Source organism: Thioclava kandeliae (assembly GCF_040297545.1).
In the GTDB taxonomy this organism is placed as follows: Bacteria; Pseudomonadota; Alphaproteobacteria; order Rhodobacterales; family Rhodobacteraceae; genus Thioclava; species Thioclava kandeliae.
The window spans coordinates 54936-168825 of record NZ_JAYWLC010000006.1 but is presented as its reverse complement, the minus strand read 5'-3'; the positions used below and the strand labels follow the sequence as shown (position 1 = coordinate 168825).

The 113890-nt window shown below is 60.8% G+C and carries 102 protein-coding genes and 4 tRNA genes (2 of these 106 only partly in view); 52 read left to right on the top strand and 54 right to left on the bottom strand.

Annotated features, from left to right (window positions below; translation table 11 throughout):
- The 4 genes in view from dnaQ to VSX56_RS09870 are tightly spaced (each overlapping or abutting the next) and all read right to left on the bottom strand, a layout consistent with a single transcriptional unit that may run on beyond the window.
- Positions 1-583, bottom strand: partial view of a DNA polymerase III subunit epsilon gene (dnaQ, locus tag VSX56_RS09885; RefSeq protein WP_339113903.1) — the 5' portion only. The gene continues 104 nt to the left of window position 1, outside the view; the window shows 583 of its 687 coding nt (coding positions 1-583); the start codon lies at positions 581-583; its stop codon lies off the left edge, out of view.
- Entirely contained in the window at positions 576-1175 is a 600-nt protein-coding gene (coaE, locus tag VSX56_RS09880; RefSeq protein ID WP_350936748.1) for a dephospho-CoA kinase, read from the bottom strand. The genes dnaQ and coaE overlap by 8 nt, the downstream gene beginning before the upstream one ends.
- Entirely contained in the window at positions 1172-2008 is an 837-nt protein-coding gene (locus tag VSX56_RS09875) for a shikimate dehydrogenase (protein ID WP_350936746.1), read from the bottom strand. Before VSX56_RS09875 ends, coaE begins: the two co-directional genes overlap by 4 nt.
- The gene (locus VSX56_RS09870) at positions 2005-2604 is read right to left on the bottom strand and encodes a Maf family nucleotide pyrophosphatase (protein WP_350936744.1); all 600 of its coding nucleotides are present in this window, start codon (positions 2602-2604) and stop codon (positions 2005-2007) included. Before VSX56_RS09870 ends, VSX56_RS09875 begins: the two co-directional genes overlap by 4 nt.
- 407 nt (positions 2605-3011) lie before the next feature.
- Here VSX56_RS09870 and VSX56_RS09865 point away from each other — a divergent pair, with 407 nt between their 5' ends.
- From VSX56_RS09865 to VSX56_RS09835, 7 genes are all read left to right on the top strand, one after another.
- Entirely contained in the window at positions 3012-3488 is a 477-nt protein-coding gene (locus tag VSX56_RS09865) for a CopD family protein (protein ID WP_350936742.1), read from the top strand.
- 123 nt (positions 3489-3611) lie between these two features.
- Positions 3612-4904: a transcription termination factor Rho gene (gene rho / locus VSX56_RS09860; RefSeq protein WP_339113908.1), complete on the top strand. Its 1293-nt coding sequence runs from the start codon at positions 3612-3614 to the stop codon at positions 4902-4904.
- A gap of 21 nt (positions 4905-4925) precedes the next feature.
- Entirely contained in the window at positions 4926-6209 is a 1284-nt protein-coding gene (mnmE, locus tag VSX56_RS09855) for a tRNA uridine-5-carboxymethylaminomethyl(34) synthesis GTPase MnmE (RefSeq protein WP_350936831.1), read from the top strand.
- An 11-nt stretch (positions 6210-6220) separates the two neighbouring features.
- Positions 6221-8083 carry a tRNA uridine-5-carboxymethylaminomethyl(34) synthesis enzyme MnmG gene (gene mnmG / locus VSX56_RS09850; RefSeq protein WP_350936739.1) on the top strand — a complete coding sequence of 621 codons (1863 nt, stop codon included), beginning with the start codon at positions 6221-6223 and terminating at the stop codon, positions 8081-8083.
- A 5-nt stretch (positions 8084-8088) separates the two neighbouring features.
- Positions 8089-8700, top strand: coding sequence for a 16S rRNA (guanine(527)-N(7))-methyltransferase RsmG (gene rsmG / locus VSX56_RS09845; RefSeq protein ID WP_350936737.1), 612 nt, complete (start codon positions 8089-8091; stop codon positions 8698-8700).
- Positions 8701-8710: 10 nt separating this feature from the next.
- Positions 8711-9514 carry a ParA family protein gene (locus VSX56_RS09840; RefSeq protein WP_339114444.1) on the top strand — a complete coding sequence of 268 codons (804 nt, stop codon included), beginning with the start codon at positions 8711-8713 and terminating at the stop codon, positions 9512-9514.
- On the top strand, positions 9511-10392 hold the full coding sequence (locus VSX56_RS09835) for a ParB/RepB/Spo0J family partition protein (RefSeq protein WP_339113911.1): 882 nt from the start codon (positions 9511-9513) through the stop codon (positions 10390-10392). The genes VSX56_RS09840 and VSX56_RS09835 overlap by 4 nt, the downstream gene beginning before the upstream one ends.
- Here the strand turns inward: VSX56_RS09835 and hemW are convergent.
- Genes hemW through rph form a run of 3 tightly spaced genes read right to left on the bottom strand, consistent with a single transcriptional unit; the run spans position 10389 to position 12926 of the window.
- Entirely contained in the window at positions 10389-11558 is a 1170-nt protein-coding gene (gene hemW, locus VSX56_RS09830) for a radical SAM family heme chaperone HemW (RefSeq protein WP_350936735.1), read from the bottom strand. The two genes, VSX56_RS09835 and hemW, sit on opposite strands and share 4 nt — an antisense overlap.
- Before the next feature lie 46 nt (positions 11559-11604).
- Positions 11605-12216: an RdgB/HAM1 family non-canonical purine NTP pyrophosphatase gene (gene rdgB / locus VSX56_RS09825; RefSeq protein ID WP_339113913.1), complete on the bottom strand. Its 612-nt coding sequence runs from the start codon at positions 12214-12216 to the stop codon at positions 11605-11607.
- On the bottom strand, positions 12213-12926 hold the full coding sequence (rph, locus tag VSX56_RS09820; RefSeq protein WP_350936731.1) for a ribonuclease PH: 714 nt from the start codon (positions 12924-12926) through the stop codon (positions 12213-12215). The genes rdgB and rph overlap by 4 nt, the downstream gene beginning before the upstream one ends.
- 124 nt (positions 12927-13050) lie before the next feature.
- Here rph and hrcA point away from each other — a divergent pair, with 124 nt between their 5' ends.
- Together hrcA and VSX56_RS09810 are read left to right on the top strand one after the other, a co-directional pair.
- Positions 13051-14112 (top strand): heat-inducible transcriptional repressor HrcA, encoded by a 1062-nt coding sequence (gene hrcA / locus VSX56_RS09815; protein WP_339113915.1) that lies wholly within the window; start codon positions 13051-13053, stop codon positions 14110-14112.
- Positions 14113-14117: 5 nt separating this feature from the next.
- Positions 14118-14663: a nucleotide exchange factor GrpE gene (locus tag VSX56_RS09810; RefSeq protein ID WP_339113916.1), complete on the top strand. Its 546-nt coding sequence runs from the start codon at positions 14118-14120 to the stop codon at positions 14661-14663.
- Between the two features lie 45 nt (positions 14664-14708).
- Here the strand turns inward: VSX56_RS09810 and mutS are convergent, their stop codons facing one another.
- Positions 14709-17348 (bottom strand): DNA mismatch repair protein MutS, encoded by a 2640-nt coding sequence (mutS, locus tag VSX56_RS09805; protein ID WP_350936728.1) that lies wholly within the window; start codon positions 17346-17348, stop codon positions 14709-14711.
- Between the two features lie 188 nt (positions 17349-17536).
- On the opposite strand from mutS, the gene VSX56_RS09800 reads away from it, so the two are divergent.
- Both VSX56_RS09800 and VSX56_RS09795 read left to right on the top strand, forming a co-directional pair.
- Positions 17537-19795: an NADP-dependent malic enzyme gene (locus tag VSX56_RS09800; protein WP_350936726.1), complete on the top strand. Its 2259-nt coding sequence runs from the start codon at positions 17537-17539 to the stop codon at positions 19793-19795.
- Positions 19796-19903: 108 nt separating this feature from the next.
- On the top strand, positions 19904-20791 hold the full coding sequence (locus VSX56_RS09795; RefSeq protein WP_350936723.1) for a ribokinase: 888 nt from the start codon (positions 19904-19906) through the stop codon (positions 20789-20791).
- Here the strand turns inward: VSX56_RS09795 and phoB are convergent.
- The 11 genes from phoB to tsaD all read right to left on the bottom strand — a co-directional run bounded on the left by phoB (position 20776) and on the right by tsaD (position 30815).
- Positions 20776-21468 (bottom strand): phosphate regulon transcriptional regulator PhoB, encoded by a 693-nt coding sequence (phoB, locus tag VSX56_RS09790; protein ID WP_339113920.1) that lies wholly within the window; start codon positions 21466-21468, stop codon positions 20776-20778. The genes VSX56_RS09795 and phoB overlap by 16 nt on opposite strands.
- Position 21469: 1 nt before the next feature.
- Positions 21470-22183: a phosphate signaling complex protein PhoU gene (gene phoU, locus VSX56_RS09785; RefSeq protein ID WP_339113921.1), complete on the bottom strand. Its 714-nt coding sequence runs from the start codon at positions 22181-22183 to the stop codon at positions 21470-21472.
- Positions 22184-22196: 13 nt separating this feature from the next.
- Complete coding sequence (gene pstB / locus VSX56_RS09780) at positions 22197-22994, bottom strand: phosphate ABC transporter ATP-binding protein PstB (protein WP_339113922.1); 798 nt, start codon at positions 22992-22994, stop codon at positions 22197-22199.
- Between the two features lie 13 nt (positions 22995-23007).
- Positions 23008-24351 carry a phosphate ABC transporter permease PstA gene (pstA, locus tag VSX56_RS09775; protein ID WP_339113923.1) on the bottom strand — a complete coding sequence of 448 codons (1344 nt, stop codon included), beginning with the start codon at positions 24349-24351 and terminating at the stop codon, positions 23008-23010.
- A complete protein-coding gene (gene pstC, locus VSX56_RS09770) occupies positions 24348-25808 on the bottom strand; it encodes a phosphate ABC transporter permease subunit PstC (protein ID WP_350936719.1) in 1461 nt (486 codons plus the stop codon). The genes pstA and pstC overlap by 4 nt, the downstream gene beginning before the upstream one ends.
- A gap of 100 nt (positions 25809-25908) precedes the next feature.
- Positions 25909-26949, bottom strand: coding sequence for a substrate-binding domain-containing protein (locus VSX56_RS09765; protein ID WP_350936716.1), 1041 nt, complete (start codon positions 26947-26949; stop codon positions 25909-25911).
- A gap of 135 nt (positions 26950-27084) precedes the next feature.
- The gene (locus VSX56_RS09760; protein WP_350936714.1) at positions 27085-27780 is read right to left on the bottom strand and encodes a CbiX/SirB N-terminal domain-containing protein; all 696 of its coding nucleotides are present in this window, start codon (positions 27778-27780) and stop codon (positions 27085-27087) included.
- Positions 27781-28066: 286 nt separating this feature from the next.
- Positions 28067-28489 (bottom strand): EVE domain-containing protein, encoded by a 423-nt coding sequence (locus VSX56_RS09755; protein WP_339113927.1) that lies wholly within the window; start codon positions 28487-28489, stop codon positions 28067-28069.
- A complete protein-coding gene (locus VSX56_RS09750; protein WP_339113928.1) occupies positions 28489-28755 on the bottom strand; it encodes a YciI family protein in 267 nt (88 codons plus the stop codon). Before VSX56_RS09750 ends, VSX56_RS09755 begins: the two co-directional genes overlap by 1 nt.
- Positions 28756-29709, bottom strand: a complete 954-nt coding sequence (locus tag VSX56_RS09745; RefSeq protein ID WP_350936711.1) for an NAD(P)H-dependent glycerol-3-phosphate dehydrogenase — start codon at positions 29707-29709, stop codon at positions 28756-28758.
- Positions 29706-30815 carry a tRNA (adenosine(37)-N6)-threonylcarbamoyltransferase complex transferase subunit TsaD gene (tsaD, locus tag VSX56_RS09740; RefSeq protein ID WP_350936709.1) on the bottom strand — a complete coding sequence of 370 codons (1110 nt, stop codon included), beginning with the start codon at positions 30813-30815 and terminating at the stop codon, positions 29706-29708. Before tsaD ends, VSX56_RS09745 begins: the two co-directional genes overlap by 4 nt.
- Positions 30816-30913: 98 nt before the next feature.
- Here tsaD and VSX56_RS09735 point away from each other — a divergent pair, with 98 nt between their 5' ends.
- From VSX56_RS09735 to VSX56_RS09720, 4 genes are all read left to right on the top strand, one after another.
- A complete protein-coding gene (locus tag VSX56_RS09735; protein WP_339113931.1) occupies positions 30914-31621 on the top strand; it encodes a uroporphyrinogen-III synthase in 708 nt (235 codons plus the stop codon).
- Positions 31622-31687: 66 nt separating this feature from the next.
- Positions 31688-32995 carry a hypothetical protein gene (locus VSX56_RS09730; protein WP_339113932.1) on the top strand — a complete coding sequence of 436 codons (1308 nt, stop codon included), beginning with the start codon at positions 31688-31690 and terminating at the stop codon, positions 32993-32995.
- Positions 32996-33007: 12 nt separating this feature from the next.
- Positions 33008-34570, top strand: coding sequence for a heme biosynthesis protein HemY (locus VSX56_RS09725; RefSeq protein ID WP_350936706.1), 1563 nt, complete (start codon positions 33008-33010; stop codon positions 34568-34570).
- Between the two features lie 52 nt (positions 34571-34622).
- Positions 34623-34698 (top strand) — tRNA-Thr (locus VSX56_RS09720).
- Positions 34699-34751: 53 nt separating this feature from the next.
- Here VSX56_RS09720 and VSX56_RS09715 read toward each other — a convergent pair.
- Positions 34752-35093 (bottom strand): YnfA family protein, encoded by a 342-nt coding sequence (locus tag VSX56_RS09715; RefSeq protein ID WP_339114445.1) that lies wholly within the window; start codon positions 35091-35093, stop codon positions 34752-34754.
- 170 nt (positions 35094-35263) lie between these two features.
- Here VSX56_RS09715 and VSX56_RS09710 point away from each other — a divergent pair, with 170 nt between their 5' ends.
- Together VSX56_RS09710 and VSX56_RS09705 are read left to right on the top strand one after the other, a co-directional pair.
- Entirely contained in the window at positions 35264-36040 is a 777-nt protein-coding gene (locus tag VSX56_RS09710; RefSeq protein WP_350936703.1) for an HAD-IIB family hydrolase, read from the top strand.
- A gap of 1 nt (position 36041) precedes the next feature.
- Positions 36042-37268 (top strand): glycosyltransferase family protein, encoded by a 1227-nt coding sequence (locus VSX56_RS09705; protein WP_339113935.1) that lies wholly within the window; start codon positions 36042-36044, stop codon positions 37266-37268.
- Between the two features lie 39 nt (positions 37269-37307).
- Here the strand turns inward: VSX56_RS09705 and VSX56_RS09700 are convergent, their stop codons facing one another.
- Together VSX56_RS09700 and VSX56_RS09695 are read right to left on the bottom strand one after the other, a co-directional pair.
- Positions 37308-39056, bottom strand: a complete 1749-nt coding sequence (locus VSX56_RS09700) for a sugar phosphorylase (RefSeq protein WP_339113936.1) — start codon at positions 39054-39056, stop codon at positions 37308-37310.
- Positions 39057-39271: 215 nt separating this feature from the next.
- On the bottom strand, positions 39272-40297 hold the full coding sequence (locus VSX56_RS09695) for a DUF2793 domain-containing protein (RefSeq protein WP_350936701.1): 1026 nt from the start codon (positions 40295-40297) through the stop codon (positions 39272-39274).
- Positions 40298-40467: 170 nt separating this feature from the next.
- On the opposite strand from VSX56_RS09695, the gene VSX56_RS09690 reads away from it, so the two are divergent.
- Both VSX56_RS09690 and kdsA read left to right on the top strand, forming a co-directional pair.
- Positions 40468-41433 (top strand): KpsF/GutQ family sugar-phosphate isomerase, encoded by a 966-nt coding sequence (locus VSX56_RS09690; protein ID WP_339113938.1) that lies wholly within the window; start codon positions 40468-40470, stop codon positions 41431-41433.
- Positions 41434-41457: 24 nt separating this feature from the next.
- On the top strand, positions 41458-42288 hold the full coding sequence (gene kdsA, locus VSX56_RS09685; RefSeq protein ID WP_339114446.1) for a 3-deoxy-8-phosphooctulonate synthase: 831 nt from the start codon (positions 41458-41460) through the stop codon (positions 42286-42288).
- A 9-nt stretch (positions 42289-42297) separates the two neighbouring features.
- On the opposite strand, the gene VSX56_RS09680 is transcribed toward kdsA, so the two are convergent.
- Positions 42298-42846, bottom strand: coding sequence for a hypothetical protein (locus VSX56_RS09680; RefSeq protein WP_350936698.1), 549 nt, complete (start codon positions 42844-42846; stop codon positions 42298-42300).
- 227 nt (positions 42847-43073) lie between these two features.
- Between VSX56_RS09680 and VSX56_RS09675 the strand changes: the two genes are divergently transcribed.
- From VSX56_RS09675 to VSX56_RS09665, 3 genes are read left to right on the top strand one after another with little or no spacing between them, the layout of a single operon-like run.
- Complete coding sequence (locus VSX56_RS09675) at positions 43074-44414, top strand: NAD(P)/FAD-dependent oxidoreductase (protein ID WP_350936695.1); 1341 nt, start codon at positions 43074-43076, stop codon at positions 44412-44414.
- Positions 44411-45154, top strand: a complete 744-nt coding sequence (locus VSX56_RS09670) for a DUF1365 domain-containing protein (protein WP_350936693.1) — start codon at positions 44411-44413, stop codon at positions 45152-45154. Before VSX56_RS09675 ends, VSX56_RS09670 begins: the two co-directional genes overlap by 4 nt.
- Entirely contained in the window at positions 45154-46311 is a 1158-nt protein-coding gene (locus VSX56_RS09665) for a class I SAM-dependent methyltransferase (protein WP_339114447.1), read from the top strand. Before VSX56_RS09670 ends, VSX56_RS09665 begins: the two co-directional genes overlap by 1 nt.
- On the opposite strand, the gene mtgA is transcribed toward VSX56_RS09665, so the two are convergent.
- The 6 genes from mtgA to VSX56_RS09635 all read right to left on the bottom strand — a co-directional run bounded on the left by mtgA (position 46308) and on the right by VSX56_RS09635 (position 56000).
- Complete coding sequence (mtgA, locus tag VSX56_RS09660; RefSeq protein ID WP_350936691.1) at positions 46308-47072, bottom strand: monofunctional biosynthetic peptidoglycan transglycosylase; 765 nt, start codon at positions 47070-47072, stop codon at positions 46308-46310. The two genes, VSX56_RS09665 and mtgA, sit on opposite strands and share 4 nt — an antisense overlap.
- Before the next feature lie 137 nt (positions 47073-47209).
- Positions 47210-51748: a glutamate synthase large subunit gene (gltB, locus tag VSX56_RS09655; RefSeq protein WP_350936688.1), complete on the bottom strand. Its 4539-nt coding sequence runs from the start codon at positions 51746-51748 to the stop codon at positions 47210-47212.
- A gap of 94 nt (positions 51749-51842) precedes the next feature.
- Entirely contained in the window at positions 51843-52550 is a 708-nt protein-coding gene (locus VSX56_RS09650) for a hypothetical protein (protein ID WP_339113944.1), read from the bottom strand.
- 73 nt (positions 52551-52623) lie between these two features.
- Positions 52624-54057: an NAD(P)-dependent oxidoreductase gene (locus VSX56_RS09645; protein ID WP_350936686.1), complete on the bottom strand. Its 1434-nt coding sequence runs from the start codon at positions 54055-54057 to the stop codon at positions 52624-52626.
- A gap of 154 nt (positions 54058-54211) precedes the next feature.
- Positions 54212-55012: an undecaprenyl-diphosphate phosphatase gene (locus VSX56_RS09640; RefSeq protein ID WP_339113946.1), complete on the bottom strand. Its 801-nt coding sequence runs from the start codon at positions 55010-55012 to the stop codon at positions 54212-54214.
- Positions 55013-55016: 4 nt separating this feature from the next.
- On the bottom strand, positions 55017-56000 hold the full coding sequence (locus tag VSX56_RS09635; protein WP_350936684.1) for a complex I NDUFA9 subunit family protein: 984 nt from the start codon (positions 55998-56000) through the stop codon (positions 55017-55019).
- Between the two features lie 182 nt (positions 56001-56182).
- Between VSX56_RS09635 and VSX56_RS09630 the strand changes: the two genes are divergently transcribed.
- Positions 56183-56267, top strand: a tRNA-Leu gene (locus VSX56_RS09630).
- A gap of 165 nt (positions 56268-56432) precedes the next feature.
- Positions 56433-58214, top strand: coding sequence for an ABC transporter transmembrane domain-containing protein (locus VSX56_RS09625; RefSeq protein ID WP_350936827.1), 1782 nt, complete (start codon positions 56433-56435; stop codon positions 58212-58214).
- Positions 58215-58339: 125 nt separating this feature from the next.
- Here VSX56_RS09625 and VSX56_RS09620 read toward each other — a convergent pair whose 3' ends face one another.
- The 4 genes from VSX56_RS09620 to VSX56_RS09605 form a co-directional block, all read right to left on the bottom strand.
- Positions 58340-58468, bottom strand: a complete 129-nt coding sequence (locus VSX56_RS09620; protein ID WP_339113948.1) for a hypothetical protein — start codon at positions 58466-58468, stop codon at positions 58340-58342.
- Between the two features lie 230 nt (positions 58469-58698).
- A complete protein-coding gene (gene mutT / locus VSX56_RS09615; RefSeq protein ID WP_350936682.1) occupies positions 58699-59103 on the bottom strand; it encodes an 8-oxo-dGTP diphosphatase MutT in 405 nt (134 codons plus the stop codon).
- Positions 59100-60464: a bifunctional glutamate N-acetyltransferase/amino-acid acetyltransferase ArgJ gene (gene argJ / locus VSX56_RS09610; protein WP_339113950.1), complete on the bottom strand. Its 1365-nt coding sequence runs from the start codon at positions 60462-60464 to the stop codon at positions 59100-59102. Before argJ ends, mutT begins: the two co-directional genes overlap by 4 nt.
- Before the next feature lie 26 nt (positions 60465-60490).
- Positions 60491-61405 (bottom strand): peptidylprolyl isomerase, encoded by a 915-nt coding sequence (locus VSX56_RS09605; protein ID WP_350936679.1) that lies wholly within the window; start codon positions 61403-61405, stop codon positions 60491-60493.
- A gap of 181 nt (positions 61406-61586) precedes the next feature.
- Between VSX56_RS09605 and secA the strand changes: the two genes are divergently transcribed.
- Together secA and VSX56_RS09595 are read left to right on the top strand one after the other, a co-directional pair.
- A complete protein-coding gene (gene secA, locus VSX56_RS09600) occupies positions 61587-64301 on the top strand; it encodes a preprotein translocase subunit SecA (protein ID WP_350936676.1) in 2715 nt (904 codons plus the stop codon).
- Positions 64302-64471: 170 nt separating this feature from the next.
- Positions 64472-65410 carry a hypothetical protein gene (locus VSX56_RS09595; RefSeq protein ID WP_350936674.1) on the top strand — a complete coding sequence of 313 codons (939 nt, stop codon included), beginning with the start codon at positions 64472-64474 and terminating at the stop codon, positions 65408-65410.
- Between the two features lie 25 nt (positions 65411-65435).
- Here the strand turns inward: VSX56_RS09595 and radC are convergent, their stop codons facing one another.
- Positions 65436-66227, bottom strand: a complete 792-nt coding sequence (gene radC / locus VSX56_RS09590) for a RadC family protein (RefSeq protein ID WP_350936672.1) — start codon at positions 66225-66227, stop codon at positions 65436-65438.
- Between the two features lie 131 nt (positions 66228-66358).
- Here radC and VSX56_RS09585 point away from each other — a divergent pair, with 131 nt between their 5' ends.
- Positions 66359-67165 (top strand): hypothetical protein, encoded by an 807-nt coding sequence (locus VSX56_RS09585; protein WP_350936670.1) that lies wholly within the window; start codon positions 66359-66361, stop codon positions 67163-67165.
- Positions 67166-67192: 27 nt separating this feature from the next.
- Here VSX56_RS09585 and dnaJ read toward each other — a convergent pair whose 3' ends face one another.
- Both dnaJ and dnaK read right to left on the bottom strand, forming a co-directional pair.
- Positions 67193-68350 (bottom strand): molecular chaperone DnaJ, encoded by a 1158-nt coding sequence (gene dnaJ / locus VSX56_RS09580; RefSeq protein WP_339113956.1) that lies wholly within the window; start codon positions 68348-68350, stop codon positions 67193-67195.
- A 74-nt stretch (positions 68351-68424) separates the two neighbouring features.
- Positions 68425-70350: a molecular chaperone DnaK gene (dnaK, locus tag VSX56_RS09575; protein ID WP_350936666.1), complete on the bottom strand. Its 1926-nt coding sequence runs from the start codon at positions 70348-70350 to the stop codon at positions 68425-68427.
- Between the two features lie 153 nt (positions 70351-70503).
- On the opposite strand from dnaK, the gene VSX56_RS09570 reads away from it, so the two are divergent.
- Positions 70504-71220: an alpha-ketoglutarate-dependent dioxygenase AlkB family protein gene (locus tag VSX56_RS09570; protein ID WP_339113958.1), complete on the top strand. Its 717-nt coding sequence runs from the start codon at positions 70504-70506 to the stop codon at positions 71218-71220.
- Here VSX56_RS09570 and VSX56_RS09565 read toward each other — a convergent pair.
- On the bottom strand, positions 71198-72340 hold the full coding sequence (locus VSX56_RS09565) for an alkane 1-monooxygenase (RefSeq protein WP_350936664.1): 1143 nt from the start codon (positions 72338-72340) through the stop codon (positions 71198-71200). The genes VSX56_RS09570 and VSX56_RS09565 overlap by 23 nt on opposite strands.
- A gap of 71 nt (positions 72341-72411) precedes the next feature.
- Complete coding sequence (mutY, locus tag VSX56_RS09560; RefSeq protein ID WP_350936662.1) at positions 72412-73455, bottom strand: A/G-specific adenine glycosylase; 1044 nt, start codon at positions 73453-73455, stop codon at positions 72412-72414.
- Positions 73456-73607: 152 nt separating this feature from the next.
- Here mutY and VSX56_RS09555 point away from each other — a divergent pair, with 152 nt between their 5' ends.
- Positions 73608-74126, top strand: coding sequence for a DUF721 domain-containing protein (locus tag VSX56_RS09555; protein ID WP_339114449.1), 519 nt, complete (start codon positions 73608-73610; stop codon positions 74124-74126).
- Between the two features lie 3 nt (positions 74127-74129).
- Positions 74130-74804: a DsbA family protein gene (locus VSX56_RS09550; RefSeq protein ID WP_339113961.1), complete on the top strand. Its 675-nt coding sequence runs from the start codon at positions 74130-74132 to the stop codon at positions 74802-74804.
- A 99-nt stretch (positions 74805-74903) separates the two neighbouring features.
- On the opposite strand, the gene leuD is transcribed toward VSX56_RS09550, so the two are convergent.
- The 5 genes from leuD to VSX56_RS09525 all read right to left on the bottom strand — a co-directional run bounded on the left by leuD (position 74904) and on the right by VSX56_RS09525 (position 80673).
- The gene (gene leuD / locus VSX56_RS09545) at positions 74904-75509 is read right to left on the bottom strand and encodes a 3-isopropylmalate dehydratase small subunit (RefSeq protein ID WP_339113962.1); all 606 of its coding nucleotides are present in this window, start codon (positions 75507-75509) and stop codon (positions 74904-74906) included.
- Positions 75510-75521: 12 nt separating this feature from the next.
- Entirely contained in the window at positions 75522-76946 is a 1425-nt protein-coding gene (leuC, locus tag VSX56_RS09540) for a 3-isopropylmalate dehydratase large subunit (RefSeq protein WP_339113963.1), read from the bottom strand.
- A 248-nt stretch (positions 76947-77194) separates the two neighbouring features.
- Entirely contained in the window at positions 77195-78442 is a 1248-nt protein-coding gene (locus tag VSX56_RS09535; RefSeq protein WP_350936658.1) for a hypothetical protein, read from the bottom strand.
- A 105-nt stretch (positions 78443-78547) separates the two neighbouring features.
- Positions 78548-79933, bottom strand: coding sequence for a TolC family outer membrane protein (locus VSX56_RS09530; RefSeq protein ID WP_350936656.1), 1386 nt, complete (start codon positions 79931-79933; stop codon positions 78548-78550).
- Positions 79934-80022: 89 nt separating this feature from the next.
- Positions 80023-80673 (bottom strand): protein-L-isoaspartate O-methyltransferase family protein, encoded by a 651-nt coding sequence (locus tag VSX56_RS09525; RefSeq protein ID WP_350936654.1) that lies wholly within the window; start codon positions 80671-80673, stop codon positions 80023-80025.
- Positions 80674-80842: 169 nt separating this feature from the next.
- On the opposite strand from VSX56_RS09525, the gene VSX56_RS09520 reads away from it, so the two are divergent.
- Positions 80843-80916, top strand: a tRNA-Cys gene (locus tag VSX56_RS09520).
- A gap of 251 nt (positions 80917-81167) precedes the next feature.
- On the opposite strand, the gene VSX56_RS09515 is transcribed toward VSX56_RS09520, so the two are convergent.
- Positions 81168-81243: transfer RNA gene (locus VSX56_RS09515), tRNA-Lys, on the bottom strand.
- Between the two features lie 146 nt (positions 81244-81389).
- On the opposite strand from VSX56_RS09515, the gene dapF reads away from it, so the two are divergent.
- The 4 genes from dapF to VSX56_RS09495 all read left to right on the top strand — a co-directional run bounded on the left by dapF (position 81390) and on the right by VSX56_RS09495 (position 86213).
- Positions 81390-82223: a diaminopimelate epimerase gene (gene dapF, locus VSX56_RS09510; protein WP_339113986.1), complete on the top strand. Its 834-nt coding sequence runs from the start codon at positions 81390-81392 to the stop codon at positions 82221-82223.
- Positions 82220-83473: a tRNA (N(6)-L-threonylcarbamoyladenosine(37)-C(2))-methylthiotransferase MtaB gene (gene mtaB, locus VSX56_RS09505; RefSeq protein ID WP_350936650.1), complete on the top strand. Its 1254-nt coding sequence runs from the start codon at positions 82220-82222 to the stop codon at positions 83471-83473. The genes dapF and mtaB overlap by 4 nt, the downstream gene beginning before the upstream one ends.
- Before the next feature lie 140 nt (positions 83474-83613).
- Positions 83614-85341: a tetratricopeptide repeat protein gene (locus tag VSX56_RS09500; protein ID WP_350936647.1), complete on the top strand. Its 1728-nt coding sequence runs from the start codon at positions 83614-83616 to the stop codon at positions 85339-85341.
- Positions 85338-86213, top strand: coding sequence for a 4-(cytidine 5'-diphospho)-2-C-methyl-D-erythritol kinase (locus VSX56_RS09495; protein WP_339113989.1), 876 nt, complete (start codon positions 85338-85340; stop codon positions 86211-86213). The genes VSX56_RS09500 and VSX56_RS09495 overlap by 4 nt, the downstream gene beginning before the upstream one ends.
- 10 nt (positions 86214-86223) lie before the next feature.
- Here VSX56_RS09495 and VSX56_RS09490 read toward each other — a convergent pair whose 3' ends face one another.
- The gene (locus tag VSX56_RS09490) at positions 86224-87225 is read right to left on the bottom strand and encodes a polyprenyl synthetase family protein (RefSeq protein WP_339113990.1); all 1002 of its coding nucleotides are present in this window, start codon (positions 87223-87225) and stop codon (positions 86224-86226) included.
- Between the two features lie 63 nt (positions 87226-87288).
- Here VSX56_RS09490 and VSX56_RS09485 point away from each other — a divergent pair, with 63 nt between their 5' ends.
- The 3 genes from VSX56_RS09485 (at position 87289) to VSX56_RS09475 (ending at position 88547) form a co-directional block, all read left to right on the top strand.
- Positions 87289-87501, top strand: a complete 213-nt coding sequence (locus tag VSX56_RS09485; protein WP_339113991.1) for a putative signal transducing protein — start codon at positions 87289-87291, stop codon at positions 87499-87501.
- Positions 87501-88256, top strand: a complete 756-nt coding sequence (locus VSX56_RS09480; protein ID WP_339113992.1) for a tRNA1(Val) (adenine(37)-N6)-methyltransferase — start codon at positions 87501-87503, stop codon at positions 88254-88256. Before VSX56_RS09485 ends, VSX56_RS09480 begins: the two co-directional genes overlap by 1 nt.
- 123 nt (positions 88257-88379) lie before the next feature.
- On the top strand, positions 88380-88547 hold the full coding sequence (locus VSX56_RS09475) for a YdcH family protein (protein ID WP_339113993.1): 168 nt from the start codon (positions 88380-88382) through the stop codon (positions 88545-88547).
- 282 nt (positions 88548-88829) lie between these two features.
- Here VSX56_RS09475 and phbB read toward each other — a convergent pair whose 3' ends face one another.
- The 3 genes from phbB to VSX56_RS09460 all read right to left on the bottom strand — a co-directional run bounded on the left by phbB (position 88830) and on the right by VSX56_RS09460 (position 91863).
- On the bottom strand, positions 88830-89552 hold the full coding sequence (phbB, locus tag VSX56_RS09470; protein ID WP_339113994.1) for an acetoacetyl-CoA reductase: 723 nt from the start codon (positions 89550-89552) through the stop codon (positions 88830-88832).
- Between the two features lie 68 nt (positions 89553-89620).
- Positions 89621-90799, bottom strand: coding sequence for an acetyl-CoA C-acetyltransferase (locus tag VSX56_RS09465; RefSeq protein WP_339113995.1), 1179 nt, complete (start codon positions 90797-90799; stop codon positions 89621-89623).
- A 224-nt stretch (positions 90800-91023) separates the two neighbouring features.
- The gene (locus VSX56_RS09460; RefSeq protein WP_339113996.1) at positions 91024-91863 is read right to left on the bottom strand and encodes an EAL domain-containing protein; all 840 of its coding nucleotides are present in this window, start codon (positions 91861-91863) and stop codon (positions 91024-91026) included.
- Between the two features lie 185 nt (positions 91864-92048).
- Here VSX56_RS09460 and VSX56_RS09455 point away from each other — a divergent pair, with 185 nt between their 5' ends.
- A complete protein-coding gene (locus VSX56_RS09455) occupies positions 92049-93278 on the top strand; it encodes a PAS domain-containing protein (RefSeq protein WP_339113997.1) in 1230 nt (409 codons plus the stop codon).
- Between the two features lie 15 nt (positions 93279-93293).
- Here the strand turns inward: VSX56_RS09455 and VSX56_RS09450 are convergent, their stop codons facing one another.
- The gene (locus VSX56_RS09450; RefSeq protein ID WP_339113998.1) at positions 93294-93836 is read right to left on the bottom strand and encodes a TlpA family protein disulfide reductase; all 543 of its coding nucleotides are present in this window, start codon (positions 93834-93836) and stop codon (positions 93294-93296) included.
- A gap of 27 nt (positions 93837-93863) precedes the next feature.
- Here VSX56_RS09450 and argH point away from each other — a divergent pair, with 27 nt between their 5' ends.
- The 3 genes from argH (at position 93864) to VSX56_RS09435 (ending at position 99296) form a co-directional block, all read left to right on the top strand.
- Positions 93864-95270 carry an argininosuccinate lyase gene (argH, locus tag VSX56_RS09445; RefSeq protein WP_339113999.1) on the top strand — a complete coding sequence of 469 codons (1407 nt, stop codon included), beginning with the start codon at positions 93864-93866 and terminating at the stop codon, positions 95268-95270.
- Between the two features lie 144 nt (positions 95271-95414).
- Positions 95415-96680 carry a diaminopimelate decarboxylase gene (gene lysA, locus VSX56_RS09440; protein ID WP_350936640.1) on the top strand — a complete coding sequence of 422 codons (1266 nt, stop codon included), beginning with the start codon at positions 95415-95417 and terminating at the stop codon, positions 96678-96680.
- Between the two features lie 45 nt (positions 96681-96725).
- Complete coding sequence (locus VSX56_RS09435) at positions 96726-99296, top strand: TIGR02302 family protein (protein WP_350936638.1); 2571 nt, start codon at positions 96726-96728, stop codon at positions 99294-99296.
- 25 nt (positions 99297-99321) lie between these two features.
- Here VSX56_RS09435 and VSX56_RS09430 read toward each other — a convergent pair whose 3' ends face one another.
- Positions 99322-100836 (bottom strand): zinc-ribbon domain-containing protein, encoded by a 1515-nt coding sequence (locus tag VSX56_RS09430; protein ID WP_350936636.1) that lies wholly within the window; start codon positions 100834-100836, stop codon positions 99322-99324.
- A 157-nt stretch (positions 100837-100993) separates the two neighbouring features.
- Here VSX56_RS09430 and VSX56_RS09425 point away from each other — a divergent pair, with 157 nt between their 5' ends.
- The 3 genes from VSX56_RS09425 to VSX56_RS09415 are packed head-to-tail and all read left to right on the top strand — an operon-like array spanning position 100994 to position 103295.
- Entirely contained in the window at positions 100994-101665 is a 672-nt protein-coding gene (locus VSX56_RS09425; RefSeq protein ID WP_339114003.1) for a cell division ATP-binding protein FtsE, read from the top strand.
- Positions 101665-102552, top strand: coding sequence for a cell division protein FtsX (locus VSX56_RS09420; protein WP_350936633.1), 888 nt, complete (start codon positions 101665-101667; stop codon positions 102550-102552). The genes VSX56_RS09425 and VSX56_RS09420 overlap by 1 nt, the downstream gene beginning before the upstream one ends.
- The gene (locus VSX56_RS09415; protein ID WP_350936631.1) at positions 102552-103295 is read left to right on the top strand and encodes a lysophospholipid acyltransferase family protein; all 744 of its coding nucleotides are present in this window, start codon (positions 102552-102554) and stop codon (positions 103293-103295) included. The genes VSX56_RS09420 and VSX56_RS09415 overlap by 1 nt, the downstream gene beginning before the upstream one ends.
- Before the next feature lie 71 nt (positions 103296-103366).
- On the opposite strand, the gene VSX56_RS09410 is transcribed toward VSX56_RS09415, so the two are convergent.
- Positions 103367-104326, bottom strand: a complete 960-nt coding sequence (locus VSX56_RS09410; protein WP_350936824.1) for an acetyl-CoA carboxylase carboxyltransferase subunit alpha — start codon at positions 104324-104326, stop codon at positions 103367-103369.
- A gap of 123 nt (positions 104327-104449) precedes the next feature.
- Between VSX56_RS09410 and VSX56_RS09405 the strand changes: the two genes are divergently transcribed.
- Positions 104450-104917: an AraC family transcriptional regulator gene (locus VSX56_RS09405; protein ID WP_350936629.1), complete on the top strand. Its 468-nt coding sequence runs from the start codon at positions 104450-104452 to the stop codon at positions 104915-104917.
- On the opposite strand, the gene VSX56_RS09400 is transcribed toward VSX56_RS09405, so the two are convergent.
- A complete protein-coding gene (locus tag VSX56_RS09400; RefSeq protein ID WP_350936626.1) occupies positions 104918-105874 on the bottom strand; it encodes an L-malyl-CoA/beta-methylmalyl-CoA lyase in 957 nt (318 codons plus the stop codon).
- 302 nt (positions 105875-106176) lie between these two features.
- On the opposite strand from VSX56_RS09400, the gene dgcN reads away from it, so the two are divergent.
- The 3 genes from dgcN to VSX56_RS09385 all read left to right on the top strand — a co-directional run bounded on the left by dgcN (position 106177) and on the right by VSX56_RS09385 (position 109170).
- Entirely contained in the window at positions 106177-107202 is a 1026-nt protein-coding gene (gene dgcN / locus VSX56_RS09395) for an N-acetyltransferase DgcN (protein WP_350936624.1), read from the top strand.
- 118 nt (positions 107203-107320) lie between these two features.
- Positions 107321-108286 carry an N-acetyl-D-Glu racemase DgcA gene (dgcA, locus tag VSX56_RS09390; protein WP_350936821.1) on the top strand — a complete coding sequence of 322 codons (966 nt, stop codon included), beginning with the start codon at positions 107321-107323 and terminating at the stop codon, positions 108284-108286.
- Between the two features lie 20 nt (positions 108287-108306).
- Positions 108307-109170: a D-amino-acid transaminase gene (locus VSX56_RS09385; RefSeq protein ID WP_350936621.1), complete on the top strand. Its 864-nt coding sequence runs from the start codon at positions 108307-108309 to the stop codon at positions 109168-109170.
- A gap of 77 nt (positions 109171-109247) precedes the next feature.
- Here VSX56_RS09385 and VSX56_RS09380 read toward each other — a convergent pair whose 3' ends face one another.
- Complete coding sequence (locus tag VSX56_RS09380) at positions 109248-110816, bottom strand: calcium-binding protein (protein ID WP_350936619.1); 1569 nt, start codon at positions 110814-110816, stop codon at positions 109248-109250.
- 125 nt (positions 110817-110941) lie between these two features.
- Positions 110942-111697, bottom strand: a complete 756-nt coding sequence (locus tag VSX56_RS09375; RefSeq protein ID WP_350936617.1) for an N-formylglutamate amidohydrolase — start codon at positions 111695-111697, stop codon at positions 110942-110944.
- Between the two features lie 155 nt (positions 111698-111852).
- On the opposite strand from VSX56_RS09375, the gene pyk reads away from it, so the two are divergent.
- The 3 genes from pyk to rpmI all read left to right on the top strand — a co-directional run.
- Positions 111853-113307 carry a pyruvate kinase gene (gene pyk / locus VSX56_RS09370; RefSeq protein ID WP_339114012.1) on the top strand — a complete coding sequence of 485 codons (1455 nt, stop codon included), beginning with the start codon at positions 111853-111855 and terminating at the stop codon, positions 113305-113307.
- A 131-nt stretch (positions 113308-113438) separates the two neighbouring features.
- Positions 113439-113666, top strand: coding sequence for a hypothetical protein (locus VSX56_RS09365; protein ID WP_350936615.1), 228 nt, complete (start codon positions 113439-113441; stop codon positions 113664-113666).
- A gap of 142 nt (positions 113667-113808) precedes the next feature.
- A protein-coding gene (rpmI, locus tag VSX56_RS09360) for a 50S ribosomal protein L35 (RefSeq protein WP_339108460.1) crosses the window boundary here: on the top strand, positions 113809-113890 show its start. It continues 119 nt past the right edge of the window; 82 of the gene's 201 nt are visible here — the first part of the coding sequence; the start codon lies at positions 113809-113811; its stop codon lies off the right edge, out of view.

Sequence of the window (113890 nt, the reverse complement as noted above, 5' to 3'; positions counted from 1 at the left end):
AGGGTCGCCAGATCTCGGAGGGGCCGCTTGTTTGGCCACCCTGTTCGAGGTTCAGACCGAAGCCTGGTTGGCGGCCACCGATCAGTTCGAGATAGACCTCGGCCAGAATTTCACTATCGAGAAGCGCGCCGTGCAGCGTCCGCGAGGAGTTGTCGATCGAAAACCGGCGGCAGAGCGCATCGAGCGTCGCAGGCGAGCCCGGGAACTTGCGCCGCGCCATGGCAAGCGTGTCGACCGCGCGGTCATCGGCGATCAACGGTTTTTTGACCCAGCCCAGTTCGGCATTGAGAAAACGCATATCGAACTTCGCATTATGGATCACGAGCTTTGAATCCGGTCCAATGAAATCCAGAAAATCCTGAGCAATCTCGATGAATTTGGGCTTGTCGGACAGGAATTCCTCACCCAGCCCATGAACCTGGAACGCCTCGGTCGGCATATCGCGCTCGGGATTGATATATTGATGATAGGTCTTGCCCGTCGGCATATGGTTGAAAAGCTCCACCGCGCCGATCTCGACGATCCGGTGGCCTTCATTCGGCTCGAACCCCGTGGTTTCGGTATCGAGAACGATCTCACGCATGCGGCTTCTCCCTGATCTGGTCTATGAGGCGTCGCACATCTCGGGCCGTGGTTTCAAGGTCCAGTGTCTCGATAACATAATCGGCGCGGGCGCGCTTTTCGGCATCCGGCAGCTGTTTCGCGCGGATCATCTCGAATTGCTCGGGTGACATTGTTCCACGTGAAAGAACGCGCGCGCGCTGGATCTCGGGCGGGGCCGAGACCACCAAAACGGCGTCACAGACCTGATCCGCGCCGGTCTCGAACAGGAGCGGAATATCGAGGAGCAGGATCGGCGCATCAGGATGGTCTGCGATAAACCCCGTGCGCGAGGCCGCCGTGAGCGGATGGACGATGGCCTCGATACGGGCGAGAGCGGCTGGATCGGCCTTCAGCACCTCCCTGAGGGCACCGCGATCCACCATCCCGTCTACTATTGCTTGCGGATAAAGAGCGGCAATAGGCGCCACTGCGGCGCCGTCCTTGCCATAGAGCTGATGCACGGTGGCATCCGCATCCCAAACAGGCACACCGTTATTCATAAAAAAGGATGACGTCGTCGATTTCCCCATCCCGATGGAGCCGGTCAGCCCCAAGATGAACGGGCGGCTCATTTCCCCAGAACTTCCGCTCGCAGGGCCTCGGTCACCTCCGGCGTCCGGCCGAACCAGCGCTCGAACCCCGGACAGCCCTGATGCAGCAACATGCCCAGACCATCAACGATCTTGCAGCCCCGCGCCTGCGCCTTCTGCAGGAAGGCCGTCACCAGAGGCACATAAACGATATCGGCGGCCAGAGCAGTTGCTGGCAGCAGATCAAGAGAGATATCAAAAGGTGGCTGGCCTGCCATACCTAGAGATGTGGTGTTGATCGCTGTAGCCACTCTGTCGAAAATCGACGCGGCATCAGCCCAATCATAGACCTTCACCTTGGGACCGAAGGCTTCGGCAAGCGCTTCGGCACGCGCCCTTGTGCGGTTGCAGAGACGGATTTCCGGCGCGCCCGCCTCCAGAAGCGAGACAATGATCGCCCGTGATGCCCCACCCGCGCCGAGAACAGCCGCCGGACCCGCGCTGGGCTCCCACTCGGGGGCGGATTGCTTCAGATTGGCAATGAACCCGAACCCGTCGGTGTTATCGGCATGGATGCGGCCATCCGCGCCCAGAACCAGCGTATTGGCCGACCCGATCAGTCGCGCGCGTTCGGTGACCTCATCGGCGAGCGCAAGCGCGGCCTCCTTATGCGGAATGGTGATGTTGCAGCCCACAAACCCCGCCTTGTGCAGACCGCGCAGCACGGGTTCGAGATCCTCCGGTGCCACATCCATCGGCACATAATGTCCTGCCAGCCCGTATTGGCGCAGCCAGTAGCCATGCAAGGCCGGTGACAGCGAATGCGAGATCGGATGTCCGATCACCCCTGCAAGCGGGATCTTTTTATGGCTCATGTCGTCAGCTCCCCCCGCGCACGCAGCCAGTTCAGAAGCTCCATCAATGGCAGCCCCAGAACATGGAAGTAATCGCCTTCCACCTTGGAAAACAAGCGCACGCCTTCCTCCTCGAGCTTGTAGCAGCCCACCGCATGGCGGATCGAGTCCCAATTTCGAGTGACATAATCCTTGATGAAGGCCTCGGACAGCTCGTGCATCGTCAGCCGCACCACACCGATATGGCGCCACAGGGGATCGTTGTCGCGCACGATGACCGCAGCGGAGAGAAGTTTATGCGTTTTGCCCGAGAGCGCCGCCAGATGCGCCATCGCCTCTTCGGGCGTCTCCGGCTTGGAAAAGATACGGCCATCGAGATCAAGAACCTGATCAGCGCCCAGGACCATAACCCCTGCCAGATTGCGTGAGAGCTTCTTGGCTTTCATCTCGGCCAGAAAATCCGCGATATCGCGTGGCGGCGCGCCTTCGGCCTCCATCGAGGCACGGATCATCTCCTCATCGATACGGGCGGGTTTAGCCACAATTTCCAGCCCCGCATTGCGCAGCAATTGAGCCCGGATTTCGGATTGGGATGCCAAGAGAATGGGGATAGTCATGTGGATAAGCCTCTCGGTAACCGTCTGTATAAAACGGGGGATAACCCCGACCTCGGGTTTTCTCCACAATTTATGGCCGGTTCTGTCAAGTCTCAGGGTGAGTCTTCCACCTGTGAATTGAGTCTTCCCCTTGCTGTGAGCGACTCATTGGGGCAAAGTTTTCCCACCATATTATCCACAGCCCGAATCGGGGTTTGCAAACTTTGCAAAGTCTTGAAAATATAAATAATTTCGCAATTGGGGCTTGGTTTATTCGCAATGTGGGTAAATAGCTTATCCACTGTGGATAAATCAGGGAATATCCGTGGATCCACAGTATCCACAGGGCCTATAATCATCTTCTATTCTTTCTTAATATTACTTTTATATTTAGAGAGGGGTCGGCACCTAACACCGGAGACCGGACCATGCTGACAGCCGTGCAGGATTTTCTCGCAATCCATTATCCATGGATCAAAGCGTTCCACGTGATCTCGGTTCTGGCGTGGATGGCCGGTCTGTTCTATCTGCCGCGGCTCTATGTTTATCACGTCGAAGGGCTAAGAAAGCAGGGCGTCACCCGAGGGTCTGATATGGACCAGCTGTTCCAGCATCAGGAACGGCTTCTTCTGAAGGCGATCATGACCCCGGCGATGATGGCATCGTGGTTTTTCGGGCTCTGCCTGGTGTTGATCCCCGGAGTGGTCGATTGGACGATGGCATGGTCTTGGGTGAAAGCCGCATCCGTGATCGGGATGACGGGGTTCCATCACTGGCTGTCCGGACGCCGCATAGATTTCGTGAAAGGGCAGAACCGGCATAGCGGCCGGACCTATCGATTGATGAACGAGCTGCCGACGCTCTTCATGGTCCTGATCGTGCTGGCTGTGATCGTGAAATTCTAGGCAATCGTTGACTCGAGGCGCAATTTGATCTAGCGGATGACAAAACCCCGCTCGTCCTGAGCGGGAGACACTCCTGTTTACATCGAGATTTCTTTCCGGCTGGTCCGGAAACGAGGGGAATTCATGACCGAAGAACGTCCGCATCCCGAAGACGAGCGTTTGAACCTGTTCGATCTGAAGGCGAAAAGCCCGAAGGCGCTTCTGGCCATGGCCGAGGAGTGGGAGATCGAGAACGCTTCGACGATGCGTAAGGGCGAGATGATGTTCGCGCTGCTGAAGGCGCATGCGGAAGATGATATCACCATTGGTGGGGACGGGGTTCTGGAAGTTCTGCAGGACGGTTTCGGCTTCCTGCGCTCGACCGAGGCAAACTATCTGCCGGGTCCGGACGATATCTATGTCTCGCCCGACATGATCCGCCAGCACGCGCTGCGCACGGGTGATACCGTTGAGGGCATTATCCGCTCTCCGGGCGAGAACGAGCGGTATTTCGTGCTGACCAAAGTCGAGCAGATCAATTATGAAGCGCCCGAAAAGGCGCGCCACAAGGTTGCCTTCGACAACCTGACGCCGCTCTATCCCGATGAGCGCCTGAAAATGGAGATCGAAGATCCGACGATCAAGGACCGCTCGGCACGGATCATTGATCTGGTGGCTCCGATCGGGAAGGGGCAGCGTTCGCTTATCGTGGCGCCGCCGCGTACCGGTAAGACCGTCCTGCTGCAGAATATCGCGACCTCGATCGCGAGAAACCATCCCGAATGCTATCTGATCGTTCTTCTGATCGACGAACGTCCGGAAGAGGTGACCGATATGCAGCGTTCCGTGAAGGGTGAGGTTGTGTCCTCCACCTTCGACGAACCGGCAACGCGCCACGTCGCAGTGTCCGAGATGGTGATGGAAAAGGCCAAGCGCCTCGTTGAACACAAGCGTGACGTGGTGATCCTGCTCGATTCGATCACGCGTCTGGGCCGTGCGTTCAACACCGTTGTGCCGAGCTCGGGCAAAGTTTTGACAGGTGGTGTCGATGCCAACGCGCTGCAACGTCCGAAGCGTTTCTTCGGCGCGGCACGGAATATTGAAGAGGGCGGGTCGCTGACCATCATTGCCACCGCGCTGATCGATACCGGTTCGCGCATGGACGAGGTCATCTTCGAGGAATTCAAAGGGACGGGGAACTCCGAGATCGTTCTCGACCGCAAGGTTGCGGATAAACGCGTCTTCCCGGCCATGGATATTCTCAAATCGGGCACCCGGAAAGAGGATCTGCTCGTCGAGCAGAAGGATCTGCAGAAGACCTATCTGCTGCGCCGTATCCTCAATCCGATGGGCACAACCGATGCGATCGAGTTCCTGAACTCGAAGCTCAAACAGACCAAAACCAATTCGGAATTCTTCGACTCTATGAACGGCTAAGCCGTTCCCGAGAGGGATATGATGGATACGATCTTTGCACTGGCCACTGCCCGCGGAAAAGCGGGGGTGGCCGTTATTCGTATTTCCGGGCCGAAAGCCTGGCAGGCTGCCTCGCGTCTTTGCGGGTCGCTACCGGCTGCGCGACAGACGGCCTTGCGGGTTCTGCGTCTTGACGGCGAGGTGCTGGACGAGGCGGTGGTGCTGCCTTTCGCTAAAGGGCATAGCTTTACTGGTGAAGAAGTCGTCGAATTCCATATCCATGGTGCGATCGCGACGGTGAGTGCTGTTCTGCGGGCCTTGGGCGACGATCCGGATTTACGTATGGCTGAGGCAGGCGAATTTACCCGCCGCGCAATGGAGAATGAAAGGCTGGATCTTTCTCAGGTCGAAGGGCTGGCTGATCTCATTGAGGCGGAAACAGAATCCCAGAGAAAACAGGCACTTAAGGTTCTCTCTGGTTCGGTTGGCAAGGTCGTTGAAGGCTGGCGGGAGCGGCTGGTGCGTGCCGCCGCGCTGCTGGAAGTCACGATCGATTTCGCCGATGAAGAGGTTCCTGTTGATGTAACACCAGAGGTCATGGCCGAGATTGATGCTGTTCAGATCAGTCTTGGAGACGAGATCAAGCGCTTTGGTGCGGCGGAGCGCATCCGTGACGGGTTCGAAGTCGCTATCGTTGGTCGCCCTAATGCCGGAAAATCTACGCTTCTTAATGCTTTAGCAGGGCGTGAAGCGGCTATTACGTCGGAAATTGCGGGCACGACACGTGACGTGATCGAAGTGCGCATGGACCTCGCAGGATTGGCGGTCACGTTGCTGGATACGGCAGGTCTTCGCGAAACCGACGATGTTGTCGAGGCTATCGGGGTAGATCGGGCGATTTCACGCGCCAATGAGGCAGATCTGCGGGTATTCCTTCTTGATGGCCAAGACCTTCCGCTCCTGACGCCTGAGGATGATGATCTGATCGTCTATGGCAAGGCCGATATTTTCGAGGGGCAGGGGCTTCGTGTCTCGGGAAAAACAGGCGCGGGCATTGACGAGCTGGTTGCGAAGATCACCGCCAAATTATTACGGCAGGCACAAGGCGCCGGGGTTATGACGCGGGAACGACATCGTGATGCGCTGATAAACGCAAACCGGGCTTTGGATTCGGCCCGAAATGAGGTAATGAGCGGTCTAGATCGCCCCGAGCTTTCCGCTATCTATCTTCGTGAGGCCGCGCGGTCGTTGGAATCCCTGTTGGGCAGGGTAGATGTCGAGAATCTCTTGGATGAGATATTCTTGAGTTTTTGCATCGGGAAATAGGAGTGTTTCACGTGAAACATTTTGACGTTATTGTCGTTGGCGGTGGTCACGCCGGTACGGAAGCGGCCCATGCATCCGCCCGCATGGGAGCAAAGACTGCTTTGGTAACGCTTCGGCGCGATGCCATCGGGGTTATGTCTTGCAATCCTGCTATTGGTGGGCTCGGCAAAGGACACCTCGTTCGGGAGATCGACGCCATGGACGGTGTCATGGGGGTTGTCACCGACCGTGCCGGGATTCAATTCAGGCTTTTGAACCGCCGTAAAGGACCTGCGGTACAGGGGCCGCGTGCTCAGGCGGATCGAAAGCTCTATCGCGAGGCTATGCTCGAACTTACCGAACTGCAGGAAAACCTTTCAATCATTGAAGGGGAAGCCGTCGACTTGCTTACCCTTGACGGGCGCGTCAGCGGGGTAACGCTCGCAGACGGATCCGAGGTCCGCTGCCGGTCGGTAATTTTGACAACAGGGACCTTCTTGCGCGGCGTAATCCATATCGGTGATAAAAGCTATCCGGGCGGACGGATGGGGGATCGCCCTTCGGTTCCGCTCGCGGATCGACTGGACTCGCTCGCCTTACCGCTTGGACGTCTTAAGACGGGCACACCGCCAAGGCTTAATGGGAAAACTATTGATTGGTCTATCCTCGAGAGCCAGCCCGGCGATGATGATCCTGTGGTCTTCAGCTTTATGAATACGAAGCCATTCGCGAAACAGATTTCCTGCGGGATTACGCATACTAATGAAGCGACCCATCAAATCATCCGTGATAATCTTTCCCGTTCGGCTATGTATGGCGGTCATATCGAGGGGGTGGGGCCCCGTTACTGCCCGTCGATCGAAGACAAAATTGTCCGGTTTGCCGATAAGACATCTCATCAGATTTTCCTCGAGCCCGAGGGGCTTGATGACGATACCGTCTACCCAAATGGTATTTCCACCTCGCTACCTGAAGATGTTCAGACCGATTATGTTCGGTCTATTCGTGGCTTGGAGCAGGTCGAGATTCTACAGCCGGGCTACGCTATAGAATATGATTACGTCGATCCGCGTAGCCTCGATGCGTATCTTCAGGTTCGTAATCAGCCAGGGCTATATCTCGCTGGTCAGATTAATGGCACCACTGGCTATGAGGAGGCAGCTGCACAGGGTCTGGTTGCCGGACTTAATGCGGCAGCTTCGGCGCTAGAGAAGGAGGCTGTCGAGTTTTCACGCACACAGAGTTATATCGGAGTGATGGTCGATGATCTCATTACTCGCGGAGTAACCGAACCCTATCGGATGTTTACCTCGCGGGCCGAGTTCCGACTTTCCCTTCGCGCCGATAACGCGGATCAACGCCTTACGCCCTTGGCAATGCGGATTGGCTGCGTATCTGATAAGCGTATTACGCAATTCTCTATTAAGCAGGAAGCGCTAGTGCATGGGCGTGGAAAGCTTGACGCATTGTCGCTTACCCCGAAAGAGGCCATTGAAGCGGGCTTTAAAGTAAATCAAGATGGGCAGCGTCGTTCTGCATTCTCGTTCCTGTCATTCCCTGACATAACATTCGAAGATCTCAAAGCGGTCTTCCCAGAATTGTCCGAGATTGAATCCCCGATTGCGGATCAGCTTTCAAAAGATGCGCTATATGCCAATTATCTGGTTCGACAGGATCGCGATATTGCAGCGATGCAGAGAGATGAAGCTTGGAAGATTCCTTCCGATTTCGAATATGGTTCGCTTTCGGGGCTTTCTAACGAGCTTCGTTTAAAGCTCAGTAAAGCGCAGCCAAGCACGTTAGGGCAGGCGGGGCGTGTCGACGGGGTGACGCCCGCAGCCCTTGCTCTCATTCTTGCGAAGCTTCGGCAATCGCGTAAAATCAAAACGGCTTGACGTCTATGTCTATACACCAATTCCCTGCCGATGTTTCACGTGAAACAATTGAGCGCTTCGATCTCTACGAAGCGCTCGTCTCAAAGTGGAATCCTGTAATCAATCTGGTTGCAAAATCTACGGTCTCGGATTTTAAGCATCGGCATCTCCAGGACTCCATTCAGGTATATCAAAACGATATGAGCTGGACGCGGTGGGTTGATATGGGGTCCGGTGGCGGATTGCCTGGTATTGTCGTTGGCATTATCGCAGCTCAAAATAAACCAGATGCCGAGATCCACTTGATCGAGAGTGATCAGAGAAAATGTGCATTTCTTCTGACATGCGTGCGCGAATTGGGGTTGAATATAAAGGTTCATAGTCAACGTATCCTCGAAATTCCCTCCTTGGCCGCAGATATTGTCTCTGCTCGCGCGCTTGCGTCGCTTGATATGCTTCTCGAGTTCGGGTGTCATCACGGAAATAAGACGGCTACTTTTCTGTTTCCGAAGGGCGCAAACTGGAAAAGTGAAGTGGCAGAAGCTCAAAAGACATGGACCTTCGAGTATGAAGCACTTAAAAGCGTCACAGATCCGGATGCAACAATACTGAAAATCGCAGGAGCACAGCGTGTCTGAGCAGTCCTTTATGAAGGCACCACGCATTATTGCCGTTACCAACCAGAAGGGTGGGGTTGGTAAAACAACCACAGCGATTAATTTAGCTTGCGCTTTGATTGAACAAGGGTGCCGGGTCTTGGTGGTTGACCTCGATCCTCAGGGCAATGCATCGACAGGTCTTGGTGTCGAGCTAGAAGATCGGGACTTCAGCACCTACGACCTACTCACAGCGGATGCAGAACCCGCCGATATAATCCGGAAAACGGAGTGGGATGGACTATGGTTGAGCCCCGCGACCACAGATCTTTCCTCCGCAGACATGGAACTCCATGATGTGGATCAGCGGAGCTTCCTCCTTCAGAAAGCGCTACGCTCGGAGCATATAAACGACTTCGAGTTTGACTATATTCTTATTGATTGCCCGCCATCTCTTAGTCTTCTGACCGTTAATGCGATGGTTGCGGCGGATTCCGTTTTGGTTCCGCTACAAGCGGAGTTCTTTGCTCTTGAAGGCCTCTCGCAGCTCATGCTTTCGGTGCGAGAAGTGCGGCAAGGCGCCAATCCTTCACTTCGTATTGAGGGGGTTGTGCTGACGATGTATGACGTTCGCAATAATCTCTCCCAGCTTGTAGAGGCGGACGCCCGCGCAACGCTTGGAGAAATCGTGTTCAAGACAATGATTCCGCGGAATGTGCGGATCTCCGAAGCGCCATCCTATGCCCAATCCGTACTGCATTACGATAGTAGCTCGCGAGGGGCGAAGGCCTATCGCGCACTTGCCAAAGAATTATTGGAACGCCATGAAAGCGTTAAGCCGCAGGGGGCCGTATGAGCAAGAAGCCTGAACGCCGTGGACTTGGGCGCGGATTAAGCGCCTTGATGGCTGATGTAAATCTAGAACCCAATCAGGATAATACGGTGCCGCGTCGTCCCGAAAGCTTCATTCCGATCGAGAAAATCGAGCCTAATCCCGAGCAGCCGCGCCGTCATTTTGACGAGCAGGCTCTTCAGGAACTCGCGGATTCCATCCGTGAGAAAGGGGTCATTCAGCCTCTGATCGTGCGGGCACATCCCAAAACGGCCGATATGTACGAGATTGTTGCGGGGGAGCGCCGCTGGCGCGCGTCGCAACTCGCGCAGCTACATGAAGTTCCGGTTATCATTCGCGAGTTTAACGATACCGAAGTTCTGGAAGTCGCGATTATCGAGAATATCCAGCGCGCCGATCTTAACCCGCTGGAAGAAGCTCTCAGCTATCGGCAGTTGATGGACCGGTTCGGACATACTCAGGAAAAGGTCGCAGAAGCGCTCTCGAAGAGCCGTAGTCATATCGCAAACCTTCTTCGCCTGCTCAACTTGCCGAATGAAGTTCAGGATTATCTCCGCGATGGACGTCTGACGGCAGGTCATGCGCGTGCGATGATTACCGCAGATGACCCGGTGGCATTGGCCAAAGAGGCCGTCGCAAAAGGTCTTTCGGTGCGGGAAGTCGAGCGCAAAGCAAAAGCACCTGTGGGGGAGAAAAAGCCTAAGGCCCGTATCGCCCCCGAGAAGGATGCAGATACACGGGCGCTGGAAGCAGATCTCTCGGCCACTATTGGCATGAAAGTCGAGATCAACCATAAAGGCGAGGAAGGTGGAACAGTTGTTCTGACCTATAAAGACCTCGAACAGCTTGATGCGATCTGTCAGGCGCTAACCAAGATTTAATCGGGCAATAGCTCTCTGATCACGGCGTTCAATACCGCGCGTCCCTCACGGGTCGCGCGTATTTTGTTGTCATCTGCCTCTATCATACCAATGCTGGTAAGATGAGCGAGACGTTCTTCGTTGAAATCAGCGCCGCTCAGAGCAATGTAGCGATGTCGATCGAGCCCTTCGGCAAGACGCATACCGAATAGAAGGAACTCCGTTACCTCCTCGTCGCGACGCAATGCTTCGCGAAACGCCTCGCCGGAACCCGTTTTCTTCACCTGACTCAGCCACGCACCGGGGTGTTTCAGGGTGTCCGTGGCATGACGGATACCGTTGCGGGTCAGGCGGCCATGCGCCCCCGGACCAATGCCGAGATAATCGCCATAGCGCCAATAGATGAGGTTATGGCGACTTTCAGAGCCTAATTTGGCATGGTTAGACACTTCATATGCCGGAAACCCGGCTGCTTCTGCTAGATCTTGTGTAAGCAGATACATATCGGCCGCACTGTCATCGTCGGGTATGCCTTTCAGCAAGCCGCGCTCTGCCCGTGCGCCGAACACGGTCCCGTCTTCAACGGTAAGTTGATAAAGAGACAGGTGATCAATCGCCATCGAGAGGGCTTCATTCAGCTCCTGTCGCCAATGATCGAGCGTCTGGTCCTGTCGCGCGTAGATAAGGTCGAAGCTCACACGGTCAAAGACGGAGCGCGCGATATCAAAGGCTTTGCGTCCTTCCGCGGCAGAATGCATTCGGCCCAGCTTGCGTAGATCGGCATCATTGAAGGCCTGCATCCCCATTGACACACGGTTCACACCGGCCTCGGAATAGGCACGAAAGCGTCCAGCCTCGATACTGGTCGGGTTCGCCTCAAGGGTGATCTCCAAGTCATTGGACAGCCGCCAGCTGGAGCGCACTTTTGTCAGGATGGTATCGACCACGTCAGGGTCCATTAGCGAGGGGGTGCCACCGCCAAAAAACACTGTGTTGAGCACACGGCCTTCTGTTTCACGCGAAACACGGTCGATTTCTGAAAGATAGGCCTCTGCCCAGACGTGTTGGTCAATCTTTGTGCTGACATGCGAGTTGAAATCGCAATAGGGGCATTTGGCGGCGCAGAAGGGCCAATGGATATAGAGCCCGAAGCCTCCGGCGCGCCAGTCTTCATCGTGATGGGTCATCGGAGCTCCGGAGGCTGGTGCCACGGGAGGCCGTGGCACGATGGGGTCAGGCAGGCTCGAACGCCGCGGTCAGTTTCCTGAACGCATCCGCACGATGCGACAATTGGTTCTTACGCTCATGGGTCATCTCGGCGAAGGTCTTGTTCGACCCTTTGGGCTGGAACATCGGATCGTATCCGTGACCTTCCTCGCCGCGCATCGGCCAGACGAGGAAACCTTGGCATTCGCCCTCGAAAACCTCCTCATGCCCGTCCGGCCATGCCAGAACCAGCGTCGAGCAGAAGCGAGCGGTGCGCGGACGGTCGGCGCCGACCTTCTCGCATTCGTTCCACGTCTTCTCCATGGCCATCTTGAAATCGCGGCCATTGGGGGTTTCGGCCCAATCCGCGGTATAGACACCCGGAGCCCCGCCAAGACAATCCACCTCGATGCCGCTATCATCGGACAGGGCGGGCAGGCCGGTGGCCTTAGCGGCGGCATGCGCCTTGATGCGGGCGTTGCCCACGAAGGTGGTCTCGGTCTCCGCGGGAACCGCCAGATCCAGCTCCTTGGCCCCCACACATTCGATGCCATAAGGCTTCAGCAGCTCGGAAATCTCTTCCAGTTTGCCTGCATTATGGGTAGCAACCAGCAGCTTCTTCTCGGTAAACTTTCTCACTTAACAGCCTCCTTCTGTGCGTTTACCAGCTCTGCGATCCCGTTTTCGGCAAGATCCATCAGCTGGTTCATCTGTTCGCGCGTATAGGTAGAGCCTTCTGCCGACATTTGTATCTCGATGAGCTTACCTTTGCCGGTCATGATGAAATTGCCGTCGACGCCGGCTTCGCTATCCTCGGCATAATCGAGGTCGCAGACATTCTGGCCGGCATAGATCCCGCAGGACACAGCCGCCACATGGTCGATCAGCGGATCGGAGGTGATGATCCCTTTGGCCATCAGCTTGTTCACCGCCAGACGCAGCGCGACCCAGCCACCGGTGATTGCGGCACAGCGGGTGCCACCATCGGCCTGAATGACATCGCAATCCACGACGATCTGTCGTTCGCCCAAAGCGCTACGGTCCAGGCCCGCCCGCAGGGCGCGACCGATCAGACGCTGGATCTCGACGGTGCGGCCGCCTTGTTTGCCCATGGCTGCCTCGCGACGGGTGCGTGAATGGGTGGCGCGGGGCAGCATACCGTATTCGGCGGTGACCCAGCCGAGGCCGGTGTTTTTCAGGAAGGAGGGCGCGCGGTCTTCAATCGTGGCTGTGCACAGCACATGCGTGTCGCCTACTTTGATCAGGCAGGAGCCTTCGGCATGTTTGGTGACGCCCGTCTCGATCGAGATCTTGCGCATTTCATTGAGGTTCCGTCCTGAGGGCCGCATATCCGCTCCTATTCGCAAACTGTATCGCCCCATTTGCGCGTGTAACGCAGCCGATGCAAGAGCTCAGGACCGATTGACGATCCCTCTCGCAACCCGTTTACTGTGTAACAGGAGTTTCGAGACCATGATTGAGCCAAAACAGAGCCTGACAGAGCTGAATGATCGCTCGCGCGAGGTCTTTCGCCGCGTGGTCGAGGGCTATCTGGAGACCGGTGATCCGGTGGGCTCGCGCAGCCTGACCCGCATGATGAGCGAGAAGCTCTCTGCGGCCACCATCCGTAATGTGATGAACGATCTCGAATATCTGGGGCTGCTCGACAGCCCGCATGTCTCGGCAGGGCGCGTGCCCACGCAGATGGGGCTCAGGATGTTCGTGGACGGCTTTATGGAGGTTGGGCAGCTGGGGGCCGATGACCGCGCAGCCCTTGATGCCACGGTGGGCGGAAATGATCCCGATCTGGGCACGCTGATGGACCGTGTGGGCTCGGCCCTCTCGGGCATGACCCATGGCGCGAGCCTTGTGCTCTCGCCCAAGCAGGAAGCGCCGATCAAGCATATCGAATTCGTGGGGCTCGCGCCCGACCGCGCTCTGGTGGTGCTGGTGCTGGCCGATGGTCAGGTGGAGAACCGTGTGTTCACGCCGCCCCCCGGACAGACGCCGTCCTCGCTGCGGGAGGCCGCGAATTTCATCAATTCGCTGGCCGAGGGCCGCACGTTGACTGAGCTGCGCAGTGTTATGGCCGAGGAGATCAGGCATCGTCGCGCCGAACTGGATACGCTGGCCGCCGATCTGGTGGAGCAGGGGCTGGCCGAGTGGGAAGACAAGGGCACTTCCTACGAGCGGCTGATCGTGCGCGGGCAATCGAATCTGCTCGAGCAGATCTCCGATCTCGACCGCATCCGCACGCTTTTCGATGATCTCGAACGCAAGCGCGACATCGCCGAATTCCTCGATCTGGCGCAGGATGGCGACGGTGTGCGCATTTTTATTGGTTCCGAGAACAAGCTTTTTTCACTTTCGGGTTCCTCTCTGGTCGTAAGTCCCTATATGAACGCTGATCGTAAGATAATCGGTGCGATCGGCGTCATCGGGCCAACACGGCTCAATTACGGGCGGATCGTGCCGATCGTGGACTATACAGCGCAACTGGTCGGACGGATGCTGTCGGGCCGGGGCAAAGGATGAAACGCATGAGCGACAAGAAAGACGAAATGAGCGAAGATCAGGTTCATCTCGACGAGACGTTCGAAGACATCATGGACGAGGGCGCAGACGAGCTGGAAGCCCTGCGTGCCGAACGCGACGAAATGCGCGACCGCTGGATGCGCGCGCTGGCCGATGCCGAGAATTCGCGCAAGCGCGCCGATAAAGAGCGCCGCGACGCCGAGAATTACGGTGGCTCGCGTCTGGCCCGCGACATGCTGCCGGTCTATGACAATATGCAGCGCGCGCTGAACGCCATTTCGGAAGAGCTGCGCGAGAAGGCCGAAGCCCTGATCGAGGGCGTCGAGCTGACGCAGCGCGAACTGGTGAACGTGTTCGAGAAGCACGGCATCAGCCAGATCGCGCCGCAGGTGGGCGACAAGTTCGATCCGACCCATCACGAGGCGATGTTCGAAGCCCCTGTGCCGAACACGGTTGCGGGCGACATCATCCAAGTGATGGATGTGGGCTTCATGATCCATGACCGTCTGCTGCGTCCGGCCAAGGTGGGCGTGAGCTCGACGCCGAAGTGATGTTTCACGGGAAGCATTGAAAAGGGGGCCGCTTGGCCCCCTTTGTCATTTCAGCATCTCGCGCAGGTCATAAAGCGCTTGAAGTGCCTCACGCGGGGACAGGTCATCGGGGTTGATCGCGCCCAGACGTTCCTCCAGCGGGCTCGGGCCCAGCGGCGCCACGGGCTGGGGCGGCGGCGCAGAGGCAAAGAGCGGCAGATCATCGATCAGCATCTGTTTCTTGGCGCCGCTGTCACGGTCGCCTTTCTCCAGCATATCCAGCACGGACTTCGCCCGCGCCACCACGCTATCGGGCAGCCCCGCCAGACGCGCGACCTGCACCCCGTAGGAGCGGTCGGCCGCGCCCTTTTTTACCTCATGCAGGAAGATCACATCGCCCGCATGTTCCTTCACGCTGACGGTGGCATTCTCCACCCCGTCGAGCTTGGCCGAAAGCGCGGTCATCTCGTGGTAATGGGTGGCAAAGAGTGCACGGCAGCGGTTGGTGGCATGTAGATGCTCCATCACCGCCCATGCAATCGACAGCCCGTCATAGGTAGCGGTCCCGCGCCCGATCTCGTCGAGGATCACCAGTGCGCGGTCATCGGCCTGATTGAGGATTGCGGCGGTTTCGACCATTTCGACCATGAAGGTCGACCGGCCTCGGGCCAGATCATCTGCCGCGCCCACGCGCGAGAACAGCTGGCTCACCAGCCCGATATGGGCGCGGGTGGCCGGCACGAAGCTCCCCGCTTGCGCCAGGAGCGCGATGATCGCATTCTGCCGCAGGAAGGTCGATTTACCCGCCATATTGGGGCCTGTCAGCAGCCAGATCGCTGGCGTGCTCTCCTTGGTCAGCCCGCAATCATTGGCGATGAACGGCGTGCCCGAGCGTTTGAGCGCATGTTCCACGACCGGATGCCGCCCTGCCGTGATTTCAAACGCGCGGGAGTTGTCGATCTCGGGGCGCACCCAGTCGCCCGCCCGCGCCAGATCGGCGAAGGCACAGGCCAGATCGATTTCGGCCAGCGCCCGCGACGCCTCGCCAATCGGGCCTGCCTGATCCATGATGCCCGCCTTCAGCCTGTCATAGAGCCGTTTTTCGATCTCGAGCGCCCGCGCACCGGCATTATGGATGCGCGTTTCCAACTCCGAGAGATCGACGGTGGTGAAGCGCACCTGATTGGCCGTGGTCTGGCGATGGATGAATTTCTCGGACAAAGGCGCCGAGAGCATCTTCTCGGCATGGGTCGAGGTGCATTCGATGAAATAGCCCAGCACGTTGTTATGCTTGATTTTCAGGCTCGAAATACCGGTTTCCTCAATAAATCCGGCCTGCATCCCCGCAATCACGCCACGCCCCTCGTCGCGCAGGCGGCGGGTCTCGTCCAGCTCCTCGTCGTAGCCCTGCGCGATAAATCCGCCATCACGGGCAAGAAGCGGCGGTTCGGCAATCAGGGCCGCATCCAGCAGGGCTACCAATTCGTCATGGCCTTGCAGCGCCTGTGCGGCGTCCTGTAACAGGCGCGGTGCCTCGGACCCCGTGATCACATCATACAGTCCGCCTGCCTGACCCAGCGCATTGCGGATCGCGGCCATGTCACGCGGACCGCCACGATCCAGCGCCAGCCGCGACAGGGCGCGGTCCATATCGGGGCAGCGCTTCAGATCGGCGCGCAGATCCTCGGTAAAACGGCTCTGTTCCACGAGAAACGCCACCGTATCATGACGCGCATGGATCTGGGCCAGATCGCGCGAGGGCGCGGAGACCCGACGTTCCAGCAGACGTGCACCGCCCGCCGTCACGGTCCGGTCGATCACATTCAGCAGCGACCCCTCACGCCCGCCCGAAAGCGCCTGCGTCAGTTCCAGATTACGGCGTGTGGAGGCGTCGATCTGCACGATCGTGCCCGCTTCCTCGCGCAGGGGGCGGCGCAGGAGGGGCAGTTTGCCGCGCTGGGTCAGGTCGAGATAATCGACAATCGCGCCCATTGCCGAAAGCTCGGCGCGGCTGAAGCTGCCGAAGGCTTCCAGCGAACCCACCTGATAGAGATCTCGCAGTTTCTGCTCGCCCGAGGCACTGTCGAAGACGGCCCGTGCCAAAGGGGTCACCGCCGCTTTCACATCCTCGATCACCTCGCGGAATGCGTCCTCGTTGGTATCCGAGACCAGCACCTCACGCGGTGTCAGGCGGGCCAGTTCCGGCCCCAGACGCGCGGGGGCGCAGGGCATCACGCGGAACTCGCCGGTCGAGATATCGACCCAGGCCAGCGCGCCCTCGTCGCGCAGGGCGGAATAGGCCGCAAGGAAGTTATGCCGCCGCGCCTCCAGCAGGCTCTCCTCGGTCAGCGTGCCCGGTGTCACCAGCCGCACGACATCGCGTTTGACCACGGCCTTATAGCCGCGCTTCTTGGCCTCGGCGGGATCTTCGAGCTGTTCGGCAATTGCCACGCGGAAGCCCTTGCGGATCAGCGTCAGCAGGTAGCCCTCGGCGGCATGGACCGGCACGCCGCACATCGGGATATCCTCGCCCTCATGGCTGCCGCGCTTGGTCAGCGCGATATCGAGCGCCGCTGCCGCCTCGACCGCATCCTGAAAGAACATCTCGTAGAAATCGCCCATGCGGTAGAACAAAAGCGCACCCGGATTGGCGTCCTTGATACCCAGATATTGTTCCATCATCGGTGTGACGGTCGGCTTTGCCATGGATGCCCCCTGTTTGCTCGAGCGGACCCTACAAAAACAGCCCGCCGCCCGCAATCTGTTGGGCGGGTTGTTGAACGGGGTGTCGGGTGGTCCCGAGGGGAGCGGCGAACTACCGCGCCCGTGTCTATTGAGGCAGCCGCGACAAGCCGTTAAGAAGTCTGAGACCAAAAAGAAGGATATCGGCCCACATGTCCGGAAAGAACAAGATTACCCGCGAAGAAGCGTTGAATTACCATCTCGAGCCCATTCCGGGAAAATACGAGATTACGCCCACAACGCCCATGACCACCCAGCGCGATCTGTCGCTGGCCTATAGCCCGGGTGTGGCTGTTCCGGTCGAGGCGATCGCCGAGAACCCCGAAACCGCTTATGACTACACCGTCAAAGGCAATATGGTTGCCGTGATCTCGAACGGCTCGGCCATTCTGGGGCTGGGCAATCTTGGTGCGCTGGCCTCCAAGCCCGTGATGGAAGGCAAGGCGGTTCTGTTCAAGAAATTCGCCGACGTGAATGCTGTCGATATCGAGCTCGATACGATGGATGCCGACGAGATCATCAAGGCCGTCAAGCTGATGGAGCCGACCTTCGGCGGCATCAACCTCGAAGATATCAAGGCGCCCGAATGCTTTATCATCGAGCAGGCGCTGAAGGAACAGATGGATATTCCGGTGTTCCATGATGACCAGCACGGCACGGCGGTGATCTGTGCGGCAGGTCTTCTGAACGCACTCGAGATCTCGGGCAAGAAGATCGAGGATTGCAAGATCGTGCTCAATGGTGCCGGCGCCGCCGGTATCGCCTGTCTCGAGCTGATCAAGGCGATGGGCGCACGCAACGAGAACTGCATCATGTGCGACACCAAGGGTGTGATCTATCAGGGCCGCACCGAGGGGATGAACCAGTGGAAATCGGCCCATGCGGTCGAGACCACCGCCCGCACGCTGGAAGATGCGATGAAAGGGGCCGATGTGTTCCTTGGTGTGTCTGCCAAGGGCGCGGTCACGCAGGATATGGTGAAATCCATGGCCGATAATCCGGTCATCTTCGCCATGGCCAACCCCGACCCCGAGATCACCCCCGAAGAGGCCCATGAGGTCCGCGAGGATGCGATCGTGGCAACGGGCCGTTCGGATTATCCGAACCAGGTCAATAACGTGCTTGGTTTCCCCTATCTGTTCCGTGGCGCGCTCGATATCCATGCCCGCGCGATCAATGACGAGATGAAGATTGCCTGTGCCGAGGCGCTGGCGAAACTCGCCCGCGAGGATGTGCCGGATGAGGTAGCGATGGCCTATGGCCGTAAGCTGTCTTTCGGACGCGATTATATCATCCCGACACCCTTCGATCCGCGCCTGATCCATGTGATCCCGCCGGCGGTGGCCAAGGCCGGTATGGATACGGGCGTGGCGCGGCGGCCGATCATCGATATGGATGCCTATGTCCACAGCCTCAAGGCGCGCATGGACCCGACCGCGACGATCCTGCAGTCGATCCATGCCCGTGCCCGCAAGGCGCAGGCCCGCATGATCTTTGCCGAGGGCGATGACCTGCGCGTGCTGCGCGCGGCGGTGCAATACCAGCGTTCGGGCACCGGCACCTCTATCGTGGTGGGCCGCGAGAACGACGTGCGAGAGAAGCTCGAAAGTGCCGGCCTTGGCGATGCGTTCCGCGAGCTGACCGTGGTCAACGCGGCCAATACCAAGCATCTCGAGACCTATCGTGATTTCCTCTACAAGCGCCTGCAGCGCAAGGGTGTGGACCGCGAGGATGCCTATAAGATGGCCGCCCGCGACCGCCATGTCTTTGCCGCCCTCATGCTGGTGCATGGCCATGGTGATGCACTGGTGACGGGTGTCACCCGCAAATCGGCCCATGTGCTGGAGCGGATCAACAAGGTCGTCGATGCCACTGCCGAAAGCGGGGCCGTCGGCATTACCGCCGTGCTGAACAAGGGCAAGATCGTGCTCTTGGGCGATACGCTGGTGCATGAATGGCCCGACGAGAACGATCTGGCCGATATCGCCACTGCAGGGGCCGAGGTGGCACGTTCGCTGGGGCTCGACCCGCGCGTGGCCTTCTGCTCCTTCTCGACCTTCGGCTATCCGGTGTCGGAGCGCGCGCAGAAGATGCATGTCGCGCCGAAAGTGCTCGATAAGCGTGGCGTCGATTTCGAATATGATGGCGAGATGGCCGTTGATGTGGCGCTCAATGCGTCAGTCATGAAGAAATACGATTTCTGCCGTCTGTCGGGTCCGGCCAATATTCTGGTGATGCCCGCGCGTCACTCGGCCTCGATCTCGATCAAGCTCTTGCAGGAAATGGGCGGCGCGACTGTGATCGGCCCGATCCTGACCGGTGTCGAGCATCCGATCCAGGTCTGCTCGACCACGGCGACTGTCTCCGATATCGTCAATATGGCGGCGCTGGCGGCCTGTAACGCGAAGTAATCGCGACACATCACGGAAAGGTCTGGCGTAGGGAAACTTGCGCCAGACCTTGTTATATCCGCCTGTCCAAGGCTAGCCTGCGCACAACTGGCGCCATTCGAGGTCTTCATGAAAATTTTCAATCTCGGCTCGATCAATGCGGATTACTTCTACCGGCTGCCCCATCTGCCGCAGGCGGGCGAAACGCTGGCCTCGATAGGCTATGACCGTGGGCTTGGCGGAAAAGGGGCCAACCAATCCGTTGCTTGCGCCCGCGCGGGGGCCGAGATCCGGCATCTGGGGGCGATCGGGTCCGAAGGGCGCTGGATGGTCGAGCGGATGGAGGATGCGGGCGTCGATTGCACGCAGGTGGTCATCGTGCGCGAGGCCTCGGGCCATGCGATCATCTATGTCGATCAGGCAGCCGAGAATACGATCGTCATCCATCCCGGTGCCAATCGGGCGATCCCCGATACGGTTCTGGACGATGCGCTCGATCAGGCGGAAGAAGGCGACCTGCTGATCTTGCAGAACGAAACCTGCCTGCAGGTCGAGGCCGCGCAACTGGCCGCCGAGCGCGGGGTGTTCGTGATCTATTCGGCGGCTCCCTTCGACGAGGCGGCGGTGCGCGCCGTGCTCCCCTATGTCTCGCTTCTGATCGTCAATGAGGGCGAGGCTAAGGCCCTATGCGAAAGCTTCGGTGTGGCACTGCCCGAAATGCCCGTGAAACAGATCGTGGTGACCAAAGGCGCGCAGGGTGCGACCTGGCACAATCTGGAAACCGGCGGGCTGATTGTGATGCCGGCCTTTCCTGTGAAACCGGTCGATACAACGGGGGCGGGCGATACATTTGCGGGCTATCTGGCGGCCGGTCTGGCCGAAGGCGCCTCGCGCGAGCGGGCGATGCGTCTGGCCGCCGCGGCGGCTGCCCTGAAAGTGACGCGGGCCGGAACAGCCGATGCCATTCCCGCCCGTCAGGAAGTCGAGGATTTTCTGGAAAATCAGCCCAAGCTGTAACCGGTGCCGCGCACCGTGCGCACCGGATCATCACCGCCATGCGCCATCAGCGCCTTGCGCAACCGGCCCACATGCACGTCGATGGTGCGGGTGTCGACGTAGATGTCCCGCCCCCAGACACGGTCCAGAAGCTGGTCACGGGTCCAGACCCGGCCCGGCTTCTCCATCAGTGTCGAGAGCAGGCGGAATTCGGTCGGACCCAGTTTGAGCGCCTGCCCATCGCGGAAAACGCGGTGCTCGGCGCTGTCGAGGACGATATCCTCGTAGTTCAGCCGCTCGCCCATGGTGGCAGGGCGGGTGCGGCGCAGCTGGGTGCGCAGCCGCGCCATCAGTTCGACCACCGAATAGGGTTTGACGACATAATCATCCGCGCCCGTCTCGAGCCCGCGCACGCGATCCGTCTCTTCGGAGCGCGCCGAGAGCATGATGATCGGGATATGGCGGGTGTCGCCCGAGGCTTTCACGCGGCGGCAGATCTCGATCCCTGACACATTGGGCAGCATCCAGTCCAGCACCATCAGGTCGGGTTTCTCTTCCTTGACCATCAACAGCGCTTCCTCGCCATTGACCGCCATCACAACGCGAAAGCCTTCGGCTTCGAGGTTATACTGGAGAACTTCACGCTGGGCCGATTCATCCTCGACCACCAGGACACAGGGCTGTTGTGCCGGGGACATCTTACTTCTCCGTGCTGTCCATCGAGATCACGCTCGACTGTTTCGGGCGCTCTTCGTCGGGGGTCTCGCCGGTGACGAGATAGATCACCTGCTCGGCGATCGAGGTAGCATGGTCGCCCATACGCTCGATATTCTTGGCGATGAAATGCAGGTGCATGCAGGGGGTGATGTTGCGCGGGTCTTCCATCATATAGGTCAGGAACTCGCGGAAGAGCGCGTTATACATCTGGTCGACTTCCACATCGCGGTCGCGCACATCGCGGGCGAGCTGCGGATCGCGCTGGATATAGGCATCGAGCACGTCCTTGAGCATCCCCTCGACCGCTTGCGCCATCCGGCGGATCGCCTTGGGCGAGCCTTCGACGGCGGGGGCATCCATCAGGATCTGGGTGCGCTTGGCGATGTTCTTTGCGTAATCGCCCGCGCGTTCGAGGCTGGCGGCGATCTTGATGACCGAGAGCGTCAGCCGCAGATCGCGCGAGACGGGGGCACGCAGCGCGATGATGCGGGCGGCTTCCTCGTTGATCTGCTCCTCGAGCGCGTCGATGGCCTTATCCTGCTTGCGCACACGCTGGGCCAGTTCCTCGTCACGGCTTTCAAGGGCTTCGGCGGCATCGAGGATCTGCTGTTCGACCATGCCGCCCATCTTGACGACAAGCGCCTGCACGGCTTCCAGATCGCGGTCGAAGGCGGAGGAGATATGTTGTTGGCTCATGCTATGTCCTTCCTCAGCCGATCCGGCCGGTGATATAGGCCTCGGTGCGTGGGTCCTTGGGATTGGTGAAGATGTCACCCGTCTCGCCATATTCCACCAGATTGCCAAGGTGGAAGAAGGCGGTGCGCTGCGACACGCGCGCGGCCTGCTGCATCGAGTGGGTCACGATCACCACCGAGAACTGCGTGCGGAGTTCATCGATCAGCTCTTCGACCTGACCGGTGGCAATGGGGTCGAGCGCCGAACAGGGCTCGTCCATCAGGAGCACTTCCGGCGAGGTCGCCACGGCGCGGGCGATGCACAGGCGTTGCTGCTGGCCACCCGAGAGGCCGGTGCCCGGTGCCTGAAGGCGGTCTTTCACCTCGTTCCAGATCGCCGCACCGCGCAGGGCGCGTTCCACGATCTCGTCCAGATCGGCCTTGTTCTTGGCCAGGCCGTGGATGCGCGGGCCATAGGCCACGTTGTCATAGATCGACTTGGGGAAGGGGTTGGGCTTCTGGAACACCATTCCTACCTTGGCGCGCAGCTGCACGGGGTCCACGCGGCGATCGTAGATATCCTCGCCATCGAGCAGGATCTCGCCCTTCACCTTGCAGATGTCGATCGTGTCATTCATCCGGTTGAGCGTGCGCAGGAAGGTCGATTTCCCGCAGCCCGAGGGGCCGATAAAGGCGGTGACGGTCTTGTCGAGGATATCGACATCGACGTCCTTGATGGCATGGGTGTCACCGTAATAGACCTGCACCTTGCGGGCCTGGATCTTCATTTCCTTGGTGTCCACTTTTCTCTCCGTCAATCTCATGTCGTTCATGATTTTGGGTCCCTTACCAGCGGCGCTCGAATCTGCGGCGCAGGATGATTGCAATGATGTTCATCGTCAGCAGGAACACCAGGAGGATGATGATGCCCCCCCAAGCCCGTTCATAATAGGCGGGGTCGGCGCGTTTTGCCCATTCATAGATCTGTGCGGGCATCGCGGAGTTGGGCGAGAGGAAGCCCGCGATAATGCCATCGGGCGGGTTGGAGGCGATATAGCCGATCATCCCGATCAGCAGGAGCGGCGCGGTCTCGCCCAAGGCCTGTGCTAAGCCGATGATCGTGCCGGTCAGGATACCGGGCATGGCCAGCGGCAGCACATGGTGGAAGACCGATTGCATCTTGGAAGCGCCGATCCCCAGCGCTGCATCGCGGATCGAGGGCGGCACGGCTTTGAGCGAGGCACGGGTCGAGATGATGATCGTGGGCAGGGTCATCAGCGTCAGCACCAGACCACCGACCAGCGGCGCCGATTGCGGCAGATGCATGAACTGGATGAAGACCGCGAGGCCGAGGATACCGAAAACGATCGACGGCACAGCGGCGAGGTTCGAGATATTCACCTCGATCAGGTCGGTCCATTTGTTCTGCGGCGCGAATTCCTCGAGATAGATCGAGGCCGCCACACCGATCGGTAGCGACAGGAACAGCACCACCAGCATCATGAAGAGCGACCCGATCATCGAGGTGCCAAGGCCCGCCTGTTCCGCACGGCTCTCGGAGGCATCCGAACCGGTGATGAAGTCCCAGTTGAACTGCTTCTTCACGATGCCGGCCTCGACAAGCCCGTCGGTCAGGTCCAGCTGCGCCACGGTGATATTCTTGTCGAGTGCGATCTCGTCACGGTGGACGCGGCCCTTGAGATAGCCGTCTACGCGCGAGGAGGCGAGGATCTTGAACGTCACGGTCTGGCCGATCAGCGCGGGGTCACTGATCACGTCCTGACGCACCACATTGGCGGCAGAAGCCGAGATCAGGTTCTTCATATCCTTGGCTTTGGTCAGCTCGGTCTCGATCCCTGCTTTCTGGACGGTTTCCAGAAGCGCGTTCTCGATCAGCGGGCCGTAGCCGAAGGTCGAGACCTTGGCGATATCGGCGGGGTCGCGATTGCCCTTCTTGTCGAGCTTGGCGGGGTCCAGATAGACCGGCACATTGATGAAGCTCTGCTGGAAGGCCGAGACGCCATTGCTGAGGATTGTGCTCAGCAGGATCACCAGAAAGACCATGCCCAGCCCGATCGCCGCGATCCCCATGGCGCGGAAGCGTTTTTCCTGCGCATTGCGTTTGCGGGTGCGGGCATCGGGTTGGTGGATCGAACGGGTGCCGGGGGTGTTTGCTGCGGCGTCGGTCATTCGTATTGCTCCCGATACTTGCGCACGATGTAGAGTGCGACAATGTTCAGCGCGAGGGTCATGACGAAGAGCGTCATGCCCAGAGAGAAGGCCACCAGCGCCTCGGGTGAGGCGAAATCGGCGTCACCGGTCAGCTGGCTGACGATCTTGGCGGTGACGGTGGTCATCGCCTCGAAGGGGTTGAGGCTGAGGCGGGCGGCGGCACCGGCGCCCAGAACCACGATCATCGTCTCGCCGATGGCGCGGGAAGCGGCCAGCAGGATCGCCCCGATGATACCCGGAAGGGCGGCGGGGAAGACCACCTGTTTGATGGTTTCGGATTTGGTGGCGCCAAGGCCATAGGAGCCGTCGCGCAGCGATTGCGGCACGGCGTTGATGATGTCATCGGACAGTGAGGACACGAAGGGGATCAGCATGATGCCCATCACGAGGCCCGCGGTCATGACCGAGCTTGCCGCCCCCATCCAGTCGAGCCCGTCGCGGCCGAACACCGTTTGCAGGGCAGGGCCCACGGTCAGCAGTGCAAACAGACCGTAGACGATGGTCGGGATACCGGCGAGGATTTCCAGCGCGGGTTTGGCGATGGCGCGGACGGGTTTGGTTGCATATTCCGAGAGGTAGATCGCGGCAAAGAGCCCGATCGGCACGGCCACGGCCAGCGCGATGAAGCTGATATAGAGCGTGCCCCACAGAAGCGGCAGAATGCCCAGCTGCGAGCCGCCACCAAAGGACGGCGTCCAGTTGGTGCCAAAGAAGAAATCCGTCGCCGGATAGAGGCGGAAGAAATGCACCGTGTTGAAGATCAGCGACAGCACGATCCCGATGGTGGTCAGGATAGCGATGGAGGCCGCGAGGATCAGCAGCGCCTTGATGCCGCGCTCGACGATATTGCGGGCGCGAAGATCCTTATGGGTGGATTTCAACGTCAGCAGGAAGAAGACGATGGCCACGCCCAGAACCACCACCATACGGAAGGTGTTTCCGGTGGCGTTCAGGCTGCGGTAATGCTGTGCCGCGTCGAGCGTGGGGGCATCCACCTCGGAGCCGAGCGCCACGCCATAGCCCGCCATCTGGGCACGCAGCCCGTCGCCCGCCTGCAGGCCGCTGGCCTCGGAGGCGGTCAGGGTGCCTTTTGCGACCGCGTCATCGAGCCCTTGGGCGAGGCGCGTCACATCCGACATCATCAGGCTGAGATTGCCATGCTCTTCGACCGTGGCCTGCGGAATGGCGCCGGTGACCTGCATATCGATGATGAAAGGCTGTACGATCAGCCAGACGGCCAGAACCAGAAGGGACGGCACGAGGGTCATCATCGCGACATTGCTGCCATAATAGCTGGTCAGCGAATGGAGGATGCGGCTGTCGCCCCCTGCGGAAGACAGGGCGCGGGACCGGCCGAGAACGAAGCCCAAGGCTGCGAGCACGAGCACGATAACCAGAAGCCAGATTGCAGGCATGTCAGCTCCGTTTTGTAATGGGTGCCATTATGGAGGCGTCGAAACAAAGAAGGGGGCGGCATTGGATCTGCCGCCCCCCGTATTGGCCGGGTAGGGCAGATTACATGCCCGAGCCCATGGTCTTTTCGTCAGCAACCAGCTCTTGGGTCGCTGCCAGTTCCGGATCGGAAACCAGACCGTATTGCGCCAGCGGGCCGTCCGAACCTGCGATCTCGTCGGAGACGAAGAACTCTGCATATTCTTTCAGGCCGGGGATCACACCGATATGCGCCTTCTTGATGTAGAAGTAGAGCGGACGCGAGACCGGATAGTCACCCGAGGCGATGGTTTCGGTCGACGGCTCGACGCCGCCCATCGTTGCCACTTTCAGCTTGTCGGTGTTGTTCTCGTAGAAGGCCAGACCGAAGACGCCGACGCCATCGGGGTTCGAGGCGATACGGGCGAGGGTCTCGGTGTAATCGCCGTCGATATCGACCGATTTGCCATCGGTGCGGACATTCATACAGGCTTTCTCGGCGTCTTTCTCGGTCATGCCGCCCGACACCATCGCTTCAAGCGCGCCGGTGTCCTTGCAGCCCTGAACGAGGACTTTCTCTTCGAAGACCTCGCGGGTGCCGTGCTTGGTGCCCGGAATATAGGCTGCGATCTCGACATCCGGCAGATCGGCGTTGAAATCCGACCACTTGGCATAGGTGTTGTCGACCAGCGCGCCGTCTTTCACGACCTTGGCGCCGAGGGCGTTATAGAGGTCTGCCGGTTGGAAGGCGGTGAATTCGGGGCCGGTTTTCTGGCTGGCAAAGACGATCCCGTCATAGCCGATGCGGACCTGGATAATGTCGTTCACGCCGTTTGCGTGGCAGGTCTCGATTTCCGAGTCCTTGATGGCGCGCGAGGCGTTCGCGATGTCGATGGTGTTCTCGCCCACGCCTTCGCAGAAGCGCTTCAGACCCGAGGACGAGCCGCCCGATTCCACGACCGGCGTCGGGTAGTCGAAGTTCTCGCCGAATGCCTCTGCCACGATCGAGGCATAGGGCAGCACGGTCGAGGAGCCTGCAACCTGGATGTTGTCGCGGGCGAAAGCGCCTGCGGTGGAGGCAACGGTGATGGCAAGGGCGGATGCCGTCAGCTTAACAGTATTCATGGTTCTCTCCCAGAAGGTCTGAATGGCCGCTACGGGCTCGTCGCTTGTGCTAGAGGTCTGTCGTGACGCTTATGCGAACATTGTGTAACACATATATGACAAAGCGTCATTCTCGGAGAAAACCCTGCGAAAAAGTTAATTTTCGCAATACTGCTTGAGGGCGCGCGCGATCAGCGCGGGGATTTCGGGATGCTCACCGATGGGCGGCAGGCGCGGGCCGGAGAATCCCGCATTGTCGAGCGCCTCGGGGATATCGCCATCGACATGACCTGCCCGCAGCGCGAAAAACGGAAGGCAGACGCCCTGATTGGAGGTCCTGGCGACGTCCTCAAGGAAGGGCGGCTCCTCGATCAGCCCGACCCGCACGCGCCAGAATGCGCCCGAGCGGCGCAGCTTCTCGGCCATTGCATAGGCGCTGTCTTTCGATTTGCGCGCGATCTTGGACCCGTGGGCACAAAGGATGAGGTCGGTTGCCCTGCTATCGAGCCCCGCCTGTGCCGCCGCAGCGAGGCACTCATCGAGAATCAGCTTTTCCAAGGCGGGATCGATGCCGAACGGGTCCATATGCTGTGCCTTGCAGCCCAGCTCCTTCAGCCTGCGCGGGATCTCGCGTTTGGTAAACCACCCTTCGGCCATAAAAAATGGATAGATTACAGGGGTCTCGCAGTCATTGACCGCCTTTGCGAGGGCACCGTCCTTGGCCAGCGTCGCCGCCCGAACGCGGATCTCCGGGCAGAGCGGACGGATCTTTTCGGCCAGCGCCTCAAGGGCTGCCTGTTTGGTATCGGGGTCCGAAGGCGACCCGTGTGCAACGATGATGACTGTTTTCATGGGGGCTATGATAGCGCCTCGGGCGGCGGCGGCAATCCTCGGGCGAGATGGTCAAGACCATGTGCCTGCTCAGAGTTAATACGCTTTAACTCCCTCTAAATACTCTATTTTTAAGGGCTATTCTTTTGCGTCAGGTGACGTTCTGACATATACACATAGAGACCGGCCAGGAAGGCCAGGACCAGATAGAGTTTCACGTGTGGTGCGTAGGGGTGCACGTGGGGTGGTGAGGGTTCTGGTAGGGGTGCCGGAACCCTCATTTTTATGTCAGACCTTGGGTTTGCGGTCAGTCGGGATCGGTCTCTGCCATCGCGCAGACGATACGCCATTCCTCCTCGGTCACCGGCTGCACCGAGAGCCGCATCGAGGTCACCAGAGACATGTTCGACAGGCGCGGCTCGGCCTTCACATCGGCCAGTGTCACCGGCTTTTTCACCGGACGCACGGCACGCAAATGCACGCAGTCCCAGCGTGGATCATCGGTGGTGCTATCGGGCGCGCTTTCGGCGCTGACCTCGCAGATACCCACGACTTCCTTACCGATATTGGAATGGTAGAACAGCCCGCGATCGCCGATCTTCATCTCGCGCATATTATTACGCGCCAGATAGTTACGGATCCCGTCCCATTCCTCGCCCGCCTCGCCTTTTTCAACGAGCTGGTCCCATGAGAACTTGTTGGGCTCGGATTTGAACAGCCAGTAGCGCATCAGATGACCTTCTTCCATTCGGTGATCGACACGCTGTCGAACAGCCCTGCCTTGCCATAGGGCTCGTTATCGACCCAGGCCTGTGCGGCATCCATACTGTCGGTATCGAGGATCACCAGAGACCCGCACATATCGCCATTCTCGATGAAGGGGCCGGCCTGGGCTACGATGCCCGTCTCTTTCATATAGACCAGATGGGCCTCGCGGTTATCGAGACGGGTTTGCAGATGGCCCGCTTTGTCGCGGCAGATCACGGCGTAGAACATTCATTCCTCCTTCAAAGGGCGCGACAGAAGCGCCAGAGTGGCCTGGGCCACGGTCATCCGGTTATCGCAGAGCGCGGCGATCATCACCGCAATGGGCATTTCGATGCCGCCTTTTTCGGCCATCCGCGCGACGGCATGGGCGGTGGCCACACCTTCGACCGTCACATTGGGGTCGATGGTCTCGCCCGCACCCAGCGCGAAGCCATGGCGGAAATTGCGCGACTGGCTGGAGGTGCAGGTGAGCGCCAGGTCACCGAAGCCCGCAAGCCCCGAAAGCGTCTCGGCGCGCGCGCCACGGGTCACGGCCAAGCGGGTCATCTCGGCAAAACCGCGGGTCATCAGCGCAGCGCGGGTGGAATCGCCCATACCTGCGCCCATGACGACGCCTGCGCCAATCGCGATGACGTTTTTCAAGGCGCCGCCAAGCTCGGCCCCCGTGGTGTCGGAGCTGCGGTAGAGCCGCAGGGTGGGCGTCGAGAGTTGTTCCTGTAGCGCCTCGGCCCCGTCCTCGCAGGCCAGTGTCAGGGCCGTGGGTAGGCCGCGCCCGATATCGGCGGCAAAGCTGGGGCCGGTCAGGATCGCCGCGCGCGCCTCCGGCACGGTGGAGCGGATCAGCGCGGTCGGGCCGAGGCCGGTGCTCAGGTCGATCCCCTTCGAGCAGCTGACCAGTGTCTTGCCTTTCAGGCGCTGGGCATGAAGGGCCAGAAACGCGCCCGTCTGCTGCATCGGCAGCGCCAGCAGAATGGTCTGAGCCGCACAGGCGGTCTCGAGATCCGCGGTCACGGTAATTGCCTCGGGCAGGGTCAGGCCCTTCAGCCGTTTGGAATTCTCGCGCGTTGTCTGCAGCAGTTGCGCCTGCTCCGCGTCGCGTGACCAGAGCGTGACGGGCCCATTTTGCGACAGGCTGATGGCCAGCGCGGTGCCGAATGCGCCCGATCCCAGAACGGAAATCATGCTTTGGCCCCTTTTTTGCCGGAGCCCAGAAGCGGTGCGGCCTTGCGGTCCAGGGGCCAGCGCGGACGCGCGACCAGATCCATCTGGTCGGTATGTCCGAGGCGGAAACGTTCTATCCCCGCCCAAGCGATCATTGCGGCATTATCGGTGCATAGCCGCAGAGGCGGCGCCACGAAACGGGCGCCGGATTCGGCAGCCACAGATTCGAGCCCCGCGCGGATGGCGCGGTTCGCGGCCACGCCACCGGCCACCGCAAAACCGGGGGTCTCGGGGGCGAGCGCCATATATTCGGCCAGAGCACGGCGGGATTTCTTGACCAGCACATCCGTGACCGCGGCCTGAAAACTGGCGCAGATATCACGGCGGATCGCGCGGGGCAGGCCGCCATGCCGGGCCACGACCTCGTCACGGGTGCGCAGAAGGGCCGTCTTCAGTCCCGAGAAGGACATATCGCAATTGGGCCGGTCCAGCAGCGGCCGCGGGAAGGCGAAGGCTTTCGAATCCCCGCCCTCTGCCTCGGCTTCCACATTCGGGCCGCCGGGTTGCGGCAGGGCCAGCAGCTTGGCGGTCTTGTCGAACGCCTCACCCGGTGCATCGTCGATCGTGCCACCTAAGCGGGTGAATTCCTCGGGGCCATGCGCGATCAGGAATTGGCAATGCCCCCCCGAGACCAGCAGCATCAGATAGGGATAGGCCATATCATCGGTCAGGCGCGGGGTCAGCGCGTGACCGGCCAGATGGTTGACCCCCACAAGCGGCAGGCCGGTGCCTGCGGCGATCCCCTTGGCACACATCACCCCCGACATCACGCCGCCAATCAGCCCCGGTCCTGCGGTCACTGCGATCCCGTCCAGATCGCCCAGATCCACGCCGGACAGTTCCAGCGCCTGCTCGACACAGAAATCAAGCTTTTCTGCATGGGCACGGGCCGCGATCTCGGGGACCACGCCGCCGAAGGCTGCATGCAGATCGGTCTGGCCCGACACGACGCTCGCCAGAATCTCGGTTCTGGTTTCGTTGGTGCCCGTCCCACTCTGGCGCACGATGGCGGCAGCCGTATCGTCACAGCTGGATTCGATCCCAAGGAAGGTAAGTGTACGGGCCATGGTGCCTCGATTGCGAATGGGTTATGGCTCAGGTATCACTGCGGGCGGCGTGAGACAATCCATAGCCGCCCTATCCGCACTCTGCATAGAGGATGCCGATGCCTGCACCGCCCGTATTGCTGCTGACCCGTCCCGCAGAGGCGAATCTCCGCTTTCTGGGCGAGCTGCGGCAGGCGGGGGTGGAGATGCGCGCTATCTGCTCTGCGCTCCTGCGGATCGAGCCGGTTGTCCCCGAAGATGCGCCCGATGGCGATCTGGTCTTTACCTCGCAACAGGCGGTGGCGCCGTTCGTTGCGGCCTTCGGGGCCCGGGGACATGCGTGGTGTGTGGGCGCGCGGACGGCAGCAGTGGCACAGGCGGCGGGTTTTACGGTGACCTGCGCCGAAGGCACGGCCCGCGCGCTGGAGGCGCGGATACTGGCCGAGGGCGGGCAGGGTCCCTTTACCCATATCTGTGGGGACCAACTGGCCTATGATCTGGTCGCAGGTCTGCGCGCGCGCGGGCGTGCAGCAAAGGCGCTGCAGATCTACAGGCAGCTGGAACAGGCTCCGACCCCCGAGGCGATGGCGGTTCTTTCAGGAGAAGCCCCTGTTTTGGTGCCACTTTTTTCACCGCGTAGCGCGGCGATCTTCACGAAATATTTGCCGAAACCGCACGCCCCCCTATACCTTGGCGCAATCAGCACTACTGTATCACGGCAGCTCACTGCGGTGTCAGGCGCCTATATCGGGGTTTCACGGGAAACACATGCGGCCGCTATGGTCGCGCTGGTCAAGGCTTTGGCATCCCGCAGTGTTGCGTCTTGAAGATCTGTGGATGCGGGGGCTAGAGTGGCCTCGGCCCACTTTAGGAATTGCGTAGGAGGAGTTGCCGTGGCTGCACCCGGGAAGAAGAAATCGGCGAAGACTGATGCAGCTAAGGATGAAAGCATAACGCCCGCATCCGGAACGGCACCGAACACGGAGACACCCGCAACGGGTGCGCCCAAGGCGGATGAGGCGGTTGATCAGGCCCTTCCTGCCGACAAGGACGATACCGCGCCGGTTGACACTCCCGTGACTGATGCGCCCGAGGCAGACATATCCGCGCCGGAGACGCCCGAAGAGGCACCAGCTGTGACCGGCACCGGGGCGGATACCGTAGACGCATCTGACGAGACCGACCCGCTTGAGGGCCATAAGGAGAGTCTCGCCTCGGAGACGGCTTTCGGCACCGATGATGTGGTGGATGCCGAGCAGAAAGACTTGGATCAAAAGGACTGGTCTTCCGACGCAGAGCCTGAAACGCCTATCGCCGAGGAGAAGAAGCCCGAACCCGTGGCCTCGGTTGCAGCACCGGCTCCTAGCGCTGGCCCTGTGATCGAGAAGCGTGGCGGTTTCGGCCCTGTTCTGGCGGGTGGAGTGATTGCGGCCGTGATCGGCGCGGCGGCGGCGCTCTGGGTTCTTCCGCAGCTGCCCGAGAATATTCAGGCCAGGTTCTTCCCGGCCCCTGCGGCTCCCGATAATTCGGCGATGGAAAACCAAGTGGCGGATCTATCCTCACAGCTGAGCGCGATCACGCAAAGCGTCTCGGCCTTGCAGGACAATATCGCCTCGCTTGGTCAGGCGGGCGATACCTCGGGTCTGCAAAGCCAGCTCGACGCGCTGCAATCCAAGCTCGATGGTCTGACCGGCCCCGATGCCGACGCCGCCAAGGAGGCCGAGCGTCAGGCCCGTGCCCGTGCCGCGATCGCCGAACTACAGGCGGCGCTCACCAACGGCACTCCAATTGCCGATCCGGTGGCTATGGCGCGGGACGCCCAGCTTGATGTCCCCGCGGCGCTGGGCACGGAACCCGAAAGCGTCAAGGCGCTGCAGGAGGCCTTTCCCGCACCGGCGCGCCAAGCGCTTGATGCGGCGCGGCGTGCCGATGCCGGTGACAGTCTGGGTGCCAAGCTCGAGACGTTCCTGCTGACACAGACAGGCGCACGGTCGGTTGCGCCCAAAGAGGGGAACACCCCCGATGCCATCCTGTCGCGCGCGCAGGCCGCCGTCGACAAGGCCGATTTCAAAACCGCCATCACCGAGATTTCCGCCCTGCCGCAGGTGTCGCAAGACGCGCTGTCGGGCTGGGTCGATCAGGCACAGACCCGTGTCGCCGCTGAGGAGGCAGTCTCGTCGCTTGCCTCGCAGGTCCAATAAGGAGGGACGGCCATGCTTTGGTCATTCATCAAAATCGCTGTCTTTCTGATCGCGGTCACTGCTGTCACCTATGGCGCGATGACGCTGGCAAGTTCTGCTGATGGGGTGCAGGTCGTGCTGGCGGGGGTCGAGTATAATCTTGGTCCGGTGCAGGCGATCATTGCCGTTCTCGTGCTGATCGTCGCGGTCTTCGTCTTCCTGAAGGTTGTGGGCTTTGTGGTGGCGCTCCTGCGGTTCCTCGTGGGCGACGAGACCGCGCTGACCCGCTATTTCGACCGCTCGCGCGAGCGCCGCGGTTACAAGGCGTTGGCGGATGGTATGATCTCGGTCGCCTCGGGAGAAGGCCGTCTGGCGTATAATCAGGCCAAGAAGGCGCAGAAATTGCTTGGCCGCCCCGAGCTGACCAATCTTCTGGTGGCACAGGCCGCCGAGACCAAGGGTGACACCAAGAAAGCGACCGAGGCCTATAAGCTCCTGCTGTCCGACCAGCGCACCCGTTTCATCGGTGTGCGTGGGCTGATGCGCCAGAAGCTGGCCGAGGGCGATACAGACACCGCGCTGGCACTGGCGCAGAAAGCCTATGCACTGAAGCCCTCGCATCAGGACACGCAGGATACGCTTCTGAAGCTGTCCACGGAAAAAGGCGCATGGGGCGACGCCCGCAAGGTCATCAGCTACAAACGTCATAGCGGTCTGCTCCCGAAGGATGTCGCCAAACGCCGCGACGCTGTTCTGGCGCTGCAGGAAGCCAAGGGCATTCTGGATGAGGGGGCGAGCATCGAGGCACAGGAAGCCGCGATTGCCGCCAACAAATCCTCGCCCGATCTGATTCCTGCAGCCGCGATGGCCGCGCGCTCCTATATCGGGAAAGGCAAACCCAAAAATGCAGAGCGGGTGATCCGCAAGGCATGGGAAGCCCAGCCGCATCCCGATCTGGCGGCCGCCTATGCCGCCATCGCGCCCGAGGAGACGCCGCAGGCCCGCCTCAAGCGCTTCCAGAAGCTTCTGGTCCTGCGTCCCGATCACGAAGAAACCCGTCTTCTGCGCGCCGAGCTGAACATTGCCGCCGAGAACTTCCCCGAGGCGCGCCGTGCGCTGGGGCATCTGGCCGATACCCATCCCACCTCGCGCGTGCTGGCCATCATGGCGGCGGTCGAGCGGGGCGAGGGCTCGGATGATGCGGTGGTGCGCGGCTGGCTGGCTCGGGCGCTGACTGCGCCGCGTGGCCCGCAATGGTGCTGTGACGCCTGCCAGAATATCCAGAGTGACTGGACGCCGGTCTGTGACAATTGCGGTGGTTTCGATACGCTCAGCTGGCGCGAGCCGCCAAAAACGGACCAGCCCCTGCCGCATGGCGCGGAGATGCTGCCGCTGATCGTGGGCGCACCTGCGGTGATGCCGGAATCGGAAGCCGCACGGAAGGCGGAAGAGGCCGGTGTCGAGGTCGAGGAAGCGGAGATCGTGACGGGGGCTACCGAGGAGACCGTCATCGTGACCAAACCCGAAACGGAGGGCGACATAGCCCCCGAAGTCACTGAAACCGAAGAAGTTCAAAAGAAATCTGCTTTGGGATAAATTAGGGGCTACACATCCCCGACGCGGCATGCTAATTGCCGCGCCACAGTGTGCCGCTGTAGCTCAGCTGGTAGAGCACGTCATTCGTAATGATGGGGTCGGGGGTTCGAGTCCCTTCAGCGGCACCACGCTATTCAGAAAACCCGTCTGGCTCAGGTCAGGCGGGTTTTTCTTTTGTGCGTTATTTCTGGAGCGCCGGTCCCAGCAGGATGACCGCCATCCCGATCACGCATAGCGTGCCGCCGATCAGGTCCCAGCGGGTCGGGATCTGGCGCTCGATAAGCCACAGCCACAGGATCGATGCGCCGATATAGATGCCGCCATAGGCGGCATAGGCGCGGCCTGCGAACTCCGCCTGCGAGCGTGTCAGCAGATAGGCGAAAAGCGCGAGACAGAGCGCACCTGCCACCAGCCAGAGCGGGCTTTTGCCCAGACGCAGCCATGCCCAGACCGCGAAACATCCGCCGATCTCGGCAAAGGCGGCAAGCAGATAGAGACCGAGGGTGGGCAGAAGGAGGGGCATCATGGACAGGTCTTCGCATCTGAGGAGCGCCCGTAGCATAGGCGATCTTCTCTATTCGTCAAAATGCCCGTTTATTCAACGCTTTCATGAGGCTGGTGCCGTTAATCTCCGATCCGGCATTGAACTGTCACCTACGCGCGATACACTTCCATGAAACATAAGGGTAGCGCATGACGATATTGGTTTTCACGGATCTCGACGGAACGCTTCTGGACCATGAAACCTATAGTTTTGCGCCCGCGCTTCCCGCGATCAGAGCCCTGAAGGAACGCGGTGCGATCATTGTGCTCGCCAGCTCCAAGACCGCGCCCGAGATTGCCGACCTGCATGATGCGCTCGGGCTCGGCGATATGCCAATCATCGCGGAAAACGGTGCCGCGCTGATGACGCGGGACCAGATCACCACACAGAGCGATGCCTATCGCGATCTGCGCCATGCGCTGGACGGGCTGCCCGGGGAATTGCGCCGTTGTTTCACGGGGTTTGGCGATATGGATGTGGCTGGAGTTGCGGCCTCGACCGGATTGCCGCTCGCGCAGGCCGCGAAAGCCAGGGCCCGGGCCTTTTCCGAACCGGGGATCTGGACGGGCAGCGAGGCGCAGGAAGAAGCGTTTGTTTCCGCTTTGTCCCGTAGCGGGATTTCGGCACGGCGGGGCGGGCGCTATCTGACGCTATCTTTTGGGGGCACTAAAGCGGGGCAGATGCAGGCGGTCATCGACCGCTACCGGCCTGATCTGACGATTGCTCTGGGGGATGCGCCCAATGACCGCGAGATGATCGAGACTGCCGATATCGGGGTGGTGATCCACAATACCCATGGCAACGGTCTGCCCGCGCTTGCCGGAGAAAAAGACGGGACCATAAGGCGAACACAGGCCGAAGGCCCTGCCGGATGGAACGAGGCGATACTGGCGATTCTTGCCGATTACGAGAAAGAGGAGGGCTGACATGGCCGATTTCCAACAAAACGGGAACATCACCCATTTCCATAATCTGCGGAGCCGCTCGAACGAGGAGCTGGTCTACGAGATCAGCACCTATGCGCAGAGCCGGAAGATCTCGCTGATCCTGCCGAGCCTCTATTCCGAACTGGAGGGGCCGGCACTGGCCAATATCGTTCAGGAACTGTCCAAGGTTTCCTATCTCAACCGGATCATCATTGGGCTCGACCGTGCAGACGAGGCGCAATACCGCCATGCGCGCAGCTTCTTTGCGGATCTGCCGCAGAAGACTACCGTGATCTGGAATGACAGCCCGCGGATGAAGGCGCTGTTCGAGCGGCTGGAGGTGCTGGGCTTGGCGCCACAGGAGCCGGGCAAGGGCAAGAATGTTTGGGGCTGTATCGGCTATCTGATCGGTTGTGCCGATAGCGCGGTGATGGCGATCCATGATTGCGATATCGTCACCTATAACCGCGAGCTTCTTGATAGGCTTGTCTATCCGGTGGCCAACCCGTCTTTCCCCTATCAACTGTCCAAGGGCTATTATGCGCGGATCGGCAATGACAAGCTGAACGGGCGGGTCACGCGGCTTCTGGTCAGCCCGATCCTGATCGCGCTGAAACGGGTGGTGGGAGATCGTGATTACCTCGATTACCTGCGGGCGTTCCGCTATATCCTGTCGGGCGAGTTTGCCATGCGCACGCAGATGCTGCCCGATCTGCGTATCCCGTCGGACTGGGGGTTGGAGATTGGTGTGCTGTCCGAAGCATGGCGCAATCTGGGACGGGGTGCGATCTGTCAGGTGGAGATCGCCGACGCCTATGACCACAAGCATCAGGAGACGAGTCCCGAGGATGCGAGCGCCGGTCTGAATCGCATGTCCTCGGATATCTGCAAGGCGCTCTATCGCAAGCTGGCCGCCGATGGCACGGTCTTTACGCCGGAGATGTTCCGCACGCTGAAGGCCACCTATTACCGCCGCGCGCTGGATCTGCTGGAGGCCTATTACAATGATGCCAAGATGAACGGGCTGCGCGTGGACCGCCATGGCGAGGAGCAGCATATCGAGCTGTTTGCCGAGAATATCGTGAAGGCGGGGCAGGTGTTTCTGGAAAATCCCGAGGAGCGCCCCTTCATCCCTACATGGAACCGCGTGAATGCTGCCGATCCGACCTTCATCGCCGATTTCCATAAGGCCGTGGCGGAGGACGAGGCCGAGTTTGCCCCTGCCTGATCCGAAATGGATGCCGGGCTCTGGCGCCCGGCTTTCAGCTTATGCGCGGTTGGTGATCCAGCGACACTGATAGGGCGCCATGGTGAGCGTGGTCTCCGGTCCGCCATCGATCAACTCGCCTGACAGGATATCGAACCAGCGCTGTCCGTCGATCAGATTGAGATCGCCGGTTCTGACCGTCACCTCTTCATCGCTGACATTATGGATCGCGAAGATAGACTGTGCCCGATCCAGCGACTGGCGCCAGATGCCGAACAAACGGGGATCGAGATGCAGGGTAAACTGCGTGGCATTGGGGTGGAGCGCGGGCTGGCGGGCGCGCAGGCGCAGACGCTCGGACAGGGCGCTAAGAACGCGGCTCTGGTTGCTCTCGTAATCGGCCAGCTTGGCACGGAGTTCGGGATAGAACCATTTGTGACGGTTGATCGCGCGGTTCATGCCGCGCCGTTCCACGGCTTCATGGTCATTGGGGGTGGCCAGCATCGAGTGGATGTAGAAGGCGGGAATACCCTCGAGCGACATCACGATGGTCTGCGAGCACAGGAAACGCTTGATATGGAACTCGTCTTCGCCCTTGAAAGTGCGGCCCATCGCCTCGAAGAAACCGCAGTTCAGCTCGTAGGGGCTTTCCGACCCGTCGGGTAGCGAGCGCATCGACACCAGGCCGCCGATTTCGCGGATCGTGTCGATGACCTTCTCCTTCTCGGCCTCGGGCAGAACCCCTTCGGCGGGGCGCATTCCGATCCCGTCATGGCTGGCGGTGAAGTTGAGATAGGCACAGCCCAGAGGTGCGGGAGGCATGGTGCGCTGCCATTCGAGCAGATAACGGGCGGTGCCCGACATCATGGCATGCAGGATTAGCGGTGGCAGCGGGAAGTTATAGACCGCATGCGCCTCATCTCGATCCCCGAAATAGCTAAGGTTCTCGGCCTTGGGGACGTTGGTCTCGGTCAGAAGGATGACGTTCTCGGCGGCATAGTCGCATAGCAGGCGCATCAGTTGGATGATCGCATGGGTCTGGGGCAGGTGGATACAGTTGGTCCCAACCTCTTTCCACAGGAAGGCCACCGCATCGAGCCGCAGGATCTGCACGCCCGCATCCACATGAAGGCGGATGATGCGCAGGATCTCGAGCAGGACCTCGGGGTTGCGGAAATCGAGATCGACCTGATCATGGCTGAAGGTGCACCAGACATGACGTTTGCCATTGGGCGTATCCACGGCCTGCAGCAGCGGCGTGGTGCGCGGGCGGGTCACCTGGCTCAGATCATCCGAAGGCCGCGCCTCGTAGAAGAACTTGTCGAACGGGGCCTGCCCTTGCCGGTAGGCATTGAACCACACTCCCTGACTGGACACATGGTTGAGCACCAGATCGGACATCAGGTGGAACTCGGACCCGATCCGGCTGATATCAGGCCAGTCTCCCAAAGCCGAATTCACCTTGCGATAATCGGTGACCGCGAAGCCGTCATCGGAGGTATAGGGGAAGAAGGGCAGGATATGGACGCCATTCACCACGCCCTTCATATAGCTCAGAAGGAAGTCATTGAGGAGATCCAGCGGTTTATGGGCACCATCGGTGATCGAGTCGCCATAGGTGATGAGCACCGCATCCGATTGGGACCACAGGTTGTTGCCCGGAACACGGGGCCGTTTGCGCCGGTGCGTGCCTTCGGGCCAGAACGCGTCAATGACCTGACTTGCCATAATATCGGGATCGAAATCGGGATAGACATCTTCGAGAAGGTCGGCAATGCGGGCGCTCAGGGAACCGTTGGTCTTGGACATACGCGGGTGTTGCTCCGGGAAATGACTGGAAAAACCGTTGTTTTCCCGATCCTAGGGCAGTCTGGCCGGAGAGGTCCAGCAGAGAGCGCGCTTCACCCGTTCATCCATCAGGGGGGCTGCTGAAATTTTGGGCTCGCGCGACGTAGGGGCCTTGTCCATCACAAGAAAAAGCCGCCCCGAAAGGACCGGAGCGGCAGTGCCAAAGGATTAGGTGCTTAAAACCATCGGCCTATGGCCGTTAGCCTGATTATGCCTCCATCGGTAAGGGACTGGTATGACATGGCTGTAATGCTGCAGCCTGTCACCGCGGCGGGACCATGCCCCATCCATGTGCCGGAGGTGGCGATACTGCCAGTGATGACAGGGGCCGTGCTGAAGGCTGCCGGATAGGTCCAAGGCAGGGCGGCGGATTGGAAGAGGCTGCCCGCAGCGGTAGAGATTGCGCCGATCGTGATCTCGGGCGAGAGGCAGAGCATCAATCCGCTCGCCAGTTTGTAATAGCTGCCATCCGTGGTCTCACCGCGCTCGAACAGTGCGCCCGCCGTCTGGGAGACCGTGCCAAGAATGGCCGAACCGCTCAGGGCTGTATCGATGACGGCCCCTTGTGGCAGGCGGGCCTGTCCGCTTGTGGCCTCGAGTGACAGCGCTGTGGCCCAGCTTGAACCATCCGCGCTGACCTTGATGGCGAAATCATCGCTGCCCGCGCAGCCCATCTCGGCACGACCCGACCATCCGGTCTGGAACAGCAGGCTGCCGGTGTTTTCCGCCAGCGCTTTGTTGATCTTCAGCTGGTGGCTGGTGCCGGCATGCGTCAGCAGCGTGGCCTCCGACGCCACCGCCAGCCGGTTTGTGTCATCGGCTGCCGTGCTTATACCAAGGCGCTCGACCTCCAGCGCGCCGGAAAACAGCCCAGTCCATTGCGCGCCCGTCCAGATCAGCGATTGCGCCTCATCCGCGATATAGGCCTGCCATCCCGTGCGGGGCGGGTAAAAGCGCCAGGCCTCACCACCCCATTGCGCCACCGCCCCCTCATTGCCTGCCCATGCGCCGGTCGCGCCAACGGGGAGGATATAACGTGCGCCTGTCTCGGGGGTGGCGGGCGGCGTCATTATGCTACGGCTCGTCACAGAGAGTTGGACGAGCGCATCCAGAATATCGATCGCCTCGTTATGGGTGACATGTTTCTGGGCTTGGGACGCCTGGATGAAGGGCAGGGACAGGTTTGCGGAAATATCGGACATCGGGTTCCTCACATGCCGGAATGCGTTATCCGAAGCTTAGGTGGCAAAATGTGACCCGTTCTTTAGTCCTCCGTGCGCAGGGTGTTGCGCTGGGCATTGCGCTTGTGCTCTGTGGCTATCGCAGGCGCAACGTGTTACCACCTGCGCGAATTTGACTGCGGAGTGCCCTTATGGCCCAATCCATCAACGCATCCGAGAGCCTGCGGGTCGCGCGAGAGGTTCTGACCATCGAAGCTGACGCCCTGCGCGATCTTGCTTCCGAGATGCCTGCCGATTTTGTGCCGGCGCTTGAGAGGATCATGAAGATCAATGGGCGTGTCATCGTCTGCGGGATCGGTAAGTCGGGCCATGTCGGGCGCAAGATTGCGGCAACGCTGGCCTCCACCGGCACCCCCTCGTTCTTCGTACATGCGGCAGAGGCCAGCCATGGTGATCTGGGCATGGTGACCGAGGCCGATATCTGCCTGCTGATCTCCAACTCGGGCGAGACTTCCGAGCTGCGCGATATGATCTACCATACCCAGCGGTTCTCGATCCCGCTGATCGCGATCTCGTCGAACCCCGAGAGCACGCTGATGAAAGCGGCCGATTACAGGCTGACGCTGCCCAAACTGCCCGAGGCCTGTCCGATGGGCATGGCGCCGACCACCTCGACCACGCTGACACTGGCGCTGGGCGACGCGCTGGCGGTGGCGCTGATGGAGCTGCGCGGGTTCAAAGATACCGATTTTGGCGTCTTCCACCCGGGCGGCAAACTGGGGGCGCAGATGCGTCGCGTCTCCGAGATGATGCATGCCGATGCCGCGCTTCCCTTTGTAGATTACACAGCGCCGATGTCCGATGTGCTTCTGGAAATGAGTGCGAAGGGCTTCGGCGTTGCCATCGTCATGAAGGACGGCAAGCTCTTCGGTGTGATCTCCGATGGGGATTTGCGGCGCAATATGGACGGGCTGATGCAGGCCGATGCCGCAAAGGTCGCAAACAAGACACCGGTCACAATTGCGCCGGATACTCTTGCAGCCGAGGGGCTGGCAATTCTAAATCAGAAAAAGATCTCGGTGCTTCTGGTCGTCGAGAATGAAAAGCCGGTAGGTCTGCTGCATGTGCATGATTTCCTGCGCGGCGGCGTGATGTAGGCCATTGGTCGGAAGGGACGAATGATGAGCGTAGATAAAATCGTCACCATCGGTGATATCGAAATCGGCGGGACTAATCCCTTTGCCCTCATCGCGGGGCCTTGCCAGCTCGAGAGCCTCGACCATAGCCGTATGATGGCCGAAAAGATTGCCGAGGCCTGCGCTGCGACCGGCACGAAATTCATCTTCAAAGGCAGCTACGACAAAGCGAACCGGTCGTCGATCAGCACCCAGCGCGGGATTGGCATCGATGAGGGTCTCGGGATCCTGTCGAAGATCCGTGAGGAATTTGGCTGTCCGGTGATTACGGATGTGCATGACGCACACCAATGTGCACCCGTGGGCGAGGCCGTTGACGTGTTGCAGATCCCCGCATTCCTCTGCCGTCAGACGGATCTTCTTCTCGCAGCAGGCGAGACCGGTCGGGCCATCAACGTGAAGAAGGGCCAGTTTCTGGCGCCTTGGGATATGGAAAACGTCGCCAAGAAGATCGCGTCGACCGGCAACGAGCGGATCATGCTTTGCGATCGCGGCACGTCCTTCGGATATAACACGCTGGTGACCGATTTCCGCGGTCTGCCGATCATGTCGCGCACGGGCTATCCGGTCGTCTTCGATGCGACCCATTCCGTGCAGCAGCCGGGCGGGCAGGGCACCACTTCGGGTGGCCAGCGGGAATTTGCGCCGGTTCTGGCGCGCGCGGCCTGTGCGGTTGGCGTTTCGGCACTGTTTATCGAGACCCATCAGGATCCCGACAACGCCCCCTCCGACGGACCGAATATGATCCCGATTACCCAGATGGCTGATCTTATCGGTGAACTTTCCGCCTTCGATCGGGTGCGTAAGGGGCTGTAAACCAGCCCCTTAGGCCTCCTGCTCGAAGAAGATGAAGCTGTCAGCGCTTTCGAAGCTGAGGGCCGCGTCATCATACTGATCGAGCGGATCCAGTTCTGCCATGCTGTCAAGCGCACCCTCTGCGACCAGATTGTAGTCGTAATCTCCGGCGGCAGTTGCTCCAGCACCGGCGCTCGGCATCCAGTCAAAATCCGCAGCGTCTGCGAGTGCGGTGGCGCCGGTTGTGCTGGGATCTGCTGTAAAAGCATGGTTATCGTCGAGCAGGACACTGATATCTGCCGTGTAGAAGTCGTCTCCGGCTTCCATCATCATGAGTATTTCAGCCGTTGTAATGGGCGCTTCTTCGACATCATCGATGATGATCGGCTGTTCGACCTGAATCGTCTCGGGATAGTCGATACTGACAGTTGTCGGAACCGACACGAACGCGCCGAGGCTGAAGGCCGCTTGGGCCGTATTGCCGAGTTCTGCTTGGAAAAGGCCGATCAGGCCACCCAGATTGGGCGATGCGGAAGCAGCATGCTCCGTCATCCCCGGACTAATAACAGTGCTTTCCATCCTTCACTCCCTGAATAAATTCCGTAGCGTCAGGATGCGCGTTATGGGTTTATGAAATACTTATGAGGCAAGCTTAGGTTGAGTTAGGATAGATAAACTTTGCAAGGCACTGGGAGCGGGGCGTTCTTACGTTCCAAAGTTTTCCGTAATTAAATGCCATCTGCGTGAAACTTGTGCCCATTGCATGACGTATCTTGTAGCATGAGGCGTAAATCACCGGAGAAACAATGTCCCTAGATGTATCTGCGAATCCTCTCCTGAGGCCGCGAGTCGCCGTTATCGGAGGCGGGATTTCGGGGCTTTCGGCCGCTTGGGCGCTGAGCGGGAGCTATGACGTAACACTCTTCGAGGCCGAGATGCGGCTTGGTGGCCATGCGCGCACGGTGATGGCGGGCCGATCGGGGCAGCAACCCGTTGATACCGGTTTTATCGTGTTCAATTATGCCAATTACCCGCATCTGACGCGGCTCTTCGATACGCTTGATGTGCCGGTGATCCGCTCGGATATGAGCTTCGGAGCCTCGATCGACGAAGGGCGCATCGAATATGCCCTGAAGGATCTGCGCGGACTTACCGCCCAGCGGCGCAACCTCCTGCGTCCGGGCTTTCTGCGCATGGTACGCGATATTCTGGCCTTTAACGCACGCGCGCCCGAAGTTGCGGCCCGCGATGATCTGACGGTGGACGAACTCATCGGGCAGATGGGGCTCGGGCAATGGTTCCGCGACTATTATCTCCTGCCGATCTCCGGAGCGATCTGGTCCACCCCCTCGCAGGAGATCGGTGCCTTTCCTGCCCGCTCTCTGGTCCGGTTCTTTGAAAACCACGCGCTGCTTTCGGCCACGGGACAGCACCAGTGGTGGACTGTGAAGGGTGGTTCTACACAATATGTAGAGCGCCTGTTGCGGGCTCTGCATTTGCGGGGCGTGGATCTGCGATCCAGGACGCCAGTCACGTCCGTCAAACGGCATAGCGAGGGCGTGACGGTCAGCAGTGCAGGCATGCTTCCCGAAGATTTCGATCAGGTGGTCATGGCTTGCCATTCGGATCAGGCGATGCGGCTTCTGGCTGATATGGATCCTGTCGAGCACCGGCTCCTTTCGGCGATCCGATACCGGCCCAATGATATGGTCCTGCATTGTGACGAGGCGGCGATGCCCAAGCGGCGCGCCTGTTGGTCATCCTGGGTCTATCAGGCCGATCACCGTCATGAGGAAGCAAAGCTCGGCGTCAGCTACTGGATGAACCGGTTGCAGCAGATCCCCGAGAGCGATCCGCTTTTTGTCAGCCTCAATCCGCAATTCGCGATCGACGAGCGCAAGATTTACGATAGCAAGACATTCTATCATCCGGTGTTCGACCGCGAGGCGGTGGCGGCGCAAGCGGGCATTGCCGCGCGTCAGGGTCTGCGCAATACATGGTTTGCAGGCGCATGGCTGCGTCATGGCTTCCATGAGGACGGGATCGCCTCTGCCATGAGGGTGGCCCGCGGGCTTCTGCCGCTGGCGCAGCAGTCTCCACTCCTACCCGCAGGGATGGGGCGACCGGAAATCGGGGCAGTTGCATGACCGACTATTTGCCAGGTGAAACGGTGCATGTGCGCCGCGGCGCCATCGGTCACCGTTTCCGCTATCCGGTCGAGTATCTGTTTCTCGATCCCGAGGCCCCCGTTGGGCCGCGTTTTTTCTCGTATAACCGCTTCAACCTCTTTGCCTTCCATGACCGCGATCATGGCGGGGAGCGTGGCGCAGGCCAAGGAGCGGCGTGGGCACGACACGCCTTTGCGCAGGAGGGGCTGAGCGGCCCCTACCGGCTGCGCCTACTGGCCCAGCCGCGCATTCTGGGCCGTGTCTTCAACCCCGTCTGTTTCTGGATGGCCTTCCGCGGGGATGACCTGATCGCCGTGATTGCCGAGGTCAACAACACCTTCGGCGACCGGCATAGCTATCTATGTGCAAATGCCGGTTTTTCGCCCATCCGGCCCGCCGATGTGTTGGAGGCGCGCAAGATCTTCCATGTTTCCCCTTTTCAGGACATCGGCGGGGGCTATCATTTTCAATATGCAATTACGGCTACCCATGTGGTGATCCGGATCGATTTCCGTAACGGCGCGGAGGGGCTCATTGCGACCTATCGCGCGCCGAGGGTCGAGCTGACCGATCGCCGGATCGTCGGGGCCGTGCTGCGTCGCCCTTGGGCACCTGTGCGGATTATGGCGCTGATCCTGTGGGAGGCGCTCCGGTTGAAACTCAAAGGCGCGCGCTATCGCGATAGACCCGCCCCACCAAAGGAAGAACTGACCCGATGATGCCTTTCCTGAGTAACCGCCTGCGTCGCGAGTTTCTGGATACCTGTCAGGCCATTACCCAAGGCAGCCTCACTCTGCGTACGCCCGAGGGCGACATCCATCGCTTCGGTCAGGGTGGGCCCGAGGCCGATCTGGTGCTGCATGACTGGTCGGTGGTGGCGGCCATCGCCTCGCGCGGTGATATCGGTCTGGGCGAGACCTATGTGGCGGGGCTGTGGGATACGGCCTCCATCGAGAACCTGCTCACCGTGGCGCTCCTGAATTTCTCGGCGCTCGAGAATTACGCCTTTGCCAGCCCGTGGCAGAACCTGAAATTCCGCCTGATCGACCGGATCGTGCGGGCCAATTCGGTGAAGGGGGCCGCGCGCAATATCCGGGCGCATTACGATGTGGGCAACGAGTTCTACCAGCTCTGGCTCGACGAGGGCATGAGTTATTCCTCGGCGTTATTCACGCCCGAGGATAATGATCTGGCCCGTGCGCAAAACCGCAAGCTGGACCGAATCCTCGGTGGTTTGGGTAATGGCGAGCGGGTGCTGGAGATCGGCTGTGGCTGGGGCCATTTTGCCGAGCGTGCTGCCGAAAGCGGGCGCCATGTGACCGGCATCACCATCTCGCCGTCGCAGAAGGGCTATGCCGATGCGCGTCTGGATGGCCGCGCCGATATCAAGCTGCAGGATTACCGCAAGACCGAAGGGCGTTTCGATAATATCGTTTCCATCGAGATGATCGAGGCCGTGGGCGAAAAATACTGGCCGACCTATTTCGGCACGATCCGCGACCGGCTGAACGAAGGGGGCCGCGCGATGATTCAGGCGATCACCGTGTCGGATGCCTATTTCCCGAAATATCAGGCCAGCTCCGACTATATCCGCCAATACGCGTTTCCGGGCGGCATGCTTTTGTCGGATGGCAAGATCCGCGAACAGGCGGCCAAGGCAGGCATGAGGGTGCAGGAGGTCTTTGCCTTTGGTGAGGATTACGCCCAGACCTGCCGCATGTGGTCCGAGCGGCTGCGGGAGCGTGCGGCCAAGGCCACTGAGTTGGGTTACGGGCAGGAATTCCTGCGCGGCTGGCATTATTACCTCGAGGCCTGCGCCGCAGCCTTCCGCACCCAGCAATGCGATGTGGTGCAGGTGCAGATGGTGCGCGTCTAACGCTCGAAACACTCCGCGCGGCCGTCACGCTCGATCGTGGCGGCCCCGTCCATGATCGCATTCGCACGACGCGACAGGAAGGCCGAAGGATGGGCTGCATCGCGCTCCTTGGGGTTTGGCAGCACAGCCGCCAGCAACGCCGCCTGACGGGCTGTCAGCTTGTCGGGCGTGGTGCGGAAATAGCGGAAAGCCGCGGCATTGATCCCGAAGACGCCTTCATCGAACTCGGCCACGTTCAGATAGACCTCGAGGATGCGGCGCTTGTTCCAGATGAACTCGATAGCAGGGGTCAGGGCCGCCTCCATCGCCTTTCGCAGCCACGAACGCCCCTGCCAGAGGAAGACGTTCTTGGCGGTTTGCTGACTGATTGTGGAGGCGCCGCGCGAGGAGCCCTCATCGATCACCTTGCGGATCGCGCGCATGTCGAACCCCCAGTGACGGCAGAAATTCGCATCTTCGGCCGCTACGGCAGAGCGGGCCATGACCGGCGCGATATCGTCCATCGCGGCCCATTCATGATCGATGCCACCCAGACGACGCGCTTCGCTGAGCATGGTGATGGTCGTCGGCGGGTTGATAAACTTGTAAAGCACCACCACCGCCAGCACGGCGGCCAGCAGGATCAGGACGCCGCGCAGGACATGGGCGCGCAGCCATGCCACGGCGGTCGCGCGCGAGAGCGGCACCGATGCCTTCTTCGGGGCCGGTTTCTTCTTCACCGCTTTGGCGGTCTTGGGTTTGGAGCTTTTCGGTTTCGCCATGTCGCCATAAGTCCCTGAGCCTGCGGACAGGTCAAGCCTTCTGCCACGAAACGCGGCCAGATGCAGCCCCAAGGCCGCAGTTACCCACATGAAATTTTCATGGAAAAACGGGGCCGCTGGGGCCCCGTTCCATTATATTACTCTGCCGGAACCGCCTCGGGTTCATCCGAGAGCGGATAGGGCAGGGTCTGCAGCATCTCTTTCGGGCAGACCTGCAGGAAGTTGAGACGCTCGGTCTCCCAGTTCTGCAGGATGTCCGCGGCCTTGACCGAGCGGGTCTCCTCGTAATGACGCTCGATAAGGCCCTTCAGCTGAGCTTCCCAATGGCTATGGCCGATACCGCAGGTCACAAGCGATTCCGGATTGATCAGGTTTTCGGCCAGACCATCCGGATCGTAGAGATAGGCCATACCGCCCGTCATCCCCGCGCCGAAGTTCGCGCCGATCGAGCCAAGGATCACCGCCACACCGCCGGTCATGTATTCACAACCATTGGTGCCACAGCCCTCGATCACGACCCGCGCACCGGAGTTACGCACGGCGAAACGCTCGCCCGCACGGCCTGCCGCGAACAGGTAGCCATCGGTTGCACCGTAAAGCACGGTATTGCCGATGATGGTGTTCTCGGAGGCTTTCAGCGGCGAGATCATCGGCGGACGCACCACGATGATACCGCCCGACAGGCCCTTGCCGACATAGTCGTTCGCATCGCCCGACACCTCGATCTTGAGGCCCGGTGCCGCGAAGGCGCCCAGCGACTGGCCGGCAGACCCCGTCAGCTTCACCGTCAGATGGTCGGGCTGCAGCGCGTTGCGCATCCCGAAATTCTGCACGATGTGGCTCGAGGCGCGCGTCCCGATGGTGCGGTGCGTGTTGCGCACGGCATAGGAGAGCTGCATCTTCTCGCCTTCGTCGAAGAAGCGCGCGCCGTCACGGATGATTTCGGCATCCAGCGTATCGGGCACATAGTTGCGCGGCTTCGAGCGGTCATAGACGATCTTCTCCCAGCCATCCACGGTCAGCAGAAGCGGGTTGAGATCGAGATCGTCCAGATGGGCCGACCCACGCGAGACCTGCGTCAGAAGGTCGGCACGACCGATCACCTCATCGAGTGAGCGTGCGCCGATGGAGGCGAGGATCTCGCGGACTTCCTGTGCGTAGAAGGTGATCAGGTTGACGACCTTATCGGCGGTGCCGGTGAACTTCTTGCGCATCTCGGGGTCTTGGGTGCAGACGCCGACAGGGCAGGTGTTCGACTGGCACTGACGCACCATGATACAGCCCATCGCGATCAGGGCGGCGGTGCCGATACCGTATTCCTCGGCACCCATCATGGCGGCCATGACGATGTCACGCCCCGTGCGCAGACCGCCATCGGTCCGCAGCGTGACGCGGCCACGCAGGTTGTTCATCGCCAGAACCTGATGCGCCTCGGTCAGCCCCATCTCCCACGGCAGACCCGCGAATTTGATCGAGGTCGCCGGAGACGCGCCGGTGCCGCCATTATGACCGGACACGAGGATGACATCGGCCTTGGCCTTGGCCACGCCAGCGGCAATCGTGCCAACGCCCGAAGACGCCACCAGCTTCACCGTCACCTTGCAGCGCGGGTTGATCTGCTTGAGATCGTAGATCAGCTGCGCCAGATCCTCGATCGAGTAGATATCGTGGTGCGGCGGCGGCGATATCAGCGTGACACCCTTGGTCGAGTGACGCAGACGCGCGATCAGGTCGGTGACCTTCATGCCCGGAAGCTGGCCACCTTCACCCGGTTTCGCACCTTGGGCGACCTTGATCTCCAGCTCTTCGCAGTGGTTGAGATATTCGGCGGTCACACCGAAACGGCCCGAGGCCACCTGCTTGATCTTGGCGGACGGATTGTCGCCATTCGGCTCCGGCACGAAGTGGGCCGGATCCTCGCCGCCCTCACCGCTATCGGATTTCGCACCGATACGGTTCATCGCGACGTTCAGGAGTTTGTGCGCCTCGGGCGAGAGCGCCCCCAGCGACATGCCCGGCGTCACGAACCGCTTACGAATCGAGGTGATCGATTCCACTTCCTCGATCGGGACGGGCTTGCCCAGCGGCTTCACGTCCAGAAGGTCGCGGATATGGATCGGCGGGTTGGCCCGCATCATGGTGCTATACTGCTTCCACAGGTCATAGCTGGCGCGGTCACAGGCGGCTTGCAGCATATGCATACCCTGCGCACCCCATGCGTGGGTCTCGCCCGAACGGCGCGATTTGTAGAAGCCGCCGATCGGCAGAACGTCCTGACCACCCAGCCAGCCCAACTTGTGGACCTCTTCCAGCTTGTGCTGGATGCCGTGCAGACCGATGCCTGAAATACGCGAATGCATGCCGGGGAAATACTCGGCCACCATGGCGCGCGACAGACCCACGGCCTCGAAGTTCAGACCACCGCGATAGGAGGAAATCACCGAAATCCCCATCTTCGCCATGATCTTCAGCAGGCCCGCATCCACCGCATCGCGGAACTTGCGCACGGCGTCGAGCAGGGTGCCTTCGATCAGGCCACGGTCAATACGGTCGGCCAGCGTATCCTCGGCCAGATAGGCGTTGACCGTGGTTGCCCCCGAGCCCACCAGAACCGCGAAGTAATGCGGGTCCATGCATTCTGCCGAACGGACATTGATCGAGCAGAACGTGCGCAGGCCCTTGCGGGTCAGCCAGCTATGCACGGCCGAAGTCGCGAGGATCATCGGCATCGCGATCTTGTCTTCGGACTGATTCTCGTCGGTCAGAACGATGTGGCCGGCACCCGAGCGCACGGCATCTTCCGCCTCGTTGCGGATACGGGCCAGACCGTCACGCAGCGCTTCCTGATCCGCACCGGCAGGGAAGGTGCAGTCGATGATCGAGATATGCTCGCCGAAGATCTCCGCCATCTTGTTGAACTCTTCATTCGCGATGAAGGGCGTATCAAGAATGAGGATCTCGGTCTGGGCGCTATCTTCGTCCAGCACGTTCTTGAGGTTACCGAATCGCGTCTTGAGCGACATCACGCGGTTCTCGCGCAGCGAGTCGATCGGCGGGTTGGTCACCTGGCTGAAGTTCTGGCGGAAGAAATGGCTCAGGGGGCGGTATTTCTTGGACAGAACGGCAGGCGGCGTGTCATCGCCCATCGAGGCGATGGCTTCTTTGCCATCCTCGGCCATCGGGCTCAGGACCTGCTCGATATCTTCGACCGTGTAGCCTGCCGCCATCTGGCGCTTACGCAGCTCGGCGCCGGTATATTTTGCAGCCTCGGGCAGATCGCGCATCAGCTCGGACAGGTCGGTGACCTTCTGGATCCAGTCACCGAAGGGGCGCGAGGCGGCCAGTTTGTCTTTCAGGTCGGTATCGTGGTAAAGCTTGCCCTCGGTCATATCGACGGCAATCATCTGCCCCGGACCAAGTGCGCCTTTTTCCACAACAGTGGCCTCATCGGTCGGCACCATGCCGACTTCCGAACCGGCAATCAGCATGCCATCGCCGGTCACCACATAGCGCAGCGGGCGCAGTCCGTTCCGGTCCAGACCACCGCAGACCCAGCGGCCATCGGTCATCGCAAGCGCGGCTGGGCCGTCCCACGGCTCCATCACGGCGTTGCAATAGCCATACATGTCCTGCCATGCCTTGGGCATCTCGTCGGTCGCTTTCGACCAGGCTTCGGGCACCAGCATGGTTTTCACCATGGGCGCGATACGGCCCGAACGAACCATCAGCTCGAACACCGAATCCAGCGCACCCGAGTCGGACGACGCGGCGGGGATCACCGGCTTGATGTCTTCGGCCATATCGCCAAAGGTCGCCGAGGCCATGCGGATCTCGTGCGATTTCATCCAGTTGATGTTGCCCTTGATCGTGTTGATCTCGCCGTTATGCGCCAGCATACGGAAGGGCTGTGCCAGCCACCATTCGGGGAAGGTGTTGGTGGAATAGCGCTGGTGGTAAATCGCAAAGGACGACTCAAAGCGGTCATCCTTGAGGTCGGGATAGAATTCCGCAACCTGCTCGGCCAGCATCATGCCCTTGTAGATGATCGAACGCGTCGAGAGCGAGCAGATATAGAGGCCCTTCAGCTGGGCCGCGATGGCCGCTTTCTCGATCCGGCGGCGGATGATGTACAGCTCGCGCTCGAACTGCTCCTCGTCGATATCCTTCTCGTTGCGGATCAGGATCTGCTCGATCTCGGGGCGGGTGGCGTTGGCCTTGTCGCCCAGGCAGGAAGTGTCCACCGGAACGTGGCGCCAGCCATAGATATAATGGCCCATGCGTAGAACTTCGGATTCGACGATGGTCCGGCAGTGTTCTTGTGCGCCAAAGTCGGTGCGCGGCAGGAAGACCTGACCAACGGCGATACGCTTGTCCATATCCGGCTCGTGGCCGGTGCGGCGGATCTGGTCGTGGAAGAAGGGGGCAGGGATCTGCACATGGATACCCGCGCCGTCACCGGTCTTGCCGTCCGCATCCACGGCACCGCGGTGCCAGATGGCTTTTAGCGCGTCGATGCCGTTTTCCACGACGCGACGCGAGGCTTTCCCGTCGATCGAGACAACAAGCCCCACACCGCAGGACGATTTCTCGTCATCCGCCTTGTAGAGCGAGTTTTCCGACATCCATTTACGCTTGGCTTCCTCGTGGGCGACCCAGGCTTCATCATATTTGGTCATGTCTGCCTCCTTGGGAGAACGTAGTGCACCGGCGGTAAAGCGCGGCGAATTCAGGGATGGCTTGCGCCAAGGGGTTCGTTTGGGGCTGCGCCGGTCAGTACAAATCTTCGGGGCGCAGCGCCGTCATCATCATGTCGCAGTCAAAGAGCGGCTTAGCCGCGCCGAAGCCCTCATCGCCCTTGCGGGAAAAGGTGACCGGCGCATCATTGGTCTCTATGTTGTCGCCTTGCGGGTTCTGGAAGCTCTCGCGCCCCGAGAAGAAGACGCGCAGATCGCGGTCGATATACTGGATGCCGGAGCGGCGGGCGATCACATTGCCCTCGCCGTCCTGCGTCTCCAGCGTGAAATCGGCGCGTTCCATACTCTTGCCGTCGATCGTCACCGTCTCGCCGGTCAGCCAGTCGCGGCCGATCTGGCGGCGGGTCTCGCCGAAATTGTTCCGCGTGACGAAGTCGTAATCATCCTCGCCCGTTTCCAGAAGCGCGCTGAAAGAAGCGTTGTCTTTCGATGCAGCTTCATCCAGCTCGGCGATTTCCCCGCTTTCGAGGCTGATCGAGCGGAGCCAGCGGGTCTCGTGATCGATCAGCGACAGGAAATATTCGCCCTCGCCATCGGCATAGGAGATCCAGCGATCGCCCTCGGCGTCCCCCGCGCAGTGATAGAGATTGGCGACCTGACAGCTATGCATCTGAACCGTCAGATCCAGCGTGCAGTTCTCAGGCACGGCGAACGTATCGTCCGCCGATTGGGCCTGAGCGCTGGCGCCGCTCATCAGAAGTGCAAAAACTGCCACCCATTTCATGGGTCCGGTCCTTTCCGTCTCTTCGCGCCGGTCCCTCTGGTTTGCTTTAAGGAACCGGCCTGCGTGGATAGGGTTACTCGGCGGCGACGGCCGTCACGCCATCGAGGTAGCGGATGATCTCGGCACCAGCCTCGCGGCCGTCACGGATCGCCCAGACCACCAGCGAGGCCCCGCGCACGATATCGCCTACTGCGTAAACGCCGGCGATATTGGTCGCATGGGTGCCGAACTCGGCCTTGACGGTCCCCCAACGGGTCACTTCAAGCTCTTTGGTGTCCCATTGGTCCTGCAGGTCTTCCGGCTCGAAACCGAGGGCCTTGATGACCAGATCGGCTTTCTCCTCGTAGATACCGCCCTCGATCGGCTCGGGCGACTGACGGCCCGACGCATCGGGCTGGCCCAACTTCATCTTCTGGATGGTGATCGAGGAAACCGGATTACCGCTGAAGCCCTTGGGGGCGGCCAGCCAGACGAATTCCGCGCCTTCTTCCTCGGCGTTCTGCACCTCGCGCTGCGAGCCGGGCATATTCGCGCGGTCGCGGCGGTAGAGACATTTGACCGAGGTCGCGCCCTGACGGATGGCGGTGCGCACGCAGTCCATCGCGGTGTCGCCACCACCGATGACCACGACATTCTTGCCCGCCGCGTTCAGCGTGCCATCCTCGAACTCGGCAACCTCATCGCCGAAGGACAGTTTGTTCGAGCAGGTCAGATAGTCGATGGCGCGCACGATACCGGAGGCATCCGAACCCGGATCACGCAGATCGCGGGTCTTGTAGACGCCGGTCGCGATCAGGACCGCATCATGCTTGCCGCGGATCGCGTCAAAGGTGATGTCGGTGCCGACGTTGCAGTTCAGCACGAACTCGACGCCCGCTTCCTCGAGCTGGGTCACGCGGCGCATGACGATATCCTTCTCCAGCTTGAAGCCGGGGATACCGTAGGTCAGCAGGCCGCCTGCGCGGTCGTGACGGTCATAGACAGTGACCTTGCAGCCCGCACGGCGCAGCACATCCGCCGCCGCCAGACCACCGGGGCCCGCGCCGATGATGCCAATGCTCTCTTCGCGCTCTTTCTTCGGTTTGATCGAGGGGACCCAACCGTTCTCGAAGGCGGTGTCGGTGATGTATTTCTCGACCGAGCCGATGGTCACGGTGCCGTGGCCCGATTGCTCGATGACGCAATTTCCTTCGCACAGACGATCCTGCGGGCAGATGCGGCCGCAGATTTCGGGGAAGGTATTGGTCGCCTGAGAAATCTGGTAGGCTTCCTCCAGACGGCCCTCCGCCGTCAGGCGCAGCCAGTCGGGAATGTTATTATGCAGCGGGCAATGTGTATGGCAATAAGGCACACCACATTGCGAACAGCGCCCTGCCTGCTCGGCAGCTTTCTGTTCGGCATATTCCGCGTAGATTTCGTTGAAGTCCTGGGCGCGTTGCTTTGCATCGCGCTTCGCCGGCATTTCCTTTGCCGTCGAGACGAACTTCAGCATGCGTTGCTTGGCCATGGCTAGCGCCTCCCTAGCGTTTCTTTGGGACTTTGCTACACGCTCGGGAAAGGCATTAAAAGTAAGAGGTGCTGACCTAAATATAGCTTTTTTTCGGATTCATGCAGTTTCGTGAGAAAAATTGCTCCAAAATAGGTCAGCTATTAATACCTACCTAGCGGAGAAGCCCGAAATAGCCAAAGATCGCAAGGCCGACAAGGATGCGCCAATAGCCGAAAACCGCGTAGCCGTGACGGGAAATGAAGTCGAGCAGGTGGCGCACGACGATCACTGCCGAGATAAAGGCCATAACGAAGCCGATCACGATCAGCATCATGTCGTCAGCGTTCAGCACATCGTAGTTCTTGTAAAGGTCATAGGCGAAGGCACCTGCCATGGTGGGCATGGACAGGAAAAAGCTGAATTCGGCCGCCGCGCGTTTCGAGACACCCATCAACATGGCGCCGACGATGGTCGAACCCGACCGCGATGTGCCCGGGATCATTGCCAGACATTGGATGAAACCAATCGCAAGGGCCTTACCCAGCGGGATCTTCATGGCGTCATCATGTTTGGGATGCAGATCCATCTTGTCGATAACGATCAGGATAATCCCGCCCAGAACGAGTGTGGTGGCGATGATAAGCGGCGAATCGAAGAGCACGCGCTTGATGAAATCATGTGCCGCGATCCCGATAAATACAGCGGGCAGGAAGGCCAGCAGCACCGAGAAGATAAACCGTCTTGCCTGCGGATCATGCGGGGCGGAGGAGAACACCTCGTAGAGCTTCTTGGCATAGACGCCCAGAATCGCGAGGATCGCGCCCAGCTGGATCACCACTTCAAAGGCATGGCCGGTCGAGTGGAAGCCGAGCATCTCGCCCACGATCAGCACATGGCCGGTGGACGAGACGGGAAGGAACTCTGTGAGACCCTCTACAAATCCAAGTATCGCGGCGGAGAGGGTATCATTCATCAGATCAGGACCGTTTTAGATTTTTGGCAGAAGCTTGGATATCTTCATACTGCCCATGCGGGCGGAAGCGCCAGAGGTAACCCGGCATGATCGCTCCCATTGCCATAGGTGTGATGCCGAGTTGAGCAAAGCCCCGCGCATCTGCCGAAACGATGTTGTCTTTCTTGAGGTTTTTCACCTGATCTCGGGTCAGGAGCGTGTTGTTGAAGAGCCCGCCGGTCGCGCCCTGCAACCCATCGAAGACGCTGGCCATCAGCGAGGCTAGACCGAAGGGCATATTGAAGATCGCGCGCTTGCGGTTGATGACGCCCAGCATGGTTTTCATCAGCTCGGTGAGGCTTGCCTGATCGGGGCCGCCCAGCTCGAACGTGCCCTTGGCCTTGCCCTCGACGCCCATGACAGCGGCGGCGGCCACATCATCCACCCAGACCGGCTGGAATTTCGAGCCCCCACCGGTGATCGGCAGGACCGGAGTGAAGCGGCTCATCGCGGCAAATTTGTTGAAGAACCCGTCTTCGGTGCCAAACAGGACCGAGGGGCGCAGGATCATCGCATCGGGGAAGTGCTGCAGTACTCCCGCCTCACCCTTGGCCTTGGAGCGCGCATAGGCGCTGGCCGAATTGGCATCGGCACCGATGGCCGATAGATGGACCATGGTCTTCACGCCCAGCTCGGCGGCGATGCGGGCGATTCGCTCCGCGCCATCGGCCTGCACGGCGTCGAAACCATTCTTGCCGGCGACATTCAGGATACCTACGCAGTTCACAACCGCATCCGCCCCCATCATGGCCATGCGCACAGAGGCGTCATCACGGATATTGCAGAACACGGGCTCGACCTGACCGACCGCGCCATAGGGTTTGGTGAAAAGCGCCTCGTTCGGGCGGCGAACGGCGATCCGGATGCGCCAGCCATCCTTCGCAAGCCGGCGGGCGATATAACGCCCCACAAAACCGGAACCACCATAGATCGTGACAAGTTTCGACATCGGCTGGGCCTCCCCCTTGCAGATTTTCCCTTCCTGATTACCGATTTACACCCCTCCGGACAAGAGGCCAGCGGCAATGCAAATTTTCTACGAGAAAAATGAAAATTTCCTATTGACGGTTTCGGGCGCTCCCCGTAGAAGGCCCTCACACAAGCTGAGCTGCCTCGCAGCAAGGTCGGAACGCCCAGATGGCGGAATTGGTAGACGCGCACGGTTCAGGTCCGTGTGCCGCAAGGCGTGGAGGTTCGAGTCCTCTTCTGGGCACCAATTTCAAAAAGCCGCGGATCGCAAGATCTGCGGCTTTTGACTTTTGGGCCGCCCGAACGTTCCCATTCGGCTTCACAGTCCCGCAACCTTCCTCCCGAATTGTTATTCGAGCCTTGTCTGCAAGGGGTTCCCTGCCTAAACCGCGGGTAAACCGCAGGAGGCCTTATAGTGCGAAGATCCAAGACGAGTACCGAAGATCGCCCGACCACCAAGAAGATCGGTGCGCTGAAAGGCCTCTGGCCATTCCTGCGACCCTATCGCGGCCTTGCGCTGTGTGCGCTCCTCGCGCTGGTGCTGACCGCCTCCGTTTCGCTGATCCTGCCGATTGCGGTCCGCCGCGTGGTGGACGGGTTCAATAGCGGTGCGGCGCTTCTTGACCAGTATTTCGGTGCGGCGCTGGTAATCACGGCGCTTCTCGCGATAGGGACGGGCGCGCGCTATTATCTTGTAACGCGCTTCGGTGAACGGGTCGTGGCCGATATCCGCATGGCGGTGTTCGATCGTGTGATTTCCATGTCGCCCGCCTTCTACGAGCGAATCCTCACTGGCGAGATCATCTCGCGTATCACGACCGATACCACGCTGATCCTGTCGGTGATCGGATCCTCCGTCTCGGTGGCACTGCGCAATTTCATGATCTTTGCAGGCGGGATGGTGATGCTGCTGGTGACCTCGGCCAAGCTCACGGGGCTGGTGCTGCTGATCGTGCCGGCGGTGATCGTGCCGATCGTGGTTCTGGGGCGCCGTCTGCGCGGCCTCTCGCGCGAGAATCAGGACTGGATCGCCAGTTCCTCCGGTTCGGCCTCCGAGGCGCTCCTGTCGGCGCAGACCATCCAGGCCTTTACCCATGAGGTCCGCACCCGCCTGCGCTTCCGCGATGTGACGGAAAAGAGCTACAGCGCCGCCAATCGCCGGATCCGCACGCGCTCGCTGATGACGATGATTGTCATCTTCCTGATCTTTTCTGGTGTGGTGGGTGTGCTGTGGATCGGCGCGCGGGATGTGCGCAATGAGCTGATGTCGGTGGGCGAGCTGGTGCAGTTCGTTATCTATGCGGTGATGGTCGCGGGCTCTGTCGGCGCTCTGTCGGAGATCTGGAGCGAGCTGCAGCGTGCGGCAGGGGCGACCGAGCGTCTGATCGAGCTGTTGCAGACCAAGGACACGCTCGAGGATCCGGCCCAGCCGATGGCTCTGCCGCGTCCGGCGAAGGGGGCGATCAGCTTCACCGATGTCAGCTTCCATTATCCCTCGCGCCCCGACACTTCGGCATTGGATCATGTGACACTCGATATCGCCGCCGGTGAAACCGTGGCGCTTGTCGGGCCTTCGGGCGCAGGCAAGACCACGATCATCCAGCTGATCCAGCGATTCTGGGACCCGGAGACGGGGCGCGTCAGCATCGACGGGATCGATCTGCGCCAGATGGCCCGGCCCGATTTCCGTCAGGCGATTGCGCTGGTCCCTCAGGATCCGGTGATCTTTGCCGCCTCTGCCCGCGAGAATATCCGCTTCGGTCGCCCTGATGCCTCCGATGCTGAGGTGGAGGCCGCCGCCGAGGCGGCCCACGCGCTCGATTTCCTGCAGGCTTTGCCCGAGGGGCTCGATACCTATGTGGGCGAACGCGGTGTGATGCTGTCGGGCGGACAGAAACAGCGGGTGGCCATTGCGCGTGCCATGTTGCGTGATGCGCCGATCCTGCTGCTCGACGAGGCGACCTCGGCGCTTGATGCTTCCTCCGAGCGTGCGGTGCAGTCCGCGGTCGAGAAGCTCTCGCAGGACCGCACCACCATTATTATCGCGCACCGCCTGGCGACGGTGAAGAAGGCCGACCGGATTGTGGTCTTCGATCAGGGCCGGATCGTGGCACAGGGCACCCATGAGAGCCTCGTGGCCGAAGGCGGGCTCTATGCCGAGCTCGCGCGTCTGCAATTCACCGAAGGGGAGTGAGCCTCCCGTCCCTTACGCATAAAAAAAGAGGCCCCGTGGGGCCTCTTTTTCTTACCTTCTGACCTTTCAAGGCATCGACCGGACCGGCACGCCCTCCCCTGCGCGCCGTGGGACGCCTCTGGCGATCAGCGGGTAACCGGACGTCCGGTATAGAGTTCCTCACCAACGCGGACGGTGATTTTGCCGTCTGCAAGTTTGCTGTGGTAGATGCCCTGGATCGAAACCGAGCTGCCAACGGTGATAGTGCGAAGCATAGGGACCTCCCTTACAAGGTGCTACGGATCCTGATTAATCCGATATCTTTATAAAACAGGATTGTCATAAAATTGCAAAGAAAAAAGGCGCGGATGGGTGAATTATTTCTTAATCGTGGGCAGTTTTGAAACTTTGTCGACAATCGCGCGGCGAAACTGCCTATATTGCCGCCATTGAATGTGAAGGGCGCCCAGTTAGGGCGCCCAAAACACGAATCAAGAAGTTTTTCCTACAGCCAGTCCCGCAGCATCGGGACCAGCGGAATGTCGGCGGGCGGCATCGGATAGGTGGTCAGATCCTTGGCCTGCGCCCATTCCAGCGTCTGTCCCTCGCGCGGGGAGGGGATGCCCTCCCATTTGCGGCAGGCAAAGAGCGGCATCAGCAGATGGAAGTCGTCATAGCTGTGGCTGGCGAATGTCAGTGGTGCAAGGCAGCTCGCCCACGTATCGATGCCAAGCTCTTCCTTCAGCTCGCGGATCAGGCAGGCCTCGGGCGTCTCGCCCGGCTCGACCTTGCCCCCCGGAAACTCCCACAGACCCGCCATCGACTTGCCTTCGGGGCGCTGTGCCAGAAGCACGCGCCCGTCGGCATCGATCAGGGCGACGGCCGAGACGAGGATGATCTTCTTCGTCACGAACGGTAATCCGCGTTGATGTCGATATAGCGGTGGGTCAGATCACAGGTCCATACGGTCTTCGACGCCTCGCCTAGACCCAGATCCACGCCGATCACCAGCTCGGACTGTTTCATATAGGCCGATGTTTCCTCTTCGGAATATTCGGGATTGCGCCAGCCCTTTTCGGCCACCACGATATCGCCGAAGCGGATGGTCAGCAGGTCGCGCTCGGCATAGGCGCCGGATTTACCGACAGCCGCCACGATCCGGCCCCAGTTGGCATCCTCGCCCGCAATCGCGGTTTTCACCAGCGGCGAGTTGGCGATGGACATGGCGATGGTATGGGCATCGGCGGGGGTCTGTGCGCCGGTTACCTGCACTTCGACGAATTTGGTGGCGCCCTCGCCATCCATCACAACCTGTTTGGCCAGATCGGTCATCACGGCGCGCAGAGCTTTCTCGAAGGCGATCGAGGCGTCGGTGCCCTCGATCAGTTCGGCTGCAGGCGATTTGCCGGTCGCGGCAAGGATCAGCGCATCCGAGGTCGAGGTGTCGCTATCGACAGTGATCGCGTTGAACGTATCATCCACCTGCCACGACAGCAGTTTTTGCAGCAGCGCGGGGGCGATGGTCGCATCGGTGAAGATATAGACCAGCATCGTCGCCATATTCGGCGCGATCATCCCCGAGCCCTTGGCGATACCGGCGATCTTGATCTCGCCGCCTTCGCCTACGATGGTCGCGCATGCGCCTTTGGGGAAGGTGTCGGTGGTCATGATGGCGCGGGCCGCGTCGGAGATCGAGGCGGGGCTGAGTTTGGCCTTCAGCTCGCCCAGAACATTGGTGATCCGGTCATGCGGCAGCGGCTCGCCGATTACACCCGTCGAGGAGGTGAACACGCGCGAGGCGGGAAGATCCAGCGTCTCGGCCACTTTGCCCGAGATCGCATCGACCGAGGCCTGACCATTGGCGCCGGTAAAGGCGTTGGCATTGCCCGAGTTCACCAGAATGGCCGCGCCCTGATCGGAAGCCGGAGTGCCCGCAAGCTTGGCCTGATTGTCCAGCACACAGGCCGCACGGGTCGAGGATTTGGTGAACACACCCGCAATCGCGGAACCTGGGCAAATCTCGGCCAGCATCACATCGGTGCGGCCTGCATATTTGACGCCCGCTGCGGCAGATGCGAAGCGGACGCCCTCGATTTCGGGCAGGTCGGGGAAGGATGCCGGTGCAAAGGGCGAAATCAGCGAGACCTTCGCCGGAGCGATTTCGGCCTCGACCGCGCTGGCCTTCAGCTTCTTCTTGAGCTTCGTGACCTTGCTTTCAAGCTTGTCCACGCGCTTTGCGTAGCGCTTGATCGTCTTTTTCTTACCAGGCATATGCCATCCCCTTCCAGGTTTCGGCCTTATTGACCGAACAACTTATCGTTCTTCAGGATAGCAGGATCAATATCGTCGTCCATCCGCTTCACATCTGCGGCATCAACCGTGTCTTTCACGCGGCTCTCGACAGCTTTCTGGCGCAGATCGCCTTCAAGTTCGTCGCGGACATCTGCAAGTTTCGGCGCATCGGCGATACGCGATCCCTCACGTTTGATGATGTGCCAGCCATATTGCGTCTGGACGGGATCGGAGATCTGTCCATCCTTCATATCGGCCACGGCCGCGCCGAAGGGTTCGACCATCTGGTCGAGAGAGAACCATCCCAGATCGCCGCCATTGGCCGCCGCACCATCTTGGCTATTGGCTTTGGCGAGTTCGGCGAAGTCGGCACCGTCATCGAGCTGCTTCTTCAGCTCTTCGGCCTTTTCCTTGGTCGGCACGATGATATGGGCCGCGTGATATTCCGTCACCGGATCGGCGGCCTTGTATTTGGCATCATAGGCCTTTTGCACGGCATCGTCGGAAACGGCACGATTTGCGCTATATTCCAGCATGGAACCCGCCAGATAGGCGCGGCGCTGCACTTCCAGTGCCACATCATCACGCTTGGTCTTGCGGCCTTCGCCCAGCTCGGAAAGCGCGGTCTGCTGCACCAGTTGATCAAGGATCCCCTTGAACAGCGTCGCATCATCCATCTGCAGATATTGCGCGGGCAGGCTGTCGCGGACGATCTGCATCTGGCCCACGGTAATGTCCTTGCCATTCACGGTGGCGACCACCGTATCGGCGTTCACATCCTTGCGGTAATCTTTCTTGGCAGGCGTGGAGGCTGCTGTATCGGCCGCCGGCGCTGAGGGCGTGCTGTCTTGCGCATACGCACCGGCAGCCATCATCGCGACCACTGCAGCGGTTCCCAAAAGTTTCGTCAGTTTCGGCATCTTGGCCACTCCTTCATTGCCGCGTTTGTCCGCGGCGTTGACACTCTGACAGTCGACCCTTACATCGCCAAGGGTCAAAAAGGCTATCCGAGCCCTTTCTCACATGCTTCTTAGGGGGCGCCAGAAAGCGCGGCAAGGGTAGCTCCACACACGATTTGGTCAGTCCAATTGCGGAGAAGTCATGCTCGGGCTCGGAACACTCGCGAAAAAGGTTTTCGGCACGCCGAATGACCGCAAGGTAAAATCCGTTCGTCCGCTTGTGGCGAAAATCAACGCGCTCGAGGAAGAGTTCGCGGCTCTGACCGATGAGGGTCTCATCGGGAAGACGCGCGAATTCCAGAAGCGGGTGCAGGAGCAGGGCGAGAGCCTTGACGACCTGCTGCCCGAAGCTTTTGCCAACTGCCGCGAGGGTGCGCGCCGTGCACTCGGCCTGCGTGCTTTCGATGTCCAGCTGATGGCGGGGATCTTCCTGCATCAGGGCCAGATCGCCGAAATGAAGACCGGTGAGGGCAAGACGCTCATGGCGACTTTCCCCGTCTATCTCAATGCGCTGGCCGGTAAGGGCGTGCATGTGGTGACGGTGAACGATTATCTCGCGCGTCGTGACGCGGAGTGGATGTCGAAGGTCTATGGCGCGCTGGGTCTGACCACCGGCGTCGTCGTGCCTTTCCAGCCCGATGCCGAGAAAAAGGCCGCCTATCAGGCCGATATCACCTATGCGACCAATAACGAGCTGGGCTTCGACTATCTTCGTGACAACATGAAGAACTCGGTCGAGGAAATGGCGCAGCGCGGTCATTTCTTCGCCATCGTGGACGAGGTCGACTCGATCCTGATCGACGAGGCCCGCACGCCGCTGATCATTTCGGGTCCTTCCGAAGACCGTTCGGACCTCTATATCAAGCTCAACGCCTATATCCCCGAGCTGACCGAAGAGCATTACTCGATTGACGAGAAGGCTCGCAACGCGACCTTCACCGAGGAGGGGAACGAATTCCTCGAGCGTCGTCTGCAGGAAGACGGTATCCTCCCCGAGGGCCAGTCACTCTACGACCCCGAGTCGACCACTATCGTTCACCATGCCACGCAGGCGATGCGCGCGCATAAGCTGTTCAACAAAGACGATAATTACGTAGTGGCCAATGGCGAGATCGTGTTGATCGACGAACATACCGGCCGCGCCATGAAGGGCCGCCGCCTGTCGGACGGTCTGCATCAGGCGATCGAGGCGAAAGAGGGCGTGACGGTCCAGCCCGAGAACGTGACGCTGGCTTCGGTGACGTTCCAGAACTACTTCCGTCTTTACGAGAAACTGGGTGGTATGACCGGTACGGCCTCCACCGAGGCCGAGGAATTCGCCGAGATCTACAAGCTGGGCGTGGTCGAGGTTCCGACCAACCGTCCCGTGCAGCGGATTGACGAGCATGACCGTGTCTACCGCACTGCTATCGAGAAATATCAGGCGGTGATCGAGGCGATCCGCGAGGCAAATGCCAAGGGCCAGCCGATCCTCGTGGGCACCACCTCCATCGAGAAATCCGAGATGCTCTCGCAGCTGCTGACGCAGGCCGGCATCCAGCACAACGTTCTCAACGCTCGCCAGCACGAGCAGGAAGCCCAGATCGTGGGTGACGCTGGCCGTCTGGGTGCAGTGACCATCGCCACCAACATGGCCGGTCGCGGGACCGATATCCAGCTCGGCGGCAACGTCGAAATGCGCGTGCAGGAGGCGCTGAGCCAGGATCCCGAGGCCGATCCCGAAGAGGTCCGCGCCCGTATCGAGGCCGCGACCGCGGAGGAGAAACAGAAAGTGCTCGAGGCCGGTGGTCTCTTCGTTCTGGCCACTGAACGCCACGAGTCGCGCCGGATCGACAACCAGTTGCGTGGCCGTTCGGGCCGTCAGGGTGATCCGGGCCGCTCTCTGTTCTTCCTGTCGCTGGAAGATGACCTGATGCGCATCTTCGGCTCGGACAAGCTGGAGAACGTTCTGTCCAAGCTCGGCATGAAAGAGGGCGAGGCGATCATCCACCCGTGGGTGAACAAATCGCTCGAGCGTGCGCAGGCGAAGGTCGAGGGCCGCAACTTCGACATCCGCAAACAGCTTTTGAAGTTCGACGATGTGATGAACGATCAGCGGAAGGCGATCTTCAATCAGCGCCGCGAGATCATGGATAGCGACGAGGTGGGAGAGATCGCGGCCGATATGCGCCATCAGGTCCTCGATGACCTGGTCGACCAATATCTGCCGCCGAAATCCTATGCTGATCAGTGGGATATCGAGGGCTTCTCGGCCGCGATCCTCGAGCATCTCAACCTGACCCTGCCGCTGGCAGACTGGGCGCAGGAAGAGGGCGTGGATCAGGAAGTTATGCTGGAGCGGATAGAGGAAGCCTCGGACTCCTATATGGCCGAAAAGGAAGCCGCCTTCGGCCCCGACGTCATGCGCACCATCGAGAAGCAGGTCCTGCTGCAGACCGTTGATGCCAAATGGCGCGAGCATCTGGTGAAACTCGAGCATCTGCGTTCGGTGATCGGTTTCCGTGGCTATGCGCAGCGCGATCCGCTGTCGGAATACAAGACCGAGAGCTTCCAGCTGTTCGAGGCCCTTCTCGAAGGTCTGCGCCTCGATGTGACCCAGCGTCTGAGCCAGATCCGTCCGCTGACGGAAGAGGAGCGCGAGGCGCTTCAGGCCCAGATGTATAACGCCCGCAATGACGAGCCCGAAGAGCCCGAGCCGCAAACGGTGTCCGAAGAGCTTCCGCGGGTCGAGATCGGTGGCATCGCGAAAGAAGGCTTCGACGAGAACGATCCCTCGACCTGGGGCGAGCCGGGCCGCAACGATCCGTGCCCCTGCGGGTCGGGTCTGAAATTCAAGCATTGCCACGGCAAGCTTTGAATTCACTGGATACAAGCGGAGAGAGGGTGGCAATTTTGCCGCCCTCTTTTCATTTGCGCCATGCTCCCGCCATATCCGTGCCTTTCAGAGAACGCGTTTTGGTTATATCTTGTTAAGTAAGCATTAAGCGCCAAAGAGCGGATGGCCAAAGAGCGAGCAGGCAGAGCGAGATGAAACAGAAGATGCGCGAGATTTCGTTGATTCTGGGCACCGGTATAACAGCCGTGGCTTGCAGCCAGTTCATGCAGCATGCCGACCAGATCTTTGCCCAGCTGGGCGTTTCCACCGCCGATGCAGCCGTGCCCCATATCGCGCGTCCCGTCAGTGACGGGCATCTGGCCAGCGCTCTGGGCACGCGGCCCGTTCTGACGATGGCACCCACGCGGACGCCGGTCTCCGATCTCCCTCTGCCGGAGATGCCGGAGGATCGGATCTACTCGGCCAGTTTCTCGGGGGAGGGCGGTCTTGACCAACCCGCCCAAGCGCGTCTGCAGCTTGCGCAGGCAACCAGCTGCGCGGCGCCTGTTCTCAAGCTCGAGCCCTCGGAAAACGGTATGATTTCGGTGGAGTATACCGACGCCTGCAATGGGGGTGTCGTGGCCAGCCTGACCCAGCCCGGCCTGCAATTCGACGTAAAACTGGACGCGCAGGGCCAGTGGCGCGGGCTCGTGCCTGCCATGCTGGCCCAGACCTGTCTGACGGTGGCCAGCGTGGGGGGCGTGGCCTCGGCGGGGGTCGAGCAGCCCGAGGCGGAGGACTGGAACCGTGTGGTCCTGTCATGGGCGCGTCCCGTTGCCATGCATCTTTCTGCCAGGAAGGGCGATACGGAGGGCACTCCGGATGGGTATGTCACACGGTTTTCCGCGGTCGGGGATGGCCAGCAGGCGGAGGTCTATTCGACCCGTCTTGCGCTTGGCGAGACCCGCCTGAGTGTGGATGCGCCGGTCACCGGCGAGAGCTGCGGCCAGACACTCGAAGGCGGTATCGCATGGGCGGACCGGAGCAAGCTACATCCGGTCACAGCCGTCAATCTCATGATGCCCGAATGCGACCAGCAGGGCGGTTCGGTGGTCATGGATCTTCCGGATCTGAGCAAGGCCGGCCAATAAGATAGGTCGGCAAGGGGCATTCCGCTTACAGGAAACCCTCGGCGCGGAAGCTCAGTTCGCGGCTTTTTCCGATGATCAGATGGTCATGCAGCACGATCCCCAGAACGCCTGCCGCACGATTGATCTGCTCGGTCATCGAGATATCGGCCTCCGAGGGCGTCGGGTCGCCCGAAGGGTGGTTATGCACCAGAATGAGCGCCGAGGCGTTCAGCTCCAGCGCGCGCTTCACGACCTCGCGCGGGTAGACGGGGACATGATCGACCGTTCCGCGCGACTGCTCCTCATCGGCGACCAGCGTATTCTTGCGGTCCAGATAGAGCACGCGGAACTGTTCGGTCTCGCGATGGGCCATCGCGGTGTGGCAGTAATCCAGCAGCGCATCCCATGAGGAGAGCACCGGCTGGTGCATCACCTTGGCGCGGGCCAGCCGGTGGGCTGCGGCCTCGACCACCTTCAGTTCGATAATGACCGCCTCGCCAACGCCCTCGATCTCGGCAAGCCGCGAGGGTGGGGCTGCCAGCACCCGCCCGAAATCGCCGAACGCCTGCATCAGCCGATGCGCCAGAGGTTTCACATCCTGCCGCGGGATCGCGCGGAACAGCACCAGCTCCAGCATCTCGTAATCGGGCAGGGCCTGCGCCCCGCCGTCCATGAAACGTGTGCGCAACCGCTTGCGGTGATCCTTGATATAGGAGGGCAGGCGCACCGATTGGCGCCCGTCCGGAGCCCGCCCCACGGGATGCGGGGCGATGGCCTCGTCTGGATGGCCGAAAAGCGGCATCGGAGCTTCGTTGAAGTGGCGGGGCGACTGTTTCATATCCCCAGAATGCCGTGCGTATGGTGAATAAATCCTTAACCCGTTCACCATCTTCGAACTCAGCTTGCCATTCCTTACACATTCTTCACCACAAAACGCGATCATGGCAGCGGGGTGTAAGGAGCGGTGTGATGATCGGTCTCTATTCGGGGTTAGGAACCCATATTCGCGGCTATCAGACACAATCTGGCCGTGTGCAGGACGTGGCTGTTGTCACGATCTCCGAATCGTCGGTGCGCACGCCCGAGATAACGGTGGAGGAGTCTAAGCTCGCTCGCCCTGTTTCGGCCTCCGAGATGGAACTGGACCTGATGACGAATATCCGTAGCCAGCTGCAATCCGAGATCTCCTCGGCGCAGGCGATGCTGGAGGGCGATAGCGAGGCCGTGCTGACCAAGGAGGCACAGAAAGTCTGGGACAAGGGTGGAGCCGAAGCGCTGTCCGCCTATGTCGGGACGCTGCAGCAGGCTGATACCATTCTCGGGAGCCAGCAGGATTTCCGCACCGGGATGCTGGAAGCCGAAACCGAGGCCGAGACACAGAGCCTGATCGATCAGGCTTTGGGCGACCGCGCGGAGCAGATGATCGATGCCAGCCAGAGCAAGGCCGAATGGGGGCGCCAGCGCGCGCTTCTACGCCTGTTCGCCATGACGGGGCAGGATACCGAAGCCGCTATGGCCTTCCTCGAGAAGGGCAAGGAAATGGCGCGGGCGGGTCAGAAAGCCGCGCTTGTGGCCGACATGAAGGACCAGATCGCCAATGGCGAGCTGAATGTATCGGTGACAACCGAAACCGCTTGGTCGCATGAGGCGGTGGGTGTCGAGAAGGTCGAGAGCAAGAACCAGACCTCGATGGTCTACACCAAAGAGCATTACCAGACCGTCTCTGCCTTCGCGCTCTCGTCCGGCTTGTCAGGAAGCTATTCCCGCAGCTATTGAAAAAGCCGCCCCGAGGGGCGGCTTTTCTTATCCGGTCATCCCGTCCCAGAAGCTTTTCACCTTCCGGAAGAAGGACGCCCCTTGCGGATTGTTCTCTGCCTCGATCTTCTCGAACTCGCGCAGAATTTCCTTCTGGCGCGTGGTCAGGTTGACTGGCGTTTCAACCGCCAGTTCGATCAGCATATCACCGACCGCGCCACCGCGCAGTGCGGGCATCCCCTTGGCGCGCAGCCGCATCTGCCGACCCGATTGGCTGCCTGCGGGAATTTTCACCCGCGAGCGACCGCCGTCGATTGTCGGCACCTCGACTTCGCCGCCCAAAGCCGCGCTGGCCATGGAAACGGGGATCTGACAGAAGAGTGTCGATCCGTCGCGCTGGAACAGCTCGTGTTCCTTGACCTCGATGAAGATATAAAGATCTCCGGACGGCCCGCCGCGTAGACCTGCCTCGCCCTCACCGGCCAGACGGATCCGTGTGCCGGTCTCGACCCCCGCAGGGATATTGACCGAAAGCGTGCGGTCTTTCTCGATCCGGCCCGCGCCATGGCATTTGCGGCAGGGGTTTTTCACCACCTGACCTTGGCCGCCACAGGTGGGGCAGGTGCGTTCCACGGTGAAGAAACCGTTTTGTGCCCGGACCTTACCCATGCCACCGCAGGTGGGGCAAGTTTGCGGCTCGGCGCCGCCCTCGGCACCCGTGCCATGGCAGCTGTCGCAGCTCTCGGAACCCGGAACATTGATCTGTTTCTGGGCGCCCTTGAACGCCTCTTCCAGCGTCACACGCAGGTTATAGCGCAGATCCGAGCCGCGGGTTGCGCGCGAACGCCCGCCACCACCGGCACGACCACCGCCGCCACCCATGAAATCGCCAAAGAGATCCTCGAACACATCCGAGAAAGCGGAGGCGAAATCGCCCTGCTGGCCGTAGCCCGCACCGGGACGACCGCCACCCATGCCACCATCGAAGGCCGCATGGCCATAACGGTCATAGGCCGCTTTCTTCTCGGGGTCTTTCAGAACGTCATGCGCCTCGTTCACTTCCTTGAACATGGCTTCGGCGTTCGGATTATCCGAATTCCGGTCGGGGTGAAGCTCTTTCGCTTTCGTGCGATAGGCCTTCTTGATCTCTTCGGCCGAGGCACCTTTCTGGATGCCCAGAACCTCGTAGAAATCCTTTTTTGCCATTCTATAGCTCCCTTCGGAGAACATGAAAACGGGCCCGCCCTAGCAGCGGGCCCGTCCACATTGTTCCAAGCCGATCAGTTGCGCTTACGATCTTCGCCGAGATCCTCGAAATCAGCGTCGACGATGTCGTCATCGCTCGGCGAGCGATTGTCGTCTGCTTCTTCCGCGTCCTCTTCCGCCGAAGCCTTCTCCTGCTCGGCCTTGTAGATGGCCTCACCGAGTTTCATCGCAGCGTCCTGCAGGTTGGCGATCGCGCCCTTGATCTTGGCACCATCATCCGACTTGAGAGCTTCTTCCAGCGCGTTGGCCGCCAGCTCGATCACCTCGACGGTCGAACCATCGACCTTGTCGCCGTGATCCTCGAGCGATTTGCGGGTCGAGTGCAGCAGGCTCTCGCCTTGGTTGGTCGCCTCGACCAGTTCCTTGCGCTTTTTATCCGACTCGGCGTTTTCTTCCGCGTCACGCACCATGCGATCGATATCCTCGTCGGACAGGCCGCCCGATGCCTGGATGGTGATCTTTTGCTCTTTGTTCGTGCCTTTGTCTTTGGCCGAAACAGAGACGATACCGTTGGCGTCGATATCGAAGGTCACTTCGATCTGCGGCATACCGCGCGGTGCCGGCGGGATATCCTCGAGATTGAACTGGCCGAGCATCTTGTTATCGGCAGCCATCTCGCGTTCACCCTGGAACACGCGGATCGTCACAGCGTTCTGATTGTCTTCAGCGGTCGAGAAGATCTGGGATTTCTTGGTCGGGATCGTCGTGTTGCGGTCGATCAGACGGGTGAACACGCCACCCAGCGTTTCGATACCAAGCGACAGCGGGGTCACGTCCAGAAGAACAACGTCTTTCACATCGCCTTGCAGAACACCGGCCTGGATCGCCGCGCCAAGAGCCACAACCTCATCGGGGTTCACGCCTTTATGGGGCTCTTTCCCGAAGAATTTGGTCACTTCCTCAACGACTTTGGGCATACGGGTCATACCGCCGACCAGAACGACCTCGTCGATCTCGTCCTTGGAGATGCCTGCATCCTTCAGCGCTGCCTGACAGGGCTTGAGCGAGTTCTTGATCAGGTCGCCCACGAGGGTTTCCAGCTTCGAACGGGTCAGCTTCATGACCATGTGCAGCGGCGTGCCGGTTTTTGCGTCCATCGAGATGAAGGGCTGGTTGATCTCGGTCGACTGGCTCGACGACAGTTCGATCTTCGCTTTTTCAGCCGCTTCTTTCAGACGCTGCAGCGCCATCTTGTCTTTGGTCAGATCAACGCCGTGCTCTTTCTTGAACTCGTCGGCGAGGAAGTTGACGATGCGCATATCGAAGTCTTCACCGCCAAGGAACGTGTCCCCGTTGGTGGATTTCACTTCGAACAGACCGTCGTCGATTTCCAGAATGGTGATATCGAAGGTGCCGCCACCAAGGTCATAAACAGCGATGGTCTTGCTGTCTTTCTTGTCCAGACCATAGGCCAGTGCGGCGGCGGTCGGCTCGTTGATGATACGCAGAACCTCGAGGCCCGCGATCTTGCCGGCATCTTTGGTGGCCTGACGCTGAGCATCGTTGAAATAGGCCGGAACGGTGATGACGGCCTGCGTCACTTCCTCGCCCAGATAGGATTCAGCGGTCTCTTTCATCTTCTGCAGGGTCACGGCAGAAACCTGAGCGGGGGAGTATTTCTCACCCTTCACTTCGACCCATGCGTCGCCATTGCCACCGTCAACGATGGAATAGGGCACGAGATCCTTGTCCTTTTGCACTTCGGCATCGGTGGTCCGACGGCCGATCAGGCGCTTCACGGCAAAGATCGTGTTGGTGGGGTTGGTAACCGCTTGGCGCTTTGCCGGCTGGCCGACCAGACGTTCTTCGTCGGTATAGGCCACGATCGACGGCGTGGTGCGTGCGCCTTCGGAGTTTTCAACGACTTTCGGCTGTGCGCCGTCCATGATGGCGACGCAGGAGTTGGTGGTCCCGAGGTCAATCCCGATGACTTTACCCATATCAATACCTCTTCTTTTGGCGATGTCGGGAAACAGGTCCGTCAAGGCCCCTGCCTCCCATCCCAGGGTTTGCAGTTTTAGCTTCCGATAACATTACACGACCTTTGGCGCGGGCTCTGCAATCGGCTTCGGAAGCTATATAAGGAGGGCAAAATGCTGCTGCAAGGTTTCGAGATGCCCGAAGATGACAAGAATCGAACAGATTTTTCGAACCCGCCTGCAAATCTCCCGCCTGACCCGTCTCTGGTGCGGCCCGAAGCGCGGGAGTTGCGTGGTTTTAGGGTCTATGAGGGCTGGCTCACGCCCGAAGAGCAGGCCGGATTGGTGACGGATCTGCGCGAAATCCTGCGCAAGGCCCCGCTTTTCTCGCCGGTTACGCCCTCGGGCGCGCAGATGTCGGTGCGCATGAGTTCGGCGGGGAATTTCGGCTGGATGTCGGATGCGAAAGGCTACCGCTATGCGCCGCACCACCCGCAAGGGAGCGCGTGGCCGCCGATCCCGCCTGTCCTTACGGCGCTTTGGGGCGCGTTGGTGCCGCAAGCCCGCCCGCCCGAGACCTGCCTGATCAACTATTACGGGCCGGAGGCGAAAATGGGCATGCATCAGGACCGCGACGAGGGCGATCTGAGCCAGCCGGTCGTGTCGGTCTCGCTCGGGGACGAGGCGCTCTTCCGCATCGGCAATCTGGAGCGCGGCGGCAAGACCGAAAGCCTCTGGCTACGCTCGGGCGATGTGGTGGTGATGGAGGGCGCGGCCCGCCTGCGTTATCACGGCGTGGACCGGATCGCAGCGGGCACCAGCCTGCTTCTCAAACAGCCCGGCCGGATCAATCTGACGATGCGTGTCGTCACACCGAGCCGCGTGGATTAGGGAAAAGCCCCATGTTATAGGGCGACCAATCCTCGATATCGGGGTAGAACTGCGACCGCCATGCCCGCACCCGCGGGTTCATCCGTCGCCGCCAGAGGGGGGGGAACATCGCCAGCGTGGTCATTGCCGGATAGCCCAAGGGAAGCTGCGGCGCCTCCGATTTGGCATAGGTCTGCAAAAGCGGGAAACGGCGGCTGGGCTTGTAATGATGGTCGGAATGGCGCTGCAGGTTGATCAGCAGCCAGTTCGAGGCAGTATGCGAGGCGTTCCAGCTGTGATGCGGTTGGACATGCTCGTATTTGCCCTCACCTAGATAGCGCCGTGTCAGCCCGTAATGCTCGATATAATTGGTCAGCTCCAGCTGCCAGATCGCAAAAATCGCCTGAAGTGCAAAGAGGATCACGCCAAAGATCCCGCCCACCATGAAGGCCAGCAGAAGTGCCGCCAGCTGCAGCCCCGCATAGCGCCAGAACGGGTTCGACAGATCCCAATGCGGGCGGCCCGCGCGGTCGAGCCGGCGGCATTCGGCCTCGAGCGCCGAGGTCGGACAGTCTTTCAACACGCGCAGGAAATAGCGGTGGAAGCCCTCGTTATAGCGCGCCGTCACCGCATCGCGCGGGGTGCCCACCCATGAATGATGGACCAGCAGATGCTCGCTGCGGAAATGCGAATAGAGTACCGAGGCCAGCAGCAGGTCGGCCAGCCAGCGTTCCACGGGGTTTTTCTGGTGCATCAGCTCATGCGCATAGACCATGCCGATCGTGCCCGAGATTACGCCTACCCCGAAGAAAAGCCCCACGATTTCAATAAGGTTCATCCCGCTGTCATGGGTCGCGAAATAGATCGTGCCATAGATCACGCAGAGCTGGAGCGGCAGCCATGCCATGGTAATCGCGCGATACCAGAACAGATCCTCCTCGGGCGTGTCCACATCCGGCTGGTCGGCATTCTTGCCAAGGATCTTGTCGAGAAGCGTCACCACCCACCACGCATAGAGCGGCAGCAGGATCAGCGTCCAGCCGCCGAACATCATCTCGATCAGTACCAGCGGAATCGTCCCCAGAGACAGCCAGAAAGGCAGGGCGCGTTCCGGCTGGGCCAGCTCTTCGCGTGTGGACATATCGGGCCTCCGTTATTCGCCGCCAGCATAGACATGATGGGCGCGGGGGTGCAATCGGGCTTGCGCAGCGGCTACTTGGCAGGAGCAGTCTGCGCCGCCTCCCAGACCTTTCGCATCAGCGTGGGCAGATCCTCGGGCGAGAACGCGTTATCGCCCAGCATCCCTTCCATATGGCCGGTTGCGCGATGAACGGTCAGAACCAGATGGAAATGGGTGAATGTATGGCGCACGTCGGTGGGGGCTTGCGTCCAGTCAGCCGTGACGGGGGGCGCGAAAGCGGGGAGCGTCTCGGCCCAGTCGCTGGTCGGAAAGCCCAGCGTGCCGCCCAGAAGCCCGCGATCGGGGCGGCGCTCGACCAGCACCTCGCCGGAGGGGCCAGTGAGCACATAGGCATGGCCCAAGCGTGTGGGCTTCACCTTTTTGGGCGCTTTGACGGGAAGGCTCGCGGCGATACCCTGCGCATGGCCCTCGCAGATCTCGATCAGCGGGCAAAGCGCACAGACCGGATTGCGCGGCGTGCAGATCGTGGCGCCCAGATCCATCATCGCTTGCGCATGATCGCCCGCACGGTGCGTGGGCGTAACCAACCCCGCCAGCCGTGCGATTTCAGGGCGTGTGCCGGGCAGCGGATCGGTCAGCGCGAAGACGCGCGAGATCACACGTTCCACGTTGCCATCCACCACGGTGGCGGGCTCGTCAAAGGCGATGGAGGCGATGGCCGCCGCCGTATAAGGGCCAATACCGGGCAATGCCTGCAACTCGCGTGCGGTCTGCGGGAACTCTCCGCCCAACTCGAACGCCACAACACGGGCGCATTTCAACAGGTTGCGCGCACGGGCATAATAGCCGAGCCCCGCCCAAGCCGCCATGACATCACCATCCTCCGCCTGCGCCAGATCGGTGACGGTCGGCCAGCGGGTGGTGAAGGCGCGGAAATAGTCGCGCACGGCGGCCACGGTGGTCTGTTGCAGCATCACCTCCGACAGCCAGACGCGATAGGGCGCGGTCCGCAGCCCCTTTGCATGGTCCGCAGGCCCTGTGCGCCATGGCAGAACGCGGGCATTTCGGTCATACCATGCCAGTAGGGCGGGGCTGATATCGGCTACGTCACGCAATATTTATGCTCTCTTATCGGCAAGTGGTTGGTATCGGGCCTCGGAGTGCCTAAAATAACAGTTGAACGCGAGATTGACAGATGGCCGCAAAGAAAACGACGACCAGCGATACGGGGAAAGCGAAACGGGGCAAAGGCTCCGGCTATAACCCTATGTCCTCGCGCCGGATGCGGGGGTTCGAATCCGCCTCCGGCCTGCTGAAAGACCGCATCCGCTCGGTGGGCGAGACACGCGGCTTTGCCGTGACGCGGCTTCTGACCCATTGGTCCGAGATCGTGGGTGAGGAAATCGCCGCCCAGTGCCGCCCCGTGAAAATCGGCTATGCGCGGGATGGGATGGGGGCCACCCTGACCCTGCTGACGCTTGGCGCCGCGGGTCCGATGATGCAGATGGAGATCCCGCGGATCCGCGAGAAGGTGAATGCCTGCTACGGCTATAATGCGATCTCGCGGATCACACTGACCCAGACCGCGCCCACAGGCTTTGCCGATGGGCAGGCGCAGTTTACCGCAGCCCCCAAGGCGCGGCCCGAACCCACTCCCGAAATCCGTGCACAGGCCCAAGCGACAGCGGCCGATTGCAAGGATCCGGGGCTCAAATCCGCGCTGGAGATGCTGGCGCAGAATGTGTTGATGAAGTCGGCCAAGCGGTCTGACCAGAAGAAAGGCTAACTTATGAACAGACGTTCCTTCCTGCTCGGGATTTCCGGTGCCGCCGTTGTGGCTGCATTGGGGGGCTGGATCAGCAGCCGCGGCCAGAGCGCCATGACCGGCTTTGCAACGCCTGCCGCCGCCGAAGATGCTGCTGACACGCCCAAGGCGGAAATCCTGCCCGATATCCCGATCGGTCAGGCAGATGCACCGGTGACGATCATCGAATATGCCTCCTTCACCTGCCCGCATTGCGCGCATTGGCACGAGACCTCATGGGCCAAGCTGAAGAAGGAATATATCGACACCGGCAAGGTGCGTTTCATCATGCGCGAGGTCTATTTCGACAAGTTCGGCCTCTGGGCAGGGCTTCTGGCGCAATGCGGCGGCGAGATGAAATATTACGCCGTGGCGGATATGATCTTCGACGAGCAGAAAGACTGGATCGGTGATGGCCAGCAGGCCACGATCGCCGCCAATCTGCGCGCGCTGGGGCTTAAGGCCGGTCTGGACAAGGACGCGATCGAGAATTGCCTCAATGACCAGACCCGCGCCCGCAACATGGTTGCGACCTTCCAGAAACATGCCGAAGAAGACAAGGTGGATGGCACGCCGACCTTCTTCATCAATGGCAAGAAATATTCCAACATGGCTTGGGATGATTTCAAGAAAGCCGTGGATGAAGCACTTGGCGCCTGAGCGCTGTTTCATGTGAAGCAATGAAAAGGGCCGCCCCGAGAGGCGGCCCTTTTCATTTGGGATCGGCGGGGGGAAGCCCCCTGCCTGAGACCCGCTCGTTCAGACCCACGGGCGCGATTGCGCGGCCTGTGCCTCGAAGCTGTCGATGGCGGAGGCCTTGTTCAGTGTCAGGCCGATATCATCGAGGCCTTCCAGCAGGCAGTGCTTCTTGAAAGGATCGACGTCGAACTTGACCACGGTGCCTTCGGAGGTGGTGATCTCCTGCGCTTCGAGATCCACCGTCATGCGCGCATTGGCGCCTTTTTCCGCGTCTTTCATCAGCGTATCAACGGCGTCCTGCGGCAGCACAATCGGCAGCATCCCGTTCTTGAACGAGTTGTTGAAGAAGATATCGGCGAAGGAGGTCGAGATGACCACCTTGATGCCGAAATCCGCCAGCGCCCACGGCGCGTGCTCGCGCGAGGAACCGCAACCGAAATTGTCGCCCGCGATCAGGATCTGGCTCTCGCGATAGGCGGGTTTGTTGAGAATGAAATCGGGGTTCTCGCTGCCATCGCGGTTGTAGCGCATCTCGGCGAAGGCATGCACGCCGAGGCCGGTCCGTTTGATCGTCTTCAGGAAGCCCTTGGGGATGATCATATCGGTGTCGATATTGACCAGCGGCATGGGGGCGGCGATACCGGTAACTTTTTCGAATTTTTCCATTGTCGTCGCTCCTTATGCGTCCGCCAGTTCCATGAACTTGCGCACATCGGTCAGTTTGCCGGTCACAGCGGCACAGGCGGCCATTGCCGGGCTCATCAGATGGGTGCGGCCCTTGTAGCCCTGACGACCCTCGAAGTTACGGTTCGAGGTGGAGGCGCAGCGCTCGCCCTCGGCCAGCTGGTCGGGGTTCATGGCGAGGCACATCGAGCAGCCTGCCATACGCCATTCCATACCTGCATCCAGGAAGATCTTGTCCAGACCCTCTTCCTCGGCCTGCGCACGGACCAGTCCCGAGCCGGGGACGACCATCGCGCGCACGCCTTCGGCGACCTTACGGCCTTTGAGCACTTCTGCGGCAGCGCGCAGATCCTCGATACGGCCATTTGTGCAGGACCCGATAAACACCACGTCGATCGCGATATCCTCAAGCTTGGTGCCCGGTTCGAGGCCCATATAGTCGAGCGAGCGTTTGGCCGCCTCGACCTTGCCGCCCTTGAACGAGTCCGGTGCCGGAACCTCGCCAGAAATCGGCAGAACGTCTTCGGGCGAGGTGCCCCAGGTCACAACCGGCTCGATCTCTTCGCCTTTCAGCGTGACGACCTTGTCGAAATGCGCGCCCTCATCGGTGAAGAGAGTCTTCCACCAGTTCAGAGCGGCTTCGAACTGCGCACCCTTGGGCGCGTGCGGACGGCCTTTGACATACTCGAAAGTCGTCTCGTCGGGCGCAATCAGACCCGCGCGGGCACCGCCTTCGATGGCCATGTTACACACGGTCATCCGGCCTTCCATCGACAGGCTCTGGATCGCCTCGCCGCAATACTCGATGACATGGCCGGTGCCGCCGCCGGTGCCGGTGGCGCCGATCACGGCCAGCGTGATGTCCTTGGCGGTCACGCCCGGCTTCAGCTTGCCGGTGATCTCGACCTTCATGTTCTTGGATTTTTTCTGGATCAGTGTCTGCGTGGCCAGAACGTGTTCGACTTCCGAGGTGCCGATCCCGTGCGCCAGCGCGCCGAATGCACCATGGGTCGCGGTGTGGCTATCGCCGCAGACGACGGTCATGCCCGGCAGCGTCCAGCCGTTCTCGGGACCGACGATATGCACGATGCCCTGACGGACATCCGATACCGGATAATAGTTCACGCCGAAATCCTTGGCGTTCTTGTCGAGTGCCTCGACCTGAATGCGGGATTCCTCGTTCTCGATCACGCCGGAGGCACGATCCAACGTGGTGGGGACGTTATGATCCGGAACGGCAATGGTTTTTTCCGGCGCGCGCACCTTGCGGCCCGCCATGCGCAGGCCCTCGAAGGCTTGCGGGCTGGTCACTTCATGGACGAGGTGGCGGTCGATATACAGCAGGCAGGTGCCGTCTTCGTCTTCGGAAACGACATGGGCGTCCCAGATTTTGTCATAAAGGGTCTTCGGAGCAGACATGGCTCTCACTTTCATAGGGATAGCTGTGGAATTACTCAGGGAGGTTCAGGCATGACACAAGGCCGCCTGAACAGGCGGCGCATCAAAGTCGTGCGAGGACCGAGCGGCTTTCGCCGTAGAAGCGTTCGCGTAGGCGAACACGTTCCATGATGTCAAAAATCCGAGTCATACCCTGCCTATACTCTCCTGCCCCGTATGCCGCAAGAAAATCTCGGGGCAGGGATGTTGACGTAGTTTCGGCCGAGGACCTATTCGAATTCGCGCGAAATCAGGGCGCGGTTGATTTCCTGCCGCACCAGACGGCGCACCTTGCGGGTGATCTGCTCGCCCAGAGCGCCCTGCAACTCGGCGCGGATCATACGCCCGACCATCTGGCGCAGGGCGTCCTCGTCAAAGACCGGTGCGCCATCGGAGGGGCTCTGCCGTGCAACGCCTTGCCGGGCGCTCTCGGCCGTCAGCTCGGTTGCGGGGCGGGTAAGATGCAGCCTGCGGGTGGCTTCGCGCAGGACATCGACCTCAGCCGCTGCGACAACGGATCCGGCTAGCGCCTCGGCTGCGGTTTCCAGCTCGGGGGGAAGGTCCTCTTCGGGATGCCAGTCTGCTTCCGGCGAGGCTCCGTCCGGCTCGGCGGCCCAGTCCTGCGAGGCGAGATCGGGGTCTTCGCTGTCCGGCTCCTCCACAGCATTGATCCCGGCAGGCTCCGCCTCCGCTGGACCATCATCATCTCCGCCCTCAAAAGCAGGGAAGGCCGTGCCGATGTCGTCTTCCGGCTCCGTGGCGCCGAATGCCGTCGTTACGGGAGAGGTTGTCTTGCCGGTTGCGGTGCCGCCATGACCGAATGCGTTCAGCGCGCCCGCCAGAGGGGCTGGATCGCCCTCCTCCGGCTCGAAATCCTCCCCGACCGAGGGAAGGAGCGGAGTTTGAGCCGGAGACGGGAGAGGGCTGGCTGGCCGGGTCTGCATATGCGGTTCCAGCTGCAGCACATCATCGGTCATCTCCGGTGCATCGGGGCTGGTGTGATCCATCTCTGCAGCGTCGAAGGCGGCTGTTTCGGACAAATCGGCTTCAGTGTCGGAAATATCGGTCTCCTCGCTCTCGGGCCAGTCATGGGCGGGAGCGGTCTGGTTGACCGCTTCCCATTCCTGATCGAGGCTTTCCTCGGTATCGGCGGAGGCCCCGAAGTCAGTCTCGGCATCCGCGTCCGTCATGGCGCTTTCGGGCTGCGGGGCTTCATCCGTAAAGGGGGCGTCGTCTCCCGCCATCGCGAAGGTTGTGGCTGGGTCATAGGCCTCTGCCGCCTCATCCTCTTCCGCAAAGGAGGGGGCAGGCGCGTCCTCTACCCGATCCGATGCCGTCAGCACAAGAGCCTCTTCCGGCTCGGGATCGGGGCTTTCCGGAGATATGCGCGTGTTGGAACGAAGTGGATCTTGCGCGACAAGACGGCGAATGGAGGACAGGACGTCCTCGATTTCGATCTTTTTCTCGGGCTCGGCCATAGGCTCTCCAATCCGGCAGGCGACCCGGAGAGAGACAGTGCCACCCGGATCCGAACATTCACACAAGGCGGGCCCGGTGGCGGGCCCGCGGAACGGTGGAGGCGCTTATTTCTGGCCGATCGCCTTCAGAACGCGATCGAGCTTCTCGCCCCGGATGCTGGTCAGCGGCGCATTATGCACAACGTTATAATATGCGGCCGGATCGTAGGTCGGGATCCCCAGCTTCAGGTTTTCCACCGTTAGCAAACCCATATTAGATAATAGTTGATAATACGCTACCTGCAAATCGGCCTCGGCGGTGATACGCGAGGCGCGAGCATCCAGAAGATCCTGTTCTGCATCGAGAACATCCAGCGTGGTGCGGGCACCGAGGGTGGCCTCTTCCTTCACGCCGTCATAGGCGACATTGGCGGCGCGGATCTGCTCGTCATAGGAGCGGATCTGGGCACGATAGACGTCGATGGAGGAATAGGACGACAGCACGGCCTGCGCCACATCCACGGCTTCCTGACGCAGTTCCGCACGGGCTGAATCCCGGTTTGCCACGGCCTGACGATAGGCCGAATCCAGTGCACCACCCGAATAGAGTGTCTGGCTCAGCCCGATGCTGGCGGATTGGCCGACATAGCCGCCCTCGTCATTGGAGAGCGACAGCGAACCGGTGACTTCCGGCAGCTTGTTCGCTTTGGCCGATTGGATCGCGATTTCCGAGATCGTCACCGAATGCTGCAGCGATTTGATGCTGGGATGGTTGCGCTGTGCGGTGCTTGCGGCCTCGTCGCGCGATTTCGGTAGATTGGGAGCCTTGGGCAGCGGTGCCAGCTGACCCGGATAATGGCCAGTTGCGGCCTTGTAATCCTCGCGCGCGGTCACGAGCGAGCCCTGCGCGCTTACCAGCGAGGCCTTAGCCGAGGCAAGCTGGGCTTCGGCCAGCGACACGTCCGTGCGGGTGACTTCGCCCACATCGAAACGGTCATTGGTGGCGTTGAGTTCTTCTTGCAGCACACGGACCGAGTTCTGGTTAATCGAGACCTGTTCCTGCGCGCTCTTCACATCGGAATAGGCCTGAACGGTGGCCAGAAGCACCTGCTGCTCGATCGAGCGCAGGGTCTCACGGGTGGCCAGGACGGCTTCTTTCTGCGAGCTGACGGTCAGGCGGTTGCGCCCGAAATCGAATAGCGTGATCGAGGCGCTCAGTGCGGTCGAGGCGGAGGAGCCTTCGGTGGTCACTTCGCGGCCCGTCGAGGACGACACGCCTTCCGACTTGCTCCAGCCATAATCCGCAGTCCATTGCACGACAGGACGCAGCGCGGCAACCGCCTGTGCAACATTCTCGTCTGCGGCCCGCAGCGTGGCGCGGTTCTGCTCCAGAAGGTTGGAGTTCTTATATGCGGAGATCATGGCATCGGCGAGCGTCTCTGCGCTTGCCATCGCCGATCCGATTGCCATGAACCCTACAGTTCCTGCGGCCAATACAAGTGATTTGAACATTTTGCCCGTCATGCCTCTGCTATGTTATCTGCCCGGCCTGACGGCGAGGGCTTTGGATAGACATCCTGCGATATGCCCGATGGGGCGCGTTACAGGCTGAAACTTTTTACTTTGCGGAAGCCCTCGAGAACCGGCGCTGCTGCGTTGAACACATCCCGCCAGTTCACCACACCATCGGTCTTGGTGCCGATACGCGCGATCCCGAGATTGTTTTCCATAAAGACGGCACCGATGCGGCCGCCTTCCTTGAGGGAGTCGATAATGGCCGTGGGGACCTCCTCGACGGCGCCCTCGATAATGATCGCATCGAAGGGGCCATGTTGCGGCGCACCCTGTTCGAGCACGTTATGCACCACTGCGATATTGTCGACTTCGGCAGCACCCAGGGTTGCTTCGGCCTGTTTGGCCAGCGGATCTTCCTCTACCGCAACGACGGCTTCGGCCAGATGCGCGATCACGGCGGAGGAATATCCGTATCCGCAACCCAGATCGAGCACGAGGTCGGTTGCGGTGATATTCAGGGCATCCAGCAGCTTGGAGAAAATGCGCGGCTCGAGCAAGACGCGGCCTGGCGCGAGTTCGAGATTTTCGCCCAGATAGGCGACCTCGCGCAGGGAATCGGGCACATAGCTTTCCCGCGGGACATTCAGCATGGCCTCGATGATCGGAAATTTCGTTACATCATTGGGCCGGACTTGGGTGTCCACCATGACCACGCGGCGCGTTTCGAAGTCCTGCATTTTGCTAAACTCTTCAGTCTGGATTGTTGTGCCATTACTTACATAGAAAGCTTTTCGGGGCAAGTTAGGCATTGTCTCAGGGTGAAGATGTGAAAATCAATGCTGCTTGGGTGTCACACCCTCTTGCGCGACCTTGCACAATCGGTTAGACCGCGCCTCACCACTGGCTGGCGAGTTGGCGGAGTGGTGACGCAGCGGATTGCAAATCCGTGTACAGGAGTTCGATTCTCCTACTCGCCTCCAAATTCTTCATTCAATTTAGACAGCAAGAAAGATCGTAGCGGTCCGGTATCTGCTGGTTTGTGTTTGATCGGCGTAAAAATCCTGTTGCGATTGTTCGCCGGCGGGCGGCTGCGCTCAGTGCCGGTTTTTCGCGCGGTCCGACGCCGCTTGCGATCGGGGCGGATGCGCCAAGGCTGTCTGTCACGGATAGCGAAAAGGTAGAAAAACAAAAGCCTCGCTTTGGGCGAGGCTTTTTGCTTCTAGAGTGAAAGTGGTGAGCCGTGCAGGATTCGAACCTGCGACCCACTGATTAAAAGTCAGTTGCTCTACCAACTGAGCTAACGGCCCACTTTCTTTCGTTTCCAACCGGTTCGCTGTGTGCTTCCCTGCTGGTGTGGGCGCCTTCTACGGTCCTAGACGGGGGGCGTCAACAGCGAAATTCAAAAAAAATGAGATCTCTGGAAAAAACTTCTCGGGCAGCGTATATCGCGCCCATGGAAAACGCGTCTTTACCCCAGTCCTCACTGGCCTTCATGAAAATGCATGGTCTTGGAAACGATTTCGTCGTGATCGATGCCCGTAATGGCGCCGATCCGGTGACCCCTGCCTTGGCCGAGGCCCTTGCAGACCGGCATCGCGGGGTGGGCTTTGACCAGCTCGCCCTGATCGGCCCCTCGCAAGAGGCCGATTTCCATCTGAAATTCTATAATTCGGATGGCTCTCTCTCGGGCGCCTGTGGCAATGCCTCGCGCTGTGTTTCCGACTGGATGATGAAAGAACTGGGCAAGGACCATGTGCGTTTCACTACCGATCGTGGTCAGCTGGAGGCGAAGCGTGCAGCCAATGGACTGGTCTCGGTCAATATGGGGGCGCCGATTCTGGACGCTGCGATGATTCCCTTTGACGGCGATCCGCAAGCGACGGGGATAGAGGGCGATCCGGTGGCTGTGGGTATGGGCAATCCGCATTGCGTTTTCTTTGTCGAGGATGCCGAAAAGGTCGCGCTGGAAAGCTGGGGCGCCGAGATGGAGCATCACCCGGGCTTCCCGGAGCGCACCAATGTCGAGTTTGCCTCCGTCACCGGCCCCGACCATCTGCGGATGCGGGTCTGGGAGCGCGGGGCAGGGGTGACGCTTGCCTGCGGCTCGGGCACCTGTGCGACTGCCGTGGCGGCGCATCTGCGTGGTCTTACGGGGCGTCGGGTGATCGTTGATGTTGATGGCGGCCGCCTCGAGATCGACTGGCGCGAGGATGGCGTCTGGATGACCGGCCCCACCGCTTTCGTGTTCCGCGCCGAACTGACCTCTGATTTCCTGGGTGCCCTATGAAACCGCCTGTCTTTGCCACGCTTGGTTGCCGACTGAACGCTTATGAGAGCGAGGCGATGAAGGAACTCGCCGCCGCGGCAGGCGTCGAGGGCGCTGTTGTGGTGAATACCTGTGCGGTCACGGCCGAGGCCGTGCGCAAGGCCAAGCAGGAAATCCGCCGTCTGGCGCGCGAGAATCCCGACGCGCCGATCATTGTGACCGGCTGTGCCGCGCAGACCGAGCCCGAGACATTTGCCGGTATGGCAGAGGTGACCAAGGTCATCGGCAATCACGAGAAGATGCTGCCCGAGACATGGGCGCAGATGCGTGTGCCCAACCTGATCGGCGAGACCGAGAAGGTGCAGGTCGATGATATCATGTCGGTCAAGGAGACAGCGGGTCATCTGATTGACGGCTTCGGCCGCCACCGCGCCTATGTGCAGGTCCAGAACGGCTGCGATCACCGCTGCACCTTCTGTATCATCCCCTATGGCCGCGGCAATTCGCGCTCCGTGCCTGCGGGGGTCGTGGTCGAGCAGATCAAGCGTCTGCGTGACCGCGGATTCAACGAGGTGGTGCTGACCGGTGTCGATCTGACCTCATGGGGGGCGGATCTGCCGGGAGAGCCGCGCCTGGGCGATCTGGTGATGCGCATCCTCAAACTTGTGCCGGATCTGCCGCGTCTGCGGATTTCCTCGATCGATTCCATCGAGGCCGACGAGAACCTGATGCTGGCGATTGCCACCGAGCCGCGCCTGATGCCGCATCTGCATCTGTCGCTGCAGGCGGGCGATGACATGGTGCTCAAACGCATGAAGCGCCGCCATCTGCGTGACGATGCCATTGCATTTTGCGAAGAGGCGCGCAGGCTGCGCCCCGGTATCGTTTTTGGTGCAGATATTATCGCCGGTTTCCCCACCGAGACCGAGGAGATGTTCCATAACTCGTTGAAACTGGTCGAGGAATGCGGGCTCACCTTCCTGCATGTCTTCCCCTATTCGGCGCGCAAGGGCACGCCTGCGGCGCGGATGCCCGCAGTGAATGGCACGGCGATCAAGGATCGTGCGCGGCGTCTGCGCGAGGCGGGGGACCATGCACTCGGGGCGCATCTTCAGGCGCAGGTCGGGCGCGAGCTGGTGATCCTGACCGAGGGGCCGCAGGCCGGACGTACCGAGACTTTCACCGAGGTGCATTTCGACACCGATCAACCCGAGGGCACCATCCTGACCGCAACAATCCGCGGCCATGACGGAAAACGCCTGCTCGTATGACGCCTTATCTCCCCGCTGCCCCCTCGCGCCGGTCAAGAAAGCGTGTTCTGCCGCAGCGATAGCTTGGCGGCGTGGCACGGCTCATTGCGTATGGTGTCCTACGCGGCTAGGATTTGGGGAACACGAGAGAGGACATATCCATGCCGTTTCGAATGACGCCGGTTCGCGCGTTGGCCCTTTCAATCGCCGCGCTGCAGGCGCCGATGGCTTTTGCCGCCGATGCACCCGATGCCGCAGGTGCCTATCTCGCCGCGCGGGCTGCCACTGCGGATAATGATTACCAGACTGCAACGAGCTATTATGCCCAGCTGTTGCAGAAGGGGATCATCGATCGCGGTGTGGCGGAATCCTCGATGACGGCGCAACTGGTGCTGGGGGATTTCGACAAGGCCGTCGAGATCGCCAATCAGGTTGCGGCAACGGATGCCGATGCGGCCGATAGCCAGCCGGTCTTTCTGATGCGTCTGGCGGATGCCGTGCGCAATGACCGTTTCGACGAGGCCTTGAAGCTGGTCGATAGCACCCAGAATATCGGGCCACTCTTCACCCAGCTTTACCGCGCATGGGTCTATGTGGGCCAAGGCAAGATGACGGATGCGTTCGATGCTTTCGATCAGGTTGCCAAATTGCCGGGCCTGCAGGGCTTTGCCGAGTATCATAAGGCGCTGGCCATGGCGCAGGTGGGCGATTTCGAGAGCGCCGACAAGATCCTCTCGGGCGAGGCATCCGATGCGATCCATGCGACCCGCCGCGGGGTGATGGCCCATGTCGAGGTGCTGTCCAATCTCGACCGTAATGCGGACGCGGTAGCTCTGCTGAAATCGGTCTTCGGAGATGCGCTCGATCCGCAGCTTGCCGCGCTGAGCAAACGTCTGGAAGATGGCGAGACGCTGCCCTTCGATGTGGCGACCGATGCGCAGGAAGGTGTGGGCGAGCTTTACTATTCCATCGGTGCGGCGCTTTCGGGCGGCGATGTCGAGGATGCGGTGCCGCTTCTGCATGCGCGGATCGCGCAATGGCTGAACCCGCGCAATGCCGATGCCACGCTGCTGGCGGCCTCGGTGCTGGACCAGCAGGAACAATATGATCTGGCGATTGCCACCTATGACCAGATCGATGCCGCGAGCCAGCTGCATTACGCAGCCGAGCTTGGCAAGGCCGAGACCATGATGCGCGCCGGCCAAGCCGAGGAGGCGATCAAGACCGTGCAGGCCGTGGCCGAAGCCGATCCCGAACTGCGCGGGGTCTGGGTCTCGCTGGGCGATATGCTGCGCCGCGAGGAGCGGTTCGGCGAGGCTGCCGAGGCCTATCAAAAGGCGCTCTCGCGCATCCAGACGCCCGAGCCGCGCGACTGGTTTGTCTATTATGCCGCCGGTATCTCGGATGAGCGGTCGGACAAATGGGACCGTGCCGAAGGCGAGTTCCGCAAGGCGCTCGAGCTCAATCCGGGCCAGCCTTCGGTGCTGAACTATCTCGGGTATTCCTATGTGGAAAAAGGCGAGAACCTCGAAGAGGCGCTGAAGATGATCCGCGAGGCGGTGAAAAACTCGCCCGATTCCGGTTATATCATCGACAGTCTCGGCTGGGCGCTCTTCCGTCTGGGCCGTTACGACGAGGCGGTGACCGAGATGGAGAAGGCCGCCACGCTGGAATCCGTCGATCCGCTGGTCAATGACCACTTGGGCGATGTCTACTGGGCCGTGGGCCGCAAGCGCGAGGCACGGTTCCAGTGGAAGCGCGCCATTGCCTTCGGTCCGGGCGAGGATGTGGATATGGACCGTGTACAGCGCAAGCTGGATATGGGGCTTGATGCGGTGCTCAAAGAAGAGGGCGCAGCGCCCCTGAAGGCACAACCGGCGGTCCAATGACCCTGTCCGGTATCGCGCCTGCCAAGGTCAATCTGTCGCTTGCGGTGACGGGGCGTCGGGCGGATGGCTATCATACGCTCGAGAGCCTCGTTGTTTTTGCAGGGTTTGGCGACCGGCTGGAGGTTGCGCCGCATGAGGCGCTGGTGCTTGAGGTCGATGGCCCCTTTGCCAGAGGTGTGCCGGTCGACGGGCGCAATCTGGTGCTGAAGGCCGCGCATCTGTTGCAGGAAAGAACGGGCTGCCGGAAGGGCGCGCGGATCACGCTGACCAAGACCCTGCCGCATGGTGGCGGGATCGGGGGAGGGTCATCCGATGCGGCGCTGGCGCTGAAGCTCTTGGCCGAGCTGTGGGATGTGCCGCCGCTAAGCGCCGGGGAGGCGCTGGCCCTTGGGGCGGATGTGCCCGTGTGCATGCAGGCGCCGCAGCCCCAGATCATGCGCGGCATCGGCGAGTTGCTGGTGCCCGCACCGGTTCTGCCCGATAGCTGGCTGGTGCTGGTCAACCCGCAGATCGAGACGCCGACAGGGGCGATGTTCAGGGCTCTGGCGCGCGAGACGGGCGTCGCCCCCGCGCCTGTCCTTCATGTGCCGCCGGGGATGGGGTATGAGGATTTCGCGCTCTGGCTGGCCGCGCATGGCAACGATTTCGCAGATGTCCTGACGGACGCGCAGGGGCCGGAGCATATGCCGCAGATCGCCCTGATCCTCGAGGCGCTGTCATTGCAACCGGGCTGCCTGATGCAGAACCTTTCGGGCTCCGGCAGCACTTGCTGGGGGCTCTTTGCTACGCGGACGCAGGCCGAGACCGCAGCAGAGACGCTGGCAAATGAAAAGGCCGGCTGGTGGGTCCAGCCGGCGCAGATGTTGTCCTGAAGGCGGCGCCTTAGCGCACGCGGGCCACGACGTAATCGGCCAGATCATCCAGCATGGCGCGTAGCGGATGGTCGGGCAGAGCGCCGAGTGCGGCGCGGGCGCGGTCGGCCCAGACGATCGCGGCATCGCGGGTGGCCGCCAATGTGCCATGTTTGGCCATCAGCGCCATCGCCTGCTCCAGATCGCCGTCCTGCTGGTCACCTTTCTCGATGACACGGCTCCAGAAGGCGCGCTCGGTCTGATCGGCGGCCGCCACGGCCTTGATGACCGGCAGGGTCAGCTTGCGCTCGCGGAAATCATCGCCGGTATTCTTGCCGATAACATCGGTCACCCCGCCATAATCGAGCAGGTCATCGACCATCTGGAAGGCAATACCCAGCGCATCGCCATAATCGAACAGCGCCTTTTCCGAGGCCGGATCGGCTTCGGCCAGAACACCGCCCACCTGTGTCGCCGCCGAGAACAGCGCCGCGGTCTTGCCACGGATGACCTGCAGGTAGATGTCCTCGGTGGTCGCCAGATCCTGCGCCGCCGTCAGCTGCAGCACCTCGCCCTCGGCAATCACGGCCGAGGCATTCGACAGGATGCCCAGCACACGCATATTGTCGGGCTCGGTCATCAGCTGGAACGCACGGGCAAAGAGATAATCGCCGACCAAGACGCTGGATTTGTTATCCCAGAGAAGGTTCGCGGTCGGGCGGCCACGACGCTGCGCGCTTTCATCGACCACATCGTCATGCAGAAGTGTCGCGGTGTGGATGAACTCGACGGTGGCGGCCAGATGGACGTGATAGGGGCCGTCATAGCCGCAGATCCGCGCGGCAGCCAGCGTCAGCATCGGGCGCAGGCGCTTGCCGCCCGCCTCGACCAGATGCGCGGTCACTTCAGGAATGCGCGGTGCGTGTTTCGAGGCCATCTTGGTGCGGATCAGGGCATTCACCGCCTCCATATCGCCGGCGAGAGCCTGCGCAAGCCGGTCATGCGGTTTTACTGCCTTGTCGTCGAGGCTCATCTTCCTTGTCCTTCCCGCTCTCCCCATCTCGACAGGCACGGGGCCGGACGGTAATGAGGATGGATGAAAGAGCTTCTGCGCACGACAAATCCCGTGAAATTGGCCTTGGCCAAAGCCCTTCTTACCGGCGAGGGTATAAACAGCTTTGAAATGGACGTCCATATGAGCGTGCTCGAAGGCAGCATAGGTATTTTGCCGCGTCGTCTTATGGTCACGGATGGGGATCTGGCGCGGGCAAGGGTGGTGCTGGACGATAACGAGATCGGCTCGGACTGATGTTTGCCCCCGAAGATCTGAGCTGCGATGATTTCATCGGTGGGGCGCTGCGAATCTACCAGCCGCGTTTCGGCTATCGCGCGGCAATGGACCCGGTGCTGCTGGCGGCGGCCTGTGGCGCGCAGGCGGGCGAGAGCGTGTTGGAGCTGGGCTGCGGGGCAGGGGTGGCAAGCCTGTGTCTGGGGCGGCGTGTGGCGGGGCTCGATCTGCACGGGCTGGAATTGCAGCCCGTCTATGCCGATCTGGCGCGCCGCAATGCGCAGGCCAATGATCTGGAGTTTACCGTGCATGAGGGCGATCTGGAGCAGATGCCCGCTGCGCTGCGGCAGATGAGCTTCGATCATGTCATCGCCAACCCGCCCTATTTTGCACCGCAGAACGGGACCGCGGCGCGAGATGCAGGTCGCGAGACGGCCCAACGCGAGGCGACTCCGCTTTCCGAATGGATCCGCCAAGGGCTGAAACGCCTGAAACCCTCGGGCCATCTGGTGCTGATCCAGAATGCCGACCGGCTCGATGACATCCTGTGTGCCCTGCATGGGCGGTCTGGGGCGATTCGGATTCTGCCGATTGCGGCGCGTCAGGGGCGTGATGCGGGGCGGGTGATCGTGATCTCACGAAAAGGTGCGAAAACGCCACTGAAGCTGCTGGCGCCTCTGGTTCTGCATGCACGCGCACATCACACGGGGGATGCCGAGGACTTGAGCGAAGTTGCGCAGTCCATACTGCGTATGGGGCAAAAATTGCCGATATGACTTTAACATTTTCGCAATAATTCGCCACTCAATCTGGAGGTAAGCCCACAAGCACGACAAACTCGTGACAGAAACGAAAAAACGTGCTGAACTGTAAGGGCTCAAACAGAGAGGAGACTGCCCATGTCGCTCAGTTCGCATATCACCGAACTCCGCAAGAAGCACCAGGCTCTGTCCGCCGAGGTTGAGCGCGCGACTCGAAATCCTGGCTTCCCCGGGCTGCAAATTGCCCAGATGAAGAAGCAGAAACTGCATATCAAGCAGGAGATCGTGCGTCTCGAACAGGCGTGACCTCACTGTTGTAGCCCGATCCTTGGGCTGCAGCGCAGCACGTTAGCGAGGACACACGGGATCCGCAGGATCAGCTGGCCAGCACCGTGGACCTCAACCCCAGACCCTATCCATGATGGCCCGTAGACACGGGTCGGGATGTCAACGTCAGTGATCGGCAGCAGCGTTTGCCGAGCAGCCCCTCTGTGCCTTCCGGTCGAGAACGGGCCGGAGCTTCCGAGGGACCCCAAAAGGAAAAGGCCCGCGCGTGACGGGCCTTTTTCATGTGCGGTATCCAAGGCTTCAGGACAGATACTGACCGCCATTCGCGGAGAGCGTCGAGCCGGTGATGAAGCTTGCCTCGTCGGAGGCGAGGAAGACCACGGCTCGCGCGATATCTTCCGGCTCGCCCAGACGGCCCACAGGGATGGTGCCGATGATGGCCTCGCGCACCTTTTCCGGCACGGCCATAACCATCTCGGTCGCGATATAGCCCGGGCAGATGACGTTGACGGTGATGTTGTTGCGCGCGCCTTCCTGTGCAAGTGCTTTGGTGAAGCCGATATCGCCCGCCTTCGCCGCCGAGTAATTGGCTTGCCCGAACTGGCCTTTCTGGCCATTGATCGACGAGATGTTGATCACGCGCCCGAATTTGCGCTCGCGCATGCCCGGCCAGAGCGGATGGGTCATGTTGAACGCGCCCGACAGGTTAGTCCCGATGACCTGATCCCATTGATCTTTGGTCATTTTATGGAACGGTGCGTCACGCGTGATGCCCGCATTGTTGACGAGGATATCCACGGGACCCAAATCGGCCTCGACCTTGGCGATCCCTGCGGCGCAGGCATCGTAATCGGCAACTGACCATTTATAGGTCGGGATGCCGGTCTCTTCGGTAAATTTGGCAGCGGCCTCGTCGTTACCGGCATAATTGGCGGCAACGGTATAGCCTGCGGCTTTCAGAGCCTTGGCGATCGCCGCGCCGATACCGCGGGATCCGCCGGTCACGAGTGCAACTCTGGGCATTCTTTTCCTCCTGGGCCGGTTCTGGCCCTTATAGTCTGTCCGTTATAATTCGTAGTGCGGTTGAGGGCTCATAGCCCTTCAAGGCACATTGCCACGCCCATGCCGCCGCCGATGCACAGCGTGGCGAGGCCTTTTTTGGCTTTGCTGCGCTTCATCTCGAACAGCAGGGTGTTCAGGATACGGGCCCCGCTTGCACCGATCGGGTGACCGATTGCGATTGCGCCGCCATTGACGTTCACCTTGGAGGTGTCCCAGCCCATATCCTTGTTCACGGCACAAGCTTGGGCGGCAAACGCCTCATTGGCTTCAATCAGGTCCAGATCTGCGGCCGACCACCCTGCCTTTTCGAGCGCCTTGCGCGACGAAGGAATCGGACCACAGCCCATGATCGAGGGATCTAGGCCAGCCGTTGCATAGGAGGCAATTCGCGCCATCGGGGTAAGACCGCGTTTCTCGGCCTCTTCCTCGGTCATCAGTAGAACCGCAGCGGCGCCGTCGTTGATTCCCGAAGCATTCCCGGCCGTGACCGTACCGCCGTCGCGCATGAACGCGGGGCGTAGCTTCTGCATGCTCTCGATGGTGGCACCGTGGCGGATATATTCGTCGGCATCGACGATGATCTCGCCTTTACGGGTCGAGATCGTGAAGGGGATGATCTCGTCCTTGAACTTGCCGGCCTTCTGCGCAGCTTCAGCTTTCTGCTGTGAGGCGAGGGCAAATTCGTCCTGCATCTCGCGGCTGATCTTCCATTGGGCGGCGACGTTCTCCGCTGTCTGGCCCATATGGTAGCCGTTGAATGCGTCCCACAGGCCATCCTTGATCATGGAGTCGATCATTTTCATGTCGCCCATCTTGGTGCCCGAGCGTAGATGGGCGACGTGGGGCGACATCGACATGTTTTCCTGTCCGCCCGCGATGACAATGGAGGCATCGCCCAGCATGATATGTTGTGCCGCCAGCGCGACCGAGCGAAGGCCGGAGCCGCAGACCTGATTGATGCTCCATGCCGCCGACTCGATCGGCAGACCGGCGTTAATATGCGCCTGACGCGCAGGGTTCTGGCCTTGGCCGGCCGTGAGGACCTGTCCCAAAATCGTCTCGCTGACATCCGCCTTGTCGATGCCTGCACGCTCGACGACGGCCTCGAGGACAGATTTGCCAAGGTCTTGGGCTGGAACGTCTGCGAGTGATCCGTTGAAGCTGCCAACTGCGGTGCGTGCAGCCGAAACGATGACGACATTGGTCATTATTCTTTCCTCCTGAGAAGCGATTTCTATCGCGCTTGCATCGCAGGATGCCGTCTCGCAGGAGGAGGTCAAGTGTCAATCGTAAAGATTTCAATGATTTTTTGAAATATTGTTTTTCAGATGATGGCAAGAACGATCTGTTCGGTAAACCTTGCCACACAAGGACCGCGTCAGAGAAAATATCTTCAACAATGCAATTTCAGGACAAATACGAGTTAAACCGTTCACGCACGCATTCTGCCCGCCGGGGGCGTCTTCCAAGGTGGCATAATTGTTGGCGCTCCGAAATAGTAACCTTGCATGCAATCGACACCCAATGAGGTCAAAAATGCGGCATCGTCGCAGTTCTCGACAGCTTCGGCGACGGTGAACATCTCGAAATGCCGCGCAACCGACATCAGCGCCTCGGTCAGAACCTGATTATCGGGGCTTTCGGCGATGCCTTTGATGAACTGGCCATCAATCTTGAGAATATCGAAATAGAACTCGCGCAGGTAACGGAAAGACGTGTAGCCCGCGCCGAAATCATCCAGTGCAAAGGCAACGCCACGCGCCTGTAGATCCTGCATGAAGACGGTGACCAGTTCCGGCATCTGCATCGCCGAGCTTTCGGTTATTTCCAGAATCAACCGCTCGGCAACCGTTTCATCGGCGGCCAGCCCTTTGTTCAGCGTCTTCATCCAGTTCGGATAGCCGATCGAACGCGCCGACATATTGATGGACAGGCGAAGCCCGTCATTCTCACGCAAGGCGATCAGGCCTGCCTCAAGCGCGAGGCAGTCCAGCTTGCGCCCGAGCGAGGTATTCTCGACCGTTTCGATGAAATCTTTGGCCGGAATGACACGGCCACGCTCGTCCAGAACACGGATCAGGCCTTCGTAAAATGCTATCTGATCGGGCCGCGAGGTCTGGACGACGGGCTGGAACGCGAGCACGACGTCGTGCCGTTCGACTGCACGCTCCACCATAGCTATGGTATTCTTGTCACGCTGGGCAATCGCGAAGGAAAGCGGGCTTTCGGACGAATGGTCGGTATCGAGATCGAGATTAGAATCGCTTTTCATCTTTTGCGCTCCGTCAGTGGACCGTGTGAGATTGCAACTTTAGGGCTAAGATTTTGTAAATAGGAAATTTCTCTTACCTTTATGGTAAACGGATCCTGAATGTCTGTGTGCTCAGCGGCGTAAACCAAACCGTAACCGCAATCGGCATATGGTGCCTGCAGATCCACGCAAAAGGGCATTGGTTTATGAACGCGCAGACCGGTTTTTCGACGACTCACGAGAGTGAGGCCCCGTTCGGTTTTGATGAACTGTTTTATTCTCGCACCGATACGCGCGGTGTCATTCAGGCGGGGAACGATGTCTTCCAGCGCGTCGCTGGTTTCTCGTGGGACGAGCTGATCAACGCCCCCCATAAGGTTGTTCGCCATAAGGATGTGCCCAAGGGCGTGTTCTGCATCATGTGGGACTCGATCCAGAAGGGAAACCCGATCGGGGCCTATGTGAAGAACCGTTGTAAAAATGGTGATTATTACTGGGTTCTGGCTGTAATTCTCCCAATTGAGGGGGGGTATCTCAGTGTGCGTCTCAAGCCGTCGAGTGATGTGTTCCAGCGGATCAAGGAGATCTATCCGCAAATCGTGGAGCGGGAGCAACGTGAGGGGCTGACAGCGGAAGACTCGGCAGATCTGCTGCGCGAAGAGGCCGCCACTCAGGGGTTCTCGAGCTATACGAGCTTTATCGCCTATGCTCTGGGGCAGGAGCTTGCAAAGCGTGATGACCGGCTGAAACGTACCGCAGACCGCCGTACCCGTATACTTGCCGAGATGAACCATGCGCTTGAGAAGGCGACCGAACAGCAGGTGAAGCTGCTGCGCAGCTTCGAGGCGCTGCAATCCGTTCCGAACAATATGCGAATCGTCGCTTCGCGGATGGAGCCTTCGGGCGGGCCGGTATCGGCGATTTCCGAGAATTACAAAGCGAGTTCTCAGGTTATTTCGCAGCGTCTGGCAAGTTTCGTCGGCGGTAGCGACAATATGTGCGAGCGGCTGTCCCGCGAGGTCGCGCGTGTCCTCTTCCTGATCGGTTGTAACCGTGTCATGTCCGAGATGGTCGTGAATATCGATAAAAGCGTTCCGGTCCCGCAGATTGACTGGATGGAGGAGCAGGCACTTCTGAACCGCCTCGAGGCGAAATGCACCGATGATGCTCGGGCAGCCATGTCACGCGCCGTCGGTTACGCGGCCGAACTCAATCGCGCCAGTGCCGATATTCGGCGCCAGATGCTGGGCCTCGACACGATCCGCGTGCTCGGGCGCGTGGAATGCGGCCGGATGCGGGATGTCGGTGGTCTTTCGACAACGATCGACCAGCTTGATTCCTTCCATGCCGATATCAAGGAACGGCTCGAGGCGATCATGCAGCTTTCCGAGGTCATCGAAAATGCGATGTCCTCCTATATGCGCAGCACCGCCTGATCCAACCCCTTAGATCTACTCGGAAACAACGGCGCGCAGAAATGCCTGCGCGTCCGTGCCGGACCAGTCGGCGCCGCCGATGAGCCGTGCTACTTCCTGCCCCTCGCGATTGATGATAATCGTTACCGGCAGGCCCAGCACCCCTAAGGACCGTGCGGCCCGTTGGGAGCGGTCGGTATATTTCGGCAGGCTCTCGACCCCGATATCGGCAAAGAACCGGTCGATCTTCTGCGCCGAATTTCGTCCGCTCGCAACCGTGACCACCGACAGATCATCCCCACCCACTGATCTCTGCAGGTTTTCCAGTGCCGGCATTTCCTCGCGGCAGGGAACGCACCATGTGGCCCAGAAATTCAGCACGACCACCTTTCCCCGGTAGTCTGCGAGATGGTGCGCTTGGCCCCCTTCATCCTCGAACGCCACATCCGGCAGGCTGATCGGCGCGTCATAGGTCACCAGTTTCTGCATCTCGCCGGTTTTGTACTGATCGAGCTCCGCAGCCATCGCCGCATTTGCACCAAGCGCGAGGGCCGTATAAAGGACGAGGGACCGCAGCATTTTGCCTCCAGATGACAGGGCCGAAAGATGACCGAACAGACCAGCGAACCGAAATCCTCCAACGCAATGTGGGGCGGGCGTTTCGCCGCAGGTCCCGACGCGATCATGGAGGCGATCAATGCCTCGATCGGGTTTGACCAGCGTCTTGCCGCACAGGATATCCGGGGTAGCCGGGCCCATGCCGCGATGTTGGCCGCGCAGGGTATCATCACTGATAACGATGCAAGCGCCATCAGGGAAGGTCTTCTCACCGTTTTGTCAGAGATCGAAGAGGGGAAGTTCACCTTCTCCACAGCGCTCGAAGATATCCACATGAATGTCGAGGCGCGGCTGAAAGAGATCATTGGCGAACCAGCGGGCCGTCTGCACACCGCGCGTTCGCGCAATGATCAGGTTGCGACCGATTTCCGTCTTTGGGTGCGCGATCAATGCGACGCAGCAATCAATGGGCTTGACGGGCTGATCAAATCGCTGATCGGTCAGGCCGAAGCTGGCGCCGATTGGGTTATGCCGGGCTTCACCCATCTGCAGACCGCGCAGCCGGTCACCTGGGGCCATCACATGATGGCCTATGTGGAGATGTTCGCGCGCGATCTGGGCCGCTTCACCGATGCCCGCAAGCGTATGAACGAATCACCTCTGGGGGCGGCGGCGCTGGCTGGCACCGGGTTCGATATCGATCGCCATGCGACCGCGAAGGCGCTCGATTTCGACCGTCCGATGGCCAATAGCCTCGATGCGGTATCGGATCGTGACTTCGCGCTCGAATTCCTCTCGGCGTCCTCTATCTGCGCCGTGCATATGAGCCGTCTGGCCGAGGAGTTGGTGATCTGGTCCTCCGCGCAGTTCCGTTTTGTCGCAATGTCGGACAAATGGTCGACGGGGTCCTCGATCATGCCGCAAAAGCGCAATCCCGATGCGGCCGAGTTGATCCGTGCCAAGATCGGCCGTATCCTCGGCGCGACAGTGGCCCTCTTTACCATCATGAAGGGCCTGCCGCTCGCCTATTCCAAGGATATGCAGGAAGATAAGGAGCAGGTGTTTGACGCCGCCGACAACCTCATGCTGTCGCTGGCGGCGATGGCGGGCATGATCTCCGATCTGACCGTCAAGACCGACAAGCTCGAAGCGGCGGCATCGAGCGGCTTTTCCACCGCGACCGATCTGGCCGACTGGCTCGTGCGCGAGGCGGGTCTGCCCTTCCGCGACGCCCACCATGTGACCGGCACGCTGGTTGCAATGGCCGAGGACAAGGGCTGCGATCTGCCGGATCTGACGCTTGCGGATATGCAGTCGGTCAATGCAGCTATCACCGAGGACATTTTCACGGTGCTGGGTGTGCATAACTCTGTTGCCTCGCGGATGTCATATGGTGGCACCGCGCCCGCGCAGGTGCGCGCCCAGATCACTCGTTGGAAAGAGGCGCTGGCATGAAGGCTGCACTTGTCCTAGCGCTTCTGGCGCTGGCGGCCTGCGGGGTCGAAGGTCCGCCGGTCTCGCCTGCCGAAGCACAGCAGAACCAATAATATCAGGCCGCCCGGCACGGGCGGTCCTCTTACAGGGTATCGGAAAGACCTCATGGATCACTTCACATATAAAGATGGTGCGTTGCATGCCGAGGATGTGCCCGTATCGGAGATCGCCAAATCGGTCGGCACGCCGGTCTATATCTATTCGGCCGCCACGCTGGAACGTCACTTCAAGCTGTTCCAGGAGGCGCTTGGCTGGACCGATCATCTGATCTGTTTCGCGATCAAATCGAACAGCAATCTGGCGGTGCTGAAACTGCTGGGCGATCTGGGCGCGGGTATGGATGTGGTCTCGGGTGGGGAATATCGTCGCGCCAAGGCTGCGGGCGTCCCCGGCGAGCGGATCGTGTTCTCGGGCGTGGGCAAGACCCGCGAGGAGATCGCGCTGGTGCTTGACGGTGGTATCCGCCAGTTCAACGTGGAATCCGAGCCTGAATTGCTGGCCATTTCGGACATCGCGGTGGCCAAGGGGCTCAAGGCCCCCATCGCCATCCGCGTGAACCCCGATGTGGATGCCAAAACCCATGAGAAGATCGCCACCGGCAAATCCGAGAATAAATTCGGGATTCCGATCGCTAAGGCGCAGGCTGTCTATGCGATGGCGGCAAAGCTGCCGGGGATCGATGTCGTGGGTATTGACGTGCATATTGGCTCGCAACTGACCGATCTCGAACCCTTCGAAGCCGCTTTCAACAAGGTGGCCGAACTGACACGCGCCCTGCGCGCCGACGGTCACGATATCCGTCGTCTCGATCTGGGTGGCGGTCTGGGCATTCCCTATCAGCGCGATAATAACGCACCGCCCCTGCCGATCGAATATGGCGATGTCATCCGCCGTGCTGTGGGCGATTTGGGCTGCGAGATCGAGATCGAGCCGGGCCGTCTAATCTCGGGCAATGCCGGTATTCTGGTCTCCGAGGTGATTTATCTGAAAGAGGGCGAGGGCCGGAACTTCCTGATTCTCGACGCGGCGATGAATGATCTGGTGCGCCCGTCGATGTATGGCGCGCATCACGACATCATTCCGGTGGTCGAGGCACAAGCCGGCGTCGAGCAGGAGCCCTTCGATATTGTGGGCCCTGTCTGCGAGACCGGCGACACTTTCGCCAAGGCCCGCAATCTTCCACCCGTAGGTGCCGGAGATCTTGTAGCTTTCCGCTCGGCAGGGGCGTATGGTGCGGTCATGGCCTCCGAATATAACTCGCGCCCGCTGATCCCCGAGGTTCTGGTGCGTGGTGATCACTTCGCTGTTATCCGCCAACGACCAAGCTTTGAGGAAATGCTTTCTCGCGATAGCATTCCAGAGTGGCTCTAAGCACGACCCTGTTTCGGGCGTGTCCGACACGCCCGGAAAGGACCGATGACAAAGCGCAAGCCTGATCCCGTCCTCTCATCCACCGATCCCGCTCTGCGGAAGGTGTCCCGCAAGATTTCGCAGACCCGCCTCGGGCTTGTGGTCGAACGTGGTTTGCGTGCCTTCTGGCCCGCGCTTTCGCTCTTGGCCGTTGCGGTGGCGGCGCTTGCCTTCGGGCTGGCTGAACTGCCTGCGGGTGTGTTCTGGGGGATCGTGCTCCTCTGGGCGTTGGCGCTTTGTGCCACATTAGCCATTGGTTTCAGAGCGTTCCATTGGCCCAGCCGTGCCGAGGCCCTCGCGCGGGTTGATGAAACCCTCCCAGGTCGTCCACTGACCGCTTTGGGTGATGGTATGGCTCTGGGCGGGGACGATCCGGCCACCGCGGCCTTATGGCAGGCCCATATGACCCGCATGGCCGAGCGTGCCAAGGCGGCCAAGGCAGTGCGCCCCGATCCCGATCTCGCACCGCGCGACCCTTACGCGCTCAGGATGACAGCGATCCTGTTGCTGGTTGTTGCGCTCGTCTTTGGCGCGCCCGCGCGGATGTTCAATCCGGGCGCTGTGCCGGGCGGCACCGCGCCCGCCCTCGCCGCGATGGGCCCCAGCTGGGAAGGTTGGGCCGAGCCGCCGCGCTATACCGGCCAGCCCGGCCTCTACCTGAACAATCTCAAGACCGATACGCTCACGTTGCCAGAGGGCACGCGGTTTTCTTTCCGCTTCTATGGCGATGCAAGCGCGATCGGTTTTACCGAAAGCGTGTCCAGTCCTGCGGCGGTCCCGCAATCCGAGGCCACCACCGATGTCTCGCGCCGCGATTTCGAGGCGGTGCAGAACGGGATCGTCGAGATATCTGCCAATGGCGGGCGCAAGTTCGACATCACAATTGCCCCTGATAACGCCCCCGAAGTGGCGCTGACGGGCAGCGTGGAACGCCGTGCCGATGGCACGATGGTTCTGCCCTTCCATGCCTCCGATGATTATGCCGTGACCAGTGGGCAGGCGAAGATCAAGCTGGATCTGGCGGCCATCCCGCGCAAATTCGGGCTGAAAATCGATCCCGAACCGCGCGAGACCCTGATTTTCGATCTGCCGATGCCCTATACCGGTTCGCGCAGCGATTTCGATGGTTCACTGGTCGAGCAGGCCGAGAAGCACCCTTGGGCCAACCTGCCGGTGAAGCTCGAGCTGGATGTGACCGACGGGCGCGGCCAGACCGGCAGCAGCGGCTGGCAGGAGATCACCCTACCGGGGCGGCGCTTCTTCGATCCGTTGGCCTCGGCGCTGATCGAGATGCGGCAGGACCTGCTGTGGAACCGCGAGAATGGCCCCTATGTCGCCGAGATCCTGAAGGCCCTGAACAATCGCGCCACCGATCTGATCCGCTCGACCGAGGTGCGGGTGCTGCTGCGGGGCGTGATCGGGCGGCTCGATCAGGGGCTCGAGACGCCCGGGGTGCGCGATGAGCTGGCCGATATGCTTTGGCAGATGGCCGAGCTGGTCGAGGATGGCGGGCTGTCCAATGCGCTCGAACGGATGCAGCGCGCGCAGGAGCGTCTGTCGGAGGCCATGCGCAACGGCGCCTCGCAGGACGAGATCGACAAGCTGATGCAGGAGCTGAAAGAGGCGACCGACGACTATATCCGCATGCTGGCCGAGCGGAACAAGGATCAGGGCGACCAGCCGCCGCAGGACGGTCAGCAGCAGGGCCAGCAGATCACCGGTGACCAGCTCCAGCAGATGATGGACGAGATCCAGCGCCTGATGAAGGAAGGCCTCATGGCCGAGGCGCAGGAGCTTCTGGAACAGTTCAACCGCATGATGGAAAACATGCAGGTCACGCAGGGCCAGGGCGAGGGCAACCAACAGATGCAGAGCCTGCGCGACACCTTGCGCGACCAGCAGGAACTGTCCGACGAAGCCTTCCGCGATCTGCAGAATGGCGAACAGGGCCAAGGTCAGCAGGGTCAGGGTCAACAAGGCCAGTCGCAGGGTCAGCAGAATGGTCAGGGCCAGCAGAGCGGAGAGGGTCAACCCGGTCAGGGCAATGGCAGCTCTGGTCAGAGCCTGTCCGAGCGCCAACGCGCGCTGCGGCAGGAACTCGACCGCCAGAAGGGCCTGCTACCCGATCTGGGCTCGGAAGAAAGCGACCGCGCGCAGAAGCGTCTCAATGACGCTGGCGAGGCGATGGAACGTGCCGAGGAGGCGCTGCGCGAGGGGGATAATGGCCGTGCGCTCGATAATCAGGCCGAGGCGATCCAGTCCCTTCGCGACGGGATGCAGGCGCTGAACAATGCACAAAACGGCGAGGAACGCCGTCAGGCGGGCCAGCAGGGCGAACAGGGCGAGGCACGCGGCGGCGAGGGCGGACAGAATGGCCAGCGCGAGGTGCCGAGGGATCCACTCGGCCGCTCGGCGGGCGATGGCAACCGCGTGGGCACCGACGAGAATATGCTCCAAGGGGAGAACCCCTATGGCCGCGCGCGCGATCTGCTGGACGAAATCCGCCGCCGTCAGGCCGAACGCGACCGCAGCGCGGACGAGCGCGATTATCTCGACCGGCTGTTGGACCGGTTCTGACGGGCGGGATTTGGCGGCGCGGCGTTCAGTTCGTGCCGCCCAGCCAGACAATCAGCTTCTCAAGCTGTATATCAAGTGCCAGACGCGCCTGATCGACAGCCGCGACATAGCCTGCCAGAGGCACCTGCAGTGCGGGGATCGTGGCCGAGATTTGGTCCGAGGCCAGATAGAGCGCCGCCATGATCACGGCCAACCCTACCACCAGCCCGAAGCCCAGCCGGAACCCGCTGCGCTGGCGTGCCAGTGTCTGCGGCGCATCGAACGCGGCGGCATGACGACCGCGATCAGAGGTGGCGCGCAGCGTGGAGTTGATCTCCTCGATATCGGGCAACTGGTCGCGACGGCTGAAATGGTTGACCTTGTCGACCGGATGGAGAGGCGGCGCAGGCGGCACGAGGACTGGCTCGACATGCAGAAGTTCGGTTTCTTCCTCCGGCGTTTCCGGTTCGGGCTCTTGTGGCGCTTCGGGCTCGGTCGCGGTGTTTCCGGTATAGCTGACCGAGACATGGGCCTTGTCCTTGGCAGCTTCCTCGGGCTTTTGAGGTTCGGAAGCTTCGGGTTCCGGCTCTTCGGAACCAAGAAAATCATCCTCGTCCAGCGTCGCGCCGATATGGTAATCGGGATCCTCGTTCGCAAATTCCTCGGGGCTCAGCGGTTCTGCATAGGCCGCCACGACGGGAATGTCCTCGGGGTCGTCCTGCGAGAATTCGGGTGCGGGAAGGACGGCCTCGAATGCGTCCTCGCCAAAGGATAGCTCGTCCTCGGGGATCGCCTCGTCGGGCTCGTATTCCGCGGATCTGTCTTCCAAGCCGTCCTCGGTTTCGGCACATGGCGTGCCCTCTGGCCAGAAGTTATCCTCCTCTCCGGAGACGGTGTCCGCCGGGCTATCTTCCTCGACGGTCCGGTCCTCGACCGGCTGCGCGGTTTCGGCTTCCTGTGTCTGGCGCAGAAGAGCCAGCTTGGCCTGCACACGGCTGGCGGCGGCCTTGGCGACCGGCTCGAGGTTCATTTCTTCTTGCGTCTGCAGCAGACTGCCCTCGGCACGGCGGGCTTGCGCCTCGCGCTCTGCCTCTTCGCGAAGGATCGCCAGAAGCCCGTCATCAAGCTTGCGGCGCGGCATCAGGCCCGGTTGGGGTGCGGGGCGAAGCTCCTCCCCGATCTCGTTGTCCGGATCGCCAGAGAGCTCCTCGGGCTCGGAGCTCTCTGCCATTACGGGCTCTTCCGGCAGGGCCTTGTTATCCTCGAGCGCCTTGGCGATTTCGGCGGCAATGGCATCGTCGTGGAGATCCTGCGCGCGGTCGGCATCGGCCAGATTGCGGATCGTGCCGCCCGGTTGCCACTCGGATTGTGGGGCCTCGCTGAAACCGGGGGCCTTGGCATAACGGGGATCCTCGGCCGGATGGGGCATGGCCAGCATGCGCGCCGACGGCTGGAACCACATCGTCTGGCAGTTCGCGCATTGCACATCGCGCCCGCCATCGGGAATGACCTTGTCGCTGACTTCGTATTGGGCTGCGCATTTGGGGCAGGTCAATCGCATTGGGGATATGCCTCGGTCACTATATATGGGCCCAATGTCCGCTCGGGACGTTACCGCCAATCTGGCAATTCATTTTACGATGTTGTAGCAAGCAGCCAATCAATATCCAAGTATTAGCATCGATCAGAGCAAAAATGACGATGCGAGGGGGCCTTTGGTGATCGAATTAGAAAATGTCGCGATTGGCTATAACGGGATCGAGCTTCTATCGGAGGTCTCTCTCAGGCTCGTCCCCGGATCGTTCCATTTTCTGACGGGCCCGTCCGGCGCAGGGAAAACCTCGTTTCTGAAGATGTGCTATGCCGAACTGTTGCCGGTGGCGGGCCATATCAGCCTGATGGGGCAGGATGTGCGCGCCATGACCCGCGATGACCGCGCGATGATGCGTCAACGGATCGGCGTGGTGCATCAGGACTGCCAGTTTCTCGACCATTTGCCGTTGATCGAGAATGTCGCGCTGCCGCTGACCGTCTCGGGGCGGCCCGCGCATCCGCAGGAAATCGGCGAGCTTCTGGCCTGGGTCGGGCTGAAGGCGCAGGCCAATGCCCTGCCGCCCCAGCTTTCGGGCGGCGAGCGTCAGCGTGCGGCGCTGGCCCGCGCGGTGATGATGAGCCCCGATGTCATTCTGGCTGACGAGCCTACCGGCAACCTCGATTGGGAAATGTCGCTCAGGCTGCTGGGGCTGTTGGTGGAGCTGAACCGGATGGGCAAGACGGTGGTGATCGCCACCCATGACCTCAACCTGATCCGGCAGGCCAAGGCGCAGGTGCAGGCGCGGGTTTTGCGAATTTCGGGGCGGCGGTTGCAATTGGCGGGGGCGGACCTGTGATGATGAATTTCCTCAAGATCGAGCAGGGCACGGCGGGGAGGGTCGTCCCGCCCACGGGTTTCACCGCGCGGCTGACGCTGATCACGGCCGCCGCGATGGCCTTTCTGGCGGTCTTCGCGCTGGCGCTATCGCTCGCGACGAACCGGCTGGCGCATCGCTGGGCCGATGCCTTGGCGCGCACCGCCACGGTGCGGATCTCGGCGCCCGAGGACCAGATGCAGACGCAGGTCGATGCGGTTCTCAAGGTGCTGGGCGAGACGCCGGGTATCTCGGACTACAAGGCGCTGGATGATGACCAGATGCTGAAGCTGTTGAAGCCGTGGTTCGGCTCCGACCTGCCGGTGGATACGCTGCCGCTGCCGCGCCTTGTCGAGATCACCGAAAGCGGGCAGGGGATCGATGTGGAAGGGCTGCGGCTCAGGCTGCAGGCCGAGGCCCCCGGTGCGGTGCTAGATGACCATACCCGCTGGCGGCGCCCGCTGGTGCAGGCGGCCGGCCGGCTGCGGATGCTCGGGCTGGTGTCGCTTGTCCTGATCGGAGGGGCCATGGCGGGGATGATCACACTGGCCGCGCAAGCGGCGCTGGCGGCCAATGGTCAGGTGATCCGCACGCTGCGCCTTGTGGGCGCGCGCGACCAGTTCATCGCCCGCGCCTTTGTGCGCCGCTTCACCGCCCGCGGACTGGCGGGGGCGATAATCGGAACGCTTCTGGGCATGGCCGCTGTGGCGATGCTGCCCGATGCAAGCCCCGCAGGGGCCTTCCTTACGGGGCTCGGCTTCACAGGGGCGGGTTGGTTCTGGCCGCTTCTGATTCCGGTTCTGGCGGCTGTTGTGGCCTATGGGGCCACGCAATTTGCCGCTATGCGCATGCTGAAAGGGATCCGCTGATGCAATATCTCCGCTCGCTCGTCTTTATCGTCCAGATGTATCTGGTGATGGCCGTGATGACGGTCTGCCTGTTTCCGTTCGCGCTGATTGGCGGGCGTAACGTGGCGGTGATGATCTGCCGGACCTATTGCCACTGGATCCGATTTACCGCGCGCTGGCTGGTGGGGCTGCGCACCGAGGTGCGCGGCACGGTGCCCGATGGCGATGTGCTGGTCTGCGCCAAACACCAGAGCTTCATGGATATCCTGATAATCTATTCGGCCCTGCCGAAGGGCAAGTTCATCATGAAGCGCGAGCTGGCCTATATGCCGTTTCTGGGATGGTTCGCATGGGCCATCGGCTGCATTCCGGTAAACCGCGGCAAGGGCGGTGCGGCGGTGAAGGCGATGCTGAAAGCCGCCAAGAAAGGGCAGGAAAAGGGCGGGCAACTGGTGATCTTCCCGCAGGGCACCCGTGTCGCGCCCGGTGATACCAAGCCCTACAAGGTCGGTGCGGGGGCACTCTATTCCACGCTGAAGACGGCGGCGGTGCCGGTGGCGGTGAATGTGGGGCTGTTCTGGCCCAAACATGCGATCCTGCGCAAACCCGGTCTGGCAGTGATCGAGTTCCTGCCTGCCATCGAGCCCGGTCTGAAGGTCGATGCCTTCATGGCAGAGATCGAGACCCAGATCGAGACGCGGTCGAATATGCTGATGGCGGAGGCCGGGATGCCGATTGTGGCCGAGCTGGATCCGAAAGGCTGATCCCGCTCCGCACCAAAAGAAAGGCCCCCGCTCAGCAGGACTGGCGGGGGCTTTTTACTGTCCGGCAGGGATCAGGCCGCGAGGCCCTTGGATCCCATATCGAGGAATTTCTTGCGTCGCGACTTGACGAGCGCAGCACCGTCACGGCCGGCAAGCTCTTTCAGCATCGCGGTGATTTCCTTGGACACAGCGTCAAAGGTCGCGGCGCGGTCGCGCTGTGCGCCGCCCATCGGTTCCTTGATGATCCGGTCAATCACCTCGAGCTTTTTCAGATCCTGCGCGGTCAGGCGCAGCGCCTCGGCGGCTTCGCGCATTTTCTCGGCATCCTTCCACAGGATCGAGGCGCAGCCTTCGGGCGAGATCACCGAATAGATCGAATGTTCGAGCATCGCGACGCGGTCGCCTGCGGCAAAGCCCACGGCCCCGCCCGAACCACCTTCACCGATTACGATGGAGATCATCGGAACCTTGATGTTGAGGCAGGTCTGGGTCGAACGTGCAATCGCTTCCGACTGGCCGCGCTCTTCCGCGCCCTTGCCCGGATAGGCGCCGGGGGTGTCGATCAGAGAGATCACCGGCAGGCCGAACTTATCAGCCATTTCCATCAGGCGGATCGCTTTACGGTAGCCCTCGGGGCGCGCCATGCCGAAATTGCGCGCGATGCGCGAGGCGGTGTCATGGCCCTTTTCGTGGCCGATCACCACCACCGGCTGGTCGTTGAAGCGCGCAAGGCCACCCATGACGGCATGGTCATCGGCAAAGTTGCGGTCGCCTGCAAGCGGCGTGAATTCGGTGAAGAGCGTCTCGATATAGTCTTTGCAATGCGGACGCTCGGGGTGACGGGCGACCTGACATTTGCGCCAGGGCGAGAGATCCTTATACAGGTCTTTCAGCATCTGCGCGGCTTTCTTGTCCAGCGCGGCTGCTTCCTTCTCTACATCCATCTCATCGTTTGCCCGTGCCAAGGCGCGCAGCTCTTCGGCTTTGCCCTCGATCTCGGCAAGGGGCTTTTCGAATTCGAGATAGCTGATCATCGTGACCCTCCGGTTGGCTCGATGGCGCCTATATGACCTCGTGCGCATGGAAATGCAACGGTAGGGCTGTGAGGATGTGAAACCTATGCTACATGAGCCTCAGGTGGTGAGGAGAGTAGGATGATTGGCGAGGTCACTATTCGGGATGTTGCGGCCGTCCGGCTGGCAGGGATCGCGCATCGCGGAGCCTATGAGGATCTGGAGGAGGCGTTCGGACGTCTGGTCAATGTTTTCGAAGAAGGACTTTTGTGGCGTCATGTTCTGGGGGCGGCGGCTATAGGTTACGACAATCCGCGTGTGACCCCTGTGGACAAGCTGCGTTCGGATGCCTGTTTCATCGTGTCCGAGGGCTGTCCCATCGTCGCCCCCCTCAGGGAAATCCATTATCCCGAGGGCCGTTATGCGGTGTTGGAAGTGACAGGCTCCTACCGGCAACTACCGCAGGCCTATGCCAAGCTGGGCGACGAATGGTATCCGGCCTCGGGCGAGACCCATCGCGGGCTGGTGGCCTATGAGGTCTATCTCAACAATCCCGAAGAAGTGCCCGAGCGGGAGCTGCGGACAGAGATCCGGCTCCCGCTGACGTAATCACACGCCGATCATCTCGGCCTGTCGCACGATGACCTCGGCTTGACGCATCGAGGCGATATCGACAAGACGGCCCTTATAGACCGCCGCGCCAGCGCCTTCGGATTTTGCCTGTTCCATCGCCGCCAGAATCTCGCGCGCTTCTGTCACCGCTGCCTCGGAGGGCGTGAAGACCTCGTTGGCGAGCGCGATCTGTTTGGGATGGATCGCCCATTTGCCGACCATGCCCAGCGTGGCCGAGCGCAGCGCCTGTGCGCGGAAGCCCTCGTCGTCGGAGAAATCGCCAAACGGGCCGTCGACCGGCAGGAGCCCATGCGTGCGGCAGGCCGCCACAATCGCTGTTTGCGCCCAATGCCACGGGTCGGACCAGTATTTCGCGCCCTCATGCAGCATATAGTAGTTTTCCTGCGTGCCCCCGATACCGGTGGTCGCCATCCCCATCGAGGCGGCAAAATCGGCCGCACCGAGGCTCATCGCCTGCAGGCGTGGCGAGGAGGCCGCGATCTCCTCGACATGGGCGATACCGGCGGCAGATTCGATGATCACCTCGAGGCTGACCTTTTTCTTGCGGCCCTTGGCGGTTTCGATCGCGGTAATCAGCGCATCCACCGCATAGACATCCGCTGCGCAGCCGACCTTGGGGATCATGATCTGGTCGATGCGCTCCGAGCCTTCCTCCAAAAGCTCGACCACATCGCGATACCAGTAGGGCGTATCGAGCGCGTTGATCCGCACCGAGAGATACTTAGTGTTCCAGTCGATCTCGTGGCTGGCGGCGATGATGTTTTTGCGGGCAACCGCCTTATCATTGGGCGCGACGCTATCTTCGAGGTCCAAATTGATGACATCCGCCGCAGAGGCTGCCATCTTGGCGAAGAGCTTCGTGTTGGAACCGGGGCCAAAGAGCTGGCACCGGTTCGGGCGGGCAGGTGGGGTGGGCTGGATGCGGAAACTCATCGGTCCTCCGGTAATGATATTTCTATCCCGATACATAATTCGGTATATTGTTGCGCGCCGATTTTCAATGATTTTCTGCATTGCAGAATGAACGACTCGTTTATGCGGCACAGTCTTGCTTGAATCATTAAAATCACCGCTCAATCTCCGACGAATTTCCGGCATCGTGCAAATAAAATCGGCCAAATGGCCTTTTGACGAAATATATTTCAGAATTATCATTCGAATGATCCCCAAATACCAAAGAAATTTCATCGAAAAGAGCCTAGCTTAGGATCAACGACTAATTTGGAGGCCTTGTTATGGCGCTTATCGAAACCCCGTATCTGCTTTTCCTTGGTGACGCGCCGGACTCTCTGGCCGCGAAAGTGGCGCAAGGTATCAAGGACTGGCGTCCCGAGTTCGCCGTGGGCCAGTTCCGTATGGACGGGTGCAAGGCCGATATGGGTCTGACCGACATGACTCTGGACGAGGCTGTTGCGGCAGGCTGCAAGACGCTGGTGATCGGCGTGGCCAACCGTGGTGGCGTAATTTCCGCAGCATGGAAAGAAGTTCTGATTAAGGCGCTCGAAGCCGGTATGGATCTGGCCTCGGGCCTCCATAACCTGCTGCGCGAAGAAGCCGATCTGGTGGCCGCTGCCGAGAAACACGGCCGTCAGCTGCATGACGTGCGTATCCCTTCGGTGAAATATCCGATCGCCAATGGCGAGAAGCGCCGCGGCAAGCGCATGCTGGCCGTGGGCACCGATTGCTCGGTCGGCAAGATGTATACCGCGCTCTGCGTGGAAAAAGAGATGCGCGAGCGCGGCATGAAGGCCAGCTTCCGTGCCACCGGCCAGACCGGTATCCTGATCACCGGTGACGGTGTGCCGCTCGATGCCGTGATCGCCGATTTCATGGCCGGCTCGATCGAATATCTGACCCCCGATAACGACGATGATCACTGGGATCTGATCGAGGGTCAGGGCTCGCTGTTCCATGTGTCCTATTCGGGCGTGACCATGGCGCTGATCCATGGCGGCCAACCCGATGCGCTGGTGATCTGCCACGAGCCGACCCGTGCGCATATGCGTGGTTTGCCGGGCTACCAGCTGCCGTCGATCCAGGCCGTGGCCGATCTGGCGCTGCAACTGGCGCAGGTCGCGAACTCCGACTGTAAGGTTGTCGGTGTCTCGGTGAACACCAAGGATATGCCGGAAGCCGAAGCCAAAGCCTATCTGGCCAAGGTCGAAGCCGAAATGGGCCTTCCCGCAACCGACCCCTTCCGCTTCGGTGCCGGTCCGCTGGTCGATGCGCTCGAAGCTCTCGACGCCGTCGCCGCCGAGTAAGCCCTATACCCGCCGGGATCACGTCTCGGCGGGTTTTTACTGACACTCTCGCAAAAAGTCTTAGCTTGTCGGTCGAAGGGCCGTCAGAACGCATGGCCAGAGCCAGAGTGAGGAAGATATCATGATCAAAGTTACCCCCGACAGTTTCAAACTCGCCGAGGCATTCACCATCTCGCGCGGCTCGCGCACGCAATCCGACGTGCTGACCGTGCGGATCGACCGCGATGGCCTGACCGGCTGGGGCGAGTGCCTGCCCTATGCCCGCTACGCCGAGACGCTCGATAGTGTGACCGCGCAGATCAATTCGCTGCCCGCCGGTATCACCCGTATGGAGCTGCAGGAGGCACTGCCCGCCGGTGCCGCGCGCAATGCCGTGGATTGCGCGCTGTGGGATCTGGAGGCCAAGAAGGCCGGCAAGCGCGTCTGGGAGCTGGCGGGGCTTACTGCGCCCAAGCCGGAAGTGACCGCCTATACGCTCTCGCTCGATACAGTCGAGAAGATGCGCGAGAAGGCCGCGAAAAACGCCCATCGCCCCGTGTTGAAGATCAAGCTCGGCACACCTGACGATATTCCGCGTCTCGAGGCCGTGCGCGAAGGCGCGCCCAAGGCCAAGATCATCCTTGATGCCAATGAAGGCTGGGAGATGGAGACATTCCTCGATATCCAGAAACATCTGGTGCGCCTCAATATCGCGATGGTCGAGCAGCCCCTGCCTGCCGCCGCTGATGAGGGCCTGATGGGCGTCGAGCGTCTGGTGCCGATCTGCGCCGATGAAGCCTGCCATGACCGCGCCTCGATGGCGCATCTGCGCGGCAAATACGACATGATCAACATCAAGCTCGACAAGACCGGCGGCCTGACCGAGGCGCTTGCGCTGCGCGATCTGGCTCTGTCCGAGGGCTATAAGGTAATGGTCGGGTGTATGCTGGGCTCGTCTCTGGGCATGGCGCCCGCGACGCTCGTGGCGCAGGGGGCGGACATCGTCGATCTTGACGCCCCGCTGCTTCTGGCAGAAGACCGTGACCAGCCGCTGCATTACGAAGACGGTAAAGTTTATCCGCCCGAAGCGTCGCTTTGGGGCTGAGGGAAGAAGGAGTAAGGCCGATGAGCCGTATTGTTTATCTCAACGGTGAGTATATCCCCGAAGAAGAGGCCAAGGTTTCGATCTTCGACCGTGGTTTTGTCATGGGCGATGCCGTCTATGAGGTGACTGCCGTGATCGGCGGCAAGCTGTGGGATTTCGAGGGCCATGTGAAGCGTCTTGCCCGTTCGCTGAACGAGCTGGAGATGCAGAACCCGCTCAGCCGCGAAGAGCTTCTGGAGATCCACCGCGAGCTGATCGCACGCAATCCCGAGTTCATCGACGGCGGCATCTACCTGCAGATCTCGCGCGGCAATGCCGGTGACCGCGACTTCGCCTTCCCGCCCGCCGATGTGAAGCCGACCGTAGTGCTTTATACCCAAGCCAAGAACGGCCTGCTGGATGACCCCAAGGCCAAGAAAGGCATCAAGGTCATTTCCGTGCCGGATCTGCGTTGGCACCGTCGCGACATCAAGACCGTGCAGCTGCTCTACCCGTCGCTGGCCAAGATGGCGGCCAAGAAAGCGCATGTGGATGATGCATGGTTTGTCGAGGACGGCTTCGTGACCGAAGGCTCGTCGAATAACGTCTATATCGTGAAAAACGGCAAGATCATCACGCGCCCGCTGTCGAATGACATCCTGCACGGGATCACTCGTGCGGCGCTGCTGCGCTATGCGAGCGAAGCGCAGATGACCATCGAGGAGCGCCCCTTCACTATTGAGGAAGCACAAGCCGCTGATGAGGCCTTCTTCACCTCGGCCTCGGCCTTCGTGACGCCGGTCGTCGAAGTGGATGGCAAGCCGGTTGCGAGCGGCAAGCCCGGCCCCGTCGCCGTGCGCCTGCGCGAGATCTATCTGGAAGAAAGCGCCAAATCGGCGATCTGATCCTTTGCGATCCGCATATCTTCAGACAAAAGAAAACCCCGGCCGCAAGACCGGGGTTTTTGCATTGCTGCGCGGGGTCAGATGGCCGAGGTCACTTCGATTGTCGGCGAGTAATACTCGTCCGCTGTGACGCTGTAGAGCGAGATCTGCTGGCTCAGCGTTTCGAGGTCTTCCGTCACGCCATCCAGATAGACCACGGTCTCGCCATCGATCTTCACGCTTGTGCCGTTCGAATCCGCCGAGATCGTGAAGCCGTTCGGCGCCTCATCGGACACGAGTTCCAGAGCTTCGGGGTCATCCCCGCTGGCAGCCGTGCCGAAATCGGTAATGGTCACAGGGTCGCCGCCGCCCGTGACGGTGCTGACGATATACGCGTCGTTGCCAGCCCCGCCGGTCATCTCGTCCCCGTCATCGCCCACAAGCAGATCATCGCCCGCGCCACCTTCCAGCGTATCGGACTGGCCAGCCTGCTGATCGAGCGCGACCAGAAGATCATCGTTATAGCCGCCATTGAGGGAGTCCTCGCCGCTCGTGTCGACCAGAACGTCACTGCCGATATTGCCGCGCAGTGTGTCATCGCCATCCCCGCCCAGAATGGCGTCATTCCCCGCGCCGCCATCGATATAGTCGTCGCCATCTCCGCCCAAGCCGCCGAAGAAGCCCTCGTCCTCGAGCGAATTGACCAGATCCCCGAGCGCATCGCCCACGGCATCCGGATCACCGGGGTCGACCGAGTCGAGATCGAGCGCGTCGAGATCGAGCGTGTCGAGCGCGTCCGCATTGCTGTCATCGCCGCCTTCGAGCATGAGCGTGTCGTCACCATCATTGCCCAGGATCGTGTCGCTGCCATCGCTGCCGTGGATCCAGTCGCGCCCCGCAGTGCCTTGCGTGACCTCACCGGAGGCGCTCACCTGCAGGACGGGGCTCGTGTCCTCGACGGTTTCTTCAGCGGCGGTGTTGTCGCCGGTGCCATCATCCACGGCCACGCTGTCGTCATCGGTCGCGTCATCATCGGTAGCTGTGTCGTCCGTATCGCTCGCATCCTCGTCCGAGCTGTCGTCACCTGTGGTGCTTTCATCCACGGCCACGCTGTCGTCATCGGTCACGTCATCATCGGTGGCTGTGTCGTCCGCATCGCTCGCATCCTCGTCCGAGCCGTCGTCACCAGTGGTGCTGTCATCCACGGCTACGCTGTCGTCATCGGTCGCGTCATCGTCGGAGGTTGTGTCTTCCGCGTCGCTCGCATCCCCGTCGGAGCTGTCGTCACCTGTGGTGCTGTCATCCACGGCTACGCTGTCGTCGTCAGTCACGTCATCATCGGTGGCTGTGTCGTCCGCGTCGCTCGCATCCCCGTCGGAGCTGTCGTCACCTGTGGTGCTGTCATCCACGGCTACGCTGTCGTCGTCAGTCACGTCATCATCGGTGGCTGTGTCGTCCGCGTCGCTTGCGTCCCCGTCCGAGCTGTCTGCGCCGGAGCTGTCGGTATCTGTCGTAGTATCATTCGCGACTACGTTGTCGTCGGACTCATCCGCGCCTGAATCGAGCTGCTGATGATGGTCGTCATCGTCCTCATCATCCTTGAAGTGATCGTAAACGCCCCAGGTGAATGCCATCGGAAGAAGCGAGAGAAGTAAAAGCGCGCCCATAACCTGTTCCACAAACTATAATGGAACCTTTTGGAGCACTTCGTTTATGGTTTAGTCAATCTTAATCGAATACAGGGGTAAAAATCGCAGCTTATGGAAACAGTTGGGTGCTTCGGGTATGATTGTTATGGGTTCTGGAGGCTGTCCAATGCCTGTGTCAGAAGCGGAGCAAGCCGCGCGGCCCAACCCTTCTGCTGCTCTTCCGTTACAATCAGGTCCTGCCGCAGTTCGATCAGCGTATTGAGGCGTCCCGATTGCAGCGCATGGCGGTCGATGGAGTCGCCCGCGAGATGGCCTTTATAGGGTTCGTTATCGCCGGTCGGGATATGTTGGGCATGTAGCGCCGCGATCAGCGGTTCGGCCAGACGGCGGTCGCGCGGGTCCGACAGGATCCCCACCTGCCACGGCCGCGGCGGGCGTCCGCGCAGCTGCGGTGTGAAGGAATGGATCGCGCAGATCACGGTATCCTCGCGTCGCGCGGCCAGTGTCTCCAGCGCCGCGTGATAGGGGCGGTGCAGGCGCTCCAGACGGCGGGCCTTCTCGGTGCGGTCGGCATGGCGGTTGGCAGGGATGATCGTCCCGTCATAAAGCTTCATCAGGAGCGTGGGGTCGGCCTCGCCGCGGTTCGGGTCGATGACGAGCCGCGAGAAATCCGAACTGATCATCGGCGCGCCCATGAGATCGGCCAGTGCACGGGCCACCCCCAGCGCGCCCGGATCATAGGCGATATGGCGCCCCATATCTTCGGGCGGCAGCCCCAGATCGCCGCCATTGATCCAGTCGGGCACATGGTTGGTGGCGTGATCACAGGTAATCAGCCAGCGCGACGCTCGGTCGATGCCGTGGATATGGAAGGCAGGGTTGGTCGGGGGTGCGGTCATGGGGAAGCGTCCGATGTCACGTATTCTTAGTTTTATTACTGCATTGACGTGAATAAGCGAGCCTGCCCCGAAGTGCCAGTTGATCCTGCGACAAAATTGCGCAATACCTTGGGCCGGCCCACGACTAAATTGTAATTCCTAGCCAACGAGGTCGCATGAGACGCCTTCGCAAAGTAAAGATCGTCGCCACTCTGGGCCCTGCATCTTCCGATTATGAAACCATTCGCGGTCTGTTCGAAGCCGGAGCCGATGTGTTCCGCCTGAACATGAGCCACGGGACGCATGACGAGCAGCGCGCGCGCTACGACATCATCCGTCAGGTTGAAGAAGATCTGGGGCGCCCGATCGCCGTGCTGGCGGACCTTCAGGGTCCCAAGCTCCGCGTCGGGGTGTTCGCAGAGGGGTCGGAAGATCTCGTGGAGGGCGATGCCTTCCGTCTGGATCTCGACGAGACCGCCGGGGACAAGACCCGCGTCTGTCTGCCCCATCCCGAAATTTTTGCAGCTCTCGAGGCTGGCACCACGCTTTTGGTCAATGACGGCAAGATCCGCCTGAAGGTCGAGAAATGCGGTCCGGATTTCGCCGATTGCACCGTGACAGTGGGAGGGACCATCTCCAACCGCAAGGGCGTGAACGTGCCGGATGTGGTTCTGCCGATCCCCGCATTGTCGCCCAAGGACAAGAAAGATCTGGAATTCGCCTGCCAGCTGGGCGCCGACTGGCTCGCGCTCAGCTTCGTGCAGCGTGCCGATGACGTGCTCGAGGCGAGAGCTATGGCGCAGGGCCGTGCTCTCATTCTGTCCAAGATCGAGAAACCGGCCGCCGTGAAAGCCTATGACGAGATCCTTGAGGTCTCCGACGGGATCATGGTCGCGCGGGGTGACCTTGGCGTCGAACTGCCTGTGCAGAACGTGCCGCCAATCCAGAAGAAGCTGGTGCGCAAGGCGCGTGCGGCAGCCAAGCCCGTGATCGTCGCGACGCAGATGCTGGAATCGATGATCGAGAGCCCGATGCCGACCCGCGCCGAGGTCTCCGATGTGGCGACCGCCATCTACGAAGGTGCGGATGCGGTGATGCTGTCGGCGGAATCTGCGGCGGGCCGCTATCCCATCGAAGCGGTCAAGACGATGAACAATGTCGCCGAGCAGGTCGAAGGCGATTCGACCTATCGAGAGGTCATCAATTCCAGCCGGACCTTCACCGCTGCGCGTCGTCAGACCGTTGCGGACGGGATCGTGGCCGCAGCCCGCGAGATCGCGGAGACCACCGATATCGCGGCGATCAGCTGCTACACCCAGACGGGGACCTCGGTGCGTCTGGTGGCGCGCGAGCGTCCGCAGGTGCCGATCGTCGCACTGTCTCCGGTGACGAAGACACTGCGCAAGATCTGCCTCACCTGGGGTGTGCATGCGATCAAATCCGAAGAGGTGGGTCGCTTCAAGATGGCCGTGGTCAATGCGGTCCGCGCGGTGCGCGATGTGGGGCTGGCCGAAGAAACCGACCAGATCGTCGTGGTGGCGGGTGTGCCCTTCAATGTCGAAGGCACGACCAACATCCTGCGCGTGGCGCCCTGCGACGAGCGCCAGATCTTCCGCACCGAGCCGGAATAAGGCCACCATTGTCGCCCGGCGCGCCTGACGGCGCGTCCGCGGCGCGCGAAACCCTCTAGCCTAATCCCCACCCCGGACATACGCTGTCCGGGGTGGGTCTCTTTTACAGGGACGGTCGTGAGGGTGCGTCGATGCTGGCGGATATATGTCTGACCTTCGGTCTGCTGGTTCTGGTCTTTGCTGCTCCAGCGGGGGTTTCGGCCTATTCCGAGATGCAGCCGCCCAGATTTGCGGCGGTTACGGCGGTGTTGGGCGGCGTTCTGGTTCTTGTGGCATTCCTCATCGCGCCTGAGGGTTATGGCTGGGGCGATATCCCCGATGCCGTGGCCCGTGTGGTGGCGCAGGTTCTTCGGGAGTAGGCTCCTGAAGGGGCAGAGGGCTTGAAATAAGGCTTGCAATAGATCCCGAACCTTTCTAGAAGGCGCGTTCTAGACGGCCGCGCGGCCGGCCACGAGGCATGCCGAGTCGCGCGTAAACCCCTCTTACGTTAAGGAGACGGAAATGCCCAAGATGAAAACCAAATCCGCTGCCAAGAAGCGGTTCAAGTTCACCGCGAACGGCCATGTCAAAGTTGGTCACGCAG

Excerpts from the sequence above, each read along its gene's own strand:
- VSX56_RS09405 (WP_350936629.1), top strand. The coding sequence starts at position 104,450 with ATGATTGGCGAGGTCACTATTCGGGATGTTGCGGCCGTCCGGCTGGCA.
- dgcN (WP_350936624.1), top strand. The coding sequence starts at position 106,177 with ATGGCGCTTATCGAAACCCCGTATCTGCTTTTCCTTGGTGACGCGCCG.
- VSX56_RS09565 (WP_350936664.1), bottom strand. The coding sequence starts at position 72,340 with ATGTCCACACGCGAAGAGCTGGCCCAGCCGGAACGCGCCCTGCCTTTC.
- phoU (WP_339113921.1), bottom strand. The coding sequence starts at position 22,183 with ATGAGCCAACAACATATCTCCTCCGCCTTCGACCGCGATCTGGAAGCC.
- VSX56_RS09455 (WP_339113997.1), top strand. The coding sequence starts at position 92,049 with ATGAACGCGCAGACCGGTTTTTCGACGACTCACGAGAGTGAGGCCCCG.
- VSX56_RS09530 (WP_350936656.1), bottom strand. The coding sequence starts at position 79,933 with ATGTTCAAATCACTTGTATTGGCCGCAGGAACTGTAGGGTTCATGGCA.
- VSX56_RS09675 (WP_350936695.1), top strand. The coding sequence starts at position 43,074 with ATGTCCCTAGATGTATCTGCGAATCCTCTCCTGAGGCCGCGAGTCGCC.
- VSX56_RS09415 (WP_350936631.1), top strand. The coding sequence starts at position 102,552 with ATGCAATATCTCCGCTCGCTCGTCTTTATCGTCCAGATGTATCTGGTG.
- VSX56_RS09865 (WP_350936742.1), top strand. The coding sequence starts at position 3,012 with ATGCTGACAGCCGTGCAGGATTTTCTCGCAATCCATTATCCATGGATC.
- VSX56_RS09680 (WP_350936698.1), bottom strand. The coding sequence starts at position 42,846 with ATGGAAAGCACTGTTATTAGTCCGGGGATGACGGAGCATGCTGCTTCC.
- secA (WP_350936676.1), top strand. The coding sequence starts at position 61,587 with ATGCTCGGGCTCGGAACACTCGCGAAAAAGGTTTTCGGCACGCCGAAT.
- VSX56_RS09585 (WP_350936670.1), top strand. The coding sequence starts at position 66,359 with ATGATCGGTCTCTATTCGGGGTTAGGAACCCATATTCGCGGCTATCAG.
- leuD (WP_339113962.1), bottom strand. The coding sequence starts at position 75,509 with ATGGAAAAATTCGAAAAAGTTACCGGTATCGCCGCCCCCATGCCGCTG.
- VSX56_RS09465 (WP_339113995.1), bottom strand. The coding sequence starts at position 90,799 with ATGACCAATGTCGTCATCGTTTCGGCTGCACGCACCGCAGTTGGCAGC.
- hrcA (WP_339113915.1), top strand. The coding sequence starts at position 13,051 with ATGATTGAGCCAAAACAGAGCCTGACAGAGCTGAATGATCGCTCGCGC.
- pyk (WP_339114012.1), top strand. The coding sequence starts at position 111,853 with ATGAGACGCCTTCGCAAAGTAAAGATCGTCGCCACTCTGGGCCCTGCA.
- mtaB (WP_350936650.1), top strand. The coding sequence starts at position 82,220 with ATGAAACCGCCTGTCTTTGCCACGCTTGGTTGCCGACTGAACGCTTAT.
- VSX56_RS09450 (WP_339113998.1), bottom strand. The coding sequence starts at position 93,836 with ATGCTGCGGTCCCTCGTCCTTTATACGGCCCTCGCGCTTGGTGCAAAT.
- VSX56_RS09840 (WP_339114444.1), top strand. The coding sequence starts at position 8,711 with ATGAAGGCACCACGCATTATTGCCGTTACCAACCAGAAGGGTGGGGTT.
- VSX56_RS09365 (WP_350936615.1), top strand. The coding sequence starts at position 113,439 with ATGCTGGCGGATATATGTCTGACCTTCGGTCTGCTGGTTCTGGTCTTT.
- mtgA (WP_350936691.1), bottom strand. The coding sequence starts at position 47,072 with ATGGCGAAACCGAAAAGCTCCAAACCCAAGACCGCCAAAGCGGTGAAG.
- VSX56_RS09570 (WP_339113958.1), top strand. The coding sequence starts at position 70,504 with ATGCTGCTGCAAGGTTTCGAGATGCCCGAAGATGACAAGAATCGAACA.
- leuC (WP_339113963.1), bottom strand. The coding sequence starts at position 76,946 with ATGTCTGCTCCGAAGACCCTTTATGACAAAATCTGGGACGCCCATGTC.
- VSX56_RS09435 (WP_350936638.1), top strand. The coding sequence starts at position 96,726 with ATGACAAAGCGCAAGCCTGATCCCGTCCTCTCATCCACCGATCCCGCT.
- VSX56_RS09480 (WP_339113992.1), top strand. The coding sequence starts at position 87,501 with ATGTTTGCCCCCGAAGATCTGAGCTGCGATGATTTCATCGGTGGGGCG.
- VSX56_RS09555 (WP_339114449.1), top strand. The coding sequence starts at position 73,608 with ATGTCCTCGCGCCGGATGCGGGGGTTCGAATCCGCCTCCGGCCTGCTG.
- VSX56_RS09595 (WP_350936674.1), top strand. The coding sequence starts at position 64,472 with ATGAAACAGAAGATGCGCGAGATTTCGTTGATTCTGGGCACCGGTATA.
- radC (WP_350936672.1), bottom strand. The coding sequence starts at position 66,227 with ATGAAACAGTCGCCCCGCCACTTCAACGAAGCTCCGATGCCGCTTTTC.
- tsaD (WP_350936709.1), bottom strand. The coding sequence starts at position 30,815 with ATGGCCCGTACACTTACCTTCCTTGGGATCGAATCCAGCTGTGACGAT.
- VSX56_RS09490 (WP_339113990.1), bottom strand. The coding sequence starts at position 87,225 with ATGAGCCTCGACGACAAGGCAGTAAAACCGCATGACCGGCTTGCGCAG.
- pstA (WP_339113923.1), bottom strand. The coding sequence starts at position 24,351 with ATGACCGACGCCGCAGCAAACACCCCCGGCACCCGTTCGATCCACCAA.
- VSX56_RS09645 (WP_350936686.1), bottom strand. The coding sequence starts at position 54,057 with ATGGCCAAGCAACGCATGCTGAAGTTCGTCTCGACGGCAAAGGAAATG.
- VSX56_RS09650 (WP_339113944.1), bottom strand. The coding sequence starts at position 52,550 with ATGAAATGGGTGGCAGTTTTTGCACTTCTGATGAGCGGCGCCAGCGCT.
- VSX56_RS09725 (WP_350936706.1), top strand. The coding sequence starts at position 33,008 with ATGCTTTGGTCATTCATCAAAATCGCTGTCTTTCTGATCGCGGTCACT.
- pstB (WP_339113922.1), bottom strand. The coding sequence starts at position 22,994 with ATGAACGACATGAGATTGACGGAGAGAAAAGTGGACACCAAGGAAATG.
- VSX56_RS09875 (WP_350936746.1), bottom strand. The coding sequence starts at position 2,008 with ATGAGCCATAAAAAGATCCCGCTTGCAGGGGTGATCGGACATCCGATC.
- VSX56_RS09535 (WP_350936658.1), bottom strand. The coding sequence starts at position 78,442 with ATGGCCGAGCCCGAGAAAAAGATCGAAATCGAGGACGTCCTGTCCTCC.
- VSX56_RS09765 (WP_350936716.1), bottom strand. The coding sequence starts at position 26,949 with ATGAATACTGTTAAGCTGACGGCATCCGCCCTTGCCATCACCGTTGCC.
- pstC (WP_350936719.1), bottom strand. The coding sequence starts at position 25,808 with ATGCCTGCAATCTGGCTTCTGGTTATCGTGCTCGTGCTCGCAGCCTTG.
- phoB (WP_339113920.1), bottom strand. The coding sequence starts at position 21,468 with ATGTCCCCGGCACAACAGCCCTGTGTCCTGGTGGTCGAGGATGAATCG.
- VSX56_RS09385 (WP_350936621.1), top strand. The coding sequence starts at position 108,307 with ATGAGCCGTATTGTTTATCTCAACGGTGAGTATATCCCCGAAGAAGAG.
- VSX56_RS09460 (WP_339113996.1), bottom strand. The coding sequence starts at position 91,863 with ATGAAAAGCGATTCTAATCTCGATCTCGATACCGACCATTCGTCCGAA.
- hemW (WP_350936735.1), bottom strand. The coding sequence starts at position 11,558 with ATGACCCATCACGATGAAGACTGGCGCGCCGGAGGCTTCGGGCTCTAT.
- VSX56_RS09375 (WP_350936617.1), bottom strand. The coding sequence starts at position 111,697 with ATGACCGCACCCCCGACCAACCCTGCCTTCCATATCCACGGCATCGAC.
- rho (WP_339113908.1), top strand. The coding sequence starts at position 3,612 with ATGACCGAAGAACGTCCGCATCCCGAAGACGAGCGTTTGAACCTGTTC.
- VSX56_RS09380 (WP_350936619.1), bottom strand. The coding sequence starts at position 110,816 with ATGGGCGCGCTTTTACTTCTCTCGCTTCTTCCGATGGCATTCACCTGG.
- gltB (WP_350936688.1), bottom strand. The coding sequence starts at position 51,748 with ATGACCAAATATGATGAAGCCTGGGTCGCCCACGAGGAAGCCAAGCGT.
- VSX56_RS09400 (WP_350936626.1), bottom strand. The coding sequence starts at position 105,874 with ATGAGTTTCCGCATCCAGCCCACCCCACCTGCCCGCCCGAACCGGTGC.
- VSX56_RS09700 (WP_339113936.1), bottom strand. The coding sequence starts at position 39,056 with ATGTCCAAGACCAACGGTTCCCTGAGCGCCCGCATTGCCGACCTTCTC.
- VSX56_RS09760 (WP_350936714.1), bottom strand. The coding sequence starts at position 27,780 with ATGAAAACAGTCATCATCGTTGCACACGGGTCGCCTTCGGACCCCGAT.
- VSX56_RS09810 (WP_339113916.1), top strand. The coding sequence starts at position 14,118 with ATGAGCGACAAGAAAGACGAAATGAGCGAAGATCAGGTTCATCTCGAC.
- dnaJ (WP_339113956.1), bottom strand. The coding sequence starts at position 68,350 with ATGGCAAAAAAGGATTTCTACGAGGTTCTGGGCATCCAGAAAGGTGCC.
- VSX56_RS09750 (WP_339113928.1), bottom strand. The coding sequence starts at position 28,755 with ATGTTCTACGCCGTGATCTGCCGCGACAAAGCGGGCCATCTGCAAACC.
- VSX56_RS09705 (WP_339113935.1), top strand. The coding sequence starts at position 36,042 with ATGGCCGATTTCCAACAAAACGGGAACATCACCCATTTCCATAATCTG.
- VSX56_RS09525 (WP_350936654.1), bottom strand. The coding sequence starts at position 80,673 with ATGCAGGACTTCGAAACGCGCCGCGTGGTCATGGTGGACACCCAAGTC.
- VSX56_RS09710 (WP_350936703.1), top strand. The coding sequence starts at position 35,264 with ATGACGATATTGGTTTTCACGGATCTCGACGGAACGCTTCTGGACCAT.
- VSX56_RS09665 (WP_339114447.1), top strand. The coding sequence starts at position 45,154 with ATGCCTTTCCTGAGTAACCGCCTGCGTCGCGAGTTTCTGGATACCTGT.
- VSX56_RS09640 (WP_339113946.1), bottom strand. The coding sequence starts at position 55,012 with ATGAATGATACCCTCTCCGCCGCGATACTTGGATTTGTAGAGGGTCTC.
- VSX56_RS09695 (WP_350936701.1), bottom strand. The coding sequence starts at position 40,297 with ATGTCCGATATTTCCGCAAACCTGTCCCTGCCCTTCATCCAGGCGTCC.
- VSX56_RS09485 (WP_339113991.1), top strand. The coding sequence starts at position 87,289 with ATGAAAGAGCTTCTGCGCACGACAAATCCCGTGAAATTGGCCTTGGCC.
- rph (WP_350936731.1), bottom strand. The coding sequence starts at position 12,926 with ATGCGGCCCTCAGGACGGAACCTCAATGAAATGCGCAAGATCTCGATC.
- VSX56_RS09605 (WP_350936679.1), bottom strand. The coding sequence starts at position 61,405 with ATGCCGAAACTGACGAAACTTTTGGGAACCGCTGCAGTGGTCGCGATG.
- VSX56_RS09835 (WP_339113911.1), top strand. The coding sequence starts at position 9,511 with ATGAGCAAGAAGCCTGAACGCCGTGGACTTGGGCGCGGATTAAGCGCC.
- lysA (WP_350936640.1), top strand. The coding sequence starts at position 95,415 with ATGGATCACTTCACATATAAAGATGGTGCGTTGCATGCCGAGGATGTG.
- phbB (WP_339113994.1), bottom strand. The coding sequence starts at position 89,552 with ATGCCCAGAGTTGCACTCGTGACCGGCGGATCCCGCGGTATCGGCGCG.
- VSX56_RS09635 (WP_350936684.1), bottom strand. The coding sequence starts at position 56,000 with ATGTCGAAACTTGTCACGATCTATGGTGGTTCCGGTTTTGTGGGGCGT.
- VSX56_RS09755 (WP_339113927.1), bottom strand. The coding sequence starts at position 28,489 with ATGCGCTACTGGCTGTTCAAATCCGAGCCCAACAAGTTCTCATGGGAC.
- VSX56_RS09620 (WP_339113948.1), bottom strand. The coding sequence starts at position 58,468 with ATGCTTCGCACTATCACCGTTGGCAGCTCGGTTTCGATCCAGGGCATC.
- VSX56_RS09670 (WP_350936693.1), top strand. The coding sequence starts at position 44,411 with ATGACCGACTATTTGCCAGGTGAAACGGTGCATGTGCGCCGCGGCGCC.
- VSX56_RS09870 (WP_350936744.1), bottom strand. The coding sequence starts at position 2,604 with ATGACTATCCCCATTCTCTTGGCATCCCAATCCGAAATCCGGGCTCAA.
- VSX56_RS09795 (WP_350936723.1), top strand. The coding sequence starts at position 19,904 with ATGAAAATTTTCAATCTCGGCTCGATCAATGCGGATTACTTCTACCGG.
- VSX56_RS09475 (WP_339113993.1), top strand. The coding sequence starts at position 88,380 with ATGTCGCTCAGTTCGCATATCACCGAACTCCGCAAGAAGCACCAGGCT.
- VSX56_RS09715 (WP_339114445.1), bottom strand. The coding sequence starts at position 35,093 with ATGCCCCTCCTTCTGCCCACCCTCGGTCTCTATCTGCTTGCCGCCTTT.
- kdsA (WP_339114446.1), top strand. The coding sequence starts at position 41,458 with ATGAGCGTAGATAAAATCGTCACCATCGGTGATATCGAAATCGGCGGG.
- VSX56_RS09800 (WP_350936726.1), top strand. The coding sequence starts at position 17,537 with ATGTCCGGAAAGAACAAGATTACCCGCGAAGAAGCGTTGAATTACCAT.
- argJ (WP_339113950.1), bottom strand. The coding sequence starts at position 60,464 with ATGCCTGGTAAGAAAAAGACGATCAAGCGCTACGCAAAGCGCGTGGAC.
- argH (WP_339113999.1), top strand. The coding sequence starts at position 93,864 with ATGACCGAACAGACCAGCGAACCGAAATCCTCCAACGCAATGTGGGGC.
- VSX56_RS09420 (WP_350936633.1), top strand. The coding sequence starts at position 101,665 with ATGATGAATTTCCTCAAGATCGAGCAGGGCACGGCGGGGAGGGTCGTC.
- dnaK (WP_350936666.1), bottom strand. The coding sequence starts at position 70,350 with ATGGGTAAAGTCATCGGGATTGACCTCGGGACCACCAACTCCTGCGTC.
- coaE (WP_350936748.1), bottom strand. The coding sequence starts at position 1,175 with ATGAGCCGCCCGTTCATCTTGGGGCTGACCGGCTCCATCGGGATGGGG.
- VSX56_RS09690 (WP_339113938.1), top strand. The coding sequence starts at position 40,468 with ATGGCCCAATCCATCAACGCATCCGAGAGCCTGCGGGTCGCGCGAGAG.
- VSX56_RS09495 (WP_339113989.1), top strand. The coding sequence starts at position 85,338 with ATGACCCTGTCCGGTATCGCGCCTGCCAAGGTCAATCTGTCGCTTGCG.
- VSX56_RS09745 (WP_350936711.1), bottom strand. The coding sequence starts at position 29,709 with ATGATTTCCGTTCTGGGATCGGGCGCATTCGGCACCGCGCTGGCCATC.
- rsmG (WP_350936737.1), top strand. The coding sequence starts at position 8,089 with ATGTCTATACACCAATTCCCTGCCGATGTTTCACGTGAAACAATTGAG.
- mnmE (WP_350936831.1), top strand. The coding sequence starts at position 4,926 with ATGGATACGATCTTTGCACTGGCCACTGCCCGCGGAAAAGCGGGGGTG.
- VSX56_RS09550 (WP_339113961.1), top strand. The coding sequence starts at position 74,130 with ATGAACAGACGTTCCTTCCTGCTCGGGATTTCCGGTGCCGCCGTTGTG.
- VSX56_RS09430 (WP_350936636.1), bottom strand. The coding sequence starts at position 100,836 with ATGCGATTGACCTGCCCCAAATGCGCAGCCCAATACGAAGTCAGCGAC.
- VSX56_RS09500 (WP_350936647.1), top strand. The coding sequence starts at position 83,614 with ATGCCGTTTCGAATGACGCCGGTTCGCGCGTTGGCCCTTTCAATCGCC.
- dapF (WP_339113986.1), top strand. The coding sequence starts at position 81,390 with ATGGAAAACGCGTCTTTACCCCAGTCCTCACTGGCCTTCATGAAAATG.
- mutS (WP_350936728.1), bottom strand. The coding sequence starts at position 17,348 with ATGGCAAAGCCGACCGTCACACCGATGATGGAACAATATCTGGGTATC.
- VSX56_RS09735 (WP_339113931.1), top strand. The coding sequence starts at position 30,914 with ATGCCTGCACCGCCCGTATTGCTGCTGACCCGTCCCGCAGAGGCGAAT.